This window comes from Eubacterium ventriosum, from assembly GCF_025150745.1.
GTDB classification, from domain to species: domain Bacteria; phylum Bacillota; class Clostridia; order Lachnospirales; family Lachnospiraceae; genus Eubacterium_G; species Eubacterium_G ventriosum.
Window position 1 is genome coordinate 173,015 of the sequence record NZ_CP102282.1, and the last position, 115,343, is coordinate 288,357.

85 protein-coding genes, 9 tRNA genes, 3 rRNA genes and 2 pseudogenes (2 of these 99 running past the window's edge) are annotated in these 115,343 nt (G+C 35.5%); 6 read left to right on the top strand and 93 right to left on the bottom strand.

All coding sequences use genetic code 11. The annotated features are described in order from the left end of the window. From NQ558_RS00755 to NQ558_RS01060, 62 genes and pseudogenes are all read right to left on the bottom strand, one after another. Positions 1-648, bottom strand: partial view of a substrate-binding domain-containing protein gene (locus NQ558_RS00755; RefSeq protein WP_326930477.1) — the 5' portion only. It extends 237 nt beyond the left edge of the window; 648 of the gene's 885 nt are visible here — the first part of the coding sequence; the start codon lies at positions 646-648; its stop codon lies beyond the left edge, outside the window. A 720-nt stretch (positions 649-1,368) separates the two neighbouring features. After that, the gene (locus tag NQ558_RS00760; RefSeq protein WP_005359785.1) at positions 1,369-1,806 is read right to left on the bottom strand and encodes a GatB/YqeY domain-containing protein; all 438 of its coding nucleotides are present in this window, start codon (positions 1,804-1,806) and stop codon (positions 1,369-1,371) included. An 87-nt stretch (positions 1,807-1,893) separates the two neighbouring features. Then, positions 1,894-4,059, bottom strand: a complete 2,166-nt coding sequence (locus NQ558_RS00765) for a YgiQ family radical SAM protein (RefSeq protein WP_005359783.1) — start codon at positions 4,057-4,059, stop codon at positions 1,894-1,896. A 48-nt stretch (positions 4,060-4,107) separates the two neighbouring features. Next, positions 4,108-6,474 carry a DUF4125 family protein gene (locus tag NQ558_RS00770; protein ID WP_040446155.1) on the bottom strand — a complete coding sequence of 789 codons (2,367 nt, stop codon included), beginning with the start codon at positions 6,472-6,474 and terminating at the stop codon, positions 4,108-4,110. A 100-nt stretch (positions 6,475-6,574) separates the two neighbouring features. Beyond that, a complete protein-coding gene (locus NQ558_RS00775) occupies positions 6,575-7,393 on the bottom strand; it encodes a metal ABC transporter permease (protein WP_005359780.1) in 819 nt (272 codons plus the stop codon). Then, positions 7,386-8,096 (bottom strand): metal ABC transporter ATP-binding protein, encoded by a 711-nt coding sequence (locus NQ558_RS00780; RefSeq protein WP_242652091.1) that lies wholly within the window; start codon positions 8,094-8,096, stop codon positions 7,386-7,388. Before NQ558_RS00780 ends, NQ558_RS00775 begins: the two co-directional genes overlap by 8 nt. A gap of 2 nt (positions 8,097-8,098) precedes the next feature. Beyond that, positions 8,099-9,244, bottom strand: a complete 1,146-nt coding sequence (locus tag NQ558_RS00785; protein WP_259907596.1) for a metal ABC transporter substrate-binding protein — start codon at positions 9,242-9,244, stop codon at positions 8,099-8,101. A gap of 76 nt (positions 9,245-9,320) precedes the next feature. Then, positions 9,321-9,740, bottom strand: a complete 420-nt coding sequence (locus tag NQ558_RS00790) for a Fur family transcriptional regulator (protein WP_040446153.1) — start codon at positions 9,738-9,740, stop codon at positions 9,321-9,323. Positions 9,741-9,983: 243 nt separating this feature from the next. Further along, positions 9,984-10,517 (bottom strand): hypothetical protein, encoded by a 534-nt coding sequence (locus NQ558_RS00795; RefSeq protein WP_005359773.1) that lies wholly within the window; start codon positions 10,515-10,517, stop codon positions 9,984-9,986. Positions 10,518-10,689: 172 nt separating this feature from the next. After that, positions 10,690-10,763: transfer RNA gene (locus NQ558_RS00800), tRNA-Arg, on the bottom strand. A 31-nt stretch (positions 10,764-10,794) separates the two neighbouring features. Then, a tRNA-Leu gene (locus NQ558_RS00805) sits at positions 10,795-10,878 on the bottom strand. Between the two features lie 23 nt (positions 10,879-10,901). Next, a tRNA-Val gene (locus NQ558_RS00810) sits at positions 10,902-10,974 on the bottom strand. Positions 10,975-11,098: 124 nt separating this feature from the next. After that, positions 11,099-11,172 (bottom strand) — tRNA-Ile (locus NQ558_RS00815). A 9-nt stretch (positions 11,173-11,181) separates the two neighbouring features. Continuing rightward, positions 11,182-11,254 (bottom strand) — tRNA-Thr (locus tag NQ558_RS00820). Between the two features lie 15 nt (positions 11,255-11,269). Further along, positions 11,270-11,341 (bottom strand) — tRNA-Glu (locus tag NQ558_RS00825). Positions 11,342-11,430: 89 nt separating this feature from the next. Beyond that, a tRNA-Asn gene (locus NQ558_RS00830) sits at positions 11,431-11,502 on the bottom strand. Positions 11,503-11,607: 105 nt separating this feature from the next. Beyond that, positions 11,608-14,498 (bottom strand): 23S ribosomal RNA (locus tag NQ558_RS00835). A gap of 324 nt (positions 14,499-14,822) precedes the next feature. Beyond that, positions 14,823-14,940: ribosomal RNA gene (gene rrf, locus NQ558_RS00840) — 5S ribosomal RNA — on the bottom strand. Positions 14,941-15,007: 67 nt separating this feature from the next. After that, positions 15,008-16,541 (bottom strand): 16S ribosomal RNA (locus NQ558_RS00845). The 16S, 23S and 5S rRNA genes sit together here with 7 tRNA genes alongside, the layout of an rRNA operon. A 579-nt stretch (positions 16,542-17,120) precedes the next feature. Then, positions 17,121-17,942, bottom strand: a complete 822-nt coding sequence (locus NQ558_RS00850) for a Cof-type HAD-IIB family hydrolase (RefSeq protein ID WP_005362615.1) — start codon at positions 17,940-17,942, stop codon at positions 17,121-17,123. A gap of 136 nt (positions 17,943-18,078) precedes the next feature. Next, the gene (locus NQ558_RS00855) at positions 18,079-19,818 is read right to left on the bottom strand and encodes a proline--tRNA ligase (protein WP_005362614.1); all 1,740 of its coding nucleotides are present in this window, start codon (positions 19,816-19,818) and stop codon (positions 18,079-18,081) included. 191 nt (positions 19,819-20,009) lie between these two features. Further along, entirely contained in the window at positions 20,010-22,229 is a 2,220-nt protein-coding gene (locus NQ558_RS00860; RefSeq protein ID WP_005362613.1) for a leucine-rich repeat protein, read from the bottom strand. Between the two features lie 33 nt (positions 22,230-22,262). Further along, positions 22,263-22,583 carry a hypothetical protein gene (locus NQ558_RS00865; protein WP_207634888.1) on the bottom strand — a complete coding sequence of 107 codons (321 nt, stop codon included), beginning with the start codon at positions 22,581-22,583 and terminating at the stop codon, positions 22,263-22,265. A 145-nt stretch (positions 22,584-22,728) separates the two neighbouring features. Then, on the bottom strand, positions 22,729-24,426 hold the full coding sequence (locus NQ558_RS00870) for a S8 family peptidase (RefSeq protein WP_005362611.1): 1,698 nt from the start codon (positions 24,424-24,426) through the stop codon (positions 22,729-22,731). Positions 24,427-24,640: 214 nt separating this feature from the next. Next, positions 24,641-26,200 (bottom strand): ATP-dependent Clp protease ATP-binding subunit ClpX, encoded by a 1,560-nt coding sequence (clpX, locus tag NQ558_RS00875; RefSeq protein ID WP_005362610.1) that lies wholly within the window; start codon positions 26,198-26,200, stop codon positions 24,641-24,643. 288 nt (positions 26,201-26,488) lie between these two features. After that, entirely contained in the window at positions 26,489-28,285 is a 1,797-nt protein-coding gene (locus NQ558_RS00880; protein ID WP_005362609.1) for a S1C family serine protease, read from the bottom strand. Positions 28,286-28,507: 222 nt separating this feature from the next. Further along, on the bottom strand, positions 28,508-29,824 hold the full coding sequence (locus NQ558_RS00885) for an LCP family protein (protein ID WP_005362607.1): 1,317 nt from the start codon (positions 29,822-29,824) through the stop codon (positions 28,508-28,510). A gap of 43 nt (positions 29,825-29,867) precedes the next feature. Then, on the bottom strand, positions 29,868-30,884 hold the full coding sequence (gene galE, locus NQ558_RS00890) for a UDP-glucose 4-epimerase GalE (protein WP_005362605.1): 1,017 nt from the start codon (positions 30,882-30,884) through the stop codon (positions 29,868-29,870). 13 nt (positions 30,885-30,897) lie between these two features. After that, positions 30,898-32,157, bottom strand: coding sequence for a CdaR family protein (locus NQ558_RS00895; protein ID WP_005362603.1), 1,260 nt, complete (start codon positions 32,155-32,157; stop codon positions 30,898-30,900). Beyond that, positions 32,114-33,013, bottom strand: coding sequence for a diadenylate cyclase CdaA (cdaA, locus tag NQ558_RS00900; RefSeq protein WP_243086979.1), 900 nt, complete (start codon positions 33,011-33,013; stop codon positions 32,114-32,116). The genes NQ558_RS00895 and cdaA overlap by 44 nt, the downstream gene beginning before the upstream one ends. 92 nt (positions 33,014-33,105) lie before the next feature. Further along, the gene (locus tag NQ558_RS00905; RefSeq protein WP_005362601.1) at positions 33,106-34,059 is read right to left on the bottom strand and encodes a hypothetical protein; all 954 of its coding nucleotides are present in this window, start codon (positions 34,057-34,059) and stop codon (positions 33,106-33,108) included. Then, positions 34,059-34,496, bottom strand: a complete 438-nt coding sequence (locus NQ558_RS00910; RefSeq protein WP_005362600.1) for a hypothetical protein — start codon at positions 34,494-34,496, stop codon at positions 34,059-34,061. Before NQ558_RS00910 ends, NQ558_RS00905 begins: the two co-directional genes overlap by 1 nt. 329 nt (positions 34,497-34,825) lie before the next feature. After that, positions 34,826-36,703, bottom strand: coding sequence for a heavy metal translocating P-type ATPase (locus NQ558_RS00915; protein ID WP_005362599.1), 1,878 nt, complete (start codon positions 36,701-36,703; stop codon positions 34,826-34,828). A 131-nt stretch (positions 36,704-36,834) separates the two neighbouring features. Further along, a complete protein-coding gene (locus NQ558_RS00920) occupies positions 36,835-37,053 on the bottom strand; it encodes a cation transporter (protein WP_005362598.1) in 219 nt (72 codons plus the stop codon). A gap of 66 nt (positions 37,054-37,119) precedes the next feature. Next, on the bottom strand, positions 37,120-37,476 hold the full coding sequence (locus NQ558_RS00925) for an ArsR/SmtB family transcription factor (RefSeq protein WP_005362597.1): 357 nt from the start codon (positions 37,474-37,476) through the stop codon (positions 37,120-37,122). A 403-nt stretch (positions 37,477-37,879) separates the two neighbouring features. Continuing rightward, positions 37,880-39,955 carry a heavy metal translocating P-type ATPase gene (locus tag NQ558_RS00930; RefSeq protein WP_005362596.1) on the bottom strand — a complete coding sequence of 692 codons (2,076 nt, stop codon included), beginning with the start codon at positions 39,953-39,955 and terminating at the stop codon, positions 37,880-37,882. A gap of 86 nt (positions 39,956-40,041) precedes the next feature. After that, a complete protein-coding gene (locus NQ558_RS00935) occupies positions 40,042-40,359 on the bottom strand; it encodes a DUF6110 family protein (protein ID WP_040446985.1) in 318 nt (105 codons plus the stop codon). A 107-nt stretch (positions 40,360-40,466) separates the two neighbouring features. Next, the gene (locus NQ558_RS00940; RefSeq protein ID WP_040446983.1) at positions 40,467-40,919 is read right to left on the bottom strand and encodes a transcriptional repressor; all 453 of its coding nucleotides are present in this window, start codon (positions 40,917-40,919) and stop codon (positions 40,467-40,469) included. A gap of 64 nt (positions 40,920-40,983) precedes the next feature. Next, complete coding sequence (gene feoB, locus NQ558_RS00945) at positions 40,984-43,491, bottom strand: ferrous iron transport protein B (protein ID WP_040446981.1); 2,508 nt, start codon at positions 43,489-43,491, stop codon at positions 40,984-40,986. 161 nt (positions 43,492-43,652) lie between these two features. After that, the gene (locus NQ558_RS00950) at positions 43,653-43,874 is read right to left on the bottom strand and encodes a FeoA family protein (protein ID WP_005362589.1); all 222 of its coding nucleotides are present in this window, start codon (positions 43,872-43,874) and stop codon (positions 43,653-43,655) included. A 132-nt stretch (positions 43,875-44,006) separates the two neighbouring features. Beyond that, positions 44,007-44,219: a FeoA family protein gene (locus tag NQ558_RS00955; RefSeq protein ID WP_040446979.1), complete on the bottom strand. Its 213-nt coding sequence runs from the start codon at positions 44,217-44,219 to the stop codon at positions 44,007-44,009. Positions 44,220-44,558: 339 nt separating this feature from the next. Next, a complete protein-coding gene (locus NQ558_RS00960) occupies positions 44,559-45,536 on the bottom strand; it encodes a Gfo/Idh/MocA family protein (RefSeq protein WP_005362585.1) in 978 nt (325 codons plus the stop codon). Between the two features lie 32 nt (positions 45,537-45,568). Next, positions 45,569-46,894, bottom strand: a complete 1,326-nt coding sequence (locus NQ558_RS00965; protein ID WP_005362584.1) for an MATE family efflux transporter — start codon at positions 46,892-46,894, stop codon at positions 45,569-45,571. Positions 46,895-47,044: 150 nt separating this feature from the next. Next, entirely contained in the window at positions 47,045-47,581 is a 537-nt protein-coding gene (gene rbr / locus NQ558_RS00970; RefSeq protein WP_005362582.1) for a rubrerythrin, read from the bottom strand. Between the two features lie 203 nt (positions 47,582-47,784). After that, positions 47,785-48,441 (bottom strand): ABC-2 transporter permease, encoded by a 657-nt coding sequence (locus tag NQ558_RS00975; protein ID WP_005362580.1) that lies wholly within the window; start codon positions 48,439-48,441, stop codon positions 47,785-47,787. Positions 48,442-48,443: 2 nt separating this feature from the next. Further along, entirely contained in the window at positions 48,444-49,298 is an 855-nt protein-coding gene (locus NQ558_RS00980; protein WP_005362577.1) for an ABC transporter ATP-binding protein, read from the bottom strand. Positions 49,299-49,345: 47 nt separating this feature from the next. After that, positions 49,346-49,720, bottom strand: coding sequence for a GntR family transcriptional regulator (locus NQ558_RS00985; protein ID WP_040446978.1), 375 nt, complete (start codon positions 49,718-49,720; stop codon positions 49,346-49,348). 305 nt (positions 49,721-50,025) lie between these two features. Then, positions 50,026-52,059, bottom strand: coding sequence for an FtsX-like permease family protein (locus NQ558_RS00990; RefSeq protein ID WP_005362573.1), 2,034 nt, complete (start codon positions 52,057-52,059; stop codon positions 50,026-50,028). After that, positions 52,049-52,816: pseudogene (locus NQ558_RS00995) on the bottom strand (ABC transporter ATP-binding protein). The gene NQ558_RS00990 and the pseudogene NQ558_RS00995 overlap by 11 nt, the downstream one beginning before the upstream one ends. 74 nt (positions 52,817-52,890) lie before the next feature. Beyond that, entirely contained in the window at positions 52,891-53,940 is a 1,050-nt protein-coding gene (locus NQ558_RS01000; protein WP_005362567.1) for a sensor histidine kinase, read from the bottom strand. Next, positions 53,937-54,599, bottom strand: a complete 663-nt coding sequence (locus NQ558_RS01005) for a response regulator transcription factor (protein ID WP_005362563.1) — start codon at positions 54,597-54,599, stop codon at positions 53,937-53,939. Before NQ558_RS01005 ends, NQ558_RS01000 begins: the two co-directional genes overlap by 4 nt. 64 nt (positions 54,600-54,663) lie before the next feature. Next, positions 54,664-55,494: an Rpn family recombination-promoting nuclease/putative transposase gene (locus NQ558_RS01010; protein WP_005362562.1), complete on the bottom strand. Its 831-nt coding sequence runs from the start codon at positions 55,492-55,494 to the stop codon at positions 54,664-54,666. Between the two features lie 428 nt (positions 55,495-55,922). Next, the gene (locus tag NQ558_RS01015) at positions 55,923-61,535 is read right to left on the bottom strand and encodes a DUF7402 domain-containing protein (protein WP_005362561.1); all 5,613 of its coding nucleotides are present in this window, start codon (positions 61,533-61,535) and stop codon (positions 55,923-55,925) included. An 81-nt stretch (positions 61,536-61,616) separates the two neighbouring features. Next, on the bottom strand, positions 61,617-62,354 hold the full coding sequence (gene nagB, locus NQ558_RS01020; RefSeq protein WP_005362560.1) for a glucosamine-6-phosphate deaminase: 738 nt from the start codon (positions 62,352-62,354) through the stop codon (positions 61,617-61,619). Positions 62,355-62,426: 72 nt separating this feature from the next. Then, positions 62,427-63,293: an HAD family hydrolase gene (locus NQ558_RS01025; RefSeq protein ID WP_005362558.1), complete on the bottom strand. Its 867-nt coding sequence runs from the start codon at positions 63,291-63,293 to the stop codon at positions 62,427-62,429. Further along, on the bottom strand, positions 63,277-65,601 hold the full coding sequence (locus NQ558_RS01030) for a glycoside hydrolase family 65 protein (protein ID WP_005362557.1): 2,325 nt from the start codon (positions 65,599-65,601) through the stop codon (positions 63,277-63,279). Before NQ558_RS01030 ends, NQ558_RS01025 begins: the two co-directional genes overlap by 17 nt. Before the next feature lie 15 nt (positions 65,602-65,616). Continuing rightward, on the bottom strand, positions 65,617-66,507 hold the full coding sequence (locus NQ558_RS01035; protein WP_005362555.1) for a carbohydrate ABC transporter permease: 891 nt from the start codon (positions 66,505-66,507) through the stop codon (positions 65,617-65,619). Positions 66,508-66,511: 4 nt separating this feature from the next. Then, the gene (locus NQ558_RS01040) at positions 66,512-67,396 is read right to left on the bottom strand and encodes a carbohydrate ABC transporter permease (protein ID WP_005362553.1); all 885 of its coding nucleotides are present in this window, start codon (positions 67,394-67,396) and stop codon (positions 66,512-66,514) included. 71 nt (positions 67,397-67,467) lie between these two features. Continuing rightward, entirely contained in the window at positions 67,468-68,793 is a 1,326-nt protein-coding gene (locus NQ558_RS01045) for an ABC transporter substrate-binding protein (RefSeq protein WP_005362552.1), read from the bottom strand. 937 nt (positions 68,794-69,730) lie between these two features. Beyond that, the gene (locus NQ558_RS01050; protein WP_005362550.1) at positions 69,731-70,696 is read right to left on the bottom strand and encodes a hypothetical protein; all 966 of its coding nucleotides are present in this window, start codon (positions 70,694-70,696) and stop codon (positions 69,731-69,733) included. A gap of 582 nt (positions 70,697-71,278) precedes the next feature. Continuing rightward, positions 71,279-71,428, bottom strand: a complete 150-nt coding sequence (locus NQ558_RS01055; protein ID WP_005362549.1) for a hypothetical protein — start codon at positions 71,426-71,428, stop codon at positions 71,279-71,281. 11 nt (positions 71,429-71,439) lie between these two features. Next, a complete protein-coding gene (locus NQ558_RS01060) occupies positions 71,440-73,701 on the bottom strand; it encodes a discoidin domain-containing protein (RefSeq protein WP_005362548.1) in 2,262 nt (753 codons plus the stop codon). A 228-nt stretch (positions 73,702-73,929) separates the two neighbouring features. Here NQ558_RS01060 and NQ558_RS01065 point away from each other — a divergent pair, with 228 nt between their 5' ends. The 4 genes from NQ558_RS01065 to NQ558_RS01080 are packed head-to-tail and all read left to right on the top strand — an operon-like array spanning position 73,930 to position 80,419. Beyond that, complete coding sequence (locus tag NQ558_RS01065; protein ID WP_005362547.1) at positions 73,930-75,690, top strand: sensor histidine kinase; 1,761 nt, start codon at positions 73,930-73,932, stop codon at positions 75,688-75,690. A gap of 58 nt (positions 75,691-75,748) precedes the next feature. Then, positions 75,749-77,269: a response regulator transcription factor gene (locus NQ558_RS01070; RefSeq protein ID WP_040446976.1), complete on the top strand. Its 1,521-nt coding sequence runs from the start codon at positions 75,749-75,751 to the stop codon at positions 77,267-77,269. A 32-nt stretch (positions 77,270-77,301) separates the two neighbouring features. Continuing rightward, positions 77,302-77,670 (top strand): hypothetical protein, encoded by a 369-nt coding sequence (locus NQ558_RS01075; RefSeq protein ID WP_005362545.1) that lies wholly within the window; start codon positions 77,302-77,304, stop codon positions 77,668-77,670. A gap of 49 nt (positions 77,671-77,719) precedes the next feature. Next, on the top strand, positions 77,720-80,419 hold the full coding sequence (locus NQ558_RS01080; RefSeq protein ID WP_005362544.1) for a PAS domain-containing hybrid sensor histidine kinase/response regulator: 2,700 nt from the start codon (positions 77,720-77,722) through the stop codon (positions 80,417-80,419). Between the two features lie 158 nt (positions 80,420-80,577). On the opposite strand, the gene NQ558_RS01085 is transcribed toward NQ558_RS01080, so the two are convergent. The 7 genes from NQ558_RS01085 to NQ558_RS01115 form a co-directional block, all read right to left on the bottom strand. Continuing rightward, complete coding sequence (locus NQ558_RS01085; RefSeq protein ID WP_040446971.1) at positions 80,578-81,864, bottom strand: chloride channel protein; 1,287 nt, start codon at positions 81,862-81,864, stop codon at positions 80,578-80,580. Between the two features lie 7 nt (positions 81,865-81,871). Then, positions 81,872-81,994 (bottom strand): hypothetical protein, encoded by a 123-nt coding sequence (locus NQ558_RS01090; RefSeq protein ID WP_259907600.1) that lies wholly within the window; start codon positions 81,992-81,994, stop codon positions 81,872-81,874. 100 nt (positions 81,995-82,094) lie between these two features. After that, on the bottom strand, positions 82,095-82,904 hold the full coding sequence (locus NQ558_RS01095) for a hypothetical protein (protein ID WP_005362542.1): 810 nt from the start codon (positions 82,902-82,904) through the stop codon (positions 82,095-82,097). After that, positions 82,889-83,332, bottom strand: coding sequence for a S26 family signal peptidase (locus NQ558_RS01100; RefSeq protein ID WP_005362541.1), 444 nt, complete (start codon positions 83,330-83,332; stop codon positions 82,889-82,891). The genes NQ558_RS01095 and NQ558_RS01100 overlap by 16 nt, the downstream gene beginning before the upstream one ends. 10 nt (positions 83,333-83,342) lie before the next feature. Continuing rightward, a complete protein-coding gene (locus NQ558_RS01105; protein WP_005362540.1) occupies positions 83,343-83,609 on the bottom strand; it encodes a PqqD family protein in 267 nt (88 codons plus the stop codon). A gap of 233 nt (positions 83,610-83,842) precedes the next feature. Continuing rightward, the gene (locus NQ558_RS01110) at positions 83,843-85,477 is read right to left on the bottom strand and encodes a class I adenylate-forming enzyme family protein (RefSeq protein ID WP_005362539.1); all 1,635 of its coding nucleotides are present in this window, start codon (positions 85,475-85,477) and stop codon (positions 83,843-83,845) included. 36 nt (positions 85,478-85,513) lie between these two features. Then, the gene (locus NQ558_RS01115) at positions 85,514-86,353 is read right to left on the bottom strand and encodes an amidohydrolase family protein (protein WP_005362537.1); all 840 of its coding nucleotides are present in this window, start codon (positions 86,351-86,353) and stop codon (positions 85,514-85,516) included. Positions 86,354-86,697: 344 nt separating this feature from the next. Between NQ558_RS01115 and NQ558_RS01120 the strand changes: the two are divergent. Beyond that, a pseudogene (locus NQ558_RS01120) lies at positions 86,698-86,817 on the top strand (transposase); the annotation flags it as partial. 165 nt (positions 86,818-86,982) lie between these two features. Here NQ558_RS01120 and NQ558_RS01125 read toward each other — a convergent pair. The 12 genes from NQ558_RS01125 to NQ558_RS01180 all read right to left on the bottom strand — a co-directional run bounded on the left by NQ558_RS01125 (position 86,983) and on the right by NQ558_RS01180 (position 100,916). Further along, positions 86,983-90,396, bottom strand: a complete 3,414-nt coding sequence (locus tag NQ558_RS01125; RefSeq protein ID WP_050750979.1) for a DUF7910 domain-containing protein — start codon at positions 90,394-90,396, stop codon at positions 86,983-86,985. A gap of 342 nt (positions 90,397-90,738) precedes the next feature. Further along, complete coding sequence (locus tag NQ558_RS01130) at positions 90,739-91,314, bottom strand: indolepyruvate oxidoreductase subunit beta (RefSeq protein WP_005362535.1); 576 nt, start codon at positions 91,312-91,314, stop codon at positions 90,739-90,741. Between the two features lie 2 nt (positions 91,315-91,316). After that, positions 91,317-93,044: an indolepyruvate ferredoxin oxidoreductase subunit alpha gene (gene iorA, locus NQ558_RS01135; RefSeq protein WP_005362534.1), complete on the bottom strand. Its 1,728-nt coding sequence runs from the start codon at positions 93,042-93,044 to the stop codon at positions 91,317-91,319. A 249-nt stretch (positions 93,045-93,293) separates the two neighbouring features. Then, on the bottom strand, positions 93,294-93,842 hold the full coding sequence (locus tag NQ558_RS01140) for a leucine-rich repeat protein (RefSeq protein WP_005362533.1): 549 nt from the start codon (positions 93,840-93,842) through the stop codon (positions 93,294-93,296). Positions 93,843-94,061: 219 nt separating this feature from the next. Further along, entirely contained in the window at positions 94,062-94,745 is a 684-nt protein-coding gene (locus NQ558_RS01145; protein ID WP_005362529.1) for a CpsD/CapB family tyrosine-protein kinase, read from the bottom strand. Positions 94,746-94,766: 21 nt separating this feature from the next. Then, the gene (locus NQ558_RS01150) at positions 94,767-95,537 is read right to left on the bottom strand and encodes a YveK family protein (protein WP_005362527.1); all 771 of its coding nucleotides are present in this window, start codon (positions 95,535-95,537) and stop codon (positions 94,767-94,769) included. A gap of 12 nt (positions 95,538-95,549) precedes the next feature. Continuing rightward, positions 95,550-96,590, bottom strand: coding sequence for an LCP family protein (locus tag NQ558_RS01155; protein ID WP_050750978.1), 1,041 nt, complete (start codon positions 96,588-96,590; stop codon positions 95,550-95,552). A 19-nt stretch (positions 96,591-96,609) separates the two neighbouring features. After that, positions 96,610-97,308, bottom strand: coding sequence for a CpsB/CapC family capsule biosynthesis tyrosine phosphatase (locus NQ558_RS01160; RefSeq protein WP_040446965.1), 699 nt, complete (start codon positions 97,306-97,308; stop codon positions 96,610-96,612). Positions 97,309-97,637: 329 nt separating this feature from the next. After that, on the bottom strand, positions 97,638-99,221 hold the full coding sequence (locus tag NQ558_RS01165; protein WP_005362519.1) for a sodium:solute symporter family protein: 1,584 nt from the start codon (positions 99,219-99,221) through the stop codon (positions 97,638-97,640). Positions 99,222-99,512: 291 nt separating this feature from the next. Next, positions 99,513-99,977, bottom strand: coding sequence for a ribose 5-phosphate isomerase B (rpiB, locus tag NQ558_RS01170; RefSeq protein WP_005362515.1), 465 nt, complete (start codon positions 99,975-99,977; stop codon positions 99,513-99,515). Positions 99,978-100,737: 760 nt separating this feature from the next. Next, positions 100,738-100,821: transfer RNA gene (locus NQ558_RS01175), tRNA-Leu, on the bottom strand. A gap of 13 nt (positions 100,822-100,834) precedes the next feature. Next, positions 100,835-100,916, bottom strand: a tRNA-Tyr gene (locus tag NQ558_RS01180). Between the two features lie 269 nt (positions 100,917-101,185). Between NQ558_RS01180 and NQ558_RS01185 the strand changes: the two genes are divergently transcribed. Continuing rightward, entirely contained in the window at positions 101,186-101,371 is a 186-nt protein-coding gene (locus NQ558_RS01185; RefSeq protein WP_040446962.1) for a sortase family protein, read from the top strand. A 35-nt stretch (positions 101,372-101,406) separates the two neighbouring features. Here the strand turns inward: NQ558_RS01185 and NQ558_RS01190 are convergent, their stop codons facing one another. From NQ558_RS01190 to NQ558_RS01245, 12 genes are all read right to left on the bottom strand, one after another. After that, positions 101,407-103,428 (bottom strand): glycoside hydrolase family 13 protein, encoded by a 2,022-nt coding sequence (locus NQ558_RS01190; protein ID WP_005362514.1) that lies wholly within the window; start codon positions 103,426-103,428, stop codon positions 101,407-101,409. A 116-nt stretch (positions 103,429-103,544) separates the two neighbouring features. After that, on the bottom strand, positions 103,545-105,413 hold the full coding sequence (ftsH, locus tag NQ558_RS01195; RefSeq protein WP_341271135.1) for an ATP-dependent zinc metalloprotease FtsH: 1,869 nt from the start codon (positions 105,411-105,413) through the stop codon (positions 103,545-103,547). A 98-nt stretch (positions 105,414-105,511) separates the two neighbouring features. Further along, on the bottom strand, positions 105,512-106,036 hold the full coding sequence (hpt, locus tag NQ558_RS01200; protein WP_005362501.1) for a hypoxanthine phosphoribosyltransferase: 525 nt from the start codon (positions 106,034-106,036) through the stop codon (positions 105,512-105,514). A 40-nt stretch (positions 106,037-106,076) separates the two neighbouring features. Beyond that, positions 106,077-107,585, bottom strand: a complete 1,509-nt coding sequence (gene tilS, locus NQ558_RS01205) for a tRNA lysidine(34) synthetase TilS (protein ID WP_005362500.1) — start codon at positions 107,583-107,585, stop codon at positions 106,077-106,079. 57 nt (positions 107,586-107,642) lie between these two features. Next, complete coding sequence (locus tag NQ558_RS01210; RefSeq protein WP_005362499.1) at positions 107,643-109,346, bottom strand: SpoIIE family protein phosphatase; 1,704 nt, start codon at positions 109,344-109,346, stop codon at positions 107,643-107,645. A gap of 256 nt (positions 109,347-109,602) precedes the next feature. After that, entirely contained in the window at positions 109,603-109,929 is a 327-nt protein-coding gene (locus NQ558_RS01215) for a septum formation initiator family protein (RefSeq protein ID WP_005362498.1), read from the bottom strand. 31 nt (positions 109,930-109,960) lie between these two features. Continuing rightward, positions 109,961-110,476, bottom strand: coding sequence for a spore cortex biosynthesis protein YabQ (gene yabQ / locus NQ558_RS01220; protein ID WP_005362497.1), 516 nt, complete (start codon positions 110,474-110,476; stop codon positions 109,961-109,963). Further along, positions 110,476-110,796 (bottom strand): sporulation protein YabP, encoded by a 321-nt coding sequence (yabP, locus tag NQ558_RS01225; RefSeq protein WP_005362496.1) that lies wholly within the window; start codon positions 110,794-110,796, stop codon positions 110,476-110,478. The genes yabQ and yabP overlap by 1 nt, the downstream gene beginning before the upstream one ends. A 71-nt stretch (positions 110,797-110,867) precedes the next feature. Beyond that, the gene (locus NQ558_RS01230; protein WP_040446960.1) at positions 110,868-111,110 is read right to left on the bottom strand and encodes an RNA-binding S4 domain-containing protein; all 243 of its coding nucleotides are present in this window, start codon (positions 111,108-111,110) and stop codon (positions 110,868-110,870) included. Positions 111,111-111,636: 526 nt separating this feature from the next. Beyond that, positions 111,637-111,909 (bottom strand): HU family DNA-binding protein, encoded by a 273-nt coding sequence (locus NQ558_RS01235; RefSeq protein ID WP_040446958.1) that lies wholly within the window; start codon positions 111,907-111,909, stop codon positions 111,637-111,639. A 196-nt stretch (positions 111,910-112,105) separates the two neighbouring features. Continuing rightward, a complete protein-coding gene (locus NQ558_RS01240; protein WP_040446954.1) occupies positions 112,106-112,651 on the bottom strand; it encodes a stage V sporulation T C-terminal domain-containing protein in 546 nt (181 codons plus the stop codon). Between the two features lie 71 nt (positions 112,652-112,722). Beyond that, on the bottom strand, positions 112,723-115,343 hold the 3' portion of the coding sequence (locus NQ558_RS01245; RefSeq protein WP_005362489.1) for an AAA family ATPase. The gene runs 184 nt beyond the window's last position; only the last 2,621 of its 2,805 coding nucleotides appear in the window; its start codon lies beyond the right edge, outside the window; the stop codon is at positions 112,723-112,725.

Here is a 115,343-nt window from a genome sequence, read left to right on the forward strand (position 1 = left end):
TTCAATTGAAGCGTCTGCGTTTAGTTTTACATATTCATCTTTTAACTTATCCATTAATGGCGCAACTGATGTTGAACCTGCTAAAGTGATTTTTCCTTTCTTACCACTTGCCTTGTATGATTCTGTTGCTTCAACTCCGATGTAACCGTTGTCGTTTACAATCTGCTGTCCTTCTTTGCTCATAATGAATGAGATGAAGTCTTTGTCAATGTCTGATAACTTATCTTCTTTGTAACAAATGTTAAATGGTCTTGATACTTTGTAATCACCTGATTTAACGTTTTCTGCTGTTGCGTCAACACCGTCAACCTGAACTGCCTTAACGTCTGTTGATAAAGAACCAAGTGAAACATAACCGATTGCACTCTTTGTCTGTGCTACCTTCTGGAGCATTACTGATGTGCTGTTTGTAATCTGTGCTGAACTTACTGTAATGTCATTTTCGTTTTCATCTACAACTCCAAGAAGTTCTACGAAAGCTCCTCTAGTTCCTGAACCTTCTTCTCTTGAAACTACTGTGATTGCCTGTGACTTAGCTCCTGAATCAGAACCATTGTCACTGCTTGCACTCTTGTTGTTGCCGCATCCTGTGAATGCTAATGTTGTAATAACCAATGCAGATACTACTGCTAAAACTTTCTTTCTCATTTTCAATTTTCTCCTCGTTTTCAAGTAAATTTTTAATATGTTTTGAAGGAACTTATTTTTTGTTTCCTTCAGGGTACACATATATACTATTTAAATTTCGTTAAATGCAATAGCGCATTTATGTTAAATCTATTTAAAATATTCGGGAAAAATGTAAAAATGTCGAAAGTTGTATACAGTCAGAGATGGGAATGGCAAACACGTTTGCCATTCCCATCTCTGACTGTATATAAAATCAAGAAGAATTTGGAGAATGTACCCCGAAATTTGGATGATTTAAAATATCGGGGTACATTTTCGTTGCATTTATATATTATGTTGTATTTTCAAGTAACAGATTTAATGAAATGTACCCCGATTTTGAGAATTTTTTATATATCGGGGTACTTTTATTATTGATATATACAATAAGTTATGTCTCAAGATGTAAAATTGCTAAATATGTACCCCAAAAATCAAGATAATTTCTATAGCGGGGTACAGCCAGGAAAAAATATCACTTATACGTGCTATGTTACATTTAAAATTGTAAAATTCGTACCCCGAAAATCAAGATAATTTCTATATCGGGGTACGGGTGCAAAACACCCTGGCCACAATCAATAACGAACGCAGCAAAATAACAAAATCAATCTGTTTGTAGACATATATCCTTGCCTACACGCAAAAAAATAAAGAAGAAACACATGTCTTGCATTTCTTCTCATTTGTTTCTATTATTTACTGGCACATTTTTGCAACTATCTGGTTGATTACTTTGCCATCTGCTCTGCCTTTAAATGCAGGCATTACTGTTTTCATTATCTGGCCTTTGTTCTTTGTTGCAATTACGTCTGCAAATTTTTCTTTTAATTCTGCTTCAACTTCTTCTGCACTCATAAGCTTTGGTGCATATTCGTTGAATACATCATATCTTGCCTGGTATTCTTCTATTAAGTCTGTTCTGTCAGCAGGACATGAATCAATCTGTTCCTTTACAGTTTTTAATTCTTTAAGAATTACTTTGTTTACCATTTCTTCAGGAATATCATCTCTGCAGCCTGCATCAATTCCTGCTTTCTTTACTGCCTGAATCAATGCTGAAATTGATTCCTTTCTAGCTTTGTCTCTAGCTTTCATTGCAGCTATCATGTCTTTCTGTAATACTTTAATGTCCATTGTTTGCCTCCTATATTTTAATTATTAATTAACTATCTTCTACCTAACATAGTATACCACTCTAAATTTAGGATTCAAATAGAAACTTTAACGTCTCTTGCTAGATTTCCTGCCGGACTTTCCGTTATGCACATTACCGGATTGTACTTTACCATTACGTGAATTGCCGGATTGCACTTTGCCATTATGTGAGTTACCTGTCTGCACCTTACCGCCACGGGCATTTTTGTCATTTGCAAAATTCTTACCACTGCGGGTATTTTTATTATTTACTGAATTTTTTCCTCCGCGGTTGTCTTTATCTGCGAAATTCTTACCACGACCATTCTTGTTATTTGAGGAATCTTTGCCTGAAAAATTCTTACCTCGCGCATCCTTACGTGAATCCTTAGACTTTCCGTTACCTTTTCCGCCGTTTCCACCATAGTTTTTCTCATATTTAAACTGTCTGGGTTTAATAAGGCATTCCTTGCCAAAACCTATAAGGTCTTCTCTTCCTGCTATATGAAGTGCTTCTTTAACTAAGTCGTAGTTTGCAGGATTTCTGTACTGCATAAGGGCTCTTTGCATTGCCTTTTCGTGCGGATTTTTTGGAACATACACCGGCTTCATTGTTCGCGGATCAACTCCCGTATAGTACATTACAGTTGACATTGTTGACGGTGTAGGGTAAAAATCCTGAACCTGCTGGGGATTATAGCCAATATCTCTAAGGTACTCAGCCAACTTCACTGCCTCTGTCATATCAGAGCCCGGATGGGAACTCATAAGATATGGCACAACAAACTGGTTCTTTCCTTCTTTTTCGTTAAGTTTCTTATATTTAGTGATAAAACTTTCATAAACACAATTCTGAGGTTTTCCCATATAAGACAAAACCTTATCAGAAATATGCTCAGGAGCTACCTTAAGCTGTCCACTAATATGATATTTAACCAGCTCTTTAAAGAAAGTATCATCTTTATCTTCCATAATATAGTCAAATCTAATACCTGAACGGACAAATACTTTTTTGACCTTAGGCAATTCTCTTAACTTTCTAAGAAGACTTAAATAATCCTTGTGGTCAACATTCAGATTCTTACAAGGATGTGGGAAAAGACATTGCTTATGCTTACACACACCTGATTTTAACTGCTTCTTACATGACGGATGATAAAAGTTAGCTGTAGGGCCACCAACATCATGAATATATCCTTTAAAATTAGGCATATCAATAATTTTTTTTGCCTCATTTATGATTGATTCGTGGCTTCTTGACTGAATAATTCTTCCCTGATGGAATGTTATGGCACAGAAACTACATGCCCCAAAACAACCACGACAACTTGCCAATGAAAACTGAACTTCCTGAATGGCAGGTATCCCACCTAAAGCCTCGTAACTTGGATGGTAAGTTCTCTCATATGGAAGGTCGTAAATATCATCCATTTCCTGTCTTGTTAAGGGCTCCTGGGGTGGATTCTGTACAACATAAACTCCGTTTGGATAAGGTTCCACCAAAGTTTTTCCATTAAAAGGATCAGTATTTTCAGACTGAACCCTAAAACTATTTGCATACTCTAATTTGTCTTCCTTCATGGCATCATAAGACGGAAGAATTATTGGATCATAAGCAAGTTCTATATTTTTAGTCTTAAAAACAGTTCCCGGAATATAAGTAATATCCGTAACATCCATACCACTTGCCAAGGCATCTGCAATCTGAACTATACACTTTTCACCCATTCCATAAGTTAAAAGATTTGCCTGACTATCCAATAAAATTGAACGTTTAAAACTATTGCTCCAATAATCATAATGCGCCATTCTTCTAAGACTTGCCTCAATACCACCTATTATAATCGGCTTTGTTTTGTTAGTTCTGCGAATAAGATTACAATAAGCAACTACTGCATGATCCGGTCTTTTTCCAATTACTCCGCCCGGAGTGTAGGCATCACTATCTCTTCTTTTCTTTGAAACATAGTAATGATTAACCATTGAATCCATATTTCCACCCATTACCAGAAATGCCAATCTTGGTTCTCCCAAAACATTAATGCTTTCATCGTCCTTCCAATCAGGCTGTGAAATAATACCAACTGTATATCCATTAGCTTCCAAAACTCTACTTATAATAGCATGTCCAAAAGATGGATGGTCTACATAAGCATCCCCTATTACAAACACAAAATCTAACTGCTCTATTCCTCTTTCCTTCATATCCTCTTTGGATATTGGTAAAAATGCCATATTTATTTTGTATGCCATATTAAGAAAATATGGTCATACGCTCCTTTCTCTTAACATTTACAAAACTTATCTTATGCTACTTTCTGCAGCTTCCAATGTTGCATATCCCTGTAAATGTGCTGTATTTTCTATAGTCATATATGCAAGATTTTTTCCCTCTCTTGCCAGATTTACAATAAATTGTGCATAAAGTTTCAACAATTCTTCTGAATATGTTAATAACTCTCCCTTTAAATAAGTTTCATAAGAAGTGTTATCAATCTGATCAGCATCACTTGTTATATCCCTTGCATTAGATGCAAGCTTTGGATAACTCTTAGCAAAATCCTTCATCCAGTCTACCTGAATCTGTGCAATCTGATTTACAATTGCTATTGTTCTCTCCGATTTTTCAGGAAAATTATCTTTAATCTTCTTATATTCTTCAGGTGAAGTATGTTCCATCATTCTTCCATATTTCTCGGTAATCATATTCCAACCCTTAGCCTTGTTTTCTTCCCAAAGATTGCAAATGCACTCTAGCATTTCATCTGTCCAAGTCATATACTGACTCTTTCTCATAACATAGAAGAAAGGCCAATTATTCTGACAAGACGCTCTTCCACCAACATTCTGCACTTTATCAAAAGCTTCAAATTCAAGTTTTACTATTTTATCTATTGTTTTTTCTCTGTCAAACATTTCAACTTTCCCTTCTGCCAAATCCATAATTGGTCTCACATAGTCATTTAAAAAGTTTGAATTTCTATTCTTTATTAGTTTTAGTTCCAATAATTTATCAATTATAATTTTTGCTATTTCTTCCATAATAATGGCTTTTTCATCTTTTTCATTAAACTTAGTATTGTCATACAAATAACCATCCCAAGCATTCTTCTGAGCAGGAAGCTGACTTAATTTTTCAAGCAATGAAACAATCTTCTCAGTTCCATCCAATCTACTAACTCCCTTAAAAAGCCATTTGTAGTACGGTGCAAACTTATTATTTAAAATGTACACACATTTCATTGTCTCTTTCATAAAATCAGAAATGCAAATCTGTGCCGTTACATAATCTTTCCTTGCCATTGCTCTTTCATAATTGCTCTGACCTGTCTGAGCCATTGCCCCAAGCTGTCTTGCAAGCTTAACAAGTCTTGCCTGAAAAGGCTGATTTTCAAATTTTCTTCTTATCTTAGAAAAATATCCTAAATCGTCCCTAAAAACTTCACCGTTAGTAACTGTTGCAATTTTATAATCTTCAAGATTAATCCATTGTTCTAATGTTAGATTTCCATCTCCAGAACCTGTATACTTTTTATAAAAATCTTCAACTACACAAACGCCCACTCTTCCTTCAGCCATAATGGTGTCAACTCTTGTAATGCCCTTATAACTTTTTGGAAGTTTGTTATATTCATCCTGAAGTTTTTCACCGATTTTCTCATAAACATCTTCCGTAATCCACATACAAAATCCCGGGCCGAAATCGTGGTCTCTTGAATAAACATCATCAAAGCCAAATCGCTCTGAACCTTCCCCAACGAATCCCACCGCTATTTTGTCCTCATATTCAGAAAAATTATTATGAATCATATCCTTGCCGTACTCTTCATAAAAACTTTTTGCCAGCTCTATACCTGTAAGTTCTTTCTTTTCTTCTTTTATTTTGTCAAAAACCTTTGCCAGATTTTCTTTTGTAATATTATAAGCACTGCCACGTCCCATATTTGCTTCTATCTCCGGCAACGCCTTTTCGTATAATTTAGCTGCCTCTTCATACTGATTTAAGCTACACTTAACACTTGCCATGGCACAAAGGGCTCCGCTGTAATGAAAGTTTTTCACTTCATCTCTGTCAAATATTTCCAAAGCCTTCTTAAGGTAGTCTTCCGCCTGACTTGCCTGATTAATTTCAATCAATGACGCTGCCAGATTTGTATAAGTTGTGGCAACTTCAATATCCATTCCTTCTATTTTTTCTATAATGGACAGTGCCTTTTTAAGATGTTGGACTGCCATAGGAAAATCATTCATCTCCTGATACAAAAGAGCAATGTTATTGTTAAGACTTGCCATTCTATAATCATCACTTGGAATATTCTCATTATATATAGAAAAAACTTCTTTATAAACTTCTAAAGATTCCGCAAGTTTTCCTGCCGCTCTGTAAGCGTTTGCCACATTTTGAAGGGAAGTAGCATAATCCACAGTTCCTTCAATCCCCATTTTCTTCATTAATTCTATGCAATCATTACATGCCTTAATAGACTTTTCAAACTGACTTGTATCCCTGAAAAATCCCATCATTTCATTAAGAATTGTAAACTGAGCTGCCAAGTCATTTTCTTTTTTTGCCTGTTCTATGCTTTCATTGAAAAATGGCTCGACATCGTTAATTCTTCTTTCCGTATACAAACTATCCAACTCTTCTATAAAACCGTTAATATCCATTTTTCCTCCTAACCTGTCACTGCCATAAATAAACATATTTTATGCATAATTATCTAATACACTTTGACAACATCTTTTAACATAACACTATTATACCTGACTATTTTCTCTTTAGAAATGCCAAATTTCCAATAATGCAAAATATAATAAACATACACAAATTAGCAACAACAACGCTTGCTCCGGCAGGAATTGAAAAAGCGTATGAACAAAGCAAACCTGCCGTAAAATTTATTACCGCAAGAATTGCAGAACATATCGTTACACTTAAAAAGCTTTTAAAAACTCTCATTGAAGTAAGCGCCGGAAAAATAATAAGACTTGAAATCAACATTGCTCCCATCATTTTTATTCCAAGTACAACAGTTACCGCCGTAAAAATAGAAATAAGTGTATTGTACATTCCAACTTTCACACCTGTTGCTTTCGAAAAACTTTCATCGAAAGTCACTGCGAAAATTCTATGATAGCAAAATCCAAACATTATAAGTACAACAACAGACAGTACAACACTAAAAATAACATCATCTTTAGACATTGCCAAAATACTACCAAACATATAACTACACACATCTGTGCTAAGTCCTGTTGTTAACGATGTAACAATAACACCAATTGCCAGTGATGAAGCTGACACCATAGCTATTGCCGCATCACTTTTCATCTTACCGTTTTCTGCCAATCTAAGTAAGAAAAAGGCTGCAATTATAACAATTGGTATTGAAAACTTAATTGGTGCAAATCCCAAAGCTATTGCTATGGACAATGCTCCAAATGAAACGTGTGACAAACCGTCACCTATCATTGAATATCTTTTTAAAACAAGGCTGACGCCTAAAAGAGCTGCGCAAAGTGATACCAATACTCCTCCGATAAAAGCCCTCTGTATAAATCCATGGGCAAACATTTCACTAATCATTTGCTGCACCTCCCAAAAACATATTTGAAACATTTGATTTCTTATATTCCTCAACTGTTCCAAAGAAATCATTTTCCTGTTCTAAATGCAAAATATGTGTTGCATAATTTAAAGCATTCTTTATATCATGACTAACCATAATAATTGTTACATTCTCTTTCTTGTTTAAATCCTTTATAGTTTCATAAAGCTCCATTGAAGCTGCCGGATCAAGCCCTGTTACAGGTTCATCCAAAATCAAAACGCTGTCTGTTGCACAAAGTGCCCTTGCGAGAAGAACTCTTTGCTGCTGTCCTCCTGACAACTCTCTATAGCAACGCTTTTTCAAATCCAAAATATTAAGCTTCTCCATATTTTTTTCAGCCTCTGCCTTGTCTTTCTTATTATAAAATGGACATCTATGATCGTTATTTAGCACCCCTGACAAAACTACTTCCCAAACACTTGCCGGAAAATCTTTCTGTGCCTGTGTCTGCTGTGGCAAATATCCTACTCCTTTGTGATTTTTTCCCTGCACATTGGCAATAACTTCGCCATTTAAAGGTTTAATCAACCCTAATAATGTCTTTATAAGTGTACTTTTTCCTGTACCATTTTCACCAACAACACAAAGATAATCTCCTTGGTCGATTTTAAAATTCAAATTTTTTGCAACTACTTTATTTTCGTAACCTAACGTTACGTCTTTACATTCAAAAATCATTATCATTCTCCTAATGCTATTTTTAAGTTATTAACATTTTCCTTCATTAAATCAACATAAGTTACTCCGCTGTCAAACTGTTTCTGCGTAATATTATGACAGGAATTAAACTGAAGCGGTTTTGCTCCTGTGTCAGTTTCAATTGCGTCCGCCACAATATGACTGCTTAATTCCAAATAAAATACAGCCTTAATATTGTCTTCCTTAATCTTGTCCACAAGGAACCCAATAGTTTTGGCACTAGGCTCCATATCACTTCCACATCCCGGAAAAGCTGCATAATACTTTAAGCCATATTCCTTTGCAAAATACTGTAACGGAAACTTGTCCGCAAAAATAATTTCGTTAATCTTAGCATTTTCGACAATAGTTCTAAATTCATTATCCAGCTCTTTTAACTGACTTATATAGTTTTCAGCATTCTTCTGAAAATTTTCTTTTTCTTCTGGCAAAGCCTTACTTAATGTTTCACAGATTTTCTCTGTCATAATTATTTCATTAACAGGTGAAGTCCATATATGTTCATCTGTTTCTTCGTGTTCCTCTTCTGAATCTTCATTATGAAACTCCGAATCATTTGAACTATCTTCACTGTGATTATCTTCCTTATGATTTTCCTCGCTATGACTATCCTCTTTATGTTTTTCCTTGTTATGGTTGTCTTCTTTATGACTGTGCTCATCATGGTCGTGTTCTTCGAATCTTGTATCCATTCCTTCCACAATCTCTTCATTAAGAACGTCAACATAATCCATCATTTTCATCTGAATCTGATTCTTATTATTTAAGGAATCAAGCAACGTATCAATCCATGTTTCAAGTGAACCACCATTATATATAAGCACATCCGCATTTTCCATCTGAATAACATCGCTAGGTGTTGGTTCAAAAGAATGACTGTCCTGTCCCGGTGTAACAGTCATCTTTAAATCAATTCCCTTAACATCCCCTATAACCGCTCTTGCCATATCATAATATGGAAAAAGAGAAGTCACTATTTTCAATCTATAGTTATCTTCTTTTTCAGTAGTTTTGCCGCAACCAGTCATTCCCAAAATCATAGATATGGTCACAATAAAAACTACTGATTTTCTTAAAAATTCTGTTTTCCTGCTAAATTTGTTTTCTCGAATAAATTCTTTTTTCAAAATTTTATTTTTCGAAAATACTTTTATAACTCTATTACTTTTCATAATTTAATAAACACTTTCATAAATCATTATTTTATTTATTTTTTTCTCCACACTTTCCGCATTTCTCGCATTTTCCATAGAATATAGTTTTCTTAGGATTAATACTAAAATGATGGTCTGCGTTCACGTGACTATATAACTCCGCCAAATGATGGCATTCCATCTTCGTCACTTCTCCGCACTCTTCACATTTAATATAGAAACAATCCTGATTTTCACCCTGTTCTATGTACTGAAAGCAAGCGCCCGGCTGACCTTCCACGCTAAACTTCGTTACAATACCATCCTTCTCCATTTTTTCTAAATGTCTGTAAATAGTTGTTAGTCCCACTGAACAGTCATTCTCTTTCAAAAAATTTTCTATATCCATAACAGTAACATAGCCATCTTTGTGCATTTCGAGACACTCCTTAATAGCTGACTGCTGTTTTGTTTTATACTTTCCTGCCACAGTAATTCCTCTCTATACTTTCTTATATATTTTGCACAAAATATCCTTTATTTTAGGCATTAGTGCAATTCCTTATCTCCTTTGACAATAATTCCAATTTGAAAATCCTTTTCATTTTATACTTCTTCTGCTAAATTGTCAATTAATTTGAAAACCTTTTTCATTTTTAATAAAAAAAGAGCCTCTACAAATTGCTGTAGAATGCCCTTTTACTCCGAATATATTTATGCCTCTTTCTGCCAATTATGCAACATAATAGTACACGTAATGTCCGTCATCTCCTGACCTTCTTACATATACCATATCTCCTTCTTTAATATTATTAAAATCAGTCTTTCTATTTACAATAACATAATCCTGCATCAAAGCTTCATCAGCCTCACAAATAATAAAAAATTTCTGTTGTCTAATAACCGTCAAATCATCAACATAAAGCTTTGTTTTCACTTTCAGTTTAATAATTTGAGTCTTTTTGCTCTTATACTCAAGTCGCTCTTTTATCTTTAATATTACATAAGATAACAAATTAAATCCAACAAAAATTATTGTCGCCACAATATATATCTTCTCATAATATCCCGGATTAGAATGTAACCATGGCGAAATCCTATGCGCAATTATTTGAAAAATAATCCCAATTATAACTAAAACGACGGATACTCCTAAAAACTTCAACCATGTTCTTCTATTTTTAACTTTATAGCCTCTTCTAATTTCCATATCTTCATCTTCTGTTGCAATATGAAAATTCTGTTCTCTAATATATGCCTTATCCATAATTCATACTCCCTTATTTAGCTTAAAATATTAAATAATATAGCATATGAAAATATTTTTCACAACAATGGCGTAATTATTCCCAAAATGTCTGACAGACGGCAGTCCTTTACTTCACACCTTGAATGTTTATTAATAAAAAAAATAACCCCTGATGATCATCAGGGGCAAGTGTGCGTGACAGGATTCGAACCCACGACCTTCTGGTCCGTAGCCAGACGCTCTATCCAACTGAGCTACACGCACATAAGCACCTCTTTTGGAGATGCTTGCTTAATGCCGGCGACCGGAATCGAACCGGTACTGTGTTGCCACAACAGGATTTTAAGTCCTGCGCGTCTGCCAGTTCCGCCACGCCGGCATTGTACTGTTTAATTGTACAAGTGGGACCTACAGGGCTCGAACCTGTGACCCCCTGCTTGTAAGGCAGATGCTCTCCCAGCTGAGCTAAGATCCCATGCTTTAGGTTTGTTTTCTCCCGTCCTCACGGGCTGTGCTGGATTTGTTTTCATCAGGATTTCTCACAACCTTGTTGGTTTCATCCTCCTGATGTCATTGCAATCATGAATAATCACAATAAGTGGACCTGCGGGGACTCGAACCCGGGACCGACCGGTTATGAGCCGGTTGCTCTAACCAACTGAGCTACAGGTCCTCACATGAAAGCCGATGAACGGACTCGAACCGTTAACCTGCTGATTACAAATCAGCTGCTCTGCCAATTGAGCCACATCGGCGTATGAATTTCTTAGTGACTCCAAGGGGATTTGAACCCCTGTTACCGCCGTGAAAGGGCGGTGTCTTAACCGCTTGACCATGGAGCCTTGTTTCTTTTCTCTGTCCCTGTTCTTTTTTTTCCTGTCTTTTCTTTCCTCTTCCCCGTCTTTCGCACCTGTTTTTTAATGCAAAAAAGCTCCCCGAGTAGGGCTCGAACCTACAACCCCTCGGTTAACAGCCGAGTGCTCTACCATTGAGCTATCGAGGATTATTCCTTCAGCCTTCGCTGAAACTGTTATTCTTTTTGATTATACGCTCAAAACCACACACTGAAATCCTTCATCCGGGGAGATAACTCCTCTTTCCTTCCTTCATGGATAAGCCCTCGACCTATTAGTATCAGTCAGCTACATGTGTTACCACACTTCCACCTCTGACCTATCAACCTCGTCGTCTTCAAGGGGTCTTAATTCTTGCGAATGGGATATCTCATCTTGAGGGGGGCTTCACGCTTAGATGCCTTCAGCGTTTATCCCTTCCCGACTTGGCTACCCTGCCATGCACTTGGTAGTGCAACAGGTACACCAGAGGTCAGTCCATCCCGGTCCTCTCGTACTAAGGACAGCTCCTCTCAAATATCCTACGCCCACGCCGGATAGGGACCGAACTGTCTCACGACGTTCTGAACCCAGCTCGCGTACCGCTTTAATGGGCGAACAGCCCAACCCTTGGGACCTACTACAGCCCCAGGATGCGATGAGCCGACATCGAGGTGCCAAACCACTCCGTCGATGTGAACTCTTGGGAGTGATAAGCCTGTTATCCCCAGGGTAGCTTTTATCCGTTGAGCGATGGCAATCCCACTTTATACCACCGGATCACTAAGTCCTACTTTCGTACCTGCTCCACCCGTCGGTGTCACAGTCAAGCTCCCTTCTGCCTTTGCACTCTTCGAATGGTTTCCGACCATTCTGAGGGAACCTTTGAGCGCCTCCGATACCCTTTCGGAGGCGACCGCCCCAGTCAAACTCCCCACCTGACATTGTCCACCAGCCGGATCACGGCTGCATGTTAGAAACCCAATACTGCAAGGGTGGTATCCCAAGGGCGACTCCACACAAACTGGCGTTCATGTCTCCTAGTCTCCCACCTATCCTGTACATGCAATATCGAATCCCAGTATCAAGCTAGAGTAAAGCTCCATGGGGTCTTTCCGTCCTGGCGCAGGTAACCAGCATCTTCACTGGTACTTCAATTTCACCGGATGCATTGTCGAGACAGTGCCCAAATCATTACGCCTTTCGTGCGGGTCGGAACTTACCCGACAAGGAATTTCGCTACCTTAGGACCGTTATAGTTACGGCCGCCGTTTACTGGGGCTTAAGTTCAAGGCTTCGACTCATGTCTAACCTCTCCCCTTAACCTTCCAGCACCGGGCAGGCGTCAGCCCATATACATCACCTTACGGTTTCGCATAGACCTGTGTTTTTGCTAAACAGTTGCTTGGGCCAATTCTCTGCGGCCTACCTTCGTAGGCACCCCTTATCCCGAAGTTACGGGGCCATTTTGCCGAGTTCCTTAACAATGCTTCTTCCGTCGGCCTTAGGATTCTCTCCTCATCCACCTGTGTCGGTTTACGGTACGGGTACAATGTACACAATAGCGGCTTTTCCTGACAGCCAGCTCACCGGCTTCGCTACTTTAATTTCACTCCGCGTCACGTCTTCAAATTGAACAGCGGATTTGCCTGCTGTTCTCCTACCCCGCTTGCACCGGTTTCTCCATTCCCGGCTCCGGCTCTCTGTCTGTGTCCCCACATTTCTGATACATTGCAGTACAGGAATTTCAACCTGTTGTCCATCGACTACGTCTTTCGACCTCGCCTTAGGTCCCGACTTACCCAGGGCAGATCAGCTTTACCCTGGAAACCTTAGATATTCGGCCGTGAGGATTCTCACCTCACTCTCGCTACTCATTCCGGCATTCTCTCTTCTTAACACTCCACTGCTCCTTTCGGTACAGCTTCGTCGCAGTTAAGAATGCTCCTCTACCAATGACATTGTCATTCCTCAGCTTCGGTGTAGTGTTTAGCCCCGGACATTTTCGGCGCAGGACCTCTCGACTAGTGAGCTATTACGCACTCTTTGAATGAATGGCTGCTTCTGAGCCAACATCCTAGTTGTCTTCGAAATCCCACATCCTTTTCCACTTAACACTCACTTTGGGACCTTAGCTGGAGGTCTGGGCTGTTTCCCTTTTGACTACCCAACTTATCTCGTGCAGTCTGACTCCCAATCATCATCTTTACGGCATTCGGAGTTTGATAATCTTCGGTAAGCTTTGACGCCCCCTAGGATATTCAGTGCTCTACCTCCGCAAGACTAAATTGAGGCTAGCCCTAAAGCTATTTCGAGGAGAACCAGCTATCTCCGGGTTCGATTGGAATTTCTCCGCTACCCACACCTCATCACCACCCTTTTCAACGGATGTGTGTTCGGACCTCCATTGCCTTTTACGGCAACTTCATCCTGGACATGGGTAGGTCACCCGGTTTCGGGTCTACTCACACTGACTAACTCGCCCTGTTAAGACTTGGTTTCCCTTCGGCTCCACACCTTTGGTGCTTAACCTTGCCAGTAAGAGTAACTCGCCGGACCGTTCTACAAAAAGTACGCGGTTGAGCATGTAAAGCTCTTCCACAGCTTGTAAACACAGGGTTTCAGGTTCTCTTTCACTCCCCTCCCGGGGTTCTTTTCACCGTTCCTTCACAGTACTATGCGCTATCGGTCACTAAGGAGTATTTAGCCTTGGGGGGTGGTCCCCCCGATTTCCTACAAGGTTCCACGTGTCTCGTAGTACTTCGGATCCCGCTCGCTCCCTTCTGATTTCGAATACGGGGCTTTCACCCTCTGTGGCTGGCTTTCCCAATGCCATTCTTCTATCTTACGGGTCACTTGTTGCGGTCCATAACCCCGGAATGCACGCATCCCGGTTTGGGCTCCTTCCATTTCGCTCGCCGCTACTTTGGAAATCGATTTTTCTTTCTTTTCCTCCGGCTACTTAGATGTTTCAGTTCACCGGGTTCCCCCTGCATGCCTATGTATTCAACATGCAGTGACTGGAGTTCTTCCAGACGGGTTTCCCCATTCAGACATCTGCGGATCAATGGACATTTGCTCCTCCCCGCAGCTTTTCGCAGCTTATCACGTCTTTCTTCGGCTCTTAGTGCCAAGGCATCCACCCTGCGCTCTTATTAGCTTAACCATTACCCTGTTGCATAGCGTTGCAACAGTTGGTCGGTCTGAGTTGTTCTCAGTTTGTAACTTGCGTTACTTGTGTTTACTCTTGAATGATTTCTCATTCTTTCTTCGCATCTTTCGATGCGCCTCGGATGTCTTGAAATTGGCATGTTCGTTTTTATACAAACATTTATTTCTAGATATTTCAGTATGTAGTTTTCAATGTACAATCTTTTATTCTTGTTGACTGTTTTTAATCAGTCATTACATGCTAAAATTTCTTTTAACATCTAATCACTGGTCAAACCAGCATCTATGTAAAACATTCTCATGAATGATTTCTTTTTAAATCCGGCAGCCACCTGCTCTCCCATGCCGTCTCCAGCATAGTACCATGGGCCGCTTGGGTCTTAACCATCGTGTTCGGGATGTGGACGGGTGTTTCCCCCAGGCGCATCGCCACCGGAAGTTTCTTTGTTCCTTTTAGGAACATTCATAATTGAACAGCATCATTCCTTACTTCTTCTTCCTTAGAAAGGAGGTGATCCAGCCGCACCTTCCGATACGGCTACCTTGTTACGACTTCACCCCAGTTATCGGCTCCACCTTCGGCAGCTCCCTCCTTACGGTTGGGTCACTGACTTCGGGCATATCCAACTCCCATGGTGTGACGGGCGGTGTGTACAAGACCCGGGAACGTATTCACCGCGACATTCTGATTCGCGATTACTAGCGATTCCAGCTTCATGTAGTCGAGTTGCAGACTACAATCCGAACTGAGACGTTATTTTTGAGATTTGCTTACCCTCACGGGGTCGCTTCCCTTTGTTTACGCCATTGTAGCACGTGTGTAGCCCTGCTCGTAAGGGGCATGATGATTTGACGTCATCCCCGCCTTCCTCCAGGTTATCCCTGGCAGTCTCTCTAGAGTGCCCAGCCGTACTGCTGGCTACTAAAGACAAGGGTTGCGCTCGTTGCGGGACTTAACCCAACATCTCACGACACGAGCTGACGACAACCATGCACCACCTGTCTCCACTGTTCCGAAGAAAGGGTCACATTACTGACCTGTCAGTGGGATGTCAAGAGCAGGTAAGGTTCTTCGCGTTGCTTCGAATTAAACCACATGCTCCACCGCTTGTGCGGGTCCCCGTCAATTCCTTTGAGTTTCATTCTTGCGAACGTACTCCCCAGGTGGAATACTTAATGCGTTTGCTTCGGCACCGAGGAACTATTGTCCCCCGACACCTAGTATTCATCGTTTACGGCGTGGACTACCAGGGTATCTAATCCTGTTTGCTCCCCACGCTTTCGAGCCTCAGCGTCAGTAATCGTCCAGTAAGCCGCCTTCGCCACCGGTGTTCCTCCTAATATCTACGCATTTCACCGCTACACTAGGAATTCCGCTTACCCCTCCGACACTCTAGCCTGACAGTTTCAAAAGCAATTCCGGGGTTGAGCCCCAGGCTTTCACTTCTGACTTGCCATGCCGCCTACGCTCCCTTTACACCCAGTAAATCCGGATAACGCTTGCCCCATACGTATTACCGCGGCTGCTGGCACGTATTTAGCCGGGGCTTCTTAGTCAAGTACCGTCATTTTCTTCCTTGCTGATAGAAGTTTACATACCGAAATACTTCTTCCTTCACGCGGCGTCGCTGCATCAGGGTTTCCCCCATTGTGCAATATTCCCTACTGCTGCCTCCCGTAGGAGTTTGGGCCGTGTCTCAGTCCCAATGTGGCCGATCACTCTCTCAAGTCGGCTACTGATCGTCGCCTTGGTGGGCCGTTACCTCACCAACCAGCTAATCAGACGCGGGTCCATCTTGTACCACCGGAGTTTTTCACACCGTACCATGCGGTACTGTGCGCTTATGCGGTATTAGCAGTCGTTTCCAACTGTTATCCCCCTGTACAAGGCAGGTTACCCACGCGTTACTCACCCGTCCGCCACTCAGTCACAATGGTCTTCCTCCCGAAGGATTCTGTCCAAGGTGCTTCGTTCGACTTGCATGTATTAAGCACGCCGCCAGCGTTCATCCTGAGCCAGGATCAAACTCTCGTTAAAAGTGTTTGTTCTGTCAGAATGACGTTAGCCATTCATCCATTACTGTTGTTTTGGAAATCGTTAGCTTCGATTACTCGAATTAACAATGTTCGCTCTGAAAATTTTATTTTTGAATTTTCAGGGATGGTTGCTGTTCAATTATCAATGTTCCTGTTTGCTGTCTCTTTGCGACAGCTTGTTTATTATATCTCACTTGCAGTCGCTTGTCAACAACTTTTTATTTTTCTTTTTCAAGAATTTCTGTCGTTTTTCGACAGCCAGAATAATTTACCATAATTTTCCTTGTCTGTCAACAACTTTTTAAAATTCTTTTTTGTTGTCTCAGCGACAACTCGTATAATTTATCATAACTTCAAGGGGTTGTCAATAACTCTTTTGAATTTTTTTGATTTTTTTAACAAAGGTATTATGGCTTTTTTTGCCTGATATATTCTCATTATTTCCTTATTAAGATTTTTTCACAGCATTCTCTTTTTTCTATAATATTATTCCATAAATTAAGATTACCCCACTTTTCGTAGAGTAATCTTATTAACACTTTTTAAAGCCAATCGCTTTATACTTTGTATTACTTCAATCTTATCCTAACAAGTATTTCTCTATTGCTTCCGCACATCCACTATGATCACAATCATTTTCCAAAACAACATCTGCTATTTCTTTTACTTTGTCAATTGCGTTTGCCATTGCAACGCCAAGACCTGCGGTCGCTATTGCATCAATATCATTTTCTGCATCACCTACATCTATTGCTTTATTAATTCCAAATCCCAAATGGTTACAAAGCCATGTTAAGCCCGTTCCCTTAGTAACGTTGGCAGGCGATACTTCAAGAGAGTTTTCTTCTGCATAATTAAATACCAAATCATATTTTGATAATATTTTCTTTGTTACTTCCCTTGCCTCAGGTGTAGAATGGTAAATGTTGATTTTACTTGCAGACTGTCCTTTTTGTTTGCAATATTCAAAAACATTATCTACTTTTGTTGCTACACTATTTAACAACTCCTTATAAACATTCAAATGGAAATGTTCAAGATTATCCAAGTCTGTTTTTTTCGCTATTGCCTCTGTTGTCTGTAGAATTACCATAACATCACTTGTTTCTGCTATTTCTGATACTTTGTCTATAACTTCATTAGGAATAGGAGCACAATATATTGTTTCTTCTTTTTCAAGGTCATATACCATTGCTCCACTTGTACATACTAAATATTTTAGTCCTTTAATAATATCCGTATATTCCCTTAATTCTGCCACTGATCTTCCTGTGGATAAAACAACTTCCTTGCCCTGACTAAATGCTTTCTCGATTGCAGCCATATTTTCCGGTGTAATCTTTTTCTTTGAGTTAAGCAATGTTCCATCCATATCCAATCCAATTAATTTATATTCGCTCATTTTCCAATCCTCTCTATGTTATTTTTCTTTTGTAACAATAATTATAGGGTGTACTAAAACTTTGTTATTTTAACACCCTAATCTTTATAGTGCGCAACAACTATGTGCCACGCAATTCTACGTGGTACATAATGTTTTATTTATTAACTTTGCTATTAATGTCTGCTGTAAGTTTATTAATAATGTTTTGAACTTCTGTTACCGCCTGGTCAACCGGAGTCTTCTGCTTGTCAATTGACTTGTCACGTGTTGAAATTTCAACTACATTTTCTGCAAGATTTCTTGGACTTACCACAACTCTTACAGGTACACCTAAAAGGTCAGCATCTGCAAACATCGCTCCAGGTCTTGCTTTTCTGTCATCATAAATAACTTCAATTCCCATATTCTGAAGAGTTTCATAGATTTCATCTGCCTTTTCCTTACATTCAGCATCATCTGAACGTAAGCAACACAAATGAACCTGCCAAGGTGCAATTGTAATTGGCCAAATTGGGCCATAATCATCATGTCTTACTTCGCAAATTGAAGCCGCCATACGACCTACACCTATACCGTAACATCCCATAATAGGATACTGTTCCTTACCATTTTCGTCTGTGTATGTAAAGTTCATTGCCTTTGAATATTTTGTACCAAGTTGGAAGATATTACCAACTTCAATACCTCTTGAAATATTAATAACAGGCTTGCCACAGTTTGGACAAATACCTCCTTCTGTGATTTTTGCAAGGTCAACGTATTTAGCATCCGGGCAATCTCTTTCCACATTAAATCCTGTGTAGTGAGTATCAACCTTGTTAGCTCCTGTTACAAGATAATCAATTCCTTCAAGAGAATTGTCAAAGTATACTGTAACCTTATCTGAAATTCCAACAGGTCCGATAAAGCCTGCTGTTAAAATACTGTCATCTTCAATTACAGCAGGATGAATGTCTTCACCTACTGCATTAGTTAATTTTGTTTCATTAATATCAAGGTCACCACGGATAAATGCAACAATATAGCTGTCATCAGCATTTTTCTGGTATACAACAGCCTTAGCCGTATTTTCTGCAGGTATCTTTAAGAAATCGCAAAGTTCTTCAATTGTACCTGTACCAGGTGTTGAAACTTCTTTTAATTCTTCTTTTGGAATCTTGTTTTCATTCTTAATAATGCTTGGTGCAGCTTCTACGTTAGCACTGTATCCACATTCAGGACAGATTGCAATTGAATCCTCTCCTACAGGTGTTAAAAGCATATATTCGTGAGAAATGCTACCACCCATCATACCTGAGTCTGATTTTACGATTGCAACTTCAGGAATACCGCATCTTGCAAAAATTCTGCTGTATGCATCATAAACTTTCTGATAATACTGTTCCAAATCTTCCTGTGATGTATGGAATGAATAAGCATCCTTCATTGTAAATTCACGTACTCTGATAAGTCCTGCTCTTGGTCTTGCTTCGTCACGGAATTTAGTCTGAATCTGATAAATCATAAATGGATATTTAGCATAGCTGTTAGCATATTCCCTAACAAGCTGTACAGATGCTTCTTCGTGAGTCATACCAAGAACCATCTTGCTTCCTGTTCTGTCTGTAAATCTTAAAAGTTCTGAACCAACGCTTTCATATCTGCCTGATTCTTCCCAAAGACTTCCAGGTAATGCTACAGGGAATAAAACTTCCTGTCCATCAAGTTTATCCATTTCGTCACGGATTATATTTTCTATTTTTTGAGAAATACGTTTCATCGGCGGGAACTGTGAGTAAATACCATTAGCTACGTTCTTGATATATCCTCCTCTTACCATTAATGCATGGCTGTCAATAAGACAGTTAGCCGGTCTTTCCTTAAATCTGTCCCCAACAAGTTTTGATAATTTCATGTTCTTTCTCCTATTATTTATTTTTTAGTGTAGCTCTTGTCAACATCTATGTTGTTAACACCTACTATCCGAATTATTTTAATACATATTAAAACAAAAATCAACGCATAAGCCTTAATATGCGTTGATTTTTGTATGATTACAGTGTCAAAAGTGCTAAGCACATAGCAATCCGTATAATCATTCTGATGCTACTTAATAACTATCTTCTTAATTGCTGATGTTCCTTTGTTCTTTCTATTATAAGCTACAACCTTGTACTGATATGTCTTGCCTTTTTTAAGCTTGCTGTCTTTGTACTTAACAGTTGTATTCTTCTTTATATTCTTAACTTTTTTCCACTTTGTATACTTTTTGCCTTTTGCTTCCCTTCTATATACATAGTAACCCTTTGCAGCCTTTAATTTCTTCCATGCAACAATAGCTTTTTTCTTCTTTACTGTTACTTTGATTTTAGGCTGTGGGAAAGTTATCTTTCCACTTTTTGTAACAGATGTTCCTGTTGCGTTTTTAAGTGTTGCTTTTATTTTATATTTACCAACTGTTTTGGCATTTATTTTTCCCGTTGCACTTATTGTGGCTTTCTTTGTATTGTAAGACTTAAAAGTAAAGTTACTGTTGTCTAACAATACATTTTGTGATGCCCATTCAGGGTTTTGTACATAAAGTTTAACTGTTTTTTTGTTTCCTATTTTAAGGTTATAGCTACTACTGTCTAATCTAAGTTTTGTCTTGCTTAAGAAGTCTCCGTCTACTGTTACTGTAACCACTACGTTCTTATCTGCTGGCCGACTTACTGTTGCCGGTGTGTCTGTTCCAAAACACTGTACCCAGAACACTGTTCCACCCTGAGTAAAGCAACCAATTCCTATTGTTTTAAAATAGCTTGTAAGAATATTTGCTCTATGCCCTGCACTGTTCATCCATGATGTCATTACTGCATCTGCACTTGACTGACCACCTGCAATATTTTCCGCTTCCATTTTGTCTGTTGCGCTAAAGCATGACGATCCGTCAGGTCTTGTATGTGAAAAATACAGTGCCACTTCTGCTGCTCGCTGCATTGCCACGTCAAGAAGGTCTTTATCCATTTTCAACTCTGATAAGCCTTTGCTTTTTCTTTCTTTGTTAACTATTTTCAAAACCTTATAGGCTTCACTGTACTTGTCTGTACCTTTATATTTTATTTTTGTAAAAATACCATAATCTCCATTGTTTCCCTTTGAAAGCCATGTTGGATATTTAGTTATTGATGAGCCTTCAAAAGCTCCACTTTCAATTAATGTAATTGATTTTGGATAGCTTATTGTTGACAATGCTTTGCAGTTCTTAAATGCATAAACCTGTATTGTTTTTAGTGCTGTAGGCAATGTAACACTTGAAAGCTTAACACAATCCATAAAAACTCTAGGTTCTAATGTTTCAATGGCAGAATTATCCATAACCACCTTTGTCAAATTAGAACATCCACTACATAAAAGATATGGCACTGTTTTTACTTTTGCATAAAAATTCAAAGTTTTAAGGGCTGTACAATTCTGTAATAGAAATGAACCTATAGAAGTTACATTTTTAGGTATTGCAATTTCATCTAATGCTTTCATTCCATAAAAAGCCCCATCGCCTAAAGTTGTTACACCACTTGTTATTGTTATCTTTTTTAAATTCTTTCCATAGCTAAAACCATATGCCGTTACTGTCTTTACTGTAGATGGAATAGTAAATTCTGTTCCTGTTTTAGCTGCAGGATAGCTTTCTAATATGGTCTTATTCTTATTATATAGAACATAATTTTCAGCAACATAATTCTTATTGTTGCTACTTACTTCTATTTTTTCAAGATTTTCAGCCTTATATCCTATGCCATCTTTAATAGTTGTTACACTTTTTGGAATAACTATTCTTTTTACTGAACTGTTATAAAAAATGTAATTTCCTATTTCTGTTGTTGCTCCCGGAAATTCAAAATCATCTAAATCTGTTCCCTGAAATACATAATCTCCAAATTTTTTTACTCTTTCCATTCCTGTATAAGACTGTAATTTAGTGTCTGCAAAAGCGCCATCACCAATACTTGTTACAGTAGATGCAACTGTTACTTTTGTCATATTATAGCATGAGTTAAAGTTTGCTTCTCCAATAGAAGTAATTCCACTGTTAACTCTTACCTCACTTATTCTGTCTCTGTCCTTGTACCATGGAATGTTGGCTATCTTTGTATAATCAGGCATAGCCCCTGTTCCACTTATTGTAAGCACACCATCATCTGTAAGTACACCTTTTATGGTAGAACTAACATTGTATGTAATGGATGCTGCCATTACTGTTGTTGCTGAAAACGGAACGTTAAATCCCATAACCATTGTTAGAACTAAAATCGTTGTAATAATTCTTTTAAATAAATTTTTCATGAGTACCTCCCTATATTTGTCTTACGGATTTTATCATATCACTAATTTGTTTTTTGTATACCCCATAAATCTGAATTTTTCAAATAACAGTATAATACGTTCATATTCGTCCTGTTCTATTTCAGTATATTTCACACTTAATATTGCATACAATTCCATTGGTTTAACGTATTCACCTGTAACTCCTGATATTTCGATAAGTTTTTCTATCTGAGAAATATAATACTGTTCATCAATATGTATATAGAAGCTATCTTCCTCCAGAAAAATCGAATTATAAAATTCTCTTTCTCCTTCCAGCTTTTTTGATTCTTTATTAATCTTCAATCTCTGCCTTAAATATAAATTAAGCAATACTATGGTAAAAACTATTACAATAAGAAAACGCCATAAAAACGCTTCGTTTTGTTTGTCTATGTTTTTACCTTGCCATTTGAAAATATCGGCAACATTTTTCACTAAAAAAGTTTTTATTTTTAGTTTTTGTTTTTTTACATATTTATGTTCTTGTCAAAATCAAAAAACTATCAAATACGTTAATTGTTCCATATCCCCATTGTTCACTTGGATACCTAATGTCTCTGTTTCGTTCTGCCCCTCTTATAAGGTAGTTTTTAATGTAATTGTTTTTCATATATGGCTCATTGTCCTCCACAATTCCCCATTGAAGTATCTGTGCACAGGCTCCCGCACCTAATGCGCACGCCACTGACGTTCCAGTCCTTCTTGTATACCCTCCTGAAATTCCCGGACCGTAAACATTTACTGCCGGAGCTGTCATATCCGGTTTAATTCTATTCTCCCTTGTGAAGCCTCTCCCCGACTTGGGATAGAAGGCATTGGTTACATTGTCATATCCTCCAAAAGTTATAACATTCTCTGTCGCGGCCGGCACTGTTAATGTCATATCCGGATTAGGTGTTAGAAAATAGTTTCCTTCCGGTGTATATTGTCTAAGTCCGCCCCATATATTAAAGTTTCCATCTAGAATATTATTTCCGTAAACTTTAATAGTCCATATACCGGGGCTTGGCTGTTTAAATCTCATAAAAATCAACTGTCCTCCTGTCCCCGACTCCACAAGTTCATATGTTAATTCAATTGAAGATTGCTCAAACACAAAATTAATGTTTTCTACGCTACCCTGCCGCACCGGGATTCTTGGCACGCTTTCCCCGAAAGGCGACACAAAGCCTACTGAAAATATATCCGGAGCGTTACCCCACAGTTCTAAAACAAAGCCCGGCACATTATCGCCTACACGAAATTCTACGTTGTGAGTGGTGTTTTCGGTTGCTATTCCTATTGTACCTCTATAATGAAGTCTTTCATTGCCTTCATTTCCTGCTGCCACTACAACGCAGTTGCCTATTTTGCCTCCTATTTTGTCAAGCACTTCATCTAAAGGTGAGCCTCCTGCTCTTCCACCATTTCCACATCCTAATCCTACAACTATAACTATTGGCTTTTTTTGTTTTATTGCCACATTTTTCAAAAAAGAAGCTGCAAGCATTATGTCATTTTCCTGATAAAGAGGCTGACTTCCCATGGCATAAAAATAATTAGCAAGATATTTTTTTGCCTCCTTAAGCTTTACCATAACAATTTCGCTATCCGGCGCCGCCCCTATAAAATCCCCCTGCTCATCATAACTTCCACAGGCTATCCCTGCCATAAAAGTTCCGTGACCATTTTCGTCCCTGTGCGGAACCACTTCTAACGGATTGTCTGCCTGAAGCGCCCTGTTTATTTCTTCTCTTGTGTACTCACTTCCATAACTAAAGCCCTCTGGCGGATTTCCCTTAACATCAGTCTGATCCCATATACTCAAAATTCTTGTTTGCCCTGTGGACTTTTGAAACAACTTGTTTGTATAATCAATTCCCGTGTCAATAAAGCCAATTATCACATCTCTCCCTGTAAGATTAAACCCCGACTGATTCTGCAACCTTATGGAACCTGTTGCCGCCACGGCAGTTGTATCCATTAAACCGTACAACTTTGGAATAACATTGTATGTAAAATTAGCAACATTTATAGTAGGTAGCATATCAAGCCTGTAATATGCACAAAAGTACGAATCATCTATAACCTGAGTACATTCAACCTGCTCCGTTAAGGCTTCACTAATGTCACCGTTATACCTGCCAATGAAATCACCATATTCCTCTGACAAAATAATATTATTACACTTCATTGATTGCCCTTGAAATAAAATTAATATAAGTTTATGTAGGAGCGGGGGAAGATATGAACGGAATTATGCAATGCGTACCCCGATAGCAAGTATTCTGGTACATAAACAATGCAAACAATATAAATCAATACAAAAATACCCGGAGTTATAGAAATTTAGATAATTAATTTTCCACAACTCTGGGTATTATATTTCTATTATTTTTTAAGCTCTTCTAACCTTCTATAAGGTCCTGGCCTCTCATTCCTATTACCGGGCCGCCTGTTCCATTAATGTATTCTTCTGTAATTTTTACAGTTCCAATGTTGTCATCTTTTGGAATTTCATACATTATATCAAGCATAAATTTCTCAATGATTGCCCTTAGTGCTCTGGCCCCTGTTTTCTTTTCTATTGCTTTCTTGGCAATTGTTCTAAGAGCACCTTCCGTAAATTCAAGTTTTACTTCATCAAGTTCAAGCAATTTCTGATACTGTTTGATAATTGCATTCTTTGGATCTGTAAGAATCTTTACAAGCATGTCTTCTGTTAATCCATCCAAAGTAAATACAATTGGAAGTCTTCCAAGAAATTCAGGAATCATACCAAATTTTCTCAAATCTTCTGATGTTACTTTTTTCATAACATTAGGATCATTATCGTATTTGTCTGTTAATTCACTTTGGAAGCCTATGGCTGCCTGCTTGTTAAGTCTTTCCTTAATAATGTCTTCCAAATCCGGAAAAGCGCCACCGCAAATAAACAAGATATTTTTTGTGTTGACTGTTGCAAGTGGCACCATTGCATTCTTGCTTGTTGCACCAACAGGAACTTCAACTTCGCTGCCTTCCAAAAGCTTAAGCATTCCCTGCTGAACTGACTCTCCGCTTACATCTCTGCTACTTGTATTCTGTTTCTTTGCAATCTTGTCTATTTCGTCAATAAAAATAATACCTGTTTCTGCTTTTTCAACATCATTGTCTGCTGCTGCCAAAAGTTTTGAAACAACGCTTTCAATATCATCGCCAATATACCCTGCCTCTGTAAGTGATGTTGCATCTGTTATTGCAAGAGGAACATCTAATAACTTAGCTAAAGTCTTAACAAGGTATGTTTTACCTGAACCTGTAGGTCCAATCATTAACATATTTGACTTTTCAATTTCAATTTCGTCCATTGTGTTTGTTGCCACTCTCTTGTAGTGATTATAAACTGCAACAGACATAACCTTCTTAGCATAATCCTGTCCGATAACATAATCGTCTAACTTACCTTTTATAACATGAGGTGCAGGAATCTTGTTAATATCCAAAACAGGTGCTTCTTTCTTTTCTGAAGATTTTTTCTTTTTAAGTTTCTGTTTCTTTGGAATTTCTCTTCTAAAATCATCCGTAGTCATCATATGAATTCCCGGAGTATTAAGCAACTCTTCTAATTCATCCTTGCTTATGCTCATATTCATGCCAAAGTTCTGGAAACTATTAAAACTCTTCTGCAGACAATCTGCGCACACACAAATTCCACCCGGCATATCAATCATAGTTCCTGCTTTACTTTCAGGTCGTCTACAAACATAACAAATCTTCTCGTATTCATCTTCATTACTCTTGTCTGATGAATCACCATTCTCACTTTTATCAACATTGTTATTGTCTGTAGAATTGTTATCATCATTTGCTATTACTTTATTATCATTTTCCTTTGAGTTATTGTCTATAACTTGATTGTTTTCAGCTACAACCTCTCGGAAATCATTTTCATCTAAAGTCTTGTTTTCAAATTCATCTTTGTTCATTGTATCTCTCCATTCTGCGATATTATTCACAAATAAAAAAAGTATATCACATTTAATCCTACATACTAATCCACAACATACTCTGCGAACATCAGTAATTTAATATGAAACACCATTTAATACATGGCTTAGTTTAACATATATTAACTAAAATTAAAACATACAAAATTGACCATATTCTGACTTAAATGTTACATATTTTTTAACATTTCAAAAGAGGCAACCCTCTACCGGATTGCCTCTTTGTTATAAACAAAACACTTTATGAGAAAGAAATTTTTAACTTTTTTAGTTTGCGGCATTCTGCGTTGTTTCAATTACGCTCTTGTCGCCAAGTGTAACTGTAACATCTTTTGTCTTGTATTCTCTGCCGTCTCTGTATTCTATAGTTACTTTAACCTGTTCGCCTTTCTTGTAGTATTCAAGCATACTCTGTAATGATGCCATTGATGAAACATCCTGCCCGTCAAATTTTGTAATTACATCTGATGCTGCGATTCCGGCATTTTCAGCAGGGCCACCTTTTACTACGCTCTGTACCTGGATTCCCTGTGGAATTGAGTAAGCCTGTGATGTCTGCTCATCTACATCAAACCCTGAAATTCCAAGGTAACCCCTTTCGTCTTCTGATACTTTTGTTCTTGTTTCTTTTGTTTCAAGGTCACTAATAATATCTTTTACAGATGAAATTGGGATTGCAAAGCCCATACCTTCAACGCTGGCATTTGAGCTGCTTCCGCTTGATGAATATTTTGCAACGTTAATTCCGATAACTTCGCCACTGGCATTTAATAATGCTCCGCCACTGTTACCACCGTTAATTGCTGCGTCTGTCTGAAGTAATGTCATTGTCTGATTTTCAAGCTGAACCTTTCTGTCTTTTGCACTGATAATGCCTGTTGTTACTGACTGTCCATATCCTAAAGCATTACCAATTGCAATAACACCTTCACCAACGTTAACTTTATCTGAATCGCCTAATGTAGCTTTCTTAATATTTTTTAATACATCTGATGGAATGTCTTTTAATTTTACTGCAACAACTGCTACGTCTTTTGTTGAATCAGTTCCCTTAATGTATCCATCAACTGAATCCTTTGATTCTGTTCCGGCAAACTGAATCTTTAAGCTGTCTGCGCCTTCAACAACGTGATTGTTTGTAACTATAAGAAGTTCTGTACTTGTCTGGTCTACAATAATACCTGAACCTGCTGCATCTTCTTCATATGAATTGCTCTTGTTGTTTCCGCTATTTCCACCACCAAAATAGTATTCCCAAATATCCTGTGAATAATCGTTTCTTGATTCAACTAATGTCTTGCTTGTAATAGCTACAACACTTGGCATTGCACTGCTTACAACACTTGAAACATCTGTTACTGTAACGCCTGATGTTGATGAAGAATTAGCATCGTTCTGTGTGTTTGTTGAGCCGATTGATTCGTAATTGCCTGAATCACTGCTATTGTCATTGTTACTATTGCTATTGTTATTATTGTTGCTTAATGTTCCGTCTTCCAAAACATTTGTTAATGAATCTTTATTCTTTGAAAAATAAGCTGCTGAAATACCAATTGTTCCTGCAAGTAAAACTACACAAACTGCAACAACGGCTATTAAAGTTCTCTTCTTTTTCTTCTTTTTACCATTACCATTGTTATTGTTGTTACTGTTATAATTGTAACCATTGTTTGTCTGAGAATCATTTGTTGAATAATAATATCCATTATTCTGTGAATTATTAGAATTGCTATTATAATAACTGCCGTCCTGAGTATTGTTATAATAGCTGCCATTCTGTGTACTATCATTGCTACTATTGTTGCTTCCCTGCGAATAATAAGTACCATTTCCACTTACATCATCTGCATTATGATGCTCATCATTTACATATGACTGTCTGTAAACACTGCTTTCCTGTTCAGCTGTCTGCTCTGTATTCTGTTCTGAACTATTCACAGCATCCTGTGAAACCTGCTGGCTGTTTACCTCTTCAAAATTATTGTTTTCTGTACCTGATATATTGTCATCGTTGTTTTCCTCCGGATTTGAACCAAATCCATTTGGATTCTCGTTATCGTACATCTTCCTTTTCTCCTTTCAAGCTCTTTTTTTTAAATAAAGAACAAAATTTTGTATTACCTCATCTATTCCTTATTTGATTATAGGTATAGTTTAACGGCTAGTTGTGTTGATTTTGTGTTCTACTTATTAAAAAATTGCGAAAATCTGCCTATTGTTTGCGGGCTGCCATTTTCGGCTACTATATGCAGAAAAAAGGAGTCGCAATTTGCAACTCCTACATTTTTAATAAAACTGGCTCTTGCCGCCATCATCATAATCATAACTTACGGATTCTGTCTCACCTTCCTTATTCTTTTTAGCATCTCCACTCATGTCTATACCTGTTGAGCCATCCGGATACACACCTGTATCAGTCTGTATCTGATTTCCGATAGTATTAACAGTGCTTGTTGGCTGGTAATTCTTTTCACCGAAAAGATACTCATGAAGCTCCGATACGTTATCACTTAAGCCTTTTGGCATAACATAACTGGTTCCACTAATAGTTCCCGTTTCAAGGTTTGACGGAAATCCCTGACTTCCCGATAATTTAAAATCAAATATAATTGGAATCATATTTACAATTTCTTTAAAAGTAAAACTTGTGGAAATAATTTTGTTTTTGTTAGTGTTGGCATTCATAACACCCGAAACCATTTCCTGCAATTCGCTAAAGCTTGCACTCTTTGCCTTTTCTACCAACTTCATCATAACTGAACGCTGTCTTGCTGCTCTACCAAAATCGTCTCTAACCTCTTCCCCTGTTTTTGGATCATAGAAAGTAGCTTTTCTGATTCTACAATATGTTGTGGCCTGAATACCATTTAACTTAATATTCTTTCCACTCTTCTTAACATATTTGGGTTTTACACCAATTGAGCTACAAGTACTGCTCATATGATAATTAAGCTGCTGTAATTCATCATCTGTAAGATTAACTTTTATTCCTCCCAATGTGTCTATAATCTCAGCAACACCTGAAAAGTTAACTGTAACATAATCAGTAATGTTAAGGTCAAGATTCATGTTAAGTGTATTAATCGCCGCTTCAGGTCCACCACCTGCATAGGCTGAATTAACCTTAAAGTACTTATAAATGGTTCCATCTTTTCCGTAAATTCCAAGATAAGTATCCCTATACACTGATACCATTTTTACTTCGCCTGTAGTGTTATGTACACTAACAATAAGTATGGAATCGCTGTTAGAAGCATCAACTTCTCCTTCTCTTGAATCTACACCAAACAATACAAAATTAGTATATTCTTCTGAATAATTGTATTTAAGTTTGTTAGTTTTGATACTGTTATCATCAAAATTAAGATCTCGTACACTCTCGTTGTAACTGTTATTTCCCCACCAGGTTATAATTTTCTGGCCTATTGCTGTGTTTGCCATAGCCTTTACAACCTGGGTCTTTACTGATGGCACAAATAAAATCACAGCCATCATAACTATAAGTAGTCCAAAAATAACTTCCATTGTTGTTACAAATCTTTTTAATCGTTTTACTGTTTTTAACTGTTGCTCTGAGCTTTTCGTTTTTCTCCTAGAACTCATGCTTTTCTCCAATCATCTTCTTTTTAGTAACTTATAATTAATCTTATCTGTATCCGTTAGGATTGTTCTTCTGCCAATTCCATGAATCAGCACACATTTCCTTAATGTCGTATTTTGCTTCCCAGCCTAATTCTTCCTTGGCCAAAGTTGCATCTGAATAACATTCAGCAATGTCACCAGGTCTTCTGTCTGTAATTACATAAGGAATGTCAATTCCGCTTGCTTCGCTGAAATTCTTAATAACGTCTAATACGCTGTATCCCTTTCCTGTTCCAAGGTTATATACCTTAACTCCAGGGTTTTCTTTAATCTTATCAATTGCGTTTACATGACCTGTAGCCAAATCCATTACATGGATGTAATCTCTAACTCCTGTTCCGTCAGGTGTTGGATAATCATTTCCAAATACATTAACTCTTGGAAGTTCTCCTGTTGCAACCTTTGTAATGTAAGGCATAAGGTTGTTTGGAATTCCGTTAGGATCTTCGCCGATAAGTCCACTCTTGTGTGCTCCAATTGGGTTAAAGTAACGAAGAAGAATTACATTCCATTCCTTGTCTGCAAACTGAATGTCTGTAAGAATCTGTTCAAGCATTGACTTTGTCCAGCCATATGGGTTTGTACACTGTCCCTTAGGGCATTTTTCTGTTATAGGAATTTCTGCCGGATCTCCGTATACTGTTGCTGATGAACTAAAGATAATATTCTTTACTCCATGTTTACGCATTACATCGCACATAGCTAATGTTCCTGAAATGTTGTTTGTGTAATATTCAAGTGGCTTCTGAACTGATTCACCTACAGCCTTTAAGCCTGCAAAATGGATAACTGCATAAATATCGTTTTCTGTTAAAATCTTATCCATTAATTCCTTGTCTGCAATGTCACCTTTGTAGAATTTTAAAGTTTTACCTGTAATCTTTTCCACTCTCTTAAGTGATTCTTCGCAAGCATTGCTTAAGTTATCTATAACTACTACATCATATCCTGATTCCAATAATTCAACACAAGTATGACTTCCAATAAATCCTGCTCCACCTGTTACTAAAATAGTGCTCATTATTCTACCTCCATTATTTAGCTTTCGCTTTAATTTTTATTGTAACATTATTCATCAGTGTAGTGTTATCCGGCACTGCTACGTCCACATGTACCGTTGTTGTTCCTTCCTTAACTTTCCCCAAATCTGCACTGATGGCCATGTCATCTTTTGTTAATTGGCTGATTACTTCTTCCTCTCCCTGTAAAGTAACTTTAACCTTTTTTGTAACTAGCTGTACATCCAAGTCGCTGCTTAAGTCATTAAGAGATACTTCAGAAGCATCATATTCAAATGTTCTTGTGATAAGCTTCTTAATTAGAACCTTTACGGTTATAGTTGATTCTCCGCTAACGGACAATCCTTTTGGTAATTTGCCTGTTACATCTATATTCTGTGTCACATCACCTTTGGCATCTGACACATCTATATCATCCTGTATATCTAATGATTCAATGCTGTCAAGAGATTCTTCACTACCGTAAACTGTAATACTGTCACTTGAAAGAATCACATCATCCACAACATAACCATCTGCCGGCTTACCTAATTCATCTTTATTTATAGTTGAAATTGGAACCTGTTTTGCTCTTAAAACATTAACATTTACCCTTATCTTCTTATCTGATAATTCAATTTCATCCGATTTAATTTCTTTGTCGTTCTTATCATAAAGTATTACAGGACATTTTTTTGAAATATTAGTGTTTGTTCCATCCAAGCTACATCTTACTGCTACCTTTTTGATTTTGTCAATAATTGATGTTGGAGCTTTTACTGTAACTTCGTCTGTGGACATTGAGCTAAGCCCTGCCACATAGCCGTCAGCAACCTTTCCTGTATACTCAACAACCAAGTCTGTAAAATCTTTTTCTTCAACATTTTCCACGTCTACCAGAATAGTCTGGGCTGACTGTTTTACAATTGTAATCTTTCTTCCCAGAGAAGCATTCTTAGTTGTTACATCAACAGGAATTGAGTTGACTTTTGACAATTCCTTTAAAGATGCAGTAGCCCTGAAATCTTCTGCTGATAAGTTACTTACAATTGATCTTTTGCCTGAAACAGTAATATTCAAGTACTGTTCAGACTTAACATTATATACCATATCTCTGCTGGTTATTGCACTTTCGTTTGTAACGGATATTGGAATATTTGATACAGTAATGGTTTTCTCCGGATCGTTAACATTAACAATTGCCAGCCACAAAACCAATGCTATTAATACTGCAAGAAATTTCAAACCAATATTATTTGTCAGAGACATCTTTAGTTTCGTTAACATCTTTTTCATTGCGTCCCCTTCCTTTCAAAAATCTTCTTGGTTTAACTTCCTCTTTATCCTGAGCCTTTATAAGCTCATTTTTCAGAATTGAAGCATCTGCGTATCTAATTAACTTGCCTTCTTTTGCAATGGAAATACTTCCTGTTTCTTCTGACACAATAACAACTATACAGTCTGAAACTTCACTAATTCCAAGTCCTGCTCTATGTCTTGTACCCAAATCCTTGCTTAAAGAAGAGCTGTCTGACAGTGGCAGATAACATGTTGCTGCCACCACCCTGTTTTCATCTATAATAACTGCACCATCGTGTAATGGTGTGTTTTTTTCAAAAATATTAATTAACAACTGGCTTGAAATACGTCCGTCTATCTTTATTCCTGTTTCAATAAACTGACCTAAATCGTGCTGCTGTCTTATAACAATTAAGGCTCCTGTTTTAGCCTTTGCCATCTCAAGAGTTGCTCTTGTTATTTCTTCAACTGATCTGTCGCTAAAATTAGATTCATTGTTGCCATTTTCAAATTTTAATACTTTGAAAATAACATTCTTTCTACCTAATTCTTCCAGAGCCCTTCTAAGTTCAGGCTGAAATATAATTACAAGTGCTATAATACCTGCACTTAATGTCTTGTTAAATATCCATAGCAGTGTTGTCAAATGAAATAAAGAAGCCACAAGCATAAAGATTACAAGCACAAAAATACCCTTTAATAATACCCATGCCCGACTTTTTCTAAACCATAAGACCACATAGTAAATAGCTACAGACATTATAACTATTTCAACAATGTCACTTGCATAAATTTCCGGCACTGTTAAATATTTTTCTATAAAATTTGAAACATAATTTAATACTGTGCTCACTTTATTTCCCCTTTCCATAATACTCTGCTTTATAATGTCGAAAACCTCTTCAATTAAGAATAACGTTTTTTATTTGATTTTTATTGCAAACTCTATTTCCAATTCTTCTTTTTCTTTCTCTGGGCATTAATTCTTTTAACATTCATTTCAGGTGCTACCACGTTAATCTTAGGCACTGCCTTAACGTAATAATAGTATTCGTCATCTTCAAACTGAGTATGTTCTGTTCTTGAATAATCCACTGAAAATACGAAGAACTGAATAATGCATCCTAACAATATAGAGCCTACGCTCCCAAGAATAACCTCAATTATTGAATATTCTGTGTTCAAAGTAAGTGCTCCAACCAAAATTATAACACAATCTGCCACTCCGCCTACTATAATCGCAATAATCCAGGCATTGTTAACTGATGATTTTCTTATAAAATAAACTACTAATGTAGTTATAATAAATGCTGCAATAACCAAAAATAATTGATTATTAACACTAATCATTTTTAATACTGTATTAAGATTTGCTGCGTTAGTTCCCTCTGATGCAACATTCTGAATTGCGTCTGCATTCTTGCCTATTACGGCTATCATATAATATACTATTGTTCCAAATGTAACCGATACTATTGATACAGGTGTGCATATTAATCCTGCAATAATCGGAACAATATATGGTATTTTCAGGAAAAACGCTATGGGAACAAAAAGTACGAATATTCCCTGTGTTGGTGTAAATCTAAAATACAAAAGTAACATTATTAGCAAAATAATTACCACTAATGCCCCAAGTTCTATTGATAATGTAAATATGTTAATACACATAATAGCCGTTAAAGCTGTTATTATAATTGTCCAAGGCATAAAAGCCATAATAACTGATATTCCCATTATTACAGGCCACATTGTTAATAAATCATTATAACCAACATTCTTTTTTATTAGAGTTAATGCTATAAACGCACTGATAAATTTAATAATCGGATTAACATAAAACTCATGTTCCGCGTAAAAATTCTTTAATTTCTCCTTATATACAAGTAATCCCATCATTATTCTTCATCGCCTCCCTCTCCAAGTTCATCAATAATGGCATCATATTCTAATTCCTGAATACGGTGCAGTGTTTTCAAATCTCCATTATATTCCTTTAAATGCTTTCTTATATTTCTAAACTTGTGTGAGAAAAAAGCATAACTAAAAATCATATATAAAACAACGGATACAATATATAAAATCACAAGCATTACTATTAAAGCTGTAAGTCTTCCTGTTGTTGTAAGACTTGATATAACCTTGTCAGACTTATACATAAACCATAAAACCAAACAAAGCAAATATGCAACTGTTATACACAAAAAAGATTTAAGCATTTTTAGTGACATATAATCACCTCTGAAATACTTGCTTGTTTTAATCTCTTTTTTTTGATTTTTCTGCTCATATAACGACAACTTTGTCATTAGTATAATCTTTTCATTATTAAGCATTTTAAATCTCCTTAAAATTGAATCTCCAACTTTTTCGTATAGAAACCCATAATTATCTTTAATTCTATCATAGGTGGAAAAAATTTACTACAGGATTTGAGAATTAATTTTGTTTATATGTAGTCCAAAAAGGGAACCTTGCAAACACGTTGATTTTATTATTTTGCTCCGCCGCCTATTGTACAGCGAAAACTTAAACTCGCCTTCGGCTCAAACAGTAAGTTTATCGCTGTACGCTATGCTCACAAAATTTCAAAAATCTGCCTATTGTTTGCAAAGATTCCCTTTTTGTACCATATTATATATTTATCATTATTTAATTTTTTATTCTACAATTTTATTCTTAATGCTCTTGTTGCATTCAGTACCGCAAGTACCATTACACCTACGTCTGCAAATATTGCGACCCACATATTGGCTATACCAAGTGCTCCAAGTACAAGGCAGATTGCTTTTATCGCCAATGCGAAGATTATGTTTTCTCTTACTATTTCAAGTGTTCTCTTTGATATCTTCATTGCCAACGCTATCTTTGCAGGATCGTCATCCATAAGTACAACATCTGCAGCTTCAATTGCCGCATCTGAGCCAAGGGCTCCCATTGCCACACCGATATCTGCTCTTGATAATACAGGGGCATCATTGATTCCATCGCCTACGAATGCAAGGGCTTCCTTGTCTCCTTTTTCTGCAAGTAGTTTTTCAACCTGCTCAACTTTATCTCCCGGAAGAAGCTCACTTCTTACCATGTCAATGCCTATTTCTGTTGCAACTTTGTCGGCAACTTTTTTGGAATCGCCTGTTAACATAACAGTTTTCTTCATTCCATTCTTTTTTAATTCAGCAATTGCCATCTTTGTTGTTGGTTTAATAATATCTGAAATTGTTATGCAACCGGCATACACGCCATCAACAGCTACAAAAACTATTGTTCCTTCATCGTGTTCGTCACTTGGATTGATTCCAAGTTTTTTCATAAGCTTAATGTTTCCAGCACTAACTTTCTTGCCGTCAACGTCAGCCTGAACGCCGTGACCTGCAATTTCTTCAATATTATTTACTTTTTCAAGGTCAATTTTCTCACCATATGCTTTTTTCAAACTCTGACTAATCGGATGACTTGAACCACTTTCTGCATATGCTGCAAAATACAACAAAGTTTTTTCATCAAAATCCTTTGCAGGATATATTTTATTTACTTCGAAAACACCTTTTGTAAGTGTACCTGTTTTATCAAAAACAATGTATTTTGTCTTCGATAATTCCTCTAAATAGTTGGAACCTTTTACAAGAATACCGTTAGATGAGGCGCATCCGATACCACCAAAGAAGCTTAATGGTATTGAGATAACCAATGCGCAAGGACAACTGATTACAAGGAATGTTAATGCTCTTATAATCCAATCAGGAAAGTCTGGTGACATTCCCATAATAAGTCTTACTATTGGTGGCAAAATAGCCAATGCTAATGCTCCGTAGCAAACTGCCGGAGTATAATATCTGGCGAATTTTGTAATGAAGTTTTCTGAACGTGACTTCTTCATACTTGAATTTTCTACCAAATCCAAAATCTTCGAAACTGTAGAGTCACCAAATTCTTTAGTAGTTTTAAGCTTAATTGCACCTGTCATATTGATGCATCCACTTATAACTTCTTCCCCTGCTTTTGCATCTCTTGGTACACTTTCACCTGTAAGTGCGCTTGTATTTAATGTTGTATTTCCTTCTGTAATAATTCCATCAATAGGGACTTTTTCTCCCGGATTTACAACAATCTCTGTACCTATTTCCACGTCATCAGGATCAACCTGTTCAATCTGTCCGTCAACTATAATATTGGCGTAATCAGGTCTTATGTCCATAAGTGCTGCAATGTTTCTTCTGCTTTTTCCAACAGCGCAACTCTGGAATAACTCACCAATCTGATAGAACAACATAACAGCTACGCCTTCTTTAAATTCTCCCAAAAGCATTGCACCTACTGTTGCTATCGCCATAAGAAAGTTTTCATCAAACACCTGCTTGTTCAAAATACCCTTGAAAGCTTTTCTCAAAATGTCGTATCCGATAACAAAATATGGAATAAGATACAAAACAACCTGCCCCCAAATATTCACATCCGCAAATTCGCACAATATTGAAATACCTAAAATTAAAATTGCAGATGCAATAATTCTATACAAAACTGTTTTCTGTTTTTTTGTCATTTTCTCATCCTTTCTAAAACTGTTTTCTGTAGAAAAGATTTTTTCACTTCTTAATCTGCATTAAAATAACAATTTAAAATTTACAATTCTTATTTTAAATTTGTTATTTGGATTTTATAATTTGCAATTTCTTATAAGAAGATTTCACAATCATCTTCTACTTTTTTACAGTTCTTAACTGCTTCCTGCATTACTGCATCTACATCTGCTCCGTCTTCAAATTCAACCTTTAATTTCAATGTCATAAAGCTTAATGTTGCATCCTTAACTCCTGCTGTAGCCTTAACTGCCTCTTCCATCTTTGCTGCACAATTTGCACAATCTACCTCTACTTTGTATGTCTTCTTCATAATAATTATCTCCTTTTCTTTAATATATAATCTAAACTTTAATTTTTTTACTTACATTTACACATCTTATCTTTCTTCAATATGTTCCATTCCCATACTTAAAATTGTTCTAACATGGTCATCATCTAATGAATAAAAAATAATCTTACCCTCTCTTCTAAATCTAACCAACTTGGCATCCTTTAAAAGTTTCAACTGATGGCTAACTGCTGACTGACTTAAATTCAAAATCTGAGCAATATCACCTACGCAAAGTTCACTTTCAAACAATGCATGAAGAATTCTAATTCTTGTTGAATCTCCAAAAACTTTAAACAATTCAGCTAAGTCATATAACTCTTCCTCATCCGGTAAAGTTTCAAGAACTTTTTTAACAACTTCTTCATGAACTGCCAAAAACTCGCCGTTATCTTTATCTACCATAGGCACCTCCTTTTCTACATCAATCTAATGTGTCTACAACAATTATTGTTATAAAATTGTTTGGTACTATTAATTGTTATTTTATGATATGAACATTTATTCATATGTTTAATTCTATTATATGCACATATATTCATATGTCAATGTTTTTGTTTGAAATTTATTGCGATATTTGTAATTTCCACCTGACACCCATTGGAACCATACTTAATTTATATAGATTTTAGCAATTATTCTTGTTTCCCCTCCACCTCAGCAAAACACCCCCAACACTAAAAGTTTCATTTTTTAGTATCGGGGGTGTTTGTGTATTAATGTATTTAATTTATTAATTCTATATATTAATCAGCTCATCCTGACTAGTCTAACAGATTATCAATACTCTTCATTCCTATCATTCTGTCTAGTCAAGCAGGTTTTCCATGCTCTTCATTCCTATTGCAAGTGTTGATCCATTATGGAGTAATGCTGACATTGTTGGTGGAATTATTCCGGTAATGCCTAGTACAATTAAGCCCGCATTGAAGCTTACTATGAATCTGTAATTCTTGTCAATTCGTTTAACTAAGCTATTGCTCAATGCCTTTAATGTTACTATTTCATAAAGGTTATCTGCGCCTATTGTTACATCAGCGATTTCTCTTGCAATTTCTGCACCATCGCTAATTGATATTCCTATATCGGCTGCTGATAATGCAGGTGAATCATTTATTCCATCACCTATCATTATGACCTTTCTGCCTTTAGCCTTTTCTTTCTCTACGAAATTAGCCTTATCTTCAGGCAATACTTCTGAATAATATTCATCAATTCCTGCCTTCTTAGCTATGGCTTTTGCTGTACGGTCGCTGTCGCCTGTCATCATTACAACCTTACATATTCCTGCCATCTTCAATGACCGGATAACTGCCGCAGCTTCTTCACGAAGTGGATCTTCTATGCATATTACTGCTGCAAGTCTGTTATTAATAGCCATGTACAGATGAGAATATTCAGGTGGTAAACTGTTAAAAGTACCCATCTTCTCAGGATCAACTGTACATTTTTCATCTTCAAATACAAAATGATGACTTCCAATTACAACCTTCTGACCATCTATCATAGATGAAATACCGTGTGCAACAATATATTCAACTTCTGAATGAACCTCTTCATGTTCAAGATTCTTCTCTGCTGCAGCATCAACTACTGCTTTTGCCATAGAATGTGGAAAATGCTCTTCAAGACAAGCTGCAATCCTTAATAATTCATCAGAATCCTGACCATTAAATGACACTACATCTACAACCGTAGGATTAGCTTTTGTAAGGGTACCTGTCTTGTCAAAAACAATCGTGTCTGCCTCAGCCATTGCCTCCAAATATTTTCCACCTTTTACAGTAATGTTATGTAAACTTGCTTCCCTAATTGCTGACAAAACAGATATAGGCATTGCAAGTTTTAATGCACATGAAAAATCAACCATAAGCACTGATAATGCCTTTGTTGCATTTCTTGTTAAAGCATATGTAAGCCCTGTTCCAAGCAAAGTATAAGGAACTAATTTGTCTGCTAAGTGAGAAGCTTTGCTTTCCATAGAAGTCTTTAATTTCTCAGATTCTTCTATCATAGTAACAATCTTCTCGTAACGACTTGAACCGTTAGTCTGGTCGACTCTTATAACAAGTTCACCTTCTTCAAGAACAGTACCTGCGTAAACAATACCTTCTGCATTCTTCTGAACCGGTATTGACTCACCTGTTAAAGAAGCCTGATTTACCATTGCCTCACCTGAAACAACAGTGCCATCGAAAGGAATAATATTTCCCATATGTACTCTTACAAGATCTCCTGCCTTAACATCTGAAGTTGACACAAGAATGTCCTGTTCGCCCTGGCAAAGCCAAACTTTTCCAACATTTAAAGACATACTTCTTGCCAAGTCATCAACAGATTTCTTGTGAGTCCATTCTTCCAAAATTTCACCGATTCCAAGAAGGAACATAATTGAACCTGCTGTGTTCATATTATTTCTTGCAATTGAAACACCAATAGCCGTTGCATCAAGAACCGGCACTTCAATCTTTCTGCTTGCAAGTGTTCTTACACCATTCCAAAGATATTTAACAGACTTTGTAAGAGTAATGCATTCCCTAATAGGATTCGGCAGGAATATCTTGTTGGCACCATACAAAAATACCTTGTTAACAAGCTTATCCCAATACTCTCTATTTAACTCTCTACCTGAATTTTGCAAATACACATCAGGAACTTCAACATTATTATACTTAAATGATGTAAGTAATTTTATAATATCTTCCCTTGATCCAATATAACTAATTGTAGCATCTTGAAGTCTTTCCCTAACCTTTACTGATGTTACCAGCTTATTATTACTAAGGTAATATTCCAACGTATCTGCCTGTTCGAAAGTCATGCGGCTTTGCAATATATGAATCCTTATTCTACCTTTAATTTCATGTTTAATTACAAACTTCATATAAAGTTACCTCTTTTCCGGAAATCTTTACTGCAAAGAAACACCCGTATAAAATACAGGTGTCCTTAAAATCAAATAATTCTATATTATTCTGCAGTATCTTCTTCTACGTCAGTTGTTTCTTCAGATACTTCTTCTACATCTTCAAATTCTTCTGTTTCTGCTGCAGCTCTGTCTTCATTAATCTGCTGTGCTTCTGCATAAATATCTTCAGCATTTTCCTGAATGTTTGTAGCTGTCTTCATTACGCTTTCTTTAGCTCTAAGAACTGCTGCTGTGCAATTTGTGTATACTTTCTTTGCATCTTTGCTTGATAAAATCTTAATTCCTGCTGTTCCAAAAGCAACACCTGCTGCAAAAATTCCTGTCTTTTTAGCGTCAATCTTCTTAATAAAATCTAACATAGTTTCAACCTCCATTGTCTTTTGTTTGTATTATATTAAATCTATTTTTTTAAGTTTTCCACTATTTTTTCACTATTGATATTTTTTATCAATAAGCTTGTGCTTTATTACGTATTCTTCTCTGATTCAATAACAATTCTGTTCACCTTTTGATTATCTAAGTAACCACAGGCTTTTAAACCTTTCATTATTACAGAATTCCATTCCGTCCGGGACAAGTGGTAAACCATATTATCATCTAACTCTATAGTGCAGGCGTTGTCCTTTACGCAGTCAAGGTTGCATGAAATTTTATAAATATTTCTTCTGCTAATAGCTCCAATGTCTTCAAGAAGATTGACCATTCTATACACTGTAGCTGCCCCGATGTTAGGATCAATTTCCACTGCTTTATAATAAATCTCTTTACATGAAGTGCATTCTTCGTCAAGGATTACATCCAAGAGAACTTTTCTCTGGTTTGTAATTCTACATCCCTTGTCTTTTAAAGTCTTCAGAACTGATTCTTTCTGCATTCTTGTTCTTTGAAATTTTAGTTCATCACTTTTTTTCTGCTCCAATTATTTTCTCCCATAAAAACATAGGAACCTGCAAATAATTGCAGGTCCCTTATATTAAAACTTATTATTTTGCACTTGCTTTTTTAATGTTAACATTTAATGTATTGCTCTCTTTGTATGGTCTAAATAAGAGATAAATAAATACTAACACAATTACAAATGCAACTACTGTTCCAATTCCAAATGTTCCTGCTGTAACTAATGTACCAATCTGGTAGATACATAATGCAACTAAGTATCCAAGAATTGTCTGGTATCCTATTGCTGTAAAGAACCATTTAGTATTGTTCATTTCTCTCTTAATAGCACCCATAGCTGCGAAACATGGTGCACAAAGAAGGTTGAATACTAAGAATCCGTATGCTGCAATTGGAGTCATAACCTGTGCAAGATTTCCCCAAATTTCTGTACCGTCTTCTGCTACTTCTGCGAAACCGAATAACATACCGAATGTTGCTACTACGTTTTCTTTTGCAATAAGACCTGTAATAGCTGCCACAGCCATCTTCCATCCTTCACCTGCTTTAGTCCATCCAAGTGGAGTAAAGATTGGTGCAATTACACTACCGATTGATGCTAAAATACTATCGTTAAGCTGTTCTGCTTCTAACATTCCGAACTTTCCGTCTACCCAACCGAAGCTCATAAGGAACCAAAGAATGATTGTTGAAAGAAGGATAATAGTTCCGGCTTTCTTAATGAATGACCATCCTCTTTCCCACATGCTTCTAAGAACGTTTCCTAATGTTGGCCAGTGGTATGCTGGAAGTTCCATTACGAATGGAGCAGGATCTCCTGCAAACATCTTTGTTTTCTTTAAAATAATACCTGAACAAATAATTGCTGCAATACCTACAAAGTAAGCACTTGTTGATACCCAACCTGAGTTGTTAAAGAATGCACCTGCGATTAATGCAATGATAGGCAACTTAGCTCCACAAGGAACAAATGTTGTTGTCATAATTGTCATCTTACGGTCGCGGTCATTTTCGATTGTTCTTGATGCCATAATACCAGGAACACCACAACCACTACCAATTAACATAGGGATAAATGATTTTCCTGAAAGACCGAATTTTCTAAAAATTCTGTCCATAATAAATGCGATTCTTGCCATATAACCACAGCTTTCCAAGAAAGCAAGGAATATAAACAATACTAACATCTGTGGTACGAAACCAAGTACAGCACCAACACCGGCTACAATACCGTCAAGAATAAGTCCTGATAACCAATCTGCACAATTTAATGAGTCAAGTAAGTTTCCGATTAAAACAGGAACACCTGGTACCCAAACTCCATAATCTGCAGGATCAGGTTCTTCAGCTTCTGTTGCTGTCTTAAAATCATTAACTGTTACGTCAAACTTGTCTGTTACTTTTCCATCTTCATCTTCAAGTTCTGCTTTTGCAGTAATGTCTGATACTCCGGCTTCAGCAACAAATGCGTCAACTGCTGCTGTCTTATCAGCTTCACTTGCTTCTTCGTCCCCAAGAACTTCTTCGATATTATCTGTGCTGATTCCTTTGTCCTTAGCTGCTTCAATGAAAGCATCAACTGCTGCTGTCTGCTTTTCATAATCGCCTGATGCATCTTCATAAGAACTTGTTCCTATGCCAAACAAATGCCATCCGTCACCAAAAACACCCTCGTTAGCCCAGTCAGTAGCCCATGTACCAACTGTTGTTACTGATACGTAATATACAATAAACATTACAACTGCAAAAATTGGAAGAGCTAACCATCTGTTAGTTACGATCTTATCAATCTTATCTGATGTTGTAAGTTCACCCTTATTTCCTTTTGATACACATTTTCCAATTACTGAAGAAATGTATGTATATCTTTCATTTGTAATGATACTTTCTGTGTCATCATCAAAAGCATCTTCTAACTGCTTAATTTCATTTTCAACGTCCGGAACAGTTTTCATCTGTTCTTTAATCTTGTCATCTCTTTCAAGAAGTTTGATAGCAAAGAATCTCTGCTGTTCTCTTGGAATATCGAAAGCAATCTTTTCTTCTACTTTTTCAATAGCATCTTCTACTTTTTTATCAAACTTATGTACCATTTCATGGTTAGGTTTCTTAGCAAGTTCAACTGCCTTGTTAGCTGCTTCCTTAATTCCCTTGCCCTTAAGAGCTGAGATTTCAACAACTTCACAGCCTAAACTTTCTTTTAAGTCCTTGATGCTTATCTTGTCACCTGATTTTTCTATGATATCAATCATGTTAACAGCCATAACTACAGGAATACCTAATTCTATAAGCTGTGTTGACAAATAAAGGTTTCTTTCAATATTTGTACCATCAACGATGTTTAAAATTACATCAGGCTTCTCATTAATAAGATAATTTCTTGCTACAACTTCCTCCAATGTATATGGTGAAAGTGAATAAATACCAGGTAAGTCAGTGATTGTTACATCTTTATGTCCTTTGAGCTTACCTTCTTTTTTCTCAACTGTTACTCCAGGCCAGTTACCTACGAACTGGTTAGAACCTGTCAATCCGTTAAAAAGTGTTGTCTTACCACTGTTCGGATTTCCTGCTAAAGCAATCTTAATTGACATTTTCTTTTTTCCCTCTTTCTTAAATTTTAAAATTGTTAATATGTTCCACCTAATTATAGGCATACGTAGTTAACTATTATCTGTCGCTGCTGACTTTTGTTAGAATTAGCTAACCCTAGGTTAAAAATAATAAGCTGTTGCTTAAAGTCTTATAAAAAAAGTTATTCAACTTCAATCATCTCAGCATCAGCTTTTCTTAAAGATAACTCATATCCTCTAACTGTTACTTCCACAGGATCTCCAAGTGGTGCAACTTTTCTTACATAAATGTCGACACCTTTAGTAATACCCATATCCATAATTCTTCTTTTAACGGGACCAGAGCCTGTAAGTTTTGTAACCTTTACTGTTTGGCCACATTTTACTTCCTTTAATGTTTTCATAATGTGCTCCTTATTTCATTATTGTATTTATATTTAAAAAGATATATGACATACATATCTTTTTTAAATCATATTAAAAGCTTAATTAATATAAAACCGGATTTTAACTATAATCAATACAAAAACCGTATCTTAGACCATAATCTTATTAGCCATATCTTTTCCAATGGCAACTCTTGAATCTTTCACATTAACAATCATATTTCCACCGATTTCTGATACGACCGTAACAGTCCCACCGACTACAAACCCCAGATTTTCTAAGAACTTTCTTGTTTCTTCTTTTCCACCAATCTTTTTAATTGTACTAGCTACGCCTACACCGGCTACTGTTAATGGCATCATTTTATACCTTCTTTCGTAATCATACTGATTATTGATAATCAATTTCATTTTCGATAGTTAGTATACTCTAACGTGCATTAGTTGTCAACAAGTTTAGTGAGTCTTTTGTTACTTTTGTTAAAATTTTACATAAGTCTTTTCCTAATATTATTTTTTGTTATTAAAATTAATAGCAAAGTAAATACAACAAGGAATGTGGCTAATGTTCCGTCAAACAAAGATGTTGCTGTTAAGTTTAACATTATAATCACCTCATTTCAAAAAAATGCTATACTTTTTGGTTAGTCTTGTCTAACTAAAGTATAGCACATTTTGAAAAAATGTATATATTTTTTTAACTTATTTTTCTTCCTCAGGATATGTCATGCCCCACTGTTTTCTTATGTCAGTCATAATCTGCATAACATCCTTAGTATATTCAAGATATGTGAAATCTCCTATTCTATCAATTGTTTTTTCCATATCTTTCACTTCATAATAAAGTGCATCTTTAGTATTTCCACCGGTAATTGTTTCCTTGTGACCGTCCTCAGTATAAGTAATTACTGCTTCCTGCCCTCTTGGATATTCAAAGATTTCAATATATCCCTTGTCAAAAGCGATTGTTCCGCGTTTAGGTTGCTTGCAGTGAAGCGAAAGCATAACCGTTGCCATTTCCTCTTCTTTATTTTTAAGTAAAATTCCTGCCTGTTCATCCACTCCCGTAGGAGCCATTTTTACCTGTGAAACCACCTGATCAGGCACTGATGTCATAAACCATCTTACAAAAGACAACGCATATACGCCAATATCAAGCATTGCCCCACCTGCAAGATTTCTGTTAAAAAATCTGTTAGTCATATCATATTCCTTGTAACTACCAAAATTCATCTGGATAAGACCTAAATCCCCCAGTTTTCCTGAACTGATAATTTCGTTTAACTTCTTATATATAGGCATATGATATATTGTCATTGCCTCTGCAAGAACTACATTATTCTCTTTTGCAAGATTAACAGCCTCTTCAAGCTCTTCGCTGTTAAGAGTAATTGACTTTTCGCAGAGAACGTGTTTTCCTGCCTTTAATGCTTTTCTTAAAAATTCTATATGAGTGTTGTGCGGCGTTGAAATATATATAATGTCTACATTTTCGTCTTCAAAAACCTGATCAATATTATCATAAACTTTTTCGATCCCGTATTTTTCTGCAAACTGCACAGCCTTCTCATGTGTACGGTTAGCTACCGAATAAAGCTTTTCGCCTTTTTTCTCCATTGCCGCAGCCAATTCGTTGGCTATAACTCCACATCCAAGTGTTGCCCAATTATATTTTTTCATTTGTACCACCTTTCTGCCATTTATGGCAAATCTTATCTTTCACTTTCCAAGGCACCAATGGATTTTTTCATCGCAAACCCTGAAATAATTAACAAAATAAATTCCGATAAAGGAAATGCTACCCAAACACCATTCATTCCAAAGATTGGTGCAAGAATTGCGGCGCATACATTTACTACCACAAAACCTTTAAGTATGGAAAGAACGAATGCCCATTTAACTGAAGCTATGGCGCTTAATGCACTTGAGCAAAATATGTTAATTCCCGCAAAAAGAAAACCAATAAAATATATTCTAAGTCCTACTCTTGCAAGGCTTAAAAGCCTATCACTGCCCTGACTGTTAAACACACCAACTATTGTATCTGTAAAGCCCCATATCATCATCACAATAATTACTGCAAGTCCCAACGCCGTTGCCACGCCTAATTTTTCAATTAACTTAATATCCTTTATGTTATGCTTGCCATAACTTTCGCTGATTAACGGTTGTGAACCAAGTGCTACACCGTTAAAAACTGCAACTGCCACCAGTGCTGTATTTGCCACAACCCCGTATGCTGCTACACCAATATTTCCAGTTAGTCTTAATATTATAAAATTAAAAACCATAACTATAACAGCTCCTGACATTTCCCCAACGAAAGCTGACATTCCAACCTGGCAGCAATGGAAAAGTCGTGTCAGGGATGTTTTAAACCATTTGAACTTTACTGTATTTTTCTTAGATAGGAAATGTATCATACAAATCATAACTCCAACTACAGGAGAAAGTGCTGTTGCAAGGGCAGCACCCGGCATTCCCATTCCAAGTGGAAACATCAAAATATAGTCAAAAACAATATTAAAAAGACTACTTATTAATGTAGCTGCCATACTTACCGACGGATTACCATCATTTCTGACAAAAGCATTACATGTGTAATTAAAAATAAAAAATGGCGAAAATGACATAAATATTCTAAAATATGGAACTCCAATTGCTACAATTGTTTCGTCTCCACCCATTATTTCTACGATTTTGTCTGGGAAAACCAGGCCCAAAACGGCAAAAATCACACCTATAACAAGCCCCCAAAACAAAGCGCCTGAGAAATATTTGTCGCATTCATTACTACCATCCTTATTAGAATTCCTGTACTGTTCTTTTACTATTGAATATCTAATTGCTGAACCTACACCTACCATCTGTCCCAATGCAAATATAACCCCATACACAGGCAATGCCATATTTAGCGCAGTTATGCCGTTGGCACCTACTGCTTTAGAAATAAAATAAGTGTCTGCCAAAATGTATAATGACAATCCTATCATTGCCAAAATATTCTGAGATACGTACTTAAAAAATCTATTTTTCATTTTATTGTCAACTTTCTAAACCTTTTCTATTTAATTTTTTATTTTCTATTTATATTCATACTATTTTTAATTCTTATAATTTTCAATGCATAAGAAAAAAGAGCAACTATTAAGCTGCTCCTTTATCATAACAAACTTTATTATCTTATTCTAGTAATTTTCAGCATGTACTTCAAAATAGCTCTGTGGATGATTACATACAGGACATACTTCAGGTGCCTTTGTACCAACAATAATATGTCCGCAGTTACGACATTCCCAAACTTTAACTTCGCTCTTTTCAAAAACCTTAGCTGTTTCAACATTCTTAAGAAGTGCTCTATATCTTTCTTCATGATGTTTTTCGATTTCACCAACCATACGGAACTTCTCTGCTAATTCAGGGAAACCTTCCTCTTCTGCAGTTTTTGCAAAACCTTCATACATATCTGTCCATTCATAGTTTTCGCCTTCTGCTGCAGCTTCAAGATTCTGTGCTGTATCGCCGATTCCGTTTAATTCCTTAAACCACATCTTAGCATGTTCTTTTTCATTGTCAGCAGTTTTTAAAAATAATGATGCAATCTGCTCAAAGCCTTCCTTCTTAGCCTTTGAAGCAAAATAAGTATATTTATTTCTTGCCTGTGATTCTCCTGCAAAAGCTGCCTCTAAATTCTTTTCTGTCTGTGTTCCTTCGTATTTGCTCATATAATATTACCTCCTAAGTAATCAGTTACTACTGATTTAAATTTTAGTCCTTATCAATATAGTTATACCCTAAATAACTATAAACATATTATACTGCAAATTCAATATTTTTGTTAAATATTCTTGTAAAAAAATATGTTTTTTCTATGAAATGAACTAACTTTGAAATTAATTATTTATATTACAAATTTGGACTGTAAATTTTATCGAAAATCCTTTTTCTTTACTATATATGTCGATACATACATAGAAGCAATATAAAAGATCAGGCTAACAATTAACACTATATTTCCAAGCATTTCAAAATTGCTAAATATTCCCTTTGCACTTGATAGTTTATCGCTAAAAATATTTATTGCTGCATAAGCAATCCCCCATATTATCATATTAGGAAGCATAATCATTACGCTTCTAACTTGTGGGTTTATCCCTCTTCCTATAATGTATAATATGCACAATTCTATAGACATACATATTAAAATTCCACCTACAAAAAATTTAAATATAACTGATATGTCAAACCAAACTGCCTGTGTTGTTTTTGTCAAAATAAATGCAATTACTGTTCCCAATAAAAATTCATATATAATCGTTACTGCACTTATAAGATATCTTCCTGCAATTCTATCACCTTCCTTTGCAGGTAGCATTAAATCAAAACCACAATCTGCTCTTTGTTCATATGTAAATAGTGACGTTGGTACTATTGTAGAAATAAGGAGCATATATGAATAAGCAGAAAGAATGTTCTCAGTTGAATATGCCATAACATATCCTAATGGTGCAAACAGAACTATGGATGCCAAGTATAATAATTTCATTTTTCTAAAATCATATTTCATAAATAATATCTTTGCCATTATTACATTCTCCCTTCTTTAATTGTATGTAACATAATCTGTGACACATTTGGCTTTTCAAAAACAAACTGACCGTCAAAATTCTGTGCATTATTGCTTTCAATTAATGCCTCAAATCCGTAATTTTTATTTTCTACTCCAATTAAATATTTTTTCTGTTGTTCTGTTAAATTACCATAATCACCTTTTATAATCATATATTCCTCAAGCATTTCATCTTTAGGCTTCTGAAGAATAATTCTACCGTTATCTATAAAAGTAATATAATCTGCAATTTCTTCCAAATCACTTAACACATGTGTTGAAAACAAAATGCTTCTTTCACCATTTTCAATATATTTCTGAAGTTCCCCCATTAATTCTTCCCTCACAACAGGATCAAGTCCATTAGTCGCTTCATCCAAAATCAATAATTTGGCATCTCTTGAAAATACTGTAGCAAACATTAATTTCACTTTCATTCCTCTTGAAAAGTTAATAATGTTTTTGTTTATTGGAAGATTATATTTTTCAATTAAGCTGTCAAACTTTTCGCTATCAAATGTAGGATAAAATTCCTTTAATGTCCGTTTTACATTTTTTACCTTAAGACCTTTTGTAAAATAACATTCATCACCAACGTAAGCTATGCTTTCTTTGTATCTTACAGGATCATCCGCATATGATATTCCATCTATCTTTATTGAACCCGAATCACACTTACATATATGATTAATCAGATTAATGGTACTTGTTTTTCCTGCCCCGTTTTGTCCTACAAATCCCATTATATATCCCTTTGGAATTGTCAGATTTACATCTTTCAATTGAAAATCTTTATATGTTTTATTTAAATTTCTTACTTCCAAAATATTCATTTTCTACTCCTTTCACGGATATTAATATTAGTGCCTATTGTACCTTTTTAATCCTGCTGCCATACTGAATCAACAATGGCAATTATCTCGTCTTTTGTCATACCAATCTGCTTTGCCGATTCCACGGCAGTTTCTATTCCTTCTTCTATTCTCATAATAAATTGTTCCTTCAAAATCTTATTATTGCTGGATAAGACAACACTGCCCTTTCCCTGCATAGTTGCTATAAAACCTTCCTTCTCCAAATCATTATAAGCTCTTGTTGTTGTAATAACACTTACCCCAACATCCTTAGCTAAACTTCTAATAGATGGAAGAATCTCTCCTTCTTTAATCTGTCCGTTAAGAATCTGTTCCTTAATCTGCTCCCTTATCTGCGCATATATAGGAAGTTCAGATTGATTCGATATAATAATTTTCAAATTGTTACCTCCAGTTCTAATCAATGCATTGTATATACTGTATATATTTCATTATATACAGTATATACAATTTGTCAATGAGGTTTTTGGGATTATTGAAGATTTCATATAGTTCCGGCTGGAAGGAATTGCCGCTTAGCTTGATTGTAGAAAAAGCAGCCACATCTGCGTCCCACCGCAAATGTAACTGCTTTCTTAATCTTTCTTTATTCAATTGTTCTATATCTTTATTATACTGATAACCAGCTTTTCAGCTACAATATTCTAATACTATATTATCTTATATTAATCTTGTAATATTATTTCTACTTTATTATATTCTTGCTACACCAATACGTTATCACAAAGTATCCTCCATATATTACCACAAGAAATGCACCTGTCATTATTATTGATGGTAACAGTCCTGTTCGGCCAATTGATAGAAGTATTGTATTGCAGAATTTTATTCCTACGATTGAATGTATGATTGCTATGAAAAGCGGAAATCCGAAGAACAGCCCTATCTGTTTAAACAATGCTTTGTTTAGCATTTTCTCATCGGCACCAAGTTTTCTAAGCATTACATATCTTTCCCTGTTGTCTGTTGACTCAGACAATTCTTTTAAAGCAAGTATTGCCGCACTTGAAATCAGGAATATTATTCCAAGATAAAGTCCAATAAAAGTAACCATGGCACTTAATCCTATGCATGACTGTTCAATATCATTTTTTGTATTTACTGTCATTATTGATGTTTTAAGCCATGTTTTTTCAATTAATTTGTTTATTTCATTCTCAACCTTCTGTCGCTGTTCTTTTGTGGATGCATTATAATTGGCATTTAGCCATATTTGATGTAACTCTAAATTTTCCACTGCCTTATCAGGCAATATGAAGACTCCTGTTTCAGACACGCTTCCTGATATTTCAACGAATCCGGTTTTGCATTGATTAAACTTAGGACTATAATCCTTTCCATTTATCGTTATCTTTTCCCCGTTCCTTAGAGCAATATTTCTAATCTCCATCATATTTACAAAATTGGCAATTATCATATACTGATCATCTTTAAGTTCGTAAGTTGTATGACCATACTGCTTTGCAATCTTATTGTAATCGCTTAATTTCATTATGACTTCATTATTGTCAACAGCCAAAAACTTATACTGTTCTGCCACCTGCTTATAACTGTCCCCAAGTGTATCCTTAATTGTAAACTTATCTGCTTCGTAAGTATTGAATTTCACAATGTCTTTAAAATTAGTTTTGCAATCAAAACCATTATTTGTCAAAGTATTCTCAATGGAAATCTTGTTATCTTTAGCTATTTTCTTATTATCACTAAAGTCGCTGTTAACATTCTTTGACAACTGAATGTCAACAGGTACCAGTTCCTTAATATTGTTATCCATGGAAGTTTTTATAGATAATGCACTTGAAAAAATACAAATAGTAACAAATAACATTAAGCATATAATTGTAATCTGAACTACAGTTGTGTTAATTTTGCTGCTAATCTGTCTTAATACAAAACTGTTTAAATCTTTGTAGTATACCTTTTTAACAGACATTACTATTTTCAAAATCAAACCTGATAATGACCAGAACAAAAACAATGTTCCCACACTTCCTGCAAAAATTACTTTAAATAACATTTGGTCATCTAAATTACTATATCCACCCATTACACCGTAATAACCGTAGCCTATAAAAGCCATAGAAATTATGAAAACAAAGATGCACACAATAGGATTCTTCATTGTGACCTTTTCTGATTTTCGATTTCCATTAATAAGATCTATTAATTTACATCTTCCAATTATAATAGTATTAAACAACATTACGAGAATGTATATAATTCCAAAATAAACTAATGTTTTAATACATGCACTTAGAGAAAATACAAACTTAAACTTTGTCATGTCTGCTTCAAACATATTTGCCACAAAAATACTCATAAGTTGTGATAATCCTGCACCTACTGTAAGTCCTGTAGCTAAAGAAATCATACCTATAGCCAAAGTTTCAATAAAAAGAATAAAAGATATTTTCCTTTTTCCCATTCCAAGCGTTAAGTATATTCCAAACTCCCTGTTTCTTCTTTTTATTAAAAATCTCGAAGCATAAATAATTAAAAATCCTAAAACAAATGATACAAAAACGCTTACACCCGACAATACATTTGTCATCAATCTTATAATTTCAGCTGTATTATCAGAAACCTTCATCATTACAGTCTGTGACTCAATGGCATTAAACACATAAAAAATTGCAACACCTAACACAAGAGTAAAGAAATAGATGGCGTAATCCTTAATACTCTTTACAATATTTTTTAATGATAATTTAAAAAGCATCGTTTAACTCTCCACCTAACATTGTTACCACGTCCATAATATCATCAAAAAACTCTTTTCTGTTTCTTCCTTCTCTGAGAAGTTCATTAAAGATTCTGCCATCCTTGATAAATATTACTCTTGATGCGTAACTTGCCGTAAAGGCATCATGTGTAACCATCAGAATTGTTGCCATATTCTTAATATTTAAATAGCTGATTTTTTCTAACAACATTTTTGATGATTTTGAGTCAAGTGCCCCTGTTGGCTCATCTGCCAAAATCAATTTAGGCTCAGTAATAATGGCTCTTGCACTTGCCACACGTTGCTTCTGTCCTCCTGACATTTCGTAAGGATATTTTTTAAGCACACTTTCAATATCTAACTCTCTTGCCACTTCTCTGATTCTTGCATCTATCTCGTCTGGCTTAACGCCCTGAATAGATAACGCCAACGCTATATTTTCATAAGCTGTAAGTGTATCAAGCAAGTTAAAATCCTGAAAAATAAATCCCAATTCTTCTCTTCTAAATTTGTTAAGTTCTTTACCATTTAAATTAGTTATGTTTCTTCCTGCAACATAAATGTTACCTGATGTAACTTTGTCAATTGTAGAAATGCAATTAAGTAATGTAGTCTTCCCCTAACCGGAAGCTCCCATAATTGCTACAAACTCACCTTTTTCAACCTGAAATGAGATATTATTTATGGCTTTAGTCAGACTAGACTTGTTTCCATAATACTTTTCAATACTTTCAATTTTTAAAATGTTTTCCATAGTATTAACTCCTTTAATTTCTCTTTGCAAATACTATGTTACTCTGTTTTGATTCCTCGGTCGTCATTCTAACATTACTTAACATTACAATTTTGTAATGTTAGATAATCATTTCTGCCAAAAACAATTTTTACTTTTGTATAACTGTCAGACGTTCCATCCACATTTTGTTCTGACTCAATTTCTATTCTGTGTCCTAATTTCTTACACAATCTATCGGCAATATACAAACCCATTTCCGTTGACTTGGCCCCGATTCTTCCGTTTTCGCCTGTGAAGGACTTATTGAAAACCTTCTTTAAATCCTTCCTTGGTATTCCGATTCCGTTATCAAAAATTTCAATAGTAGTCTCATCTTTCGTCTGACTTGCGGTTATTTTTATAATCGATTCAACTCCTGCTTTTTTATATTTTATACTATTATTAATAATCTGATTTAATATAAACTGAAACCATTTAGAATCGGTAAACACTGAATAATTATTCAAATCCACCTGAATATTAATTTTGTTTTCAAGCAAATCATCTCTGTTCTTAATCAAAACTTCCCCCACAGCCTTATTAAGTCCCACTTCTTTTATTAGATAATCGTTCTCGGAATAGTTACTTCTAATATAATACAAAACCTGGTCTGTATAATTATCCAACCTTCTTATTTGCTTAATATATTTTTCGTCAATCTCACCTTTATGGTTATGGCACATCAGCACAAGGCTGGCAATTGGAATCTTTACCTCATGAATCCACATCTCTATGTATTCCTTAAAATCCTCAATGCTATGATTATATTTGTTTACATTTTCAGCCATTGACTTGTCTATCTCATAAAGATTGTCATACAAAATCTTTCCCTCATAAAATTCAGGCTCTTTAAGCATTTCCAAAACTAGATATTTCTTGTCCAGTTTTTCGGTGTTAGCTGTAAATTCATCATAAAAATTCTTTTTTCTGAAAAAATCAATAAGAAAACTTGCCACAACTACTGCAATATACACAATTGTTATTCCAATTATCAGACTGTTTTGAGCCTTAAACGCAACAAGCATTGCCACTATAATGAAATATCCTACTGCCAAAATGGATATATTTATTTTTTTGTCCCACAAGTATTTGTCTAATTTCATACTAAAATATATCCTTGCCCCTTTCTTGTTTCTATGGCTTTATCGTATCCCACTTCTGACAACTTATTTCTTAATCTGCTAATATTTACCGTCAATGCATTGTCGTTAATATACTCTTCATTATTCCACAAGTCCGTCATCAACTCATCTCTGGTTACTATTTTTTCACGGTTATTAAGTAGGTAAGAAAAAATAATCATTTCATTCTTTGTCAAATTAATCTCTTTGCTGCCGTTACTTATAGAACCCTTGCCTATATTTATTTCCAAATCCTTATATCTGATTCTGTCCGACTTAGGCTCCATTCTTTTAAAAATATTCTGGATTCTAAGAAGTAAAACCGTAGGACTATAAGGCTTGGTTATAAAATCGTCTGCCCCATAGGACATTGTAAGCACCTCGTCCACTTCACTGGTTCTACTTGTAACCATAATAATTGGTACATCCGATACCTTCCTTATCTCTTTTAAAAGAATCTCCCCATTAATTCCGGGAATATTAATATCCAAAAGAATCAAATCTGCCTGACTTTCCAAAATCTTCTCTTTAGAATTTTGAAAATCTTCAAGCACCTCTGCTTTGTATCCTGAGTTTATTAACAATTCCTTCAATTCATTGCTTATTGTATTATCATCTTCCACAATCAAAATCTTCTTCATATACTTATTCTCCCATATAATGAAAGAAACCAATTGCTGGTGGACAACTGATTTCTTTTCACTATTAATCTTCAATAATATTATATTTCTTCATTAGTTCTTTTTGGTACTCTTTATTCTCTGATATTTTTTCAATCTCATCGTATTTCTTTTCTACTATCAAAATTTTAAGTAACTTATTAATATTTTCTGTTGCTAATTCTGAACCTTTCTCCATTCCTTCTTTTATTCCTTCTTCTCTACCATTTCTATACTGCCTATCTAATTCCATCTGATATGACATATACTCTCGCCTCCACTGTTTATTGTTTCTGGCTTCAAACACTTTCCTGTCTATGTCCTTTGCTAGTTGACTTTCAGGTTCTCTGCCATCAAAATAATCTAACAACATCTGTAGTTCTTCGCTTATGCCATCTCTGTTACCTTTGGTATTTAAGAAAATCTTATGAGTTCCATCATTTAATTTTATATCCGAATCATCAATACATATATTCTCAAATTCATAAATACTTCTATTCTTTTCAAAAAAATCAAAGGTACAAATAAATATTACATAGCTTGTTTTTAGTATATCATAAGATTGACCTTTTTCAATTAATTTCAAGTCAATTATGTCCTGATAATATCGTGACCTCTTCGGTAGCTCCTCATAATTTGTCGTTTGCATTTCAAGATTAAAAACAGTATTTTTGTCATCTTCAACATAGATGTCCAGTCTTATTGACTTTGAACCCGGTGCAATCTGAATGGTTTCTTCATAATCAAGATATTCAATGTCCCTTATCTTAATGTTTAATATCTGCTCTAACACCGGCTTGCATATCTCTTTATTAGACATTACTTTGGCAAACATAAATGCATCTGTTATTCCTAATTCTTCATATTGTTTTCCCATTATCTTATCCTCCCTTGTTTATTTAATATCTAAATATATTTTAAATAATAAATGCGCTTCTGTCAACATTTTATTTATGTGTTTCGGATTCAGTTTATGTGATGTTTACCTTATATAAAAAGTCAACTGGAAAGTATTAAACTTTAAATCTAACTTTCTAACCAGCTTTTTATTAACTTTTTTGAATAGTATTAGATAAATAGTTACATCATAAGCAGTATTCGTATTCCGCTTCGTTCCATACTCATATCGCGCTAGCGCGATATATTCCTGAATTAAAAATGCTTTTATTGAGCAAGCTCATAACGCAATTTTATTTCAGTCATGCACCGCTTAAAGTTACGCGTAAAAAGTCCCGGTAAGATTGGTTACCCAATCTTCCGGGACTATGAGAATATGAGAAAGCAATGCTTTTCAATATTATCAGGCTATTTTACTTTGACTACATGATATAATGTGTATGTCTTACCACCACTTGTAACTGTAATCTTAATTGTAGCTTTGCCTTTCTTAACAGCTTTAACTTTACCCTTCTTAGAAACCTTAGCTACCTTCTTGTTAGATGTTGCATACTTAACTGTAGCACCACTTGCAAGGTTTGCTAATTTAATCTTCTTAGATTTGCCTTTCTTAAGAACTGTTTCGTCTGCAACTGCAAGGTTCTTTCCTGCTTTGCTAATCTTGCTTACTTTGAAGCTTGTCTTAGCTTTGCCCTTAACTTTGACATTGAAGTAGTACTGGCTTACAACACTGCCCTTCTGGATGCAGATTGTTAATTTAGCTTTACCTTTCTTCTTTGTCTTAATTACACCCTTATTACTAATTGTTGCAACTTTCTTGTTGCTTGTGTAAGTATAAACCTTAGCACCCTTAGTATTCTTAAGACGTAACTTGTATGTAGCCTTAGCGCTTAACTTCTTGCTTGAAACTACTGTTGGAACCTTTAATCCTGTAGCACCACTTGGTGTATCTTTGTTAGCTGCTACTGTAGTTGTTCCTTCATTAGCCTTAGCTGGTGCTGTAGTTGGTGCTGTAGTTGTTTCGCCTGCGGCTGGTTTTGTTGTTGTTTCACCTGTAGCTGGTGTTGTTGTTTCTTCGCCTGTTGATGGTGTAGTTGTTTCTTCACCTGTGCCAGGTGTTGTTGTTTCTTCTGAACCTGGTGTTGTAGTTGTTTCTTCAGGCTTCTTAACTTCTGCCTTGATTACTTCGATTTCAGCAAGACCAACTGCTGTTGTTGATTCTGAAACTTCGTCAACTACGAACTTAATGTTCTTAACTTCTTTGCCTTCGCCAAGACTGATTTCCTTAACTGCACCATCATTTGGAAGTTCTCCAACTTCAAGTGTTGTTCCATCCTCAAATTCTAAGTGAGATTTTGTGATGTGGTCATCTGTATTAGGTCTGTCATAAAGTTTAATTGTTGTAACTTTCTGTGCTTCATCGTATGCAAGATTTAACCAAGCACCTTTTCCTTCATTCTTTGTTACCCATTCAGCCCATGGGAATCTTGTATGCTTGTTAGCAAGTCCTGTTGCATAACCATCTGCAATACCGTCAACTGCCTTAACTGCACTCTGGTCATCCCATCTGCTGTCACTGCTGTTTTCACTTGATGCTGTTACTGTAGCAAGTGAACCAATACTGTTTGTTTCATGCTTGTAGAATACTTCATTAACCTTTGAGAATGAAGCAATCCAATTGTAGTATTCTGTTGAATACTTACGAAGTGCCTGATCCTTTAAGTTATACTTAAATGGTCCCTGACGCATGCTGTATGGAGTTAATACGTTTTCTCTTTCGCTCCAGTTAAGCATTGTCTTTTCTTCAAGACCATCAAGGTGCTGCCAAGCTCCTAAATATGTGTTAAGTTCTTTGCCCCAACCGTAGTTACCCTGATCTTTAGGATATACTTCATCAGTCATATGGCTATGGATAATAGCTTCGTGAACTGTTGGCTGGAATTTATCGTTTTCCTTCTGGATATTCTTAATAGCTTCATTACCGAATAATCCAAAGTATGCATGGTCATAATGCATATCGTATCTTGATGTCATATAAACATCTGTTGGGTTAACACTCTTCATTACACTTTCAAGGTCTGCTAAGAAGTTAGCACGTGTGTATGAAGCATGTTCTCCTGTCATAAGATAATGATAATCATTTCTTACACTTTCATCACCATATGTTTTTGTTACACCATTTCTTGAAGATATAACTTTATTATCATCTGCAATGAAAATATTATATACAAAACTGTCTGTAAATGCTGTTGTGTACTGTCCAACACCCATACCACCGTTATCTGCATAGCCTAAGAAGTACAAGTGATCTGTTGGTACACCGATTGTATTTAATGCATTTACTGTATCTCTGATTCTTAATTTACCATGGTCTACACCACTGTAATCTCCGTTTGTTGCATATACAACGTAAACTTCGTCGCCATTTGCAACAGCTCTGTTCATAACACCACCTGCCATTAACATTTCATCATCTTCGTGAGGTGCCATTACTAAGATTCTCTTATGATGTTTAACTTTTGCGTCAACACCGTCAAAGTGTACTTCTGAAACTTTTGCAGTCATACCCTTTTCGAACTGGAACTTAATTCCTGTAATTTCGTCTTTTGATGCTGATACAACTTTTCCTGAATCTTTTGAATCACATGAACCTGCTTCAACCCATCCTTCAGATGTGTTAACCAATACTTTGTATGGTGCAGCTTCGCCTTCAAAATCAACGCTGAAGTTTTCAATATTGTATTCTCTGTCTAAACCGATTGTTAATGATGGATTTTCATCATCAGCATCAGGTGTCCATGTTGTGTTTGCATCTCTATCTGTAACATTTTCTCCATCCTTAGATGATGAAACTGTTACCGGCTGGCTGTATGCCAAGTCAATATCAATGTTCTGTCCTTTTTCAGTAAGAACAATCTTGTTTTCTTCTTCAGGATTGATTACTTCTTCACCTAAAACTTTTACTTCACCAATTGCAGGCCAAACTGCTACTCTTGACTCTTTGTGAAGTGGTAACTGTGTTAATGTTACACGAACATATTGGTATTTGTTATTTGCATATTCTGCTGCAATCTTACCATACTGTTCCTTTGAGAAATCAGTGTTAGCTGTATTATCCCATAACATATCCCAGCTACTCTTATCATTTGAACCTTCTACCTTATACTGCCATGCCTGACCGTAAGCCGGTGTTGTTGCCGCCTGAGCATCTTCAAGTGTAGGAAGTACTTCATGTTCAAATACTAAGTCAAATGCCTGAATCTGCTGAGCCTTACCAAGGTCAACCATCCACCAAGCACCTTCTTTTTCTGAATCTCCGTCGCCTACCCAAAGTGTTCCGTCGTTTCCGTCAATTGCATTTGCAGGATCTCTACTTACTGTTGAAGCTGTTGCTTCTCCATCAAGTGCAAAGTTAGTAAGTTCTTTTGGTCTGTATACGTTAAACTCTGCTACTGCAGGCCATGCATCTTCAATAGTATCTCCAAATGTAAATCTAACATATGAGTATTTCTTTTCTGTTATAGATTCATCTAAAGTTACTTTCTGTGTAGATGCAACTTCTTCATTTGCTGTCTGATCCCAGATAACATCCCAGTTAGTCTTGTCTGTTGAAGCTTCTACTTTATATTTCCATGCTGATTTAGCTTTATCACCACCGAAAGTAACATCTAATTTTTCGATATTATAACTTCCGTCTAAATCTACAACAAAGTTTGCTCTGTCTTCTGTAACTGTATCACCCTGATTTGACCAACCATTTGAAATCCACATTGTTGTTTCATCACCATCCACAATGTTTGATCCTACGCATCCAGGATCCCAATCACTCTGAGATGATGTAGTTACAGTCTTATCAAGTGAAATATTAGTTTCTGTATCTGAAATTCTTTTCTTCTTTGATAAAACAATGTTATCAAACTTAACCTGATCTACACCATTATCTGACTTAATCACGATGTATGTTGCAGGAACCTTTTTCTTAAAGTTAGTTGTAAATGTCTGCTTCTTGCCTGTTACCGTAAATGTCTCGCTTTCTTCTCCTGCTTCAACCTTTACAGTAGCTGTTCCTTTAGCACAATATGCTTCAAAACTTGTTAAAGCATACTTGTCAGGAATAGCTATTTTGTTAGCCTGTTCTTCATTAGTATATGAAGTAGCCCATAATTTACCGTCTGTTACGTTCCAACCACGGTTACCGAAGTCACAGTTAGAATATACACCTGTTAATGCTCCGTTATTGCAATCATCAAAATCTAATAAAATCTTTCCTTCACCAAGGTCTTCTTTAATACCACTGTTGTAGCTGTTATCAGCACCAATGTTTGGCTTAACAAATGATTTTACTTCGTTTCCGTAGAAATCCTGTCCGCCATTGTCGATAACTGAAATACCCTGGTCAATAACTGTTGCTCCATCTTTAAGTTTGTATCCGTCAACAGTACCATAAGTAATCTTAAATTCGCCGTTAACGTCTTCAACTGTTGCGCTTGTTCCTTCTTCTAACTTAACATAGTCGCTCTTAACTGCTACCCTGGCATTTTCATCGTCAGCTCTTCTATTGTTAAGGTTTGCTCCACCGTAAGCATTGTTATTTACAACACCCATATAACGTGAATCCCAAGCCTGTGCCTTATTTACTCCGTTGTCATCTATCTTTTGAGCTTCTGTTATAATGACATTATTTCTAATTTTAAATCTATCAGTAGAAGTTACTGCTGTTGTATCATCCCAGCTACGTGTAATAGATCCATCATGGTCTGCATCCATATAAATCAAGTTGTTATATGCATCCAAGCTTCCATTACCGCCCTGACATAATGTTAATACAGCACCACCGCCATAACGGTTTGTACCATATCCATCATTAACACTGATGTTATATCTGTAGTATGTCTGATATGATGTTCCTAATGCACATTCAAAGAATGAACCTGATGGATTGTCATGTGTATAGTTGTACTGAACATAATTTAAGTCTGCATAAACGTCAGCGTCAAATGCCTGTGAATCTTCCTTATCACCGGAAGCTCCTGAACCAAACACTTCGTTGTACTGGCAGATTGTTTTCTGACCATGTTCCCACCAAATAGGAACGTTTCCGTTAGGACCACTGTTACATCCATTTGCAACATTATATTCAATAAGTGCATTTTCATAATCTGATGGACAAATAGCTGCGTTACCTACGTTTTCGCAGTAATTGCTACGAATTACAAGATTTTTACTTCTATATGTTCCACCGCCACCTTCAGTAATTCCACTTTCATCAGGGAATGTTGAGCTTCCCCATGTTGAAATAAAGTTAATACCGTAATGGTTTACATTTTTTACATAGTTTCCTTCTACAGTAATGTCTTCCCAATTAGTAGCTTTCTTGTTACCACGGATAGCATATACAATACCACCACGACCGATACCTGCCTGCTGACCGATTGGAATAGAAATTACGTCATGAACGTATGTATTCTTTACATTAATTTCATGAAGTGTTCCTGCATCCTGTCCCATAATCAAGATACCATATTTCTTAATATGATCATCTTTAGTTTTTGTATGGTTTGTTACTTCAATAGATGTGATTTCCCAGTATTCCTGATTATAGAAATATACTGCTGTGTTAAATACACGATTCTCTAAATCATCACCTTTGTCTCCACACCAGCTATCACCATTGATAACAGGTCTGCCGTCTTTAACGTCACCATATGCGTCAATTGTAATAGGGTTTCCTTTTTCACCTGAACCCTTTGGACTTAAAAGACCGCTCCATGAGCAACCTCTTTTAAATCTAAGCTTATCACCCGGCTTGAAAGTAGTTGCATTAACTTTTTCAAGTGACTTCCAGGCTTTTGTTTCACTAGTACCGTCATTATCGTCATTTCCGTTTACGGAATCCACGTAATAACTAATGCCTGTTGTTGCCTTAGTAGCTGACGCTGATACGAATGTACCGTTGCCAAGTACTGTAGTAACTATCATTGCCAAAGACAACAATAGGGCAAGCATCTTCTTCTGCTTCATAAAGTACCTCCTTTTTATTTAACCGATTCTTGTCGGTTACCCTTTCAACTTTATTTGTAGTTCCTATTAATATATTAGAAACTAAAGCACATCTTTAATTAACTTTCCTGCTTCCTTATCAACAATAACTGTTACGTTATTGTGTAACTGTAAGATTGAAGCCGGAACCTTTGGAGTTACCGGACCGAAGAATGCATCTCTTATAATCTGTGCTTTCTTCTCACCATTTGCAATTAATAAAATATGTTTAGACTGCATGATTGACTTAATCCCCATTGTGAATGCCTTTTCAGGAACTGCTTCACCTTCATCGAAAAGTCTCTGATTAGCATCAATTGTGCTCTGTGTAAGCTGTACACAGTGGGTAGTTTTTTCAAAAGATTCACCCGGTTCATTGAAACCGATGTGTCCGTTTAAGCCAATACCTAAAAGCTGCATATCAATATTTCCAAGCTCCTTAATAATGTTTTCATATCTTGCACATTCAGCTTCTTCGTCTTTAGCCATACCGTTTGGAAGGCATGTATTAGACTTCTTAATATTGATTAAGTCAAAGAGGTTAGTATCCATGAAATATCTATAACTCTGCTTATGATCACCTGTTAAGCCCTTATATTCATCAAGATTAATAGTACTTGTCTGTGAAAAATCAATGTCTCCCTTGTTGTACCACTCAACCAACTGCTTATAAGTACCAATTGGTGTTTCACCTGTAGCTAATCCAAGTACTGCGTCAGGTTTCATAATAACCTGTGCTGATAAATAATTAGCTGCCTTTCTGCTCATATCTTCATAATCATTAGCTATTATAATTTTCATTATTTTCCTCCTTGCATATTAAATATGTATTGAAATGATAAACTCCCTTTTTATTATTAGAATGTTTATTTTTTATTTACTCTGGTCAACTAAGAACTGAATGAATCTGTCTACACCACCGCCTAAAATCTGAATCTTTTCAGGTCTTACACCTTCTAATGAAGAAACATCGAAGAAATCTCCTGCTTCTGTCTTTGGTGTAAGCATAAAGCTGTCACTTCCGTAAAGACCTTCCTGTATTCCTACGAACTCGTCTCCCCAGAAAGAACAATCTTCTGCTTCGATTCCTTCATCCTTAAATGATTCAAGGATTGTGTCTACATTGTCACTCTTACATGAAATACCAACTTCAAGATACTTAGCATCACATGTTGCGGATACCTTAAGTCCAAACTCTTCTCCAACCTTTTCAGATAATGAAACTAAATCCATTATTCCGTTTTCTAAACCATGTTCTTCTAACATAGCCTTTAACTGTGACATTTCATCTTCCTGCATAAATAACTGATCGCCACGCTCATTTTCTACCTGTAAATCAATCTTGCAGTAGTTTGGTCTTGAAAATACAACATCAGTTTTGAAGTTATATTTTTCAAGTAACTCTCTGTGGATTTTGTAGCATACATCATGAATCTTTAATAATCCTTCTGTGTCAGGTATACAGTCAGCGAAAATCTCCGGCTGACCGTTAACCATCTTATAGTTGTATGCTCCTCTGCCTAAACCTAAATAAAGGTTTGAAGCTTCCTCTGGAGTGAAATGTTCATGAATTTTTCCACTGGCAATTTTGTCATATGTTGTACCACTTACAATTACAAGCTTTACTCCACTTGCAAGTAAAGGCTTCATAGCTGCAACAGCTTCCTCAACAGGAGCCTGTCTTGACATTACGGCTGTTCCGTCCCAGTCGAAAAATATTGCCTTATATTTCTTGGACATATTCTTCTCCTTCCTTATTTAAAGTGATAGGTTCATGATTACTCTTAAATGTAATAGGAACCTGATTAAGTAATTTATATGTAACCTTACCCTGTTCAATTTTGATTCTCATATCGCTACCATGATATTCAACACAGAATTCGTATGACTTCCACTGTTCAGGAAGTTTTGGATGAATTGTAAGTTCGCCTGTGTTAGAACGAACACCTGCGAAACCAAATACAATACCCTGCCATGTTCCTGCCATGTTAGCTGCATGGATTCCTGCATAGAAATTATCATGCATATCATCAAGATCCATTCTTGCTGACTGTGAGAAATACTTGTAAGCTTCTTCATCGTATCCAATCTGGCTTGCAAGGATTCCAAAAATACAAGTAGATAATGATGAATGATGAAGTGTAACTGTCTGATAGAAATCATAGTTTCTCTTAAGCTCTTCTTCTGTAAAGAAGTTACTATGAAGTAACATTCCAAGAATTGCATCAGCCTGTTTTGACATCTTCTGTCTGTAGACAAACAATGGATGATAATTTTCGTATAATAAATGTCTCTTTTCTTCCGGAATCTTAGATTCATCCCAAGGCTTTCTCATCATAAATCCGTCATCCTGTGGATAAATCTGTAATTTTTCATCAAATGGGAAATACATATTGTTAATAATTCTTTCCCAGTATTCTAGTTCTTCGTCTTCAAGTTCTAACTTTTCAACTAACTTGTTGTATGCATCTTCGTCAAGACTCTTCATTCTGTCTAATGCCCACATAGCACTACGAATGTTTTCTCTTGCCATTAAGTTAGTATAGAAGTTATTATCAACGATTGCGTTGTATTCATCAGGTCCTGTTACTGAACAAATACAATATTTGTTATCCTTGCATTCTGCGAAGCATCCTACATCTGCCCAAACTCTTGCAGTTTCAACTAATACTTCTGCTGCTCTGTCGATTAAGTACTGGTCATCACCTGTAATATCAAGGTAGAGCTTAAATGCATATGCAATATCTGCATTAATATGATACTGAGCTGTTCCAAGTGGAAAATATGTTGATGCTTCTTTACCATTGATAGTTCTCCATGGATACAATGCACCTTTCATATGTCCTAAAACTTTAGCTCTGTCTCTTGCATCATCAAGAGTGTCATATCTATAATTTAATAACTGCTTAGCTAATTCTGAATCTGTGTAAACGAATACAGGAAGTACATACATTTCTGTATCCCAGAAATAATGACCTTCGTATCCTTCACCACTAAGTCCCTTAGCTCCCATACCTGTTCTGCCATCACGACCTGCAGACTGCATAATATGGAATAAGTTAAATCTGATACCCTGCTGTAATTCTTCATCGCCTTCAATCTTAATGTCGGCTTTGCTCCAGAATTCATCCATCTTTTCTTTCTGAAGTGCTTCGTATTTGTCATAACCTAATACTTTTGCTTCTGAAAGTTTAGCTCTAATAAATGGAAGAATTTCTTCTTTAGGCATATCAAGTTCTGAAGTGTAAGCAATCATCTTTTCAAATGTTACTTCTTTGCCTTCTTCAGCATAAACTTCATATGAAGTATGTCCGTCTTCTTCTCCAATAACACATTCAGTCATATGACCGTCTGTAACAACAACACTACCACAAGCCATTGAAAGTTTACTGTTCTTTGTTTCTCCCTGGTATAAAATATAATCTTCATCAGATTTTAATTCTTCTACCACAAGATGTTTACCAAATGGGCCATAGTCAACTAAAGGATTAGTCTTTCTTGTGTGGTTTTCAACGCCTGCTTCAACGTAAGAACTAAACTTAACTGTGCCTTCAAAATTAATAGGTGTAACCTTAATCTGAATAGCCATAATGTTCTTATCAGCAAGAGAAACCAATCTCTTAAATGTTGCTTTAACTTCCTTGCCCTTAGGTGATTTCCAAACAACGTTTCTTACAACAATACCTTCATTCATAAGAAGGCTTCTGCTGTATTCAACTATTTCTCCTGCTTTTAAATCGAACATTTCACCATTTACTTCAATAGTGGTCTTTTTTAAATTAGGTAAATTAAGTAATGACTGGCTTGTTTCAGGGAAACCAAAGTTCCACTCACCATATCTTATATGTTCACTTTCATAAAAGCCATTAATGAAGTTTCCTTCCAGACCTTCATCTACCGTGAAAGGATATCCTTCGTCAAATGTACCACGAGTACCAATGTAGCCGTTTGAAAGTGCAAATGTTGTCTCGTTTCTATAATTCCAGTCTTTAACAAACTTTTCTTCGGTAACTTTCCATTCTTCTACCGGATATGTATTTTTTTCCATTCTCTATTCCTTTCTTTAACCCTTTACAGCACCTGCTGTCATACTTTCCATAACTTGCTTCTGTAAGATAATAAAGATAATAATTGTTGGAAGAACCGTGATTATTACCGCCGCAAACAGTGCAGAGTAGTTATTAGCAAATGTTCCTAAGTAATAGTTAAGTGCGATTGGAACTGTTCTAGCTGTATCACCACTTGTGAGCATTAATGCGAAGTAGAATTCGTTCCATGTATTAATAAACTGTAACATTGCGATTGTTGCCAAACCAGGCTTAGCCAATGGTAAAACAACCTTTGTAAATGACTGAATAAATGTTGCGCCATCAATATATGCTGATTCTTCAAGCGCTACTGGAATAGTCTTGTAGTAACTTACCATTACGAAGAATGACATTGGAATACCCATTGCTGCATACACGATAATCAGTCCAAATTTTGTATCGTATAAACCTAATGTTTTGAAAATTGCAAACAATGGCTGTGATATGGCCTGTGCTGGAAGCATCAATGATGCTGAAATTAAAAGCACTAAGATTGTTTTCAATTTAAAGTTATATCTTGCTACAACGTATGCACACATTGCTACGAAGCAAACTGTAACAGCTACGCTGACTAATACGATAATGATACTGTTTAAAAAATATTCCTGAATAGGTGCATATTTGAATGCATCGACATAGTTCTTAAAATTAAATGACTTTGGAAGTGCAATTGCAGATGTATTAATTTCTGCATATGTTTTAAACGAACTTAAACCAGCCCAAATAATAGGTCCGATTGAAATAACTACAATCAAAGCAAGAAAGAGATATTTTAAAATTCCGCAAACTACGCGAACACCAACCGGCTGTTTTTTTACTGAACCAAGCTGCATAGGCATTGGTATGTATTTTTCCTTCTTAGCCATGTTTTTATACCTCCTTCATTTCCTGTTTCTGGTTAAATAATTTCTGAATTAAGATAACTAATACTAATCCTAATGCAATCTGGATAACACCTACCGCGTTAGCCTTACCATAGTTGTTTTCAAGAGTGATAATCTTGTACAAGTATGTTGGTAAGTTAAGTGTTGCATTACCTGGACCACCCTTAGTTGTCATATAAATAATATCGAACTGTGATACCATTGCTACTGATGCTAAAACTACACAAGTGCCAAATGCATTCTTCATTAATGGAATTGTAATATATCTGTCTGCCTGTGCAGGTGTAGCACCGTCTACCATTGCTGCTTCGTAGATGTCAGGGCTTATCGCTCCCATTTCACCCATGAAGATTAACATATTAAATCCTGAGTAAAATACCCAAGTTGCTGTCACTGTCATAAATGCATATTTTGAGTTACCGAATAAGTTTAATACCTGAGTTGTGTCAAGTCCGAACTTTTCGTAAATAATCTTGATTACACCAAAAGATGGGTTTAATAATAATGAAAACATTACTGCTGTTGCTGCTGTCGGGACAATGTTAGGAATAACATATGCAACTCTTGCAAATTTCCATCCCTTTGGTTTTCTACGTAAGATAAGTGCCATAACGAAACCAAATCCTACATGAAGCGTTGACTGAATTAATACCCACTTCAAAGTGTTAACTATAGATACTGAAAAATCAGGATCTGCAAATATTGTCTTGAAATTCTTTAAGCCTTCAAATACCGGTGACTGTGTAAGTGAGTAATCACAAAATGAAGTAGTGATAACCATTACAAATGGAATGGCATATACTAAACAAAACAGTACTAAACAAGGTAATGAGAATGCTAATATCCAACCTTTTTTTCCTCTTGTGCTCATATTTTTCCTATTTCCTTTCAAAAAAAGAGCGCTGCACTATTTTCTAGTGCAGCACCCATCATCAATTTGCTCTAGTTTTTCTTAGCTGCATCAGTTAACTTCTGGCAAAATTCTTTTGCTGTCATGTTACCATATGCAAGTTCTGGCAACTGTGTTGAGAATGTATCAATTACGTTCTGATACCAATATGCCTGGTTCTGACCATATGTATATTTAGCCTTTGACTGAATATCTAATACTTCTGCCATTAATGGGTCTGATTCTTTTAAGCTGTCTGGAACTTCGATATTGCTTGATACTGGCTGTAATCCTGCCATTTCTAAAGCTTTAAGCTGATTTTCTGCTGTTGTTTCAAACTTAAGGAATGCAACTGCTGCTTTAACCTTTTCAGGATCCTTTGTACCTACCATGTCACCAGGTGTTGGAACACTTTCCATACCTGAACCAGGAAGAAGCATAATGCCAACTTTGTCATAGAAACCTTCAGGAGCTTTGTCTGTGCTCTTGAAATCAGGAATCATCCAAGGTCCGTTAGGAAGCATTGCTACTTCGCTGTTGAAGAAGTGTGTTGCCATTGTGTCATACTTTCCACCTGCTGCATCTGATGTTGTGTAGTTCTTTAACATCTTCTGTAACTGTTCTGTTGCGTTTACAACTAAGTCTGATGTGTAGTCTGTTGGGTACATTGTGTTCATGAATTTGTTTCCTTCTTCACCAGCTGTACCAATTAAACCACTATACCAAAGGTTAGATAACCAACCAAGGTCTGCTGTATCCATACTTACTGGAGTGATGTTCTTTGATTTTAATGTATCACATGCTTTGTAGAAATCATCCCATGTTTCGTAAGCTACGTCAGGAGCTTCAAGTCCTGCTTTCTTAAATAAGTCTTTGTTGTAGTAAATATATGAAATTTCTTTTGATACCGGAATACCGTAAACCTTTCCTTCATATGAGTTGAATTCAAGATCCTGGTCACTGAACATTGCTTTCCATTCAGGATCCTTATCAAGGTATTCTGTAATGTCTGTAACCTTTCCTGACTTAGCAGCTAATGCTGTAATGTTGTTACCACCATTTAATACGATGTCTGGAAGATCACCACTTGAGATTAATAATTTAATCTTCTGGTTGTAAGCATCTGTTGTAGGAATTTCTTCGAATTTGAATTCTACATTCTTTCCTTCTTCAGTCTTCTTAAATGCATCAAATAAATATTCATAATAATCTGCTGCATAGTCTGTACCAACGTGATAGTTGATTACGTTTAATGTTATCTTTCCGTCTGCTGACTTTCCTTCATCTTTCTTAGATGTGTCTGAAGAGCTTCCGCAGCCAGTGAAAATACCGGCTACCATTGTTGCACAAAGTGCAATGCTTAATAATTTCTTTCTCATAAATTCTACCTCCTGGTTTCTTGTGTGTTGTTTGCTCTTTTGTTTATATTTAACATTATATAGATTTCAGATTTTTAATGAATAGAATATTTTTACAAAACCTTTGATTATTTTGACATTATAATTTGTATTTTTTTGTAATATTTTGCATATTTTTTGTATTTTTTTGTACATAATGCAGACAAAAGTTATAAAAATAAGCAAAACAAACTTGGCACACCTCATATTGCCTTCCAGTCTGATTCTGTGGGGTAGATGAGTTTTGGTTTGAGCGGAAACAAACTTCCTGGTTGCATCATAGATTCTTATAGTTTTATTTCGTGGGGTAGATTTGTTGTGGTTTGAGTGTATTCAAGCCTCACGGTTGCATCATAGATTCTTATAGTTTTATTTCGTGGGGTAGATTTGTTTAGATTTGAATGGATTCAAGCCTCATATCTGCTCTATACAGCTTCCAGCCTGCTTCTATGGGGTAGATATTGTAAAATTTGAATAGAACGAAGCTTATACTCTGCCTCATATAACCTTGAATCTAATTCCGTGGGGTAGGAATGTATAAGCTTGTACCATATGAACCAAAAATTTCATATATGGTACAAATATAATACTTGTTCAGCTCGGATCTAAACATACCTGTACCATATAAGCAGAAATTGTCGCATATGGTACAGATTCAACGTTTGTCCTGCTCAAATTCAAACTTATCTGTACCATATAAATAAGAATCACCGTGTATGGTACAGATTTGTATAAATTTAGGTTTTAAATTACAAGGATTTGTACCATATCATTCAAAAGTTGCTCATATGGTACAGCTATACTAACGCATAAAAAAGCACCTTAACCGTAATTTGCTAAAGTACTTTTCATTTTATTCCTCAGTTGATCCTTTAAGTAAATTAGGATTGACATTTTTAAATTTTTCTTTTGAGCATAGTCATTTTATACCATACTGGTCCATCAGCTTATTTCTGTACTCCACATTATCATAAGACTTCATTAATTCGTCTATTCGATTCTCTTCAAGTAATTGTCTTCCCAGCATTGCCATGCTTTCCTCTCCTCGTTTTTCTCCCTGCTCATTTCCTATTCTCATCGCTTCATTATACACTGTATCTATATAGCTACACATATTATTCACCTCCGTTTCTATATTTTCACTCATCGGTATTTCATATTCTTCTTCCAGTATTTTCTTTTTCTCTTCCGGTGTCATCTTTGATCTTAAGAGTACGTCCAATAATCTTATTATTTTATTATCGTAATTGGCATACTCCGGTCCGCCTAAGCATATTGATATGACATTTATTAAATCGTATTTCTCTTTATCTCTATCAACGCTTGATACCTTATCGTTCTTCTGCAATGATACAACACTAATGCTGTTCTTATGTTTATCAGGCGGATCTGTACATACCCATATGGAGTAGGCTTTCTTTAATTTTTCATAATGTGAACCTGCAAATTCTGTATTATACTGTGATGATAAAATTCTGGCACAATTGTATACACCTCTTGTCACATGGTCGTATCCCGGATAATAGTCGTTTTGAATCTCCAAATCACAGTAAATGTGACTGTTTTCTTTAGGATTCGGTCTTATGACATTAAAGTAAATATCAAATGTCGTTCTTCCTTCAGAATTAATCTGAATTTCTGTGTTTAAGCCTTTAATTGCCGGCATAACTTCATTAGGATTTACAGTTTCTGACATTGTCCTTACATCACCTTCTATAAGGCATCCTCTAACATATTGTACGGAGCAATCTTTGTACTCATCTATTACACTTATGATAATCCATGCCAATATATACTTATCGCATAAAAGTCTTTTCGCCGCTTCATCATACCACGCTTTAATATAGGCTGTTTCTATATTAGCGGATAAATATGTTTCTTTCATTTTCCTCCTCTTATGTTTCTCCCCCTTAGTCAATAGCTGACTTTTTTACATATGTTGAAAATGAACTTTCTTAAAATTTTCCCCTCTAATATCGCATATTCTGCTTGCATTATGCTTGCCTATCATTCCCATTTATTTCTACAAATTTATTATTTAAAATATTCCCCCGTTTATACAATCCCATCTATACATACGTTCTACTATCATTTCATTTCACAGTCAATATGGTTTTGTCATTCTTTGTGTGTTCTAATTTTTTGCTTTCTGCATTTTTTCATGTACAGTCTAATGTTATTCTTTCCGTGGAATATTCTGAGGAACATCAGAGAAATATCTAAGGGACATTCTAGGGGACATTCCAAGGGACTTCATAATTCAAGTTAGGCATTACCACTGTAAATTAATATCTGGTAGATATAAACAAAGGTCTTTTATAGTCTTTATATTTTATGAAATACTAAGATAGACGGCTCTTAACTTTCATCAAAAAGATTATCTAAAAAAAAATCCCAGACTCAATTATCTTCTGATAAAAGAATCCGGGGTTTTTAATGTTATATAGTATTTTATGTATTAATGTTTTTAATAGAAATCAGAGAAGTTATATCCATCTTTATCATTGCCAAAATATTCATCCATTAAATTATTATTATCAAAACCACTTGTTGTAATGATATCATTATTATTCATTTCTACTAATTCCATTTCTGGGCTTTTATATTCTTTTCTCATAGTAAACCTCCCTAATTATTATTCTGATTTTCTTTTGCAAACTCATCAATCAAGTCATGCAATCCTTCGTCAATATTTGGATATCCTTTTTTCTGTATTATTGATGCAATTCCCTGTATTGATTTTGATACTGTTCCTGTATATCCTTCGCCTGCACCATCTTCAGAATAAACTGTAGTAGCATCCGCATTTTCATATGGAATATTTGCGTACGCTCTAGCATTAAAGAATCTAGTATAGTTAGCTGGTACAATATTAATTAATGATGCACAGTATGTATCGTTTGTTTCCCTGTACCATCCTGTATTAACTACGTCAGCGCAGAAATTCTTTCCTAAATCATCCTTCTTTGCCAAATCTAATGTAGCACCCTTTAAAACATCATTTACAGTAATTAATGTTCCTGCGTTTTCGCAAATTACATTTTTAACTTTCTGTTCATTAGCTCTGCTTGCTGTTGTAGCTGAAACTTCTGTTTTAAATCTAATTCCACCTGGTTTTTCCTGTCCAGCATCTATTCTAATAGCTGCTGCATTTGCAAGTTTTAATGATACATCACTAATTGCTGTGAGGTAGATATCATCATTAACTGTTATTTCGCTATTTGGTGCATATACTTTTCCATCACTATAATAACCATATTTCGCATCTCCCAATTCATATGTTGCTCCATCTGCTACAGTTGTTTCAGTTGTACCATTAAGTACAACTTTGTGTTCTGCTGTGGCTTCACCATATACTGTAAATTCTGCAATTTCTGCCCATGCATGATTGTCATCTGTATCAGCATTAGCTTTATGATGAGGAATTCCTGTCAACTTAACTCTGATATATCTATAGTTTTTATTTTTAAATTTGTCAGAAATTTTTCCTGTAGCTTCTTTTGTCATCTGACTGCCTGACCACAATAAGTCTGCCTTGTCCCATTGTTCGTCACTCCAGTTTTCAGCGGCTTCTCCTCCGCCTCTCACTTCATATTTATGAGGTAAACCATAAAGCGGATTATTGTTTGCATCAGCATCATCTCTTTTTTCGTTAACAGCATATTCAAATGCTATTTCGAAGCTATCAATTGATTTTAATCCTCCCAAATCTACCTTCCACCAAGAACCAAGTTTTTCAGTGTTTCCATCTGCTACCCAAAGTGAACTTTTGTTTCCATCATTGGCATTAGTTGCAGGCCTATTCTCGCTTGAACCTTTTGCAGTTTTTCCTAATGATAAGTTGCTTAACTGATTTCCATATATACAGATTTCAGCTACAGCCGGCCAAGCCTTTTCAATCGGCTCTGTAAATTTTAATCTTATATATTTGTATGTTCCCTCTTCAATATTTGTGAACTGTTCACCATTTGAGCCTGCATTAACTTCATTAGTACTTTGATCCCAAATAGTAGTATATTCTGTTCCATCTACTGAACCTTCTACTTTATACTTCCATGCTGAACTTTTTGCATCTCCTGCGAAAAAGATTCCTAATGCATTTACTTTTGTCATTTTCTTTAATTCTACAACATAATTGGCTGTTGTTCCTTCACTTGTTACGTCTCCATAACTAGCTTCTTTGTCATTCCAGCCATTTGCAATCCATGATGTATTCACATCTCCGTCAATTGCATTACTTCCTACGTTTCCCGGATTATATATACTAACTGAAGATTCTGTACCTTTTGCTATCTGGTCTGATGTAAGCGCTGTAGCTCTTTCACCATATGCTGCAAATTCTGTCATTGCCGGCCATGGCTTCATGTCAGTCTTAGCTCCAACAATAGTTACTTTAACATACTTATAAATCTTATTTTTATAATCTTTTCCTACAATGTTTTCAAAATGCTTATCCGTAACTGTATTTTCTGTCTGATCTACTACCAAATCCCAATTGCTATTATCTATAGATGCTTCAATTTTGTACTGCCATGCTGTATTCTTCTGAGTAGTTTCATCTTTAAACCAAACGTTAAAGTCTGATACATTATAATAATCTGCTAATGTAAATTCTGCCCAAACAGAATAATTATGTTTTCCCGAACCTGGAAATCCTGCTTGGCTTCCATTCCATCCATTTGTATCCCAAACTGTTGTAATGTCGCCATCTATCAGTGAACGTGCTGAGCCGTGCTGCTGTGATACTACGACTCCGTCTTCCCTAAGTATATTTGTTCTACTTGTCGTCACTGTATCTGCCTTAACCGTTGCCATTGGTGCCGGCACTGTTATGCTTCCTACAACCATTGCTGCTGCAAGCACCATTGTTAATAATTTCTTATTTTTCATAAAAAATACTCCTTCCTTTGTTTATAATTGTTAATTAATACAAGTATACTTGACTAGTTTTTATCATTTAATAGAATATTTTTACAAAACTTTAGAAATAATTTACTTTTTTCTATTATTTTAGTATAACTTTTCTTTTTTTTACTCAAATATGTTATACTCTATTTATAAATAGGAAGAGACAGAGACAGTTTCTGTCATTCTGCGGATTTTGAGAGGATTATACTAATGCTTAAAAATTTTTTACATAAGAGAAGAAGTATTACTGCGCAAACATCTATATTAATTACACTTACCATTGCCGTGGCTTTGGTTATTAGCGCGTTGCTTTTTTACTATAAAACTGATAAGGAGTTGACCACTCATTATAGAGAGCAGATGTTTCAGGAAAGTAATACTACAATGAATGTTTTATCTGACAATATCGACACTATCGATTCTATATATAGACTTTTGGTTTCAAGCGATAATATTTATAGTTTTATGGCTTCTTCATCTAGAACGCCTTCTGATTATATTGCTGCCGAAAAACAGATGACTTCTCTTCTTATTCTCAATAATCTTTGGGAAAAGAGTTATTTGGAGTCTGTTTACGTTTATACTAATTATAATAAGCGATTTTATGTGTCCAAAAACGATAATATGATAAAAAGAGAAGAAAATGCAGCTGTTTACAGAAATTTAACGGAACCTTCACCTACGCTTACTTTACACGCTTTAGACGGTTCTGATGATCTTTACTTTGTTCGTACAATTTATAATTTAAACAGTGGCGATGTTTTAGGAACTATGATCGTTACACTTAATCAAAAAAGTTGGGTTAATATGCTTACACAGAATATCTCAAAAGGCTGGCACATTCTTATGTATAACAACAGTTTTGAAACTATTTCTGACTATAATTATGATGTTACCTCTAAGGATAGAATTGAAGCATTAAAGAAATCTCTGGATTACTACAATGACAAAGCTCTGCATCACGTAAAATTTGAATCTAAAGATTATCTGACCTTGTCTAATAATCTTAAAAAAATAGATATATCTGCTACTATTATGGCTCCTCAGAATCAGATTAAGAGACAGGTTAATAATGTTTTAAATTCTTATATTATAGTTATGTTTATTATTATTTTCATAGTACTCTTAATATCTTTCGCCATAAGCCGATATATTACAAAACCTGTTGGAACTATGATACATAATATTAATAAGATTTCTCATGGCAATTATTCTGAAAAGGTTTCAGGTCTTGAAGAATATGAGGAGTTTTATGCTCTTCAGGTTGCCATTAATGATATGCTTGACCAGATTCACGCCTACCACGACAACGTGTTAGAACAGAACATTTCTCTTAAAACAGCTGAGATTAAAGCTTTACAGTCACAGCTTAATCCACACTTTATTTTTAATGTTTTGAACACTTTGGCCTGGAAAGCAGAAATGTCTGACAACAGTGAACTTTCCCAGATGGCTATTGCTATCGGTGAGATTTTCAAAGCTACAACTGCTTACAGAAATTCACAGTATATTTCAATTGCTGAAGAGCTTAAATTTGTTAAGTTTTATATTTATTTACAACAGATGCGTTTCGAGGACAAGATTAGTGTAACTTTTGATATTGATAAGGATTTGGACGATATTAATATTCCTTGTTTTTGTGTTCAAACACTTGTAGAAAATGCTTATGTTCACGGCTTGGAACCTAAGGATACCAATGGACATCTGACTATTAGCATTAAGAAAGATAACGAAAATAAATTTTTATTAATAAATATTATTGACGACGGAGTTGGATTCGAAAAGATTCCAAAGTTTGATATTAACGTTGCTTCCAAAGGAACAACTTCCGAGGCTGTAGGTTCACGTCCTCACATTGGGCTTAAAAACCTTAACAGACGACTTTTCCTTATGTATGGAGAAGATGCTGTATTGCACATAGAAAGCATTCCTGAAGTTCGCACAGCTATATCTTTTAAAATACCATTATAAATTCTTTTTGCAAATTTAAGAATTTGACCAAAGAGTTACTTAAGAAAGGATGTTTTTTATGATTTTTAATTTATTAATTGTTGATGATGAAGCTCCTATCAGAAAGGGCTTATCTGAATATATTAAATGGGAAGATTATGATTGTAAGGTTGTTGCCACTGCCAACAACGGTGAGGATGCAATCACAAAAATAAACGAAAATGACATTAACATTGTTTTGACTGATGTTAAAATGCCACTTTTAGACGGAATTGGTCTTGCAAAATACATTCACGAGAATCGTCCTGATATTGCCGTAATTATTTTATCGGGATATTCTGAATTTGAGTATGCACGTTCTGCAATACAATATCATGTTTCACAGTATTTGTTAAAACCGGCATCTAAAGATCAGGTTATTGCTGCTGTTAAAGAAGTTTGCGAAAAAATTGTAACATCTAAGTCTAATACCCGAATTAAAGAAAGTGAGCTTGCTTTTCTTAAAGATCAGTTATTCCAACAATTAACTGATTCCAATGTTATAGATGAAGAAAAGCAAAAAAAGATTGACTCTTTTAATTTGGATTTTAGTCATTTTTATGTAGCTGCTTTCCAGTTGCCTAAAGATTTCAATGAATTTAGCAAACTTAAAGACATTATTAAAGACCAGCAGATTGAAAGCCATTGTTTTAGATATAACAACATGGTTCTTACTGCATATTTTTGCGATCAAAATTCCTACATAGGACCTATTGTTGAGGATTGCAAGGAGATAGAATACTTATTTCAGGAACAGTACGGAAAACAGCTTGATATCGGCATAAGTGCCCATCACTCTACTGCAAAGCATTTTTCAAAGGCTGCTTCAGAAGCCATCACTGCTTTGTCACTTAATTTCTATTCAGCATCACATATAATTGCTTTTTCAAGAGATTATATTGCTAATAGAAATATTTTTCCTGTGGATATTTCCGTGCGTCTTCACGAATACGAAACGGCTATTCTTCAATTGAACTTTAAAGCTGCAAAAGACGTTGTTTCTACTCTTTTCAGTAATTTGCAAAGTAATTTTACTGATGAGGCTTCTGTTAAGAATATTTGTACTCAGATTTATTTGATTTCTTATAGACTGGTTATGAGTACTTATAACCTGCCAATGGATGAGAAATATGTGAAAATGTTAACTGAAAGTTCTGATATTTTCCAACTAAAATCCATAGTTTCTGATATGATTAATGATTTGCAGATACAGTTAACACAATCAGTTAAGAAATATAGCTCTTTTATTGAAGAGTCTTTGAATTATATAAAAGAACATTTAGAGGATGATTTGTCTCTGGAACAAATTGCCCAACATATTCATATTAATGAATCCTACTTTAGTAGAACTTTTAAGAAGGAATGTGGTAATTCTGTCATTAGCTATATTAATAATCTTAGAATTAACAAAGCTAAAGAACTTCTTGCCACTTCTAATTTAAAAACTTTTGAGATTTCTGAAGCTGTTGGAATTCACGACCCTGCTTATTTTTCCGTATTATTTAAGAAAAATACAGGCATGAGTCCTAAAGCATACAGAGATCAGTTTGTAAATGTTTAGCTTATATTTAAATTACAGAATGGAGTTTGCTTATGAGTAATATTATGGAAGATAAAAAAAGCTCAATAAGTAATATTATTGATGCCTTAACTAAAATTGAAAATAATCATTTAAATGCAAACAGAAATAATGCCATCTATTCTATGCTTAAAGAGATTGGATTATACACCAAAGCCTTATATGTCAGCATCTATGAACTTGTTGACTCTAGTGCTTTTGAGCTTACACATCAATGGAGATTATTTAATAATACTGAAAGTCCTAATCACGACTTAATTCTTCCAACTGATGGAGTTCCATGCATATTTAATATTCTGTATCAGGGAGAATCCATTATTTTAGATGATATAGAATCTATTAAGGATTCTATGCCTACAGAATACAATTTTTTTTGGAAATAATAACATTACTGCTGTTATTGTATTTCCAATTATTTTCAGAAAAAGATTAATGGGATTTGTAAGAATAGATAATCCTAACATTAAAGATTGTGGTGATTTCATTGATATTATCCCTGTTATCGGTCACCATATGGGAAGCATTCGTGAAAACAATAAAAAGGACACTCTTATTCAACAGCATAAGCTTTCCATGACTGCTAATCAAACTGAATTTGAAAAAGACAGACAGTTTCTTGAGGTTTTATATCGTGACTATACATCTATATATTATGTTGATTTGTCTAAAAATATTGCGGAGCCTCTTAAAATAGATCGTATAGCAAATGCAGCCAAATTTATAGATAGTCCCTCTAAACATATTACACTTAACTATAATGACACTATAAAACAATATAGCGAAACTTATATAACCAAAGAGCATTCTAAGCGTTTTTGCGACTTGCTAAATGCTGATTATTTAAGACAGGAACTTTGCTACAAAGAACGTTTTTCTTTTAGATACAGAAGCCTTCCTAATATTCTTGGACAGCAATATTTCGAGGCGCAGATTGTTCGTATTTCCGAAACTGATTTTGACAATCGTATTCTTATCGGCTTTAGACACATTGACGATATTGTTGCAAGCGAACAAAAACGTCAACACGAACTTGAAACAGCTCTAGCCGAAACAAAACTTAGTAACGAAATCGTATCTGCCCTTGGCAAAATTTATTATGCTATTTTTAGAATTGATCTTGTCAATGATTTCTATAAGGAAATTTCCAGTGAAAGTGAAATTCATCACCTTACAGGAAAAATAGGGCGTGCCTCAACCGAAATGATTGAATTGTGTGATACATTTGTTGCACCTGAATATCATGATAAGGTTCTTGAATTCTTTGATTTAAGCACTTTGGCTGATCGTTTACATGATGAGGAAACTCTTGCAACTGAATATCTTGCAAAAGATGGTAACTGGCACACAGCACGTTTTATTGTAAAAAAACGTGATAACAATGGAAATGTTACCCATATTCTTTATGCTACAAGACTTATAAGCGATGCTAAACGACGTGAAAAAAATTGGATTTCCATTGCTGAGGAAGCTAACAAGGCTAATCTGGCCAAAACAGAATTTATTTCTCAGATTGCCCACGACATCCGTACACCAATGAACGCTATTCTTGGTTTTGAAACGTTAGCTGAACAACATATAAATGAACCTAAAACTGTAGAATATAATCTGAAAAAAATAAAATCTTCAGGTGATTTTCTTATGGAGTTGGTTAACGAAGTGCTGGATATTACACAGATTGAAAACGGACAGTTACGCATTAATTCCCAACCTGTTAATATTCCTAAGCTTTTGGATGATTTTCCACCAATGCTTAAACAATTACAGGGTGACAAAAAACTTAACATTATATGCAATCAGCATGACCTTTACCAGAAAACCTTGTTGGTTGACCCACTTAGACTAAAACAGATTTATACAAATATTTTATCCAATGCCATAAAATATACACCTGATGGTGGTTCTGTTACCTTTGAAATTTATGAAGAATTATTTTTGAATAATAAGTATATAAATCTTATAGCTGTTATAAGCGACACAGGAATTGGTATGTCTCAGGAATATATTAACCATATGTATTCTAAGTTTTCCCGTGCCACTGACTCTAGAATTAACAAAGTTGGTGGTTATGGCCTTGGGCTTTCGATTGTTAAAGAGCTTGTGGACTTAATGAACGGACGAATTAATGTTACAAGTAAAGAAGGTCATGGAACCACTTTTAAAATAATAATTCCTCTTGAATGTTGTGCAGAAAACTATAAAGCTCTACAAGATATTTCAGATACTTCCGCTCATGATACTTGTAAAGGTATGCACCTTCTTGTTGCTGAAGACAATACTCTTAATTATGAAGTTATTTCTGAACTTCTTGCTATGTATGGCATTACCTGCGACCATGCCGAAGATGGATCTGTTTGCGTAGAAATGTTTAGAGAATCAAGTATTCATACTTATGATGCCATTCTTATGGATATGCAGATGCCTGTTATGGACGGACTTCAAGCTACAAGTGCCATTAGAAATCTTAACAAACCGGGAGCTCACAGCATTCCAATTATTGCCATGACTGCTAATGCCTTCAAAGACGATATTCAACGTTGTCTTGATGCCGGCATGAATATGCATATGTCCAAACCTGTTAATATGGAAAAGCTTTTAAAAGCACTTGCCAAGTTTAAGGGGGAAGTTTCCACAACCGGAAATGGAGAAACAAGTGGTGAAGTAGTTACTACTCCTGTGAAGACTACTGACAATATAGAAACTACTGGCGAAACTGTTACTCCTGTAGTTACTACGACTAACGGAGATTCTATTAACGGAGGAACTACTAGTAACAATGCAACTAATGGGGTTGTGCCAAAACCTAGTACTACAAGTACAAGCTTACAAGCTTCAAATTCAAAGAAGCCTGCTACTACAAAGGTTAAGAAAGTCAAGGCTACGAAGAAATCTCTTACCATTAAATGGAGCAAAGTAAAAGGTGCAAGTGGCTATGAAATTCAGGTTGCCACAGACAAGTATTTTAAAAAGAACAAGAAATCAATTCTTGTTAAGAAGCAGAAAACTACTTCTGCTAAAATAAAGAAATTGAAATCTAAAAAGAAATACTATGTACGTGTCCGTACTTATAAAGTAGTTGGCAGAAAAAAAGTATATTCTAGCTGGATAAACGGAAAAGCTACAAAGACAAAATAAAGATTTGTAGTGGAAGCGATAGATTGATTTGTAATGTTATGACAAGACCGTATGTGAAATCAAATTCACATACGGCCTTTTTTGTTTTAATCCCAATTTTCATGTATTTTTTTCTTTTCTTCTTCACTTTATAAGATAATATTATCACATTTTATGCTTTATCTTGTTTTTCTATTTATATATTTGGCCTTGTATTTTGAGTATACAATTGTCTGGTCTTTGTACAGGCTGTAGTATCCTGACAGGGCATAGCTGATTGATATTGCTATCAGGTAATATGAGACCCCGGCAAAGCCAAACAACTCGAATGAGATAAGCATTGATGTTATTGGGCAGTTAGTTACACCACAGAACAATGCTACCATTCCCGCTGCCGCTGCAACCACCGGTGGAAATCCCAACAATTGTCCCATAACACATCCGAAGGTTGCTCCCACGCAGAATGCAGGAACGATTTCGCCCCCTCTAAAACCTGCTCGCATTGTAATTGCCGTCAAAATTATTTTCCAAACAAAATCAAGGGGTCTTGCCCTTCCTGTTTCAATGGCTTTGGCTATTAGCTGATTGCCTGCGCCCATATAATCATCTGTCTGTAAAATAAAGGTAATTCCCATAACAATAAGTGCCGCAACAACCACTCTTACGTAAGGATTTTTCAAATATTTAGTATACAAAGTTGAAGCTAACTTTAGTGCTATGCAAAAAAGTATACTTACAGCACCACAACCTGCTGCAATAACTGCCATTTTTGCTCCGGTTACAGCAGTTAGTTCCGGTATAACTGTTACATGAAAAACTTCAGGATGGATGCCTATTCCTGCCGCAAATTTGGCTGCAATAATTGACGCAATAACGCAAGGCAAAAGCGCCGCATAATACATAACTCCAACGCTTACAACTTCCATGGCAAAAACTGCCGCCGCCATAGGAGTTCCGAAAACCGCAGCAAACGCCGCACTCATACCACACATAACCATAACGTGGTGGTCGAACTCATCCAAATGAAAAATTCTCCCAAGCTGATTGCCAATGCTTCCGCCAAACTGAATTGCCGCACCTTCACGTCCTGCGGAACCACCTGTCAAATGAGTAAGCACTGTTGACAGAAAAATAAGTGGTGCCGATTTTAAAGGCACATCATCCTTAGATCTAATGGTTGAAAGAACCTGATTGGTTCCTCCATCGTTTTTGTCCAATCTTTGGTACATAAAAACGATAATCAAACCTGCCACTGGAAGTAACAAAAACATCCACTTATTGTCTGCTCTAAACGTCGTTACCCACCTGATACATATGGCAAAAACACTACTGGCGCCACCAACAACCACACCTGTTAAAATTGCAAGAGCCATCCACTTAAAAAAGTTTGTCAAATCTCTTTTAATTCTACCCAAATAATATTTATTTTTAATCTCATTATGTCCGTTTTTTATGATTTCACTCATACTGATTCTACTTTTCTTCCACCGGATAGAAACTGCATCCGCACTTTCCATGTCCCTTAGTATAATAAAGGGCTTTGTCTGCATCAGTGAACTGGCTCTTTCCTGGATTTTTTCTGTCAGTAAATGCCACGCCTACACTAAGAGATACCGCTGGAACTCCCTCTTCTTCAATTGATAATTTTCTGTTAATTTCGGTGATTTTTTCAATGCTTGTCAGACCAACATATTCTCTAACTCTCTCTATACTCTTCCCCTGTCATTGCCTCATAGCTTGTTCTCACCGCATGTTCTGATATATCGCAATTCAATATATAAACAGGCACTTTTTTTATCAAAACATCTAGTAATTCCAATGTTTTTCCTGCCTGGGCTGAGCTGTCGCCGAAATGAATCTGCCCTAGAAGATATGGTATGGCTTCTTTGGAATCAAGCTTTCTAATTCCGCATTCCGTGCCACGCTCTATTATGCAAATTCCACCAAGCGGTGCATTCTTATTATTCTGCCAGCCCTCTTTGCCAGCCCACGGAGTTCCATATATTCTTACGCAATCGTCAACTATTCTAATAAAAGGTTTGTCCCCATTTATAATAGAAACACCCTGACCTAAATACTTCCTCCATAACCTGATGTGGGTAGTTTTTCCGGTACCACTTGGTGCAGTAAACATATAGGCTTTGTCCTTCCACTGTATAACCGCTCCATGCATTAGGAAACCGTCTTTCTCAGGCAAAACTTCCGCAACTTTCCTTAAAAGTGCCAATGTTTCCAAATATTCAGGGGCAAATCCACTCTGTCCTTCATCTTCCAACATTGTTCCCTGTTCTCTTATTATGTCATCCTCTGATATAATAATTTCATAGACCGAATCATTATCAGAAAGCTTCAAATCTTCTTTCCCAGCTACACAATTATCGAAACACTTCTTATTATCTGAATTTTCTTCAGTATCCAAATAATCCCCACAATGCTTCTTCAATGATTCCTCATAAATTCCATTTACCTGAAATCCGATTCCGGCAAGTTTTATTTTGAATGCCATAATCTTTTCACCTTTCCAGCCTTCATTTTTATTTTCTTAAAAGCACAAATTAAAGGATGAAGAAAAACCCAAGCCCTGCTGTAAAGCTTGTATCCCACTCCCTCCATATTTACTTCATTTCCATCACGATAAAAGCCAACTAAAACTCCAATGATCTGGTTTTCAGTTATGCCATATTCCTTATTAATGCAATTATCTCCGCAAATAATATACCCCCTATCATCTTTTCCAATAATTCTATGAAGCACATAATCGTCTCCACGTCTGTATAAAGGCACATCATATTTCTTCAATGGTGCTGTAGGTGGCTTAACTATTATGGTATCCCTTCTGTTTCTTAGCATTGGATACATGCTGACACCAGAAGTTGTACTAACATACACTCCCTTCTCATTTAATGCATCCTCAATATGTAACACTTCACCCATAACACACTCTCTATTCTACAATAATTCCTGCATTTTTCATCTTATCTACCATTGCCTGAATGTCTTCTCTTGCTTTATCAGGTTCAACTTCATAAGTTTCAACCATCTTCTCTACCATCTGGTCAACATCCAATCCGGATTCAATTCCTTGCCATATCTCCTTACCTGTTGCATTAAGGTTAATCATTCCGTGAAATGTCTTGCTTGCCTCACCTACTGCAATAACAACTGCCTGACCTCCAACATCTCTTAAAACAAAACCATTTTTAATCTTCATTAATCTATTCCTCCGATATCTTTCGCTTATATAAGTGTACCATATTACCGCAATATTTGCATTGCGAAATTCCACTCCAACAATTTTTTAGAAAATTTGTTCTATAATAATTTTGTATTTTTTTAATGTATTTAAAAAAGCGTCCCCTAAATTCATCGCATTTTTGCACGCTTGTTAAGGAACACTTTTTATTCTTTATTTTGTTTGATTTAAACCCAGCCCAAAAGTCTTAATTAAGCCTTATTCTGTGCATCAACAAGATTTGAACTGTGATACATTTCTCTAAGCTTAGGTTTTTCGATTTTTCCAGTAGCATTTCTTGGAACTTTAGTAAAGATAATCTTTTTAGGTCTCTTGTATCTTGGAAGTTCCTTACAGAAATCATTGATTTCCTGTTCAGTACATTCTGTGTCAGGATTCAATTCAATAATGGCAGCTGCAATTTCGCCCAATCTTTCATCTGCAAGACCAATAACTGCAACATCCTTAATCTTAGGGAATTTGCTTAAGAAGTTTTCAATCTGTACAGGATAAAGATTTTCGCCACCACTAATAATTACATCTTTCTTTCTATCAACAAGGTAAATAAAACCGTCTTCATCCATTTCAGCCATATCCCCTGTGTAAAGCCAGCCATCCTTGATTGTTTCAGCTGTAGCCTTTTCGTCATTGTAGTAACAAGTCATGACGCCTGGTCCCTTAACAATAAGTTCCCCAACACTACCTTGCTCTACAGGATTTCCCTCAGGATCAACAATCTTTGCTTCCCAGCCGTAACCCGGAATACCAATTGCTCCTACTTTATTAATATTTTCGACACCTAAGTGAACGCAACCTGGTCCGATAGATTCGCTAAGGCCATAGTTAGTATCATATTGGTGATGTGGGAAGTATTCCTTCCATCTCTTAATAAGGCTCTGTGGTACAGGCTGTGCACCAATGTGCATAAGTCTCCACTGATCTAACTTGTAATCTTCAAGCTTAATCTCTCCTCTATCTAATGCAAGCAAAATATCCTGTGCCCAAGGAACAAGAAGCCAAACAATTGTACAGCCTTCATTTGATACTGTTTCAAGAATTGTTTTAGGTGTAACCCCCTTTAATAATACTGCTTTTCCACCAGTCAAAAGGCTGCCAAACCAATGCATCTTGGCACCTGTATGATAAAGCGGTGGAATGCACAAAAATACATCATCCTTAGTCTGTCCATGATGATTCTGTTCAGCTTTTGCCGCATGCATGAGACTTTCGTGATTATGTAAAATAGCCTTTGGGAAACCTGTTGTTCCTGAAGAAAAATAAATTGCCGCATCATCTGAATCCTTAATTTCGATTTCAGGTGAAAGTGAAGAACAGTTAGATGCAAGCTTATCATAATCTTCTGCAAAAGTAGGACAATCACCACCTACGTAGAACAAAATTCTTTTTTCATCAATTTCATCAACAATTTCTTCGATTCGGCCAACAAACTCAGGTCCAAAAATAAGCACATCTGTCTCTGAAAGTTCAAGACAATATTTAATTTCCTGCGCATCAAATCTAAAGTTCATAGGAACTGCCAAAGCTCCTGTTTTAAGAATTCCAAAATAAATAGGAAGCCATTCTAAGCAGTTCATCATAAGAATTGCAACTTTATCTCCTTTTCTAATACCTCTGCTAATAAGGAGATTAGCAACTCTGTTAGCTTTCTCGTTAAATACGTGCCATGTAATATCACGTCTGTAATGATGGCGGGCATCAGGCTGGATTAATTCATAATCTCGCCATGTTACCCTTCTTTTTTCCTGAATATCAGGATTTATTTCTACCAAAGCTATATCCTTTGGAAATTCTCTGGCGTTTCTCTCTAATAATTCTGTAATTGGCATTTCTCTTTCCTTCTTTTTTATCTTATTTTTAATTTATTATCCAAAGAAATTAAACAAATCATTGGCATTCTTCCCAAAGATCTTGTCTTTTTCTTCCTGTGTCAAATCTGTATTGTTAAAATCATTAACAGCTTTGGTCTGGTCATACCACGGAGAATCAGTTCCAAACAAAATTCTGTCCGCTCCATGTTTTCTAACCATTCTCACAAACTGTTCATTTTCAAGCTTAACCGGAAAAATAGGATTAAGAACAATCGCCGTGTCCAAATAAAATGGCAGTCCTAAAAGCTTCTCTTCCACTTCATCCCACATTTTCCAGCCACCCATATGGGCAAGAATCAACTTTTCCGGCTGAATATGTTTCCAAAGATTAAGAATTCTTTCAGGTGTGCAGTGAACCGTTTCCGGAAGTCCCACATCTTCCCCAGCGTGAACAATTATCCCCAAATCCTTCTCCGCTGCATAATCCATTAACCTGATATATTTTTCATCGTCAAAAAATGTATTTTGATAGTCAGGATGAATCTTTATAGCTTTCAAATCCATTGCAACTATTTCATCTATAATCTGCTTATAATTCTCACAATCCGGATGAATAGCCCCAAAATAAAATAATCTTGTTTCTTCTCTTTTCTCGTTAAGTTCCACAGATAATCTGTTAATTTTCTCCGGTTGCCTAATATTAGTTGCCACAGGGCAAACAACAGACAAATCTATATCTGCTTTTTTAGTACTGTCCTCTAAACCTTTAACTGTTGGTATCCTTGCACTTTTTACATGAATACCCTGACCTCTTACAATATCTTCTTCCATACCTACTATAGTCTTGTGAGCTATGGCATCAGGAAATGTATGTGTGTGAATATCTATAATCATAACATTCTCCTATATGAATCTTATTCTTTATTACTTTTTCACTTTAAAGTCATAAACTATTATAAATAACTATTACCTTAAAGTCAACCAAACCTTTTTGCCTGGATACTGATTACACGGATTGTTCCGCACTCCCACAATCCTCCAATCATGGGAAAATTAACTTTATTATATTATTGCAAAAGACGATATCACTGCGATATCTGTAACAGACACTTTACTGAACCTTTTTCACTTTTACCTAAAAATTGTAGGCTTACAACACTAACCCAATACCGGCTCGAAGATTATCTTATGAAATTTAAAAACCGAAAGGATGTAAGATATTTTGTCATTGAGCTACTGAAGGAATGAACAATAAGATTAAAGTGATTAAACGAAATGGAGTCTCACGAAATGCTTATGGATATAGGAATTTTGATAATTTTAGAAACAGAATAATGTTATCTTGTGATACTATTTAAAAATCGTGTGTGATTACAAATCACACACGATATATATAAGGGATTACCCCCATGCTTGACAAAGAGCCTTATTTTTTTACTAACATATATACCAAAATCAGGCTGTTTGCATATATAGTCCACGCAAACAGCCTTTGAATTGTTTAATTATTATGAATTTTAACTTTAATTTCTGTTAATGTCAAATACTTCCCATGCTCCGGCAACAGTTTCACTTGTAGCAAAAAGTTTACCACCATCGTTTAAGTTTGCCTGAACATATTTTCCATTTGCCAATGAGTAAAGTGCATACTCTCCATCTGAAATCTTTTCAATAATGAATTTCTCCCATGTACCTACACTTTCACTTCTTGGCAATAACTGATTGTTTTCATCAATTACAGCACATACATATTTCCCATTTGCAATTGATTTCAATGAAACTGTTCCATCATTGTTATTTACAATCTGGAATGTTTCCCATGCACCTCCACATGATGAACGGTTTGCCACTATTGTTTCACTTCCACCATTTTCTGCACAAACTACCTGTCCGTTTGCTATGGATGTAATATATGCATTTGAATTATTAAAATCTGCCTTTTCTACTTTTTCAATTACGATCGCTGAAGTTTTATCATTAAAATCTCCAAGGCCTGATGCATCTGTGAATAATGTTTTTTTACTTCCTGCAAATCTTTCATCGTTATACAATGTAACTTTGTAGCCATCTGCTACCTTAACTGAAGAAATCTGATCATTTTTAATTCCCTTAGAAATCATTGTGCCATAATCATATCTTCCTTCACTTAATGCTACAGACCAACCACTGTAATTTGAATTTTCATAAAATGTTGCTTTTGCAGAAGATGTCTCATCTCCCAACTTTTCAATATTAAATGCTTCCCAAGCTCCTGCTATGGAATCACTTCCTGCTACTAATTTACCTCCATTATCCAAGTCGGCCTTTACATATTTTCCGTTTTCTGCACTCTTAAGACCGTATTCTGTATCGCTTATTTTGTAGATTTGGAATTTCTCCCATGTTCCTACGCTTTCGCTTCTTGGAACAAGTTGATTTTCTTCATCTAATACTGCACATACATATTTGTTATTTGCATCTGCTTTTAAACTTACTGTTCCGTCATCATTATTTATCAGATAAAATGTTTCCCATGAACCGCCATAACTGTCTCTGTTTGCTACTATTGGATCACTTCCACCATTTTCTGCTACAACATATTTTTCATTTGCAACAGATTTGATACTGTATTTTCCATTTGATAATTTAACAGTATTATATGTAACACTTGATGAACCATCCCACTTTTCAATTTTAATGGATGATGTTTTGTCATTTATCTCATTTCCTACATATGATGCATCACCTGTAAATTCCTTTGATGTTCCTTTAAATCCTGCATTATCATACAATGTAACCTTGTAACCAGAACTTACTTTCAGTGATGATATTGCATCATTTTTAATACCTTTTGCAATGATATCACTATAATCATATGTGCCTTCCGGTAATGAAACTGACCATCCACTATAGTTTGAATTTTCATAGAATGTTGCTACATTATCATTTGTTGTTGTATCACCGACTTTTTCAATGTTAAAAGCTTCCCAAGCTCCAGCTATTGAATCACTTCCAACTATTAATTTGCCTCCGTTATCCAAGTCAGCTTTTACATATTTTCCGTTTTCTGCACTTCTAATGCCGTATTCACTGTCATTTATTTTGTAAATCTTAAATTTTTCCCATGTACTAATGCTGTCACTTCTAGGTGTCAGCTGATTTTCTTCGTCTAATACTGCACATATATATTTATTATTTGCATCTGCTTTTATACTTACTGTTCCATCATCATTATTAACAATATAGAATGTCTCCCATGAACCGCTATAGTTGTCTCTGTTTGCTACTATCGGATCACTTCCACCATTTTCTGTTGCAACATATTTTTCATTTGCAACAGATTTGATGCTGTATTTTCCATTTGGCAATTTGACTGTGTTATATGATGTTGTAGTTGATGTCTGATTGTTAATCTTTTCAATTTTAATTGATGAAGTTTTGTCATTCATTTCATCTCCAACATATGACGCATCACTGGTAAATTCTTTTGATTTTCCTTTAAATCCTTCGTCATCATATATTGTAACTTTGTATCCGTCACTTACTCTAAGTGATGAAATCTGATCATTAACAATTCCTTTTGCTAAAATATCTTTGTAGTCATATGAACCTTCTTCCAATGAAACTGCCCATCCACCATAATTTGAATGTTCATAAAATGTTGCCACACCTGATGTACTGTTGTTATCACTATCATCTGTTGTGCTTCCACCTGTAGATGTTACTGTTCCCGAAAGATATGGCTTTACCAAATTGTAAATCTTGTCATTTTTCCATCCGTTTGCTGTACCTACAGCTGACCATTTATTTTTAATTGTGTCAGCTGAGTCGTTATAAATATCAACTTTTTCAGGGTTGTGATTATAAATACCCCATGAGCTGTTTCCTGTAACTTTGTATGACCATGTTGTCCAATGCCATCCCTGACCGTTGAAAGTTGACATTGCTGCCTTCCAACCTTCTTCCTGTTCGAAGCATGTAAACTCGCCTACAAATGTTGGCACTCCATAATTGTGATTTGCAATGTCTGAAACTTTACTTGAAAAGTATGACTTCTGTGCATCACTGCTATTTTGTGCACTCCATGGATAGTAATGGTATTCATATGCTACATTTGTCCAGCCATACTGTGAAGGTCTTGGCAAATTGTCTGCATCCCAACATGATTCCATTATAATAATATGATTGCTATCCTTTGAACGGATTGTATTGTAAATTTCATTATAAAAATCCCAATGTAAACTATATGTTGCAGCTGCCTTAATTCCCGGTTCATTTAAGATATCGTAAGCTGCAACTGCCGGATTGCCTTTGAAATGTTCTGCAATCTTTTTCCATAAATTTAAAGTTTTATCTTTATTGCTCTGATTGTAATATAGCTGTTTTCCATCATTAATCTCTCCTGAATGGTCCATACCATTTTGAGAACCAAATGCTCCGTGCATGTCTAAAATTACATACATACCTCTCTGGCTACAGTTTTGTACAAACCAGTCTAATCTGTCAAAAGCATTAGATTTAAGATTTCCATTGTCATCACAAAGATTCATATATGTAAATGGTAATCTTATAACACTCATTCCCATTTCTGCACAATTATCAAAATCCTGTGTTGTCCAATAATTATTTTCATATGTTGAAACCAACTCATCTCTCTTTGATGCTCCAAATCTATTTGCCAATGTGGTCATCATTGTTTTCTGGTCAGATGCATTGGTTGGATTCATCCAGTCTTCCTGAACAAGCCATCCACCTGCATTTGTACCTCTTAGATATACAATATCTCCTGTTCCTTTTTGTTTTCTTATCTGTGTTCCGTTAACCTTCAAAAAATCATTGCTTCCAAGAGCCTCTCTGGCACTAACCTGGGTAATGCCTGTAATTTTTCCTGAAATAGCCACACTAAATGTCATTGCAAATACCAATAACATACTGACCAGTTTTTTAATTTTTTTCATAAATGCCTCCTTATTAATACTATAAAAAAAATTTTCGTCTATTATATTATCAATATAATACCACATAATGTTAACGGTATCAATTCTCCAAATTTTAGAAAAATCGTTTTATTTTTTTCTAAAAAAAAATAAAACGATTTTTATGATAATGGTATGTTGTTTATACATTTTCTAAAAAATGTATAAATAAAAAATATCCCTATACCTGACAAAGAACATTATAAACTTGGGTTACCCACATGCTTGACAAAGAGCCGTAAAAAATCCCGAAAAGCTTCAGAACTATTAACATTCTTTCCACTTTCCGGGATTTTTATTATCCTATATTTTAATTTTATTATCTTATGCTAATTCATAACCCTTTTCAAAGGCTGCCACGTTAATATCAATAGTCTTTGGTGGAACTGTTTTCTTGATTACTTCAATCCACTGTTCCTTTGGAAAATCCATATTCTTTGCAGCAATTCCAAGAATAATAACGTTAAATACTCTTGAATTGCCCATCTTTATGGCTTCATCCATTGCATCAACTGATACAACACGGTATTTCTTTGAAAGTTTTTCAATAATTCCGTCAGGATATTTTGCCACACCTGTAACTACAGGCATTGGGTCGATTCTCTGGTCATTTACAATAATTACTCCATCTTTCTTAAGAAAATGAGCATATCTTAACGCTTCTAATCTTTCAAAAGCGATAAGTACATCTGCCTGACCTTCTTCTACTATAGGTTCTGCTACTTTTTCGCCATAACGTACATAAGTAACAACGCTACCGCCACGCTGTGCCATTCCATGAACTTCTGAGAGCTTAACATCATATCCGGCTTCAACTGTAATTCCACCTAAAATACGGCTTGTAAGAAGTGTTCCCTGTCCACCGACACCTACTATCATAATATTCTTTGTTTCTGCCATGACTATTCTCCCTTCTTCTTTAATTCAATTGCATCGAAATGACAATTCTGCATACAAAGTCCACAACCATTACATAATGTCTGGTCAATTGAAATAGTTCCATCTTCATTCTTTGTAATTGCAGGACATCCTGAAGCAAGACAAAGTCCGCATTTTTTACATTTTTCAGGAATTGCAACGCATTTACCCTTTGGAACATATGACTTAAGCAATGCACAAGGAGACTGAGCTATAATAACTGATACTTCATCTCTTGCTACTTCTTCTTTAATAACATTTTCTAACTTCTTTGTATCAAAAGCATCAACAATCTGTACATTCTTAACACCTAAAGCTCTACATAAATCATCAAGAAGAACTATATTGGCTTTTTCACCTGACAATGTTTTTCCTGTTGCAGGATGATCCTGATGTCCTGTCATACCTGTTGTTGAATTATCAAGAATAATAACTGTTCCTGTAGCCTTGTTATAAACCATGTTCATAAGTGAATTAACACCTGTGTGAAGGAATGTTGAATCACCTATAACAGCTACCCAATTCTTAATGTAATCTTTTCCCTTAGCCTTTTCCATACCGTGAAGTGTAGAAATACTTGAACCCATACAAACTGTCGTATCTACAACACCTAGTGGATTAACTGCACCAAGTGTATAACATCCAATATCACCTGCTGCATGAATTTTTAACTTCTTAAGTACTGAATATGTAGCTCTGTGAGGACATCCCGGACAAAGAATAGGTGGTCTTGCAGGAGCCTGTAAAGGCTGTTCAATTTCAACCTTTTCACCTAAAACTACCTGTTTAAGCATATTAGCACTATATTCGCCCTGCACAGTAAAGATGTTCTTTCCATCGCATTCAATTCCCATAGCTCTAACCTGTTCTTCAATTACAGGTTCAAGCTCTTCAACTATAATAAGTCTGTCTACCTTTGAAGCAAATTCCTTTATAAGTCCCTTTGCCAAAGGATGAACCAAACCAAGTTTTAAAACTGATGCATTAGGAAGTGCTTCCTTAACATACTGATAAGGTATACCACTTGTAATAACACCAATCTTTGTATCATTATATTCAACTTTATTAATATCAAGGTCACATGCATCTTCTGCCATCTTTTTAAGACGCTGTTCAACAATAACATGACGTTTAATTGCATTTCCCGGCATCATAACGTTTTTTGCAATATTTCTTTCATATGGCTTGTCATCTACCTCAACTCTATCTTCAAGATTAACAATCCCCTGTGAATGTGCAAGACGTGTAGTTGTTCTAAGAATAACCGGTGTATCATATTTTTCAGATAATTCATAAGCCCTCTTTGTAAAATATCTTGCTTCTTCACTATCAGAAGGTTCAACTACCGGAACCATTGCAGCTCTTGCAATCATTCTAGTATCCTGTTCATTCTGTGAACTGTAAATTCCAGGGTCATCTGCAACAACCAAAACCATACCACCGTTTACACCAATGTATCCTGCTGTAAAAAGTGGATCAGATGCTACGTTAAGACCTACCATTTTCATCATTGTCATAGAACGAACACCTGCCATGGATGCACCAATGGCAACTTCTGTGGCAACCTTTTCATTAGGTGCCCATTCAGCATAAATTTCTTTATATTTTACTACGTTTTCACTTACTTCAGTACTTGGAGTACCAGGGTATGCTGATGTAACCTTAACTCCCGCTTCATAAGCTCCCCTTGCAATGGCTTCATTACCAAGCATAATCTTCTTATTACTCAAAACTTCTTCCTGCCTCTCTTATATATTTCACAGTAAAAAACAGTAGTATCACCATTATATTTAACTTTTTGTGATACGGGCAATGTTTAATTTACTGAATTAAAGTCCTAAAATTAATTATAGTTTATTGAAGCTTTTTAGTCAACAAAAGAGAGCCACCATACAATATTAATTGTACGATGACTCTCAACGTTTTTTCTAAAAATACATATAAAAAAGTGCTAGTAAAAATTATTTCTTAATTTTACCCTTGAATCCTGCCTTCTTTAAGTTCTTCTTTAATTTCTTAAATTCTTTAGCTTTCATCTTCTTGTTAACCTTAACTGTAATCTTCTTTGAGTTAACCTTCTTGAATGCACCCTTCTTTACTGTAAAGCTCTTTGTTCCTTTAACAATAATTGTCTTTAATTTCTTAGTACCTGTAAAACCTTTTTTGTTTACTCTCTTAATTGTTGCTGGAATTACAATCTTTTTAGCCTTTTTAGCCTTCTTAGCAAATGCTTTAGCCTTGATAACTGTTACTGTGTATGTTACACCCTTAGCTGTTACCTTGCTAGGTACTGTAGCTGTGCTCTTCTTAGCTGATACTACTCCAACTTCAGCTGTTCCGTTAGCCTTTGTATCAACTGTATTTCCGTTTGATACAGCAACATTCTTAGCGTTAATCGGTACTAATGATGATGTTGGGCTCTTAACTGCTGCGCTTACACCTGTTACAGATCCTACTGCTACTGCTGCTGCTAATGCTAAAACAGCAACGTTCTTCATTAATTTTTTCATTATAAGTTCCTCCTATTATTATGTTTTTGAGTTTTAATTATTTCTGCTTATCCCCACAAGTATTGAAAATAAAAATGTCCTCATAGCAAACTTATAATTTATAAAACTCGCTATGTTGTTTATTTTACTACTTTACGGAATAAATTTAAATACTTTTTTTGTTATATTTTGCTTTTTTGACTATATTTGACAAAATATGTCACTGATAATTATATACTATTACTTGCCATTGTAGTATTTCTTCTCATTTTTCTTGCCTTTTGCGTCTGTTGCACGGTTTAGAACCACACCTAATATCTTACATCCTGATCTTTCAAGCTGCTTAATTGAACTTTTCACTTCAGATTTTGATGTTTCTCCACTTCTAATTACAAGAATTGCTCCATCACACATACTACCAATCTTTTCAGCATCTGATACAAGACCAAGAGGTGGTGCATCAACAAATACATATCGGTAATCTTCCGCAAGTTGATTGAGCATATTGCCAAACTTGTCACTTTCAAGCAACATTGATGGATTAATTATATTTTCCACATTTGGTATAATATCTCCATCTTCAAGTGGTGTATTATATACAACATTTTCAAGTGGAAATTCTTCTGCCAAATAATGTGCAAGCCCTTCCATTTCTGAGCCATCTTCTTTTTCTATGCCATATTTGTTTACTATGACAGAGTTTCTCATATCTCCATCTACAAATACTGATTTGATTCCGGCACTTGCCATCTGTTTCCACATCTGTAAAGTAACAAAACTCTTTCCTTCATTAGGCATTGTACTTACAACCATGATTTTTTTAATTTCATTTCCAAGGAAACTAACATTTATACGAAGTCGGTTTATAGATTCCTCAACAGCATAAGGAAGTTCTTTGGTTAAATCCATTTTAATTTTATTCATTTCTATTTCTCCTCAAGCTTATTATTTTGGTGTGTAATATTTCTTTCCCTTATAATAATTGTATTTAGAATATGCTCCGTATTTAACGTTTCCATCAGGAATAACTGTTAAAGGAATAATGCCTAAATACTTTTCAACATCTTCTTCTGTCTTAATTGTATCATCAGTGATAAATAAGAATGTGAAGATAGCTAATACCACAACCATTCCTCCAAATGCACCCATCATTACATTTTTCTTCAGACTAGGTGAACTTTTACCTTTAGGAGTTATAGCTCTTTCAGCAATATTAGGTGACGATGTTCCCATTAATTTAGGAATTTCAGTAACTGCCTTTTCAGCTAAAGCATTTGCTATTGTTTTTGCTTCCTCCGGCTTTATGCTTGTTGCTGAAATTTTTAGGATACGTGTATCTTCAACTGTTGAAATGTCAATCATTCCGTTAAGTTGCTCATATGTATATCCTAAATCGTTTTCCTCATTTATGGCCTCAATGATAGGTCTAACATGCAACAACTCTGCATAATCTTCTGATAATGATGTACCTATACTTAAATCAGCAAGATCGACCACTGAGTTTTTTGATGCTGAAACCATATAAACTTTCGCTGTTGCAGTATATTTAGGTGTAATGCCAACTTTAGTCCATACACCTGCAATTATTGCTCCAATCAAAAAACCTGCAATAATAAATAAAATCTTCTTACGATAATAGTTAAACAAATCCAAAAGGTTGATTTCTACTTCATCTTCTTTTTCGTTAATTTTTATCTTTTCTACCTGTTGTTTCATCTTTCAATTCCTTTACTCTTTGTTCTTCTGTTCCACTATGCCAAACAGTTCTGACATTGTGCTAACCATTGCTTTCTTGTTAACATAAAATTCCATATGATCAATTTCATCTCCAAGAGCCTGACCAATCTTAGACTTTCCTGCCAATTCAAAAATCCCCTTGTCTGTTCCACTAGCAAAAATATTACTAATATTAGAAATCTTTCCTATAGTAATATCTGTTGTGGAAACATCCTGCAAACTTTCAAAAACTTCATTGGCATAGTTTGGATTAGCCTTAACCTTCTCCTGAAGTTTTTTAAAAAACCCTGTCATGTACTGTTGTTGTCTTTTCATTCGTGATGTATTCTCTTCATTCCCAACTCCATAACGGTCATGAACGTATGCATAAGCCTGCTCATCATCAAGGTTTATTGTAGCTCCCTTCTTCATTTTTGGATATTTCTTTGAGAAATCATCCTCCAATGTTACGGTAACTCCATCTACCATGTTGTTAAGTTTAGGTATTTCACTCATGTTAAGTTCATAATAACCATCAATCTGAATACCTCCTAACAATTTCTTTACGGATTTAACTGTATTTTCGCAACTTTGCTCTCTGTTGCCTCCATACCAATGAGCTGTACACAACTGAATATTAGCTGTTGCCTCACCTTCGCCATTATGATCAATCAATGCAACCTCTGTCATGGTGTCTCTGTTAAGCTGAAGAAAACTATATGTATTCTCTGTCTTGTCTACAATTACAAGCATAAGGAAATCAGCCATACTTCCCTGGTAATCTGCTCCGTTCTTGTCATTTCCCGTAGCATCTGTTCCTATTAACAGATAATTTTCAAAATCATGGTAATATTCGTATTTATTTCCATTAAGTTTAATCTTTCCTCTTGGAACCTGAATCTTCCAATCATTTATTGAACTTTCATCAGATACATTAGCCTTCTCTGTCTTATTATCAACATACTGTAATCCGTAGCCTAAAACTGCTATAAACAGTATAAAAGCTACTACTCCCACGACAATTTTTATGTATTTTTTTCTTTTCTTCTTCACTTTACTTATCCCCTAATCATTATTTTTCAAGTATCTCCACGGACACTTTCTCTATTTCATCTACAGCATTCTGTCCGATTTTCTCTCTGATAAAGGAATAACCCATATCAAGGTTAGGCTTTCTTCTGTCAGTATTATGACAGTCACTTCCAAGTACAATCGGTCTGTTTTCTTCAACCAGCTTCTTTATAAGTTTTCTTTTCTTCCTACCATCAAAAAATTCTGCATTAACCTGAAATATAACCGGCAAATCAAGAACTTCTTTCCAAATCTTCTTTCTTTTCTGGCAAGCATAAAATCTTTCTATATGTGCGAGCATAACTGAAACATTCTGTTTCTCCATTAGCTCTTCAACATCCCGTAAAACCTCTTCATCCCACTGTCTAAAGGGTAATTCCACCATAATAACCCTGGTTCCCTCTATACATAATTTTTCAATCTCTCTAGCCCTCCCGATTCCTCTGAAATAGCATACTTCAGCTCCCAATCTTATGTCAGGGCAGTCAGAATCATCCATACACCGTTTCAATGTGTCATAGGCTTTCTTCCTCTTTTCGAGAAAATGATCCACTGAAACATCTTGAGCATAAAAATGTGGCGTAGCCAACATCGTACTAACTCCTTGATTTTTTGCTGTATGAAGCATCTCTAAAGATTCCTCTACGCAATCGCTTCCATCATCTATTCCGGGCAATACATGTGAATGAAAATCAATCATTCTGCCTCCTTTTATATCAAAAACCAAGTAATCCATACACTTTCGTAAAATCAATACCCAAAGTACTGACCATACATTTATCTATGATATAAAAAAAAAGGATAACTGTCAATCTTATAACCCCTTTTGTTCGTCTTTTTATTCCATTTTTTCCTTTAAAAACGGCACTCTGACAGGTTATGTCATTGGTGTCACTGACATTTTTGTCACAAAACGTATTTATTAGTTTTTGCAAAAAAGCTGTCGGATTACTCCAACAGCTTTTTAAAATCAAAAAACTCATACTAATAATATTTTTTCATACTATTCTGTTACTAACAGTTTTATGCCTAATCTTCCAACGATTCTTTCACCGGCACTTCTACCATTGCCTCGTAGCACTGGAACATATTGTCAATTTCTTCTTTACTTTGTTTCTTTGTAATCAAACTTATTACAGGAACTATAATAAGTCCGCCTACCATTGCAACTACACCTGAATTAATTGATGATTTGAATATGTAACCAAGAACTGTTCCCAAGCCTGTAACATCTATTCCGCAAAGTGAAACAATAAGTTGCAACACGGCAACTGCACATCCCCAGACAAAACAGACAACCGTAGCCACCTTTGTTACGCCTTTCCAGTATAATCCATACAAGAATGGTGCAAGGAATGCCCCTGCCAAAGCTCCCCATGAAACACCCATCATCTGAGCTATAAATGTAACTTCAGGATGAGAATCCTTAAATATTGCAATAACTGCTGAAACAACTATAAAGAATACTATAAAAATTCTCATAATAACAACCTGTTTCATTTCATTCATTTTCTTTTTTGAGGCCGGCACAATTACGTCTAATGTAAAAGTTGAGCTTGATGTAAGTACCAATGATGAAAGTGTTGACATTGATGCTGACAAAACCAAAACAATAACAATTGCAACAATTATTGCCGGTAAAGTAGACAACATTGTTGGAATAATTGTGTCAAACAATGGCTTGCCTGTTGCTTCATTAATGGCAATTTTATCACTGTATAATCTGCCAAATCCACCAAGGAAGTAGCATCCACCGGCTACGATTATTGCAAAAACTGTTGAAATAACAGTTCCTTTATGAATGTCTTTTTCACTCTTAATTGCGTAAAATTTTCCAACCATCTGTGGAAGTCCCCATGTTCCAAGAGATGTTAATATTACTACAAATAATAATGCCAATGGATCAGGACCAAGAAATGATGTAAACGCTCCACCGGTCCAGCCTTCACTTGGTACTGCTGACAATTTCTGAGTGGCTTTAAGCAAACCACCATTATCCATTAAAACTGCACCAATAACTGCGCAAATTCCAAAAAGCATTATAATTCCCTGAATAAAGTCGTTTATTGCAGTAGCCATATAACCACCGAAAATTACGTAAAATCCTGTCAAAATCGCCATTACTAAAATAACAACCCAATATGGGATATCAAAAACAAGTCCAAATAAACTTGAAAGTCCGTTATATAATGATGCTGTGTATGGTATCAAAAATATAAATACAATAACTGATGCAGCAACCTTTAATGGTACTGAATTAAATCTTTTTCCAAAAAAATCCGGCATAGTCTTAGCATCAAGATACTGCGTCATAATTCTTGTTCTTCTTCCAAGAACGTTCCATGCAAGCAATGAACCAATAAATGCATTACCAAGTCCTGCCCATGTTGATGCCAACCCAAAATTCCATCCAAACTGTCCTGCGTATCCTACAAAGATAACTGCTGAAAAGTAAGATGTTCCAAAGGCAAAAGCTGTAAGCCACGGACCTGCTGAACGTCCACCCAAAACAAATCCACTAACATTGGTTGCGTGCTTTCTTGAATAAAAACCTACTCCAATCATTACCACAAAAAAGGCAACCAACATAATTCCGCAAAGTATTTCTGTCATAATCTCCTCCTTATTAACCTTGCATATGTGTATTTTATCTCCACTGTTCAACCTTATCTCTTCTTTAAGATTTAATGCAAAATTAATTCTTATTATTCGTCGCTTTAAACCGTTACGCTTTAAAGTATTAAAGCAATTATATAAAATAAAAAAGAGTCTGTCAATAACTCTTTTCTATTTTTACAAACCTTATTTACTATAGTTTATTCTAATTCTGTGAATCTTATTTGCTATAGTTTATTCTAATTCTGTGAATCTTATTTGCTATAGTTTATTCTAATTCTGTAAATCTTATTTGCTATAATCTGCTTCAATTCCATGAATCATGTCAACTCTTGCCTGGTGTCTTCCACCTTCAAACTCTGCTCCAAAAAATTCATCAAGAATCATTTTTGCAAGTTCTACTCCAACAACTCTTGCGCCAAAAGCAATAACATTAGCATTGTTATGCTGCTTTGTAAGTTTTGCCGAATAAGGTTCGCTGCAAACTGCTGCAATTACACCTGGAACCTTGTTTGCTGCAACAGAAATACCGATTCCGGTTCCACACATAAGTACACCGTAATCTACATCTTTTCTTACAACTGCTTCACCAACTTCACGACCCTTGTTTGGATAATCGCACTTAATAATTTCTCCGTTTTCATCATAGCCTGTGCCATAATCAACACATTCGTAGCCCTTTTCTGTCATATATTCAATAAGTTCATTCTTTAAGTCAATTGCTGCATGGTCGCATCCAAATCCAATCTTCATTATAAATCCCTCTCATTTCTTAAAACTATTTACTATATATTCCGTCATCTATCTGACTTTTACTATTTGCTGTACATTCCGCCATCTATCTAACTTTTACTATTTGCTGTACATTCCGTCATCTATCTGACTTTTACATTCTACTCAATATGTATAAGACTGTCAAATGTACAAGGGATTTGGCTATTTTTCATTTCATTGTGGCATTTTGTTCGTCTATATACAGTATGCTGTGTGGCCTGTTTTATGATTTGATGGAATGTACCCCAAAAATCGAGGTTTTTAATTTTTTGTGGTACGTTTTTAAGTTATGTAAACTAATCATGTCACATATTCTTGTTTTAATCATATATTTGTTGCATATTGTTTTACATTTTTATAGTTATGTCAACCAATATATCACTTAAACTGCTTTCAATCCATTTTGCGTACCCCAAAAATTCAATATATCTTAAATTTTGGGGTACATGATTTTGTTATTAATTTTTTATCTGTTTTATGTAAACCAAAATTCCCGAAAATAACTTTATAAACCAGCTAATAATATGCAAATCTGAAATTTCAACATCTTAAATCTCAGAACATCAAAAATTCTCCATTTTATAACTCTCAGTAAATAACGATTTCAAAAATCAATGTTTTTTCAAACTAGCTTTCACTTATGAAAATACAAGAAATGTATATATACATTCACTTCTCTCTCCTATATGAAAAAAAGCTACGACGCTTTCGCATCATAGCTTCTCACTTTAATATGTAATGCCGGCGACCGGAATCGAACCGGTACTGTGTTGCCACAACAGGATTTTAAGTCCTGCGCGTCTGCCAGTTCCGCCACGCCGGCATGTTAATAATAATGGGCAGAGAAGGATTCGAACCTTCGAAGGCAGTGCCAGCAGATTTACAGTCTGTCCCCTTTGGCCACTCGGGAATCTGCCCATTGCTTTAACAATATATACTTATACCATATAAATGCTTAAAGTGCAAACATTTTTGTAATTTTTATAAGATTTTTTGCAATATTTTTTATTTTCATCTATTTATTTAGATAACAAATTTTTATTTTTTAGAAAATTGACACCTATTACAGCTACATAATATAATTGTGGTATTATTTAGTTAATATGATTAAGGTGACAACGCACCTAAAGTTTGATTACATATGAATTAATTTAATTATAACACTCAAAACATAACGGAGAGATTCTATGAAAAACGGCACAATGTTTAACACTTTACATAAGTTTGAGGACAAAGATTTCTTTAAGAAACATTCAAAAGTTTACATTTACACTCCAAAGAGGATTTTGGAATACACTATTCTTTCCCAAATAACTGATGCAATAATGTTTTATTATATATCAAAAAACTTCCTACCGGCAATTTCCCGGTAGGAAGTTTTTTATGTTTGCATTAAAATATTTTAAACTTACTTATGATATATTACTGAACTATTAGCTTTTACGGTTACTGTTACAATATTGTTTTCCTGAACCACTTTTACTCTGCCACAGTTATAGAACTCTCTTGATGTTTCAATTAATCGTTCAAAGCTTTCACCATCTTCCACACCCAATGTCCAAGTTGGAATTGAAACTGTTTTGTCTGTATCTGATGTATTAATTAACACAAAAGCTGCATTGTCCATATCAAAACGTCCATAGCACAGCAAATCTCTCTGCTCAACTAATGGCTTGTAAGAACCTGTTTTAAAAACTTTGTGCTGTCTGTGAATTGCAATTGTCTCACGGTAAAATTCCAAAATTTCAAAGTTTTCGTGTCCCCAAGGATAAGTTCGTCTATTGTCCGGGTCCGTCCAACCACAAACACCTGCCTCGTCACCATAGTAAAGTGTTGGTGCTCCCGGCAATGTCATCTGCATTACAACACCCTGTTTAAAAATAGCTTCATCAATATCCTGACTTGCTGCCGCTGTTCCTGCTGTCCCCACACGACCAACCATACGGTTAGTTCTTGTAAGAAATCTTGAATGGTCGTGATTTGACAACTCATTCATTGCCACCAACAATGACTGATTCTGCATTCTTGACATCTGATACTGCATTGTAAGCTTAAAAGTTCCCGCATCGCCACGCATTCCCGGATTAGAATTGTCGGAATGCTTATCAACACCTGTTAAAAACCATGTTACCGGATCCATAAAGCCATCATAGTTCATAATAGTATCCCACTGGTCGCCCTGAAGCCATGAATTAGCATCTCCATAATGCTCTGCCAAAATAATAGCTTCCGGATTGGCTTCCTTAACTGCCTTACGAAATTTCTTCCAAAACTCATGGTTAAACTCCTGACTGTGACCTAAATCTGCCGCCACATCAATTCTCCAACCATCTACATTGTAAGGTGGACTAACCCACTTCTTACCAACTTCAATAATATAATCGCAAAGCTCTTTACTACCTTCATAATTTAGTTTTGGCAAAGTATCAAAGCCCCACCAGCCTTCAAAAGAGTTATTGTCAGGCCATCTGTCTTCAAGAAACTTAAAATATAAATTGTACGGACTATCCTTTGAAATATAAGCACCGGATTTATAATTTTTATTCTTTGTATAAAACTTCTCTTTGTCCATCCACTTATTAAAAGAGCCACAATGATTAAAAACACCATCAATAATTATTTTAATTCCATGGGCGTGAGCCTTTTCAACCAATTCAACAAACAACTTATTACTTGCTTCAAGATTTGCAAGGTCAGTTGTTCTAACCTTATAGCGCTGAGCGTGCTCATTATTATTGTCACCGTCCTCTAATAACTTACCGTTATCATTAACAATCTTTCCAAAATGAGGATCAATATAATCATAATCCTGTGTATCATATTTATGGTTAGATGGAGAAACAAAAATAGGGTTAAAATAAATAACTTCAACACCTAATTTTTCAAGATATTCAAGCTTATCAATAACCCCCTGCAAATCTCCGCCATAAAACTGTCTTGTTCCATCAACAGCAGGAGGCTCCATCCAATTCTCAACCTTTGAAACTCCACGACCAATATAGGCATATTCATTAGTCATTACATCATTAGACTTATCGCCATTATTAAATCTGTCCACCATAATCTGATACATTACAGCGCCCTTAGCCCAATCAGGTGTTTTAAATCCCGGTGTAAACTCAAACTCCCATTCTTCAGAAAAATGTTCACTTGCACCGAAAACATTATAGTATAACTGGTATTGACCAACCGTTCTAAAATGGTACTTTATCATTTTAGTTCCAAGAGCCAGATTAATTGCATAATAATCGAATCTGCCCTTTGTATCCATGTGTGACATCCTCATCTCATAACCATCTATTGCCATAAAAGCCTGATTTACTACCCCTATTGTAGTTCTGAGAATAAATGTATATGTATCTGATTTTTCATTATATTTGCAAAACTGACTAGAGCCATCGTGAAAAAGTGCTTCCTTTTGCTGTTCCATTTTTATAATCCCTTCTTCTAAAATTTCCGGTTTTCATACAACAGATTTCCCATTGTACAAAATAGTTGCAACAAAATAATAATAAAGTTCTGTTGCAACTATTTAACATTAAAATTTTATACTGTTTCCTCGTTTGTTAAAGAGTCGGCCTGATTATTATCAGCGTCAAATAGACTTTCAAATTCTTCACGGCCAATCTTTTCTTTTTCCATTAACAATGCTGCACTTGCATGCAACTGTTCCATATGGTCTTCAATAATCTTCTTAGCCTTTTTATAACATGTATCAACAATTTCCCTAACTTCCTCGTCAATAACTGAAGCTGTATTCTCGCCATACCCCTTTGAATGAGCCAAATCCCTACCGATAAATACATCATCAGATTCATCATCATAATTAATAAGACCAAGCTTATCTGAAAATCCATATTTTGTAACCATTGACTTAGCTGTAGCTGTTGCCTGCTTAATATCCTGTGACGCACCTGTTGTAATGTCGTCAAGAATAAGTTCTTCGGCTATACGTCCACCAAGGTCAACCATAATCTCCTGTAACATTTTGCCTTTTGTAAGGAACATTTCATCCTTACCAGGCAAAGGCATAGTATAACCTGCTGCACCTGCTCCTGTTGGAATAACCGAAACAGTGTGAACCGGTCCAACATCAGGAAGAACATGGAATAAAATCGCATGACCTGATTCGTGATATGCTGTAATACGCTTTTCTTTTTCCGAAATAATTCTGCTCTTCTTCTCTTTACCGATGCCAACCTTAATCATTGCCTGATTAATTTCGGCCTGTGTAAGAAAATGCTTTCCTGCTTTTGCTGCAAGAATAGAAGCCTCATTAAGTAAGTTTTCAAGGTCTGCACCTGTGAAACCTGACGTAATTCTTGCAATCTGTTCAAGATCAACATCATCACCGATAGGCTTATTCTTAGCATGCACTTCAAGAATCTCTTTTCTGCCCTTAACATCAGGTCTTCCAACAAGAACCTTTCTATCAAAACGTCCCGGTCTTAAAATAGCCGGATCCAAAATATCTACACGGTTGGTTGCTGCCATAACGATAATACCCTCGTTAACACCAAAACCATCCATTTCTACAAGCATCTGGTTAAGAGTCTGCTCACGTTCATCGTGACCACCTCCCATACCTGTTCCTCTTCGTCTTGCAACTGCATCAATTTCGTCAATGAAAATAATACATGGTGCGTTCTTCTTTGCTTCCGCAAAAAGGTCTCTAACTCTTGATGCACCTACACCAACAAACATTTCAACGAAATCTGAACCTGAAATAGTAAAAAACGGAACTCCTGCTTCGCCTGCTGTAGCCTTGGCAAGAAGAGTTTTACCTGTTCCCGGAGGTCCCTCTAAAAGTATTCCCTTTGGGATTCTTGCCCCAAGCATAATATACTTATTAGGATTCTTTAAGAAATCAACAATTTCCTCAAGTTCTTCTTTTTCTTCCTTAAGACCTGCAACCTTGCTAAAGTCCATATTCTTAACTTCTACAACCATTTTGGCTCTGCTTTTTCCAAAATTAGCCATCTTGGAATTTCCGCCTGCCGCATTGGCATTCATCATCATAATAACAACTACTATAACCACACCCATAAGAAGCATAGGCAAAATATTTGTAAGGAAAACACTGTCTCTTCTTACATCTGCAATGCCTGGCTGTATATTCTGATTAGTCTTGTCATTAATATCTTTAATATCACTAATTACCTGATTAACATCTGTAATGTATACATACTTAGTTGAGCCATCCTGAAGTTTTACAGTAACCTTTCCTGTAGGCACTTCCTTATTCTGGCTAATATTAAGCTGTGTAACTTTTCCATTCTGCAAATCGTTTAACAAATCATTATATTTATAGTTATTTGATTTAAGTCCTGAACCTGCATAATAAAGCATAACTATAATAATAATTGCCATCCCTATAAAATAAATTCTTGTAAAATTACTTCTTTTATTGTTCAATTCATTCCTCCTATCTGGAATTTTTCAAGTCTGTGTAACTTATCTTTAATGTTCAATTGTATCCGATCCTATTTTTAAACCGATAATTTTATTAAGTTTTATTGCTCAATAACTCCAATATATGGTAAATCTCTGTAACTCTGGTCGTAATCCAAACCATAGCCCACTACGAATTTGTCTTCAATTTCAAATCCAACATAGTCAACTGTAACATCGTCAACCTCTCTTCTGTCCGGCTTGTCAAGAAGTGTTGTAATCTTAAGGCTTGCCGGTTTTCTTTCCTTAAGCATTGGAATAAGACGGCTTAAAGTATTTCCTGAGTCAATAATATCCTCAACAACAATAACATCAAGTCCTTCAATGTCATCATCCAAATCTTTCTTAATCTTTATTGTTCCTGAACTAACTGTTCCGCTTCCATAGCTTGAAACACTCATAAAATCAAGTGTTACAGGAATAGTAATTCTCTTTGCCAATTCACATGTATAAAAAACACTGCCTTTAAGAATACAAATCAAACGTACTTCTTTTCCTGCATAATCCTTACTAATCTGTTCTGCAATTTCACATACTCTTTTATTAATTTCTTCTTCGCTAATCATAACACTAATCTTTGTATTCATAATAAACTCCTTATCATATGTTATTTTAGGTTTTTAATTCCTAATCTTCTTCAATATAATCTGCTCTTAAAATATTCTTTGTAGTTTCAGTAACCTTGTAATAAGCACTTATTCTATATCCGATTACCCAAACCACATGACTTCCATCAGCCAGCAAAAGAATCTCATCCCTTTGCGCCTTTGGAATTTTCTCATTAATAAAATAATCCTTCAGCTTCTTTCTGCCTCCGTTTTCATCAACTGTTATAAAATCACCTGGTCTGCGAGTTCTAACAGTCAATTGTTTTATTTTATCATAATCAAACCATTTCGTATACAATAATTCCTGAATATTTTCAGAAGAAAAACTATTATTTTCAATGGTTATTGTTACATTTTCAGTATTATGAATCTTACCATTCTTTAACAAACACTGTTCCATTGTTTTTTCCTGATTCGATTCATCACTTTTCTTTTTTATTGATATTCCGTGATAAAGTCTTGTTGCCACAAGATTGTATGGCAAATCAACTGTTTTGGACACATTCATATCTTTCAACCCCACAACCAAAAGCACGTGTTTCCTTGTAATATCCTTTAGCTTTCCTGCTCCATTCTCAATCATCTTTCTTACAACCTGATTCAAAACTGCCGGGTGAAGGTTAAATGCCTTCTCATCCAAAACTTCATCCTTAACATATCTGTTATATTCCTCAGCTGCCTGCCTATTTAAATAATCCCAAATTTCATTTAAATTTTCTGCAGCGTTTACAATATTATACTCAGCTTTTTTATTTATATTATTTTTTATATAAGGCAAAAGCTCCAAACGTATCTTATTACGGCTGTATTCTGTTTCTTTGTTGGTTGCATCACTGCAATATGAAATATTTTTAGATTTCAAATAATGCTCAATCTCCTGTCTTGTACAACACAAGAGAGGACGCACAATCATATCTCTTCTAACCGGGATTCCCGTAAGTCCCTTTATGCCTGTTCCCCTAAAAAGATTAAACAGCACGGTTTCGCTGTTATCATTTAAGTTGTGGGCAACGGCAATTTTGATATTGTTGTAACTGTTTTTTCTTTCTTTTGGGTCATTTTTCTTAATGCCATCTTCTTTTGCTGAGTTTTCCTTATTCTCTTTTAAGCTTAGTTTTCGGCTTTCATCTGGTTTTTTAGTCTGATTCTTAGCTTGTTTTTTTTCTTTAATTTTTACTTCTATGGCTCGTTCAAAAAAAGCCTTATATCTTGCCTGACGGCCTGCCTCTTCCTCCGTCATACCTGTCTGCTTAACCATAAGTGGAACATCTGCATCAATCTGCTTAAAATCCACATTCAGCTTTCTACACACATCTTTTACGTAATCAGCATCGTGCTGAGCCTGTTTTCCTCTAATGTGATGATTAATATGCACCACATAAAGAGTCAGATTCATTTCACTGCTAATGTCTTTTAGAAGATAAAGCATACAAATGGAATCAGCGCCTCCGGAAACCCCCAGTATGACGCTGTCTCCATATTGTAATATTTTATTTTTATTTATAAAATTCAATACCTTATTTTTCATATTTTTGTTACACCTTTAACGACCATACGTGTTTTTTGTTATTTTATCATATTTGTACTAATTTTCCCATATCCCGGTGCACAAAACTGTCATATCATCTTTTGGAATTCCTTTTGACATTTGCAAAGCTCTGTTCATAATCTCCAGTGCCATTTCCCTTGGACTGGCAGTTTTAATATCCATAATTATCCTTCCCATTGCCTCCTCTCTGTCGGTACACTCAAGGGAATCTACTATTCCGTCGGAAATCATTATAATAAAATCCCCGGCATAAAGTTTTTTCGTAATGGTTTCCATATCAACCTGTTCAAAAATCCCCATTGGCAGGGATGTTGACTTAATGCATTCCACCCAGCCACCTCTTTTTATATATGTGCATGCAGCTCCCATTTTCAGGAACTGGCACGTGCCGGAATATCTGTCAAACAATGCCATATCGACTGCCGCCGGCTCCTGCCACTGATTTCCCGTAAGCAAAACTGAGTTAATTAGCTTTAATGCTGTCTGCTCCGTAAAACCACTTTCCAAAAGTTGCTCCAGCAAATCAATTACAACTTCGCTGTAGGCCTCCGCCCTTGGGCCTGAGCCCATTCCATCGCATATGCTCATAAAAGTTGCACCGCTGTCCAGCTCCATATACGTATAATTGTCACCTGACATTTCCTGATTCTGCTTCACCTTCTTTACACTTCCACTTGCCGTAGAGAAATTAACTTGTTCCAAAAAAAGATATTCATTAAAATAATTCATTAGCTGACTATTTTCCTTTACGGAAAATCTCATTGGCTGGCCTATTACATTAGAAATTATTTTACACATTGCATCTGTTGTAACTTTTGCCCTTTTCTTTTTTCTTGCCACAATGTGAATTTCCAATTTTCCCTTACTGTTCTCCGAAATAGAAACTCTTCTTGCAATAATTTTTTCGTCCCTTAACCTCCTTTTTAAATAATTTTCCATACCAAACAGATTTCTTTTTTCCTGTGAAACAGGCTTGGTATAGTATTCAATAATGTCTGCCATTTCATTAAGCTGAATTGCCATTGCCTCCCTTGTTTCCAGCATTTTATTGTACCAAAGATAGTTAAGCTTCGCCCTTTCCAAATATTGAATCTGCCCATTTGCACAGCCCTTGCACATATTTTCATTGATATCAAACTCCACCGCTGCATCCATAAGTCCCTGGTCGTCCTCCTCAATGCCTGACATATTTTGGATTTTTATTGCCAAATCCTTAAAAGCTTTAGATGTTTGCATCATTTTTTCATTCCTTATAATTTGCTGATGCCTAAGTCTTGAATAGTAATTTTTTCTGCCCTGTATATGCCACATAAAGTTTTTGATTAGTACTGAAAAAATTACTGTGGTAGACCATGTTAGCAGAACAATGGGAATCAGGGCATACAGCTCTTCTTTTATCATTCCATTCATAAACCAGTCCATGGCTTCCATTATTCCTCCAATTAGTGTTGTTATAAAGGCTACCGTAAACGGATTGTATTTTTCGCTAACTCTTTTATATTGCACAAGAAAAAGTCCTGTGGCACCAAGCATCCAGCCGTATTTTACTGCACACAATACCCCCTCGTTTTGTAAAATCACATAAATCATTACCGGCCATCCTAACACCGCAAGCCCTTTTACGTTACACATTGCGCCATACCAACTTTGAACTAACGGATAGTATCCAAGCATTGGAATCATACAGACTCCAACCGCAATCATTAGTAGCACTATCGGTTTTGCTACTTTTTGTTTCATAATCCCTCCTTGCAAAAATTTAGTTTCCCGACTAGTATAAACACCCTTTCCTAATTTTTTTGTCAAAACAATGTATGAAAAGCCTTAGAAATTTCGACAAAAAAGCACCTATACTATTTCTAGTATGGTGCCATTAATTTTAGAGGAATTTAACTTTTAAGTTTAATCTCTTGTCCTGTTTTAATTTTTTTCTTCTAACATTTTTTAATTTTCAGATTAGATTTTCGAATTTAATTTTTAATTTGAATTGGATTTTTTAGTCTTCCGGCTTAAAGATTACTTCATCAGGATATAACAATCCTAGCTTTCTTGCCATTTCTTCCAAATATTCGTCTGTATGTACGTACTGTTCCTTATCCTTAAGGTTCTCAGATATTTGCAATTCCTGCTGATACTGTTGTGCAAGCTTACTTTCCTGCTCTTTAAGCTTCTTTAAGTTACTATTTTTTTGTACCATCTGTATTCCCATAACAATACAAAAGGCAAAAACAACAAAAGATATTCCAACTATCATTCGTCTGTTTCTTATTCTTCGCTGACGAATCTCATTTAACCTTCCTGCCGCTCTTTTGTTTTCTTCCATTACTTCACCCTATTTCTATCTATTTTTTTGCTTAAACTTTCAGTCTTTGTCCTGTTTTCTTCTGACTTTTGCTCTTTTTATATGTTAATTCTTTCTGACGTTTATCCGTCTTTTTATTTTTTGTATTTTTATTTGTATGACTGTTTTTTCTGCTTTTATGTTTTGTCAGAATACTCTTACTTTTTATAGTAATCACTTTTTTTAGTTTTTTCAACGGTTTTAACAATGTCTTCATAATTTTTGTCAAAATCACTGCACATTTTTCAACAACTCTCTTTCCCACAAGCCACTCAAACAATGCCATTGTTCCAAGAACGGCTATCACTCCATAATATCTTGGTCTTCCGTAGTTGTACTTAAAAAATATTTGAAATATAAAAAGTGCCGCCACTGTCCAAAAGATAACATCTTCTACAATAACCCTAATTATGGAGGCTCTAAAAACTCTCCTAAATATTCTTATGGCATCATAGCAAACCATAAGAACAAGTCCGCCATATGCACACATCGCAAGAACAAGAAGTTCCTCATTTATTGCAGGACTCATTAACTAAACATCCTCTTCAAAACCGACTTACCTTTTTCACCATAGTTCTTTATCTGAGAATAAATAACGCTATTCACACTACCATCAATATCAGCCTCTCCTTTTTCGATGCTAAGTCTGGTAATTTTCAAGTCCGCTCCTTTAATAACCAACATTCCCATAGATGATTCCAGCACTATCTGTGTGGTATCAAATTCAACAACGTCCTCTATTCCTGTTAAGTTTGTTCTCTTTCTGTTGTCCAAAACCAGCTTATGTGGTTTAGTTATTTGATTTTGCTTTGAACCTAAATTCTGTTTTGAACCTAAACTTTGTTCCATACAATCCTACCTTATCCTTTTATAGGACAGTATATTCTTAAAGTTGCTGAATTATGTAAAAATATTCTATATCAGCTTAAATCTTTGTACATTTCTGTGGCATTTTCTTTCTTAACTGTTTCATTAAGGTTTAGAACCTGAACCTTAACTGTTCTCTGACCAAACTGAATCTGTATAATGTCGTTAACTTTTACATCATAAGATGCCTTTACAACCCTGTCGTTTACAAGAACCCTGCCTGCATCACATGCTTCGTTGGCAACAGTTCTTCTTTTTATAATTCTTGAAACCTTTAAAAATTTGTCAATTCTCATTTTTTCCTCCATTACTTTGTGTGCTTTATTTTGTTATACACGGCGAAGCTTCGCTTCACGTATAACACTTCGAATCCGCTACGCTTCTTCTCAGTGATTATACGGTTGGTTACTACTACTTTTATTTTGTTATACACGACGAAGCTCCGCTTCCCGTATAACACTTCGAATCCGCTCCGCTTCTTCTCAGTGATTATACGGTTGGTTACTACTACTTTTATTTTGTTATACACGACGAAGCTTCGCTTCCCGCATAACACTTCGAATCCGCTCCGCTTCTTCTCAGTGATTATACGGTTGGTTACTACTACTTTTATTTTGTTATACACGACGAAGCTTCGCTTCCCGCATAACACTTCGAATCCGCTCCGCTTCTTCTCAGTGATTATACGGTCGCCAAATATACGCATACAGCTTTTCTTATGCAAGCATAAAAAGCTGTATGCGTATATTTGGCTCGTCGTGTATAACAAAAAGGACCGTTACTTTGTAACAGTCCTTATATCTTCTAATGAACTTTTATTTATTAATTAAGTGCATTCTTTAAACCTGCACCAGCTTTGAACTTAGGTACGTTAGCTGCTGCGATAGTGATTTTTTCCTTTGTTGCAGGATTGATTCCCTGACGTTCAGGTCTCTTTGAAACTTCGAATGTTCCGAATCCTACTAACTGAATCTTTTCACCTTTCTTCATTTCTTCTACTACTACATCTGTAAAAGCCTTAACAGCCTTTGCAGCATCTGTCTTTGAAAGTCCAGCTTCTTCAGCAATAGCTGCGATAAATTCTGTCTTGTTCATTTTAATTCCTCCTTGAAAATATATCCGATACTGATTCCGTATCATACTATACAGTTTATACTCCATTTAATAGGCTTTGTCAAGATAATTACTCCATTTAAAGAGCTTTCTGCAGGGAATTTTTTGGTTAAAAAGTATCTTTTTTCAACTTTTTAGCTTTTTCTTTGAGCTATTTTCACAAATCTATTGCCTACTACTATGACTCCATCTGTCTTCCTAGGAAAGCTGCGGCTACTCCTGCCAGTTTTTGATCTGTTACGCTTACCTTATTATTTTCATCTTTAGCCAAAACAATAACGCTTCCAATAACATCACCTTCACATATGATTGGATAAATAATCTGACCACATTGTTCAGGCTCTTCTCCCTTTATTATCTCAAAAAGTTTCTGTTGTTCATCTCCGTTTTTCACGTCTCTGTTCGACATTAACTCTTCTAACTGGGAACTTACAGCCATTCCTATTTTGTCTTTTTTTACTCCCCCTGCAACAGCAATAATCTGATCTCTGTCACTTATGAGAACTCTCTGTCCTGAAACCTGTGCCATAACATCTGCATATTGTTTTGCAAACATTTCAATCTCTCCAATAGGTGAATATTTCTTAAGTATAATTTCCCCATCGTGATTAGTAAAAATCTCCATTGGATCTCCTTCTCGGATTCTTAAAGTTCTTCTAATCTCTTTAGGTACAACCACGCGACCTAAGTCATCTATTCTGCGCACAATACCTGTTGCCTTCATACTAATTTCCTCCATTGCAAATTTTAGCTTTGGAGTTAGTATGTGGAAATTTAAAGAAAATATTCTTGTCACTAAATCTCCACTGCAACTTTGCTGCCTTTAACCTTGTTTTTGGAAACGATTATTTTTCTATCGATTCTTGTTTTTAATTCTTGAACATGAGAGATAATTCCTACTAATCTGTCTCCTTCTGTTAAAGTATTAAGGGCTTCGATTGCACTGTTTAGTGAATCTTCATCTAATGTTCCAAAGCCTTCATCAACAAAAAGTGTGTCTATTTTTATTCCACCTGCTGCGCAATGAATTTCATCGGATAATCCTAATGCTAAAGACAATGACGCTTTAAAAGATTCACCACCTGATAATGTTCTAACATCACGTTCTGTACCATTATAGTGATCTATAACATTAAGCTCTAAACCTGTCTTACTTCTTTGATCATCAGATTCGGTGCTTCTTTTTAGTTCATACTGGCCGTTAGTCATTTTCATAAATCTTAAATTAGCTCTGTTAATTATTCTTTCAAAATAACTAATCTGAACATAAGTTTCTAATGCTATTTTGCTCTTTCCGTTTATATTACCATTGGCTGTTTGAGCTAGGGCATTAACCCACTTATATTTTTCTTCAGTAGTAACTAATTTATTCAAGTTTGTCTTAATATTTTCAAGTGCTCCTGTGTTAATTTCTATTCTTATGGATACATCATTTCTCTGATTGTTTACAGCTTTCTTTTCTTCCTGCAACTTGTTGCTTTCAGAAATAAGCTGTTCCAAATCATAGTTTTTTGAATCCTTTAACTGCTCTTCAATAGTCTTTATTGTTGCATTAGCATCATCAATAGACTTCTTACATTTATCATAACTATTCAAAGCTTGTGTAGCTTTATTCTCTAATTCAGATAAGTTAATCTTTAGCTGATTTAAATTGCTTTCCGCATCTTTCCTACTTTGAAATTCAAGTTTTTCCCTAAGCTGTTCCAATAATATTGCATTTTCGCGATTTTTAATTTTCAAATTAGAAATATCACTATTTAAAATATCTTTTTTATTATTGTTGTTGTTTATTTGTTCTTCTGTTTCCGAAATCTGTTTTTCAATCTGTTCCTTAACCTGAACATTATTTTTAGCAATTTCATAATATCCATTGTTTTTAGAAATAGCCTCCTCTACTTTAACCAATTTTTCATCTGACCAGGCTTTTATATCTGAAACAGTATTAATTGCTCTTTCTTCTAAAACTTCTTTAAATATCTCTTTTAGATTTCTGAAATTCTCTACTATACTCTCGTATAATGTATCAACAATACCCTTCTGCATTCCTGCTTTGTTACTGTAATTCGTTGCAATAGCTTTAAGTTCATTAACCTTATTCTTTGCATCTTCAACCATCTTTTCTGTTATCTGCTTATCCATTAGCTTAAACGGATTAGGGTGAACAGTTGAGCCACAAACTATACACGGTTCTCCATCTCTAAGGTTACCTGCAAGGATTCCTGCCTGCTGATTTAAGAATGTCTTCTCTACAGCTGCACATTCATTGCTCTTAGTTTCCCAACTATCATTGGCTTTTATGGCTCTCTGTTGAAGTAGCTCTAGCTCATGATTCTTTCCTTCATAATCATTACACTGATTTATAATGTTTGATAAGTTCTTTTTTACATTATCATAACCTGTTTTTGCATTTTCGATTTTTACCAATACGGCATCTGCATCTTTTAACTTCTGAAGATTCTCTTTGTTAGTAGCCAACACCTTATTTAAATTCTCAATATCTTTACATAAAGACTCAAATTCACTTCCTTTAGTCTTAATTAACTTAAGTTCATTGACATACTCTTTTTCAGTGTCAAAAAGCTTGTCATACCTTGGCATAAGCTGTTCCTGTTCTTTAATTTTGTACTCTAATTCCTTACGAACAGGCTCTTCTTCTTTGCATAATTCTACTCTCTTCTCCAGTACTTCCAAGTTAGGCTTATTCGACTCAATAAATTGTTCCGCGTTCAACTTCTGTTTTTTTGCAGAATTGTCCCTATTAACCTCAACTAACTTTTTATCAACATCTGAAAGAGCTTTTTCGGTTTTTATTATCCTTTCGTTAATAACTTTTAACAAATCCTGATCATTGTTAATAAGTTCCTCAATGAAATCAATTGTATTCTCAATACCATTCTCTGTCTTGTTATTCTTTATAGCTTCAAGCTGTTGCCTTGCTACAAAACTATCGCCACATCTAATCCCATCTATATACTGACCTATACTCTTATTCTGATCATCTACCAATCTTCTAAGTCTTTTTGCCTCATCTCCCAGCTTAAGCTGAAGTTTCTCATATGGATATGTATTAAAAATTTTGCTAAAAATCTTTCTTCTCTCATCAGTATCTGCCAATAACAACTTAAGAAAATCATTCTGTGCTATCATGGCTATCTGAGTAAACTGTTCATAATCTAATCCTATTAACTCATTAATGGCAACAGTAACATTACTACTTCCGGTAACAGGAGTATCTTTGTCTGGATAAATTAACGTAGCATTAGCACCCTGAGTTGTGGTTCCCTCTCCATGAATCTTAGGTCGCTCATATTCAGGATTACGCTCAATAACATACTTTTTGTTCCTATACTCAAATTCCATCTTTACAAAAGTTGGAACATCAGGCTTTGCATACTTGCTTCTAAGCATAGACGAAG

What these genes read in the sequence shown, in the direction of transcription:
- rpiB (WP_005362515.1), bottom strand. Translation starts at nt 99,977, where the DNA reads ATGAAGATTGGATTTGGATGCGACCATGCAGCAATTGACTTAAAGAAT.
- yabQ (WP_005362497.1), bottom strand. Translation starts at nt 110,476, where the DNA reads ATGAGTCCTGCAATAAATGAGGAACTTCTTGTTCTTGCGATGTGTGCA.
- NQ558_RS00930 (WP_005362596.1), bottom strand. Translation starts at nt 39,955, where the DNA reads ATGAAGTTTGTAATTAAACATGAAATTAAAGGTAGAATAAGGATTCAT.
- NQ558_RS00770 (WP_040446155.1), bottom strand. Translation starts at nt 6,474, where the DNA reads ATGGATATTAACGGTTTTATAGAAGAGTTGGATAGTTTGTATACGGAA.
- NQ558_RS00895 (WP_005362603.1), bottom strand. Translation starts at nt 32,157, where the DNA reads ATGAAAAAGATGTTAACGAAACTAAAGATGTCTCTGACAAATAATATT.
- NQ558_RS01100 (WP_005362541.1), bottom strand. Translation starts at nt 83,332, where the DNA reads ATGGGTGAAGTGTTACATATTGAGGATGCATTAAATGAGAAGGGAGTG.
- NQ558_RS01145 (WP_005362529.1), bottom strand. Translation starts at nt 94,745, where the DNA reads ATGAATAAAATTAAAATGGATTTAACCAAAGAACTTCCTTATGCTGTT.
- NQ558_RS01105 (WP_005362540.1), bottom strand. Translation starts at nt 83,609, where the DNA reads ATGAAGATTAAAAATGGTTTTGTTTTAAGAGATGTTGGAGGTCAGGCA.
- NQ558_RS00935 (WP_040446985.1), bottom strand. Translation starts at nt 40,359, where the DNA reads ATGTTAGATTTTATTAAGAAGATTGACGCTAAAAAGACAGGAATTTTT.
- hpt (WP_005362501.1), bottom strand. Translation starts at nt 106,036, where the DNA reads ATGAATACAAAGATTAGTGTTATGATTAGCGAAGAAGAAATTAATAAA.
- NQ558_RS01085 (WP_040446971.1), bottom strand. Translation starts at nt 81,864, where the DNA reads ATGAGTGAAATCATAAAAAACGGACATAATGAGATTAAAAATAAATAT.
- NQ558_RS01040 (WP_005362553.1), bottom strand. Translation starts at nt 67,396, where the DNA reads ATGAGCACAAGAGGAAAAAAAGGTTGGATATTAGCATTCTCATTACCT.
- NQ558_RS00885 (WP_005362607.1), bottom strand. Translation starts at nt 29,824, where the DNA reads ATGAGTTCTAGGAGAAAAACGAAAAGCTCAGAGCAACAGTTAAAAACA.
- NQ558_RS00860 (WP_005362613.1), bottom strand. Translation starts at nt 22,229, where the DNA reads ATGAAAAATTTATTTAAAAGAATTATTACAACGATTTTAGTTCTAACA.
- NQ558_RS00990 (WP_005362573.1), bottom strand. Translation starts at nt 52,059, where the DNA reads ATGCTTTTTAAATTATCATTAAAAAATATTGTAAAGAGTATTAAGGAT.
- NQ558_RS01110 (WP_005362539.1), bottom strand. Translation starts at nt 85,477, where the DNA reads ATGCCAATTACAGAATTATTAGAGAGAAACGCCAGAGAATTTCCAAAG.
- NQ558_RS00910 (WP_005362600.1), bottom strand. Translation starts at nt 34,496, where the DNA reads ATGCTTAATAATGAAAAGATTATACTAATGACAAAGTTGTCGTTATAT.
- NQ558_RS00765 (WP_005359783.1), bottom strand. Translation starts at nt 4,059, where the DNA reads ATGGCATACAAAATAAATATGGCATTTTTACCAATATCCAAAGAGGAT.
- NQ558_RS01190 (WP_005362514.1), bottom strand. Translation starts at nt 103,428, where the DNA reads ATGGAACAGCAAAAGGAAGCACTTTTTCACGATGGCTCTAGTCAGTTT.
- NQ558_RS00960 (WP_005362585.1), bottom strand. Translation starts at nt 45,536, where the DNA reads ATGAAAAAATATAATTGGGCAACACTTGGATGTGGAGTTATAGCCAAC.
- NQ558_RS01235 (WP_040446958.1), bottom strand. Translation starts at nt 111,909, where the DNA reads ATGAACAAGACAGAATTTATCGCAGCTATTGCTGAAGAAGCTGGACTT.
- NQ558_RS00760 (WP_005359785.1), bottom strand. Translation starts at nt 1,806, where the DNA reads ATGGACATTAAAGTATTACAGAAAGACATGATAGCTGCAATGAAAGCT.
- NQ558_RS01140 (WP_005362533.1), bottom strand. Translation starts at nt 93,842, where the DNA reads ATGAAAAAATTAATGAAGAACGTTGCTGTTTTAGCATTAGCAGCAGCA.
- NQ558_RS01125 (WP_050750979.1), bottom strand. Translation starts at nt 90,396, where the DNA reads ATGAAAAAAATTAAAAAACTGGTCAGTATGTTATTGGTATTTGCAATG.
- rbr (WP_005362582.1), bottom strand. Translation starts at nt 47,581, where the DNA reads ATGAGCAAATACGAAGGAACACAGACAGAAAAGAATTTAGAGGCAGCT.
- galE (WP_005362605.1), bottom strand. Translation starts at nt 30,884, where the DNA reads ATGAGCACTATTTTAGTAACAGGTGGAGCAGGATTTATTGGAAGTCAT.
- NQ558_RS01045 (WP_005362552.1), bottom strand. Translation starts at nt 68,793, where the DNA reads ATGAGAAAGAAATTATTAAGCATTGCACTTTGTGCAACAATGGTAGCC.
- NQ558_RS01115 (WP_005362537.1), bottom strand. Translation starts at nt 86,353, where the DNA reads ATGATTATAGATATTCACACACATACATTTCCTGATGCCATAGCTCAC.
- NQ558_RS01185 (WP_040446962.1), top strand. Translation starts at nt 101,186, where the DNA reads ATGAAAAACGGCACAATGTTTAACACTTTACATAAGTTTGAGGACAAA.
- NQ558_RS00915 (WP_005362599.1), bottom strand. Translation starts at nt 36,703, where the DNA reads ATGACAAAAAAACAGAAAACAGTTTTGTATAGAATTATTGCATCTGCA.
- NQ558_RS00965 (WP_005362584.1), bottom strand. Translation starts at nt 46,894, where the DNA reads ATGAAAAATAGATTTTTTAAGTACGTATCTCAGAATATTTTGGCAATG.
- NQ558_RS00795 (WP_005359773.1), bottom strand. Translation starts at nt 10,517, where the DNA reads ATGGATAAGGCATATATTAGAGAACAGAATTTTCATATTGCAACAGAA.
- NQ558_RS01075 (WP_005362545.1), top strand. Translation starts at nt 77,302, where the DNA reads ATGAGTAATATTATGGAAGATAAAAAAAGCTCAATAAGTAATATTATT.
- NQ558_RS01165 (WP_005362519.1), bottom strand. Translation starts at nt 99,221, where the DNA reads ATGACAGAAATACTTTGCGGAATTATGTTGGTTGCCTTTTTTGTGGTA.
- NQ558_RS01215 (WP_005362498.1), bottom strand. Translation starts at nt 109,929, where the DNA reads ATGGAAGAAAACAAAAGAGCGGCAGGAAGGTTAAATGAGATTCGTCAG.
- NQ558_RS01015 (WP_005362561.1), bottom strand. Translation starts at nt 61,535, where the DNA reads ATGAAGCAGAAGAAGATGCTTGCCCTATTGTTGTCTTTGGCAATGATA.
- nagB (WP_005362560.1), bottom strand. Translation starts at nt 62,354, where the DNA reads ATGAAAATTATAATAGCTAATGATTATGAAGATATGAGCAGAAAGGCA.
- NQ558_RS00905 (WP_005362601.1), bottom strand. Translation starts at nt 34,059, where the DNA reads ATGATGGGATTACTTGTATATAAGGAGAAATTAAAGAATTTTTACGCG.
- NQ558_RS00950 (WP_005362589.1), bottom strand. Translation starts at nt 43,874, where the DNA reads ATGAAAACATTAAAGGAAGTAAAATGTGGCCAAACAGTAAAGGTTACA.
- NQ558_RS01240 (WP_040446954.1), bottom strand. Translation starts at nt 112,651, where the DNA reads ATGAAGGCAACAGGTATTGTGCGCAGAATAGATGACTTAGGTCGCGTG.
- NQ558_RS01160 (WP_040446965.1), bottom strand. Translation starts at nt 97,308, where the DNA reads ATGATTGATTTTCATTCACATGTATTGCCCGGAATAGATGATGGAAGC.
- NQ558_RS00850 (WP_005362615.1), bottom strand. Translation starts at nt 17,942, where the DNA reads ATGAGCGAATATAAATTAATTGGATTGGATATGGATGGAACATTGCTT.
- NQ558_RS00975 (WP_005362580.1), bottom strand. Translation starts at nt 48,441, where the DNA reads ATGGCAAAGATATTATTTATGAAATATGATTTTAGAAAAATGAAATTA.
- NQ558_RS01070 (WP_040446976.1), top strand. Translation starts at nt 75,749, where the DNA reads ATGATTTTTAATTTATTAATTGTTGATGATGAAGCTCCTATCAGAAAG.
- clpX (WP_005362610.1), bottom strand. Translation starts at nt 26,200, where the DNA reads ATGAACAAAGATGAATTTGAAAACAAGACTTTAGATGAAAATGATTTC.
- NQ558_RS01035 (WP_005362555.1), bottom strand. Translation starts at nt 66,507, where the DNA reads ATGGCTAAGAAGGAAAAATACATACCAATGCCTATGCAGCTTGGTTCA.
- NQ558_RS01005 (WP_005362563.1), bottom strand. Translation starts at nt 54,599, where the DNA reads ATGAAGAAGATTTTGATTGTGGAAGATGATAATACAATAAGCAATGAA.
- NQ558_RS00775 (WP_005359780.1), bottom strand. Translation starts at nt 7,393, where the DNA reads ATGATTAGTGAAATGTTTGCCCATGGATTTATACAGAGGGCTTTTATC.
- NQ558_RS01095 (WP_005362542.1), bottom strand. Translation starts at nt 82,904, where the DNA reads ATGGCATTCAAAATAAAACTTGCCGGAATCGGATTTCAGGTAAATGGA.
- NQ558_RS01010 (WP_005362562.1), bottom strand. Translation starts at nt 55,494, where the DNA reads ATGGGAAAACAATATGAAGAATTAGGAATAACAGATGCATTTATGTTT.
- yabP (WP_005362496.1), bottom strand. Translation starts at nt 110,796, where the DNA reads ATGGAACAAAGTTTAGGTTCAAAACAGAATTTAGGTTCAAAGCAAAAT.
- NQ558_RS00870 (WP_005362611.1), bottom strand. Translation starts at nt 24,426, where the DNA reads ATGAAGTGTAATAATATTATTTTGTCAGAGGAATATGGTGATTTCATT.
- NQ558_RS01050 (WP_005362550.1), bottom strand. Translation starts at nt 70,696, where the DNA reads ATGAAAGAAACATATTTATCCGCTAATATAGAAACAGCCTATATTAAA.
- NQ558_RS00920 (WP_005362598.1), bottom strand. Translation starts at nt 37,053, where the DNA reads ATGAAGAAGACATACAAAGTAGAGGTAGATTGTGCAAATTGTGCAGCA.
- NQ558_RS00925 (WP_005362597.1), bottom strand. Translation starts at nt 37,476, where the DNA reads ATGGTAGATAAAGATAACGGCGAGTTTTTGGCAGTTCATGAAGAAGTT.
- NQ558_RS00955 (WP_040446979.1), bottom strand. Translation starts at nt 44,219, where the DNA reads ATGATGCCATTAACAGTAGCCGGTGTAGGCGTAGCTAGTACAATTAAA.
- NQ558_RS01150 (WP_005362527.1), bottom strand. Translation starts at nt 95,537, where the DNA reads ATGAAACAACAGGTAGAAAAGATAAAAATTAACGAAAAAGAAGATGAA.
- NQ558_RS00980 (WP_005362577.1), bottom strand. Translation starts at nt 49,298, where the DNA reads ATGAATATTTTGGAAGTAAGAAATTTAAATAAAACATATAAAGATTTT.
- NQ558_RS01210 (WP_005362499.1), bottom strand. Translation starts at nt 109,346, where the DNA reads ATGAAACAAAAAGTAGCAAAACCGATAGTGCTACTAATGATTGCGGTT.
- NQ558_RS01080 (WP_005362544.1), top strand. Translation starts at nt 77,720, where the DNA reads ATGGGATTTGTAAGAATAGATAATCCTAACATTAAAGATTGTGGTGAT.
- iorA (WP_005362534.1), bottom strand. Translation starts at nt 93,044, where the DNA reads ATGCTTGGTAATGAAGCCATTGCAAGGGGAGCTTATGAAGCGGGAGTT.
- NQ558_RS00855 (WP_005362614.1), bottom strand. Translation starts at nt 19,818, where the DNA reads ATGAAATTATCAAAACTTGTTGGGGACAGATTTAAGGAAAGACCGGCT.
- NQ558_RS01025 (WP_005362558.1), bottom strand. Translation starts at nt 63,293, where the DNA reads ATGTCCAAGAAATATAAGGCAATATTTTTCGACTGGGACGGAACAGCC.
- NQ558_RS01060 (WP_005362548.1), bottom strand. Translation starts at nt 73,701, where the DNA reads ATGAAAAATAAGAAATTATTAACAATGGTGCTTGCAGCAGCAATGGTT.
- NQ558_RS01055 (WP_005362549.1), bottom strand. Translation starts at nt 71,428, where the DNA reads ATGAGAAAAGAATATAAAAGCCCAGAAATGGAATTAGTAGAAATGAAT.
- NQ558_RS01000 (WP_005362567.1), bottom strand. Translation starts at nt 53,940, where the DNA reads ATGAAATTAGACAAATACTTGTGGGACAAAAAAATAAATATATCCATT.
- NQ558_RS01230 (WP_040446960.1), bottom strand. Translation starts at nt 111,110, where the DNA reads ATGAGAATTGACAAATTTTTAAAGGTTTCAAGAATTATAAAAAGAAGA.
- tilS (WP_005362500.1), bottom strand. Translation starts at nt 107,585, where the DNA reads ATGAAAAATAAGGTATTGAATTTTATAAATAAAAATAAAATATTACAA.
- NQ558_RS00880 (WP_005362609.1), bottom strand. Translation starts at nt 28,285, where the DNA reads ATGTACGATAACGAGAATCCAAATGGATTTGGTTCAAATCCGGAGGAA.
- NQ558_RS01130 (WP_005362535.1), bottom strand. Translation starts at nt 91,314, where the DNA reads ATGGCAGAAACAAAGAATATTATGATAGTAGGTGTCGGTGGACAGGGA.
- NQ558_RS01065 (WP_005362547.1), top strand. Translation starts at nt 73,930, where the DNA reads ATGCTTAAAAATTTTTTACATAAGAGAAGAAGTATTACTGCGCAAACA.
- feoB (WP_040446981.1), bottom strand. Translation starts at nt 43,491, where the DNA reads ATGTCAATTAAGATTGCTTTAGCAGGAAATCCGAACAGTGGTAAGACA.
- NQ558_RS00780 (WP_242652091.1), bottom strand. Translation starts at nt 8,096, where the DNA reads ATGATTTTTGAATGTAAAGACGTAACGTTAGGTTACGAAAATAAAGTA.
- NQ558_RS01030 (WP_005362557.1), bottom strand. Translation starts at nt 65,601, where the DNA reads ATGGAAAAAAATACATATCCGGTAGAAGAATGGAAAGTTACCGAAGAA.